At 59.3% G+C, this 114,135-nt stretch carries 117 protein-coding genes (1 of these 117 running past the window's edge); 29 read left to right on the top strand and 88 right to left on the bottom strand.

Features of this window, described 5'->3' with window-relative positions:
- The 4 genes in view from INT39_RS11175 to dapD are tightly spaced (at most 23 nt apart) and all read left to right on the top strand, a layout consistent with a single transcriptional unit that may run on beyond the window.
- Window positions 1-2,511, top strand: partial view of a [protein-PII] uridylyltransferase gene (locus INT39_RS11175; protein WP_319021347.1) — the 3' portion only. The gene continues 183 nt to the left of window position 1, outside the view; only the last 2,511 of its 2,694 coding nucleotides appear in the window; its start codon lies beyond the left edge, outside the window; the stop codon is at window positions 2,509-2,511.
- 13 nt (window positions 2,512-2,524) lie between these two features.
- On the top strand, window positions 2,525-3,721 hold the full coding sequence (dapC, locus tag INT39_RS11180) for a succinyldiaminopimelate transaminase (RefSeq protein WP_193073987.1): 1,197 nt from the start codon (window positions 2,525-2,527) through the stop codon (window positions 3,719-3,721).
- A 2-nt stretch (window positions 3,722-3,723) separates the two neighbouring features.
- Entirely contained in the window at window positions 3,724-4,065 is a 342-nt protein-coding gene (locus INT39_RS11185; protein WP_193073988.1) for an ArsC family reductase, read from the top strand.
- 23 nt (window positions 4,066-4,088) lie between these two features.
- Window positions 4,089-5,123 carry a 2,3,4,5-tetrahydropyridine-2,6-dicarboxylate N-succinyltransferase gene (gene dapD / locus INT39_RS11190; RefSeq protein ID WP_193073989.1) on the top strand — a complete coding sequence of 345 codons (1,035 nt, stop codon included), beginning with the start codon at window positions 4,089-4,091 and terminating at the stop codon, window positions 5,121-5,123.
- Window positions 5,124-5,242: 119 nt separating this feature from the next.
- On the opposite strand, the gene INT39_RS11195 is transcribed toward dapD, so the two are convergent.
- From INT39_RS11195 to tcdA, 5 genes are all read right to left on the bottom strand, one after another.
- Window positions 5,243-6,253 (bottom strand): hypothetical protein, encoded by a 1,011-nt coding sequence (locus INT39_RS11195; RefSeq protein WP_193073990.1) that lies wholly within the window; start codon window positions 6,251-6,253, stop codon window positions 5,243-5,245.
- Window positions 6,250-9,489: a toxin VasX gene (locus tag INT39_RS11200; protein ID WP_193073991.1), complete on the bottom strand. Its 3,240-nt coding sequence runs from the start codon at window positions 9,487-9,489 to the stop codon at window positions 6,250-6,252. Before INT39_RS11200 ends, INT39_RS11195 begins: the two co-directional genes overlap by 4 nt.
- Entirely contained in the window at window positions 9,486-10,343 is an 858-nt protein-coding gene (locus tag INT39_RS11205) for a DUF4123 domain-containing protein (protein WP_193073992.1), read from the bottom strand. The genes INT39_RS11200 and INT39_RS11205 overlap by 4 nt, the downstream gene beginning before the upstream one ends.
- Before the next feature lie 3 nt (window positions 10,344-10,346).
- Window positions 10,347-12,401, bottom strand: coding sequence for a type VI secretion system tip protein TssI/VgrG (gene tssI, locus INT39_RS11210; RefSeq protein ID WP_193073993.1), 2,055 nt, complete (start codon window positions 12,399-12,401; stop codon window positions 10,347-10,349).
- 221 nt (window positions 12,402-12,622) lie between these two features.
- Window positions 12,623-13,399, bottom strand: coding sequence for a tRNA cyclic N6-threonylcarbamoyladenosine(37) synthase TcdA (tcdA, locus tag INT39_RS11215; RefSeq protein WP_193073994.1), 777 nt, complete (start codon window positions 13,397-13,399; stop codon window positions 12,623-12,625).
- A 222-nt stretch (window positions 13,400-13,621) separates the two neighbouring features.
- Between tcdA and rlmF the strand changes: the two genes are divergently transcribed.
- The 8 genes from rlmF to trxC all read left to right on the top strand — a co-directional run bounded on the left by rlmF (window position 13,622) and on the right by trxC (window position 19,347).
- Complete coding sequence (rlmF, locus tag INT39_RS11220) at window positions 13,622-14,602, top strand: 23S rRNA (adenine(1618)-N(6))-methyltransferase RlmF (protein ID WP_226944706.1); 981 nt, start codon at window positions 13,622-13,624, stop codon at window positions 14,600-14,602.
- Between the two features lie 235 nt (window positions 14,603-14,837).
- Entirely contained in the window at window positions 14,838-15,227 is a 390-nt protein-coding gene (locus INT39_RS11225) for a DUF4398 domain-containing protein (protein ID WP_193073996.1), read from the top strand.
- 40 nt (window positions 15,228-15,267) lie between these two features.
- Entirely contained in the window at window positions 15,268-16,041 is a 774-nt protein-coding gene (locus INT39_RS11230) for an OmpA family protein (RefSeq protein WP_193073997.1), read from the top strand.
- A gap of 71 nt (window positions 16,042-16,112) precedes the next feature.
- Window positions 16,113-16,448, top strand: a complete 336-nt coding sequence (locus INT39_RS11235; protein ID WP_193073998.1) for a DUF2892 domain-containing protein — start codon at window positions 16,113-16,115, stop codon at window positions 16,446-16,448.
- A 77-nt stretch (window positions 16,449-16,525) separates the two neighbouring features.
- On the top strand, window positions 16,526-17,665 hold the full coding sequence (dapE, locus tag INT39_RS11240; RefSeq protein WP_193073999.1) for a succinyl-diaminopimelate desuccinylase: 1,140 nt from the start codon (window positions 16,526-16,528) through the stop codon (window positions 17,663-17,665).
- A complete protein-coding gene (locus tag INT39_RS11245) occupies window positions 17,665-18,468 on the top strand; it encodes a putative RNA methyltransferase (protein WP_193074000.1) in 804 nt (267 codons plus the stop codon). The genes dapE and INT39_RS11245 overlap by 1 nt, the downstream gene beginning before the upstream one ends.
- A gap of 11 nt (window positions 18,469-18,479) precedes the next feature.
- Window positions 18,480-18,863: a hypothetical protein gene (locus tag INT39_RS11250; RefSeq protein ID WP_193074001.1), complete on the top strand. Its 384-nt coding sequence runs from the start codon at window positions 18,480-18,482 to the stop codon at window positions 18,861-18,863.
- A 43-nt stretch (window positions 18,864-18,906) separates the two neighbouring features.
- Window positions 18,907-19,347 carry a thioredoxin TrxC gene (gene trxC / locus INT39_RS11255; protein WP_193074002.1) on the top strand — a complete coding sequence of 147 codons (441 nt, stop codon included), beginning with the start codon at window positions 18,907-18,909 and terminating at the stop codon, window positions 19,345-19,347.
- An 11-nt stretch (window positions 19,348-19,358) separates the two neighbouring features.
- On the opposite strand, the gene INT39_RS11260 is transcribed toward trxC, so the two are convergent.
- The 6 genes from INT39_RS11260 to INT39_RS11285 form a co-directional block, all read right to left on the bottom strand.
- Window positions 19,359-19,658, bottom strand: a complete 300-nt coding sequence (locus tag INT39_RS11260; protein ID WP_193074003.1) for a hypothetical protein — start codon at window positions 19,656-19,658, stop codon at window positions 19,359-19,361.
- A complete protein-coding gene (locus INT39_RS11265; RefSeq protein WP_193074004.1) occupies window positions 19,655-19,864 on the bottom strand; it encodes a cold-shock protein in 210 nt (69 codons plus the stop codon). The genes INT39_RS11260 and INT39_RS11265 overlap by 4 nt, the downstream gene beginning before the upstream one ends.
- A gap of 89 nt (window positions 19,865-19,953) precedes the next feature.
- On the bottom strand, window positions 19,954-20,928 hold the full coding sequence (locus tag INT39_RS11270; protein WP_193074005.1) for a DUF4340 domain-containing protein: 975 nt from the start codon (window positions 20,926-20,928) through the stop codon (window positions 19,954-19,956).
- Between the two features lie 12 nt (window positions 20,929-20,940).
- Entirely contained in the window at window positions 20,941-22,785 is a 1,845-nt protein-coding gene (locus INT39_RS11275; protein ID WP_193074006.1) for a GldG family protein, read from the bottom strand.
- A gap of 17 nt (window positions 22,786-22,802) precedes the next feature.
- Window positions 22,803-23,537 carry an ABC transporter permease subunit gene (locus INT39_RS11280; RefSeq protein WP_193074007.1) on the bottom strand — a complete coding sequence of 245 codons (735 nt, stop codon included), beginning with the start codon at window positions 23,535-23,537 and terminating at the stop codon, window positions 22,803-22,805.
- Entirely contained in the window at window positions 23,534-24,463 is a 930-nt protein-coding gene (locus tag INT39_RS11285) for an ABC transporter ATP-binding protein (protein ID WP_193074008.1), read from the bottom strand. Before INT39_RS11285 ends, INT39_RS11280 begins: the two co-directional genes overlap by 4 nt.
- A gap of 270 nt (window positions 24,464-24,733) precedes the next feature.
- Here INT39_RS11285 and plsB point away from each other — a divergent pair, with 270 nt between their 5' ends.
- A complete protein-coding gene (gene plsB / locus INT39_RS11290) occupies window positions 24,734-27,202 on the top strand; it encodes a glycerol-3-phosphate 1-O-acyltransferase PlsB (protein WP_193074009.1) in 2,469 nt (822 codons plus the stop codon).
- Here plsB and INT39_RS11295 read toward each other — a convergent pair whose 3' ends face one another.
- The 9 genes from INT39_RS11295 to cysM form a co-directional block, all read right to left on the bottom strand.
- Entirely contained in the window at window positions 27,203-27,988 is a 786-nt protein-coding gene (locus tag INT39_RS11295) for a class I SAM-dependent methyltransferase (RefSeq protein ID WP_193074010.1), read from the bottom strand.
- 106 nt (window positions 27,989-28,094) lie between these two features.
- Complete coding sequence (locus INT39_RS11300) at window positions 28,095-28,985, bottom strand: DUF72 domain-containing protein (protein ID WP_193074011.1); 891 nt, start codon at window positions 28,983-28,985, stop codon at window positions 28,095-28,097.
- Between the two features lie 11 nt (window positions 28,986-28,996).
- Window positions 28,997-29,296 carry a hypothetical protein gene (locus INT39_RS11305; protein ID WP_193074012.1) on the bottom strand — a complete coding sequence of 100 codons (300 nt, stop codon included), beginning with the start codon at window positions 29,294-29,296 and terminating at the stop codon, window positions 28,997-28,999.
- 119 nt (window positions 29,297-29,415) lie between these two features.
- Complete coding sequence (gene tsaB / locus INT39_RS11310; protein ID WP_193074013.1) at window positions 29,416-30,090, bottom strand: tRNA (adenosine(37)-N6)-threonylcarbamoyltransferase complex dimerization subunit type 1 TsaB; 675 nt, start codon at window positions 30,088-30,090, stop codon at window positions 29,416-29,418.
- A gap of 99 nt (window positions 30,091-30,189) precedes the next feature.
- On the bottom strand, window positions 30,190-30,837 hold the full coding sequence (gene adk / locus INT39_RS11315) for an adenylate kinase (protein WP_193074014.1): 648 nt from the start codon (window positions 30,835-30,837) through the stop codon (window positions 30,190-30,192).
- Window positions 30,838-31,100: 263 nt separating this feature from the next.
- A complete protein-coding gene (gene mazG / locus INT39_RS11320; RefSeq protein WP_193074015.1) occupies window positions 31,101-31,928 on the bottom strand; it encodes a nucleoside triphosphate pyrophosphohydrolase in 828 nt (275 codons plus the stop codon).
- Window positions 31,925-34,171 (bottom strand): GTP diphosphokinase, encoded by a 2,247-nt coding sequence (relA, locus tag INT39_RS11325; RefSeq protein WP_193074016.1) that lies wholly within the window; start codon window positions 34,169-34,171, stop codon window positions 31,925-31,927. Before relA ends, mazG begins: the two co-directional genes overlap by 4 nt.
- Window positions 34,171-35,526, bottom strand: a complete 1,356-nt coding sequence (gene rlmD / locus INT39_RS11330) for a 23S rRNA (uracil(1939)-C(5))-methyltransferase RlmD (RefSeq protein WP_193074017.1) — start codon at window positions 35,524-35,526, stop codon at window positions 34,171-34,173. Before rlmD ends, relA begins: the two co-directional genes overlap by 1 nt.
- Window positions 35,523-36,425: a cysteine synthase CysM gene (gene cysM / locus INT39_RS11335; protein WP_193074018.1), complete on the bottom strand. Its 903-nt coding sequence runs from the start codon at window positions 36,423-36,425 to the stop codon at window positions 35,523-35,525. The genes rlmD and cysM overlap by 4 nt, the downstream gene beginning before the upstream one ends.
- Window positions 36,426-36,588: 163 nt before the next feature.
- On the opposite strand from cysM, the gene INT39_RS11340 reads away from it, so the two are divergent.
- Window positions 36,589-39,384, top strand: a complete 2,796-nt coding sequence (locus INT39_RS11340; protein WP_413468920.1) for an ATP-binding protein — start codon at window positions 36,589-36,591, stop codon at window positions 39,382-39,384.
- Here INT39_RS11340 and acpS read toward each other — a convergent pair.
- The 13 genes from acpS to rpoE all read right to left on the bottom strand — a co-directional run bounded on the left by acpS (window position 39,373) and on the right by rpoE (window position 50,248).
- Window positions 39,373-39,753 carry a holo-ACP synthase gene (acpS, locus tag INT39_RS11345; protein WP_193074020.1) on the bottom strand — a complete coding sequence of 127 codons (381 nt, stop codon included), beginning with the start codon at window positions 39,751-39,753 and terminating at the stop codon, window positions 39,373-39,375. The two genes, INT39_RS11340 and acpS, sit on opposite strands and share 12 nt — an antisense overlap.
- Complete coding sequence (pdxJ, locus tag INT39_RS11350) at window positions 39,750-40,493, bottom strand: pyridoxine 5'-phosphate synthase (RefSeq protein WP_193074021.1); 744 nt, start codon at window positions 40,491-40,493, stop codon at window positions 39,750-39,752. Before pdxJ ends, acpS begins: the two co-directional genes overlap by 4 nt.
- On the bottom strand, window positions 40,490-41,203 hold the full coding sequence (gene recO, locus INT39_RS11355) for a DNA repair protein RecO (protein ID WP_193074022.1): 714 nt from the start codon (window positions 41,201-41,203) through the stop codon (window positions 40,490-40,492). Before recO ends, pdxJ begins: the two co-directional genes overlap by 4 nt.
- Window positions 41,204-41,205: 2 nt before the next feature.
- Window positions 41,206-42,105 (bottom strand): GTPase Era, encoded by a 900-nt coding sequence (gene era, locus INT39_RS11360; RefSeq protein WP_193074023.1) that lies wholly within the window; start codon window positions 42,103-42,105, stop codon window positions 41,206-41,208.
- The gene (gene rnc / locus INT39_RS11365; RefSeq protein ID WP_193074024.1) at window positions 42,098-42,787 is read right to left on the bottom strand and encodes a ribonuclease III; all 690 of its coding nucleotides are present in this window, start codon (window positions 42,785-42,787) and stop codon (window positions 42,098-42,100) included. Before rnc ends, era begins: the two co-directional genes overlap by 8 nt.
- Complete coding sequence (locus INT39_RS11370; protein ID WP_193074025.1) at window positions 42,784-43,161, bottom strand: DUF4845 domain-containing protein; 378 nt, start codon at window positions 43,159-43,161, stop codon at window positions 42,784-42,786. Before INT39_RS11370 ends, rnc begins: the two co-directional genes overlap by 4 nt.
- A 97-nt stretch (window positions 43,162-43,258) precedes the next feature.
- Window positions 43,259-44,137, bottom strand: a complete 879-nt coding sequence (lepB, locus tag INT39_RS11375) for a signal peptidase I (RefSeq protein ID WP_193074026.1) — start codon at window positions 44,135-44,137, stop codon at window positions 43,259-43,261.
- A gap of 59 nt (window positions 44,138-44,196) precedes the next feature.
- On the bottom strand, window positions 44,197-45,996 hold the full coding sequence (gene lepA, locus INT39_RS11380; protein WP_193074027.1) for a translation elongation factor 4: 1,800 nt from the start codon (window positions 45,994-45,996) through the stop codon (window positions 44,197-44,199).
- Window positions 45,997-46,156: 160 nt separating this feature from the next.
- Entirely contained in the window at window positions 46,157-47,530 is a 1,374-nt protein-coding gene (locus INT39_RS11385; protein WP_319021351.1) for a DegQ family serine endoprotease, read from the bottom strand.
- A gap of 49 nt (window positions 47,531-47,579) precedes the next feature.
- Window positions 47,580-48,056 (bottom strand): SoxR reducing system RseC family protein, encoded by a 477-nt coding sequence (locus INT39_RS11390; RefSeq protein ID WP_193074029.1) that lies wholly within the window; start codon window positions 48,054-48,056, stop codon window positions 47,580-47,582.
- Window positions 48,053-49,009, bottom strand: a complete 957-nt coding sequence (locus INT39_RS11395) for a MucB/RseB C-terminal domain-containing protein (protein ID WP_193074030.1) — start codon at window positions 49,007-49,009, stop codon at window positions 48,053-48,055. Before INT39_RS11395 ends, INT39_RS11390 begins: the two co-directional genes overlap by 4 nt.
- Window positions 49,009-49,620, bottom strand: a complete 612-nt coding sequence (locus INT39_RS11400) for a sigma-E factor negative regulatory protein (RefSeq protein WP_193074031.1) — start codon at window positions 49,618-49,620, stop codon at window positions 49,009-49,011. Before INT39_RS11400 ends, INT39_RS11395 begins: the two co-directional genes overlap by 1 nt.
- Before the next feature lie 52 nt (window positions 49,621-49,672).
- A complete protein-coding gene (gene rpoE / locus INT39_RS11405; protein ID WP_226944708.1) occupies window positions 49,673-50,248 on the bottom strand; it encodes an RNA polymerase sigma factor RpoE in 576 nt (191 codons plus the stop codon).
- Between the two features lie 246 nt (window positions 50,249-50,494).
- Here rpoE and nadB point away from each other — a divergent pair, with 246 nt between their 5' ends.
- Window positions 50,495-52,108, top strand: coding sequence for an L-aspartate oxidase (gene nadB / locus INT39_RS11410; protein WP_193074032.1), 1,614 nt, complete (start codon window positions 50,495-50,497; stop codon window positions 52,106-52,108).
- Here the strand turns inward: nadB and INT39_RS11415 are convergent.
- Together INT39_RS11415 and INT39_RS11420 are read right to left on the bottom strand one after the other, a co-directional pair.
- Complete coding sequence (locus INT39_RS11415) at window positions 52,077-52,529, bottom strand: hypothetical protein (protein ID WP_193074033.1); 453 nt, start codon at window positions 52,527-52,529, stop codon at window positions 52,077-52,079. The genes nadB and INT39_RS11415 overlap by 32 nt on opposite strands.
- Entirely contained in the window at window positions 52,513-52,767 is a 255-nt protein-coding gene (locus INT39_RS11420; RefSeq protein ID WP_193074034.1) for a succinate dehydrogenase assembly factor 2, read from the bottom strand. Before INT39_RS11420 ends, INT39_RS11415 begins: the two co-directional genes overlap by 17 nt.
- A 143-nt stretch (window positions 52,768-52,910) precedes the next feature.
- On the opposite strand from INT39_RS11420, the gene INT39_RS11425 reads away from it, so the two are divergent.
- The 3 genes from INT39_RS11425 to INT39_RS11435 are packed head-to-tail and all read left to right on the top strand — an operon-like array spanning window position 52,911 to window position 55,854.
- A complete protein-coding gene (locus tag INT39_RS11425) occupies window positions 52,911-53,897 on the top strand; it encodes a YgfZ/GcvT domain-containing protein (RefSeq protein WP_193074035.1) in 987 nt (328 codons plus the stop codon).
- 14 nt (window positions 53,898-53,911) lie between these two features.
- On the top strand, window positions 53,912-54,745 hold the full coding sequence (locus INT39_RS11430; protein ID WP_193074036.1) for an HDOD domain-containing protein: 834 nt from the start codon (window positions 53,912-53,914) through the stop codon (window positions 54,743-54,745).
- 44 nt (window positions 54,746-54,789) lie between these two features.
- A complete protein-coding gene (locus INT39_RS11435) occupies window positions 54,790-55,854 on the top strand; it encodes an NAD(P)H-dependent flavin oxidoreductase (protein ID WP_193074037.1) in 1,065 nt (354 codons plus the stop codon).
- An 11-nt stretch (window positions 55,855-55,865) separates the two neighbouring features.
- Here INT39_RS11435 and INT39_RS11440 read toward each other — a convergent pair whose 3' ends face one another.
- From INT39_RS11440 to hmpA, 9 genes are all read right to left on the bottom strand, one after another.
- A complete protein-coding gene (locus INT39_RS11440; protein ID WP_193074038.1) occupies window positions 55,866-56,681 on the bottom strand; it encodes an enoyl-CoA hydratase in 816 nt (271 codons plus the stop codon).
- A gap of 83 nt (window positions 56,682-56,764) precedes the next feature.
- On the bottom strand, window positions 56,765-57,469 hold the full coding sequence (ung, locus tag INT39_RS11445; protein ID WP_193074039.1) for a uracil-DNA glycosylase: 705 nt from the start codon (window positions 57,467-57,469) through the stop codon (window positions 56,765-56,767).
- Complete coding sequence (locus INT39_RS11450) at window positions 57,466-57,795, bottom strand: hypothetical protein (RefSeq protein ID WP_193074040.1); 330 nt, start codon at window positions 57,793-57,795, stop codon at window positions 57,466-57,468. Before INT39_RS11450 ends, ung begins: the two co-directional genes overlap by 4 nt.
- Before the next feature lie 12 nt (window positions 57,796-57,807).
- The gene (locus tag INT39_RS11455) at window positions 57,808-59,091 is read right to left on the bottom strand and encodes a flavohemoglobin expression-modulating QEGLA motif protein (protein WP_193074041.1); all 1,284 of its coding nucleotides are present in this window, start codon (window positions 59,089-59,091) and stop codon (window positions 57,808-57,810) included.
- Window positions 59,092-59,203: 112 nt separating this feature from the next.
- Window positions 59,204-60,706, bottom strand: coding sequence for a lysine--tRNA ligase (gene lysS / locus INT39_RS11460; protein ID WP_193074042.1), 1,503 nt, complete (start codon window positions 60,704-60,706; stop codon window positions 59,204-59,206).
- A gap of 64 nt (window positions 60,707-60,770) precedes the next feature.
- A protein-coding gene (prfB, locus tag INT39_RS11465; protein WP_193074043.1) for a peptide chain release factor 2 occupies window positions 60,771-61,866 on the bottom strand; the annotation gives its coding sequence in 2 pieces (ribosomal slippage) (window positions 60,771-61,793 and window positions 61,795-61,866; 1,095 coding nt in all).
- 131 nt (window positions 61,867-61,997) lie between these two features.
- Entirely contained in the window at window positions 61,998-63,716 is a 1,719-nt protein-coding gene (gene recJ / locus INT39_RS11470; RefSeq protein WP_193074044.1) for a single-stranded-DNA-specific exonuclease RecJ, read from the bottom strand.
- 5 nt (window positions 63,717-63,721) lie between these two features.
- Window positions 63,722-64,261, bottom strand: a complete 540-nt coding sequence (locus INT39_RS11475) for a YaeQ family protein (RefSeq protein ID WP_193074045.1) — start codon at window positions 64,259-64,261, stop codon at window positions 63,722-63,724.
- A 154-nt stretch (window positions 64,262-64,415) separates the two neighbouring features.
- Window positions 64,416-65,594 carry an NO-inducible flavohemoprotein gene (hmpA, locus tag INT39_RS11480; RefSeq protein WP_193074046.1) on the bottom strand — a complete coding sequence of 393 codons (1,179 nt, stop codon included), beginning with the start codon at window positions 65,592-65,594 and terminating at the stop codon, window positions 64,416-64,418.
- 159 nt (window positions 65,595-65,753) lie between these two features.
- Here hmpA and norR point away from each other — a divergent pair, with 159 nt between their 5' ends.
- On the top strand, window positions 65,754-67,298 hold the full coding sequence (norR, locus tag INT39_RS11485) for a nitric oxide reductase transcriptional regulator NorR (RefSeq protein ID WP_193074047.1): 1,545 nt from the start codon (window positions 65,754-65,756) through the stop codon (window positions 67,296-67,298).
- Window positions 67,299-67,320: 22 nt separating this feature from the next.
- On the opposite strand, the gene INT39_RS11490 is transcribed toward norR, so the two are convergent.
- The 9 genes from INT39_RS11490 to coxB all read right to left on the bottom strand — a co-directional run bounded on the left by INT39_RS11490 (window position 67,321) and on the right by coxB (window position 76,979).
- Entirely contained in the window at window positions 67,321-67,812 is a 492-nt protein-coding gene (locus tag INT39_RS11490; RefSeq protein WP_193074048.1) for an MgtC/SapB family protein, read from the bottom strand.
- Window positions 67,813-67,868: 56 nt separating this feature from the next.
- The gene (mdoH, locus tag INT39_RS11495; RefSeq protein WP_193074049.1) at window positions 67,869-69,983 is read right to left on the bottom strand and encodes a glucans biosynthesis glucosyltransferase MdoH; all 2,115 of its coding nucleotides are present in this window, start codon (window positions 69,981-69,983) and stop codon (window positions 67,869-67,871) included.
- A complete protein-coding gene (locus tag INT39_RS11500; RefSeq protein ID WP_193074050.1) occupies window positions 69,983-70,264 on the bottom strand; it encodes a hypothetical protein in 282 nt (93 codons plus the stop codon). Before INT39_RS11500 ends, mdoH begins: the two co-directional genes overlap by 1 nt.
- A gap of 14 nt (window positions 70,265-70,278) precedes the next feature.
- Entirely contained in the window at window positions 70,279-71,823 is a 1,545-nt protein-coding gene (locus INT39_RS11505; protein ID WP_226944709.1) for a glucan biosynthesis protein G, read from the bottom strand.
- 87 nt (window positions 71,824-71,910) lie between these two features.
- On the bottom strand, window positions 71,911-72,495 hold the full coding sequence (locus INT39_RS11510; RefSeq protein WP_193074051.1) for an exopolysaccharide biosynthesis protein: 585 nt from the start codon (window positions 72,493-72,495) through the stop codon (window positions 71,911-71,913).
- On the bottom strand, window positions 72,492-73,325 hold the full coding sequence (locus INT39_RS11515) for a cytochrome c oxidase assembly protein (protein WP_193074052.1): 834 nt from the start codon (window positions 73,323-73,325) through the stop codon (window positions 72,492-72,494). Before INT39_RS11515 ends, INT39_RS11510 begins: the two co-directional genes overlap by 4 nt.
- Window positions 73,316-73,660, bottom strand: coding sequence for a hypothetical protein (locus INT39_RS11520; RefSeq protein ID WP_193074053.1), 345 nt, complete (start codon window positions 73,658-73,660; stop codon window positions 73,316-73,318). Before INT39_RS11520 ends, INT39_RS11515 begins: the two co-directional genes overlap by 10 nt.
- Before the next feature lie 9 nt (window positions 73,661-73,669).
- Entirely contained in the window at window positions 73,670-76,174 is a 2,505-nt protein-coding gene (ctaD, locus tag INT39_RS11525; RefSeq protein ID WP_193074054.1) for a cytochrome c oxidase subunit I, read from the bottom strand.
- Entirely contained in the window at window positions 76,167-76,979 is an 813-nt protein-coding gene (gene coxB, locus INT39_RS11530; protein WP_193074055.1) for a cytochrome c oxidase subunit II, read from the bottom strand. The genes ctaD and coxB overlap by 8 nt, the downstream gene beginning before the upstream one ends.
- Between coxB and INT39_RS11535 the strand changes: the two genes are divergently transcribed.
- Complete coding sequence (locus tag INT39_RS11535; RefSeq protein ID WP_193074056.1) at window positions 76,911-77,390, top strand: DUF2231 domain-containing protein; 480 nt, start codon at window positions 76,911-76,913, stop codon at window positions 77,388-77,390. The genes coxB and INT39_RS11535 overlap by 69 nt on opposite strands.
- A gap of 26 nt (window positions 77,391-77,416) precedes the next feature.
- On the opposite strand, the gene INT39_RS11540 is transcribed toward INT39_RS11535, so the two are convergent.
- From INT39_RS11540 to INT39_RS11585, 10 genes are all read right to left on the bottom strand, one after another.
- The gene (locus INT39_RS11540; RefSeq protein WP_193074057.1) at window positions 77,417-77,851 is read right to left on the bottom strand and encodes a CopD family protein; all 435 of its coding nucleotides are present in this window, start codon (window positions 77,849-77,851) and stop codon (window positions 77,417-77,419) included.
- A gap of 272 nt (window positions 77,852-78,123) precedes the next feature.
- Complete coding sequence (thrC, locus tag INT39_RS11545; RefSeq protein WP_193074058.1) at window positions 78,124-79,530, bottom strand: threonine synthase; 1,407 nt, start codon at window positions 79,528-79,530, stop codon at window positions 78,124-78,126.
- 47 nt (window positions 79,531-79,577) lie between these two features.
- Window positions 79,578-80,885: a homoserine dehydrogenase gene (locus INT39_RS11550; RefSeq protein WP_193074059.1), complete on the bottom strand. Its 1,308-nt coding sequence runs from the start codon at window positions 80,883-80,885 to the stop codon at window positions 79,578-79,580.
- A 70-nt stretch (window positions 80,886-80,955) separates the two neighbouring features.
- Window positions 80,956-81,675 carry a bifunctional protein-disulfide isomerase/oxidoreductase DsbC gene (dsbC, locus tag INT39_RS11555; protein ID WP_193074060.1) on the bottom strand — a complete coding sequence of 240 codons (720 nt, stop codon included), beginning with the start codon at window positions 81,673-81,675 and terminating at the stop codon, window positions 80,956-80,958.
- A gap of 47 nt (window positions 81,676-81,722) precedes the next feature.
- Entirely contained in the window at window positions 81,723-82,640 is a 918-nt protein-coding gene (xerD, locus tag INT39_RS11560; RefSeq protein WP_193074061.1) for a site-specific tyrosine recombinase XerD, read from the bottom strand.
- Between the two features lie 90 nt (window positions 82,641-82,730).
- Complete coding sequence (locus INT39_RS11565; RefSeq protein WP_193074062.1) at window positions 82,731-83,177, bottom strand: PaaI family thioesterase; 447 nt, start codon at window positions 83,175-83,177, stop codon at window positions 82,731-82,733.
- A 139-nt stretch (window positions 83,178-83,316) separates the two neighbouring features.
- On the bottom strand, window positions 83,317-83,787 hold the full coding sequence (locus tag INT39_RS11570) for a nuclear transport factor 2 family protein (protein ID WP_226944710.1): 471 nt from the start codon (window positions 83,785-83,787) through the stop codon (window positions 83,317-83,319).
- Window positions 83,788-83,799: 12 nt separating this feature from the next.
- Window positions 83,800-84,681, bottom strand: a complete 882-nt coding sequence (locus INT39_RS11575) for an SDR family NAD(P)-dependent oxidoreductase (RefSeq protein ID WP_193074063.1) — start codon at window positions 84,679-84,681, stop codon at window positions 83,800-83,802.
- Between the two features lie 206 nt (window positions 84,682-84,887).
- Entirely contained in the window at window positions 84,888-85,985 is a 1,098-nt protein-coding gene (locus tag INT39_RS11580) for a type I restriction endonuclease (protein ID WP_193074064.1), read from the bottom strand.
- A 532-nt stretch (window positions 85,986-86,517) separates the two neighbouring features.
- On the bottom strand, window positions 86,518-87,411 hold the full coding sequence (locus INT39_RS11585; RefSeq protein WP_193074065.1) for an MBL fold metallo-hydrolase: 894 nt from the start codon (window positions 87,409-87,411) through the stop codon (window positions 86,518-86,520).
- Between the two features lie 125 nt (window positions 87,412-87,536).
- Here INT39_RS11585 and INT39_RS11590 point away from each other — a divergent pair, with 125 nt between their 5' ends.
- Complete coding sequence (locus tag INT39_RS11590) at window positions 87,537-88,556, top strand: GlxA family transcriptional regulator (protein WP_193074066.1); 1,020 nt, start codon at window positions 87,537-87,539, stop codon at window positions 88,554-88,556.
- 29 nt (window positions 88,557-88,585) lie between these two features.
- On the opposite strand, the gene INT39_RS11595 is transcribed toward INT39_RS11590, so the two are convergent.
- From INT39_RS11595 to ffh, 12 genes are all read right to left on the bottom strand, one after another.
- Window positions 88,586-89,374, bottom strand: coding sequence for an enoyl-CoA hydratase (locus INT39_RS11595; protein WP_226944712.1), 789 nt, complete (start codon window positions 89,372-89,374; stop codon window positions 88,586-88,588).
- 87 nt (window positions 89,375-89,461) lie between these two features.
- Entirely contained in the window at window positions 89,462-90,253 is a 792-nt protein-coding gene (gene dsbG / locus INT39_RS11600; RefSeq protein WP_226944713.1) for a thiol:disulfide interchange protein DsbG, read from the bottom strand.
- 2 nt (window positions 90,254-90,255) lie between these two features.
- Window positions 90,256-91,089 carry a TlpA disulfide reductase family protein gene (locus INT39_RS11605; protein ID WP_193074067.1) on the bottom strand — a complete coding sequence of 278 codons (834 nt, stop codon included), beginning with the start codon at window positions 91,087-91,089 and terminating at the stop codon, window positions 90,256-90,258.
- Window positions 91,086-91,259, bottom strand: a complete 174-nt coding sequence (locus INT39_RS11610) for a hypothetical protein (RefSeq protein WP_226944714.1) — start codon at window positions 91,257-91,259, stop codon at window positions 91,086-91,088. Before INT39_RS11610 ends, INT39_RS11605 begins: the two co-directional genes overlap by 4 nt.
- 99 nt (window positions 91,260-91,358) lie before the next feature.
- Window positions 91,359-92,402 carry a c-type cytochrome gene (locus tag INT39_RS11615; RefSeq protein ID WP_226944715.1) on the bottom strand — a complete coding sequence of 348 codons (1,044 nt, stop codon included), beginning with the start codon at window positions 92,400-92,402 and terminating at the stop codon, window positions 91,359-91,361.
- A gap of 11 nt (window positions 92,403-92,413) precedes the next feature.
- The gene (locus tag INT39_RS11620) at window positions 92,414-93,079 is read right to left on the bottom strand and encodes a c-type cytochrome (protein ID WP_193074068.1); all 666 of its coding nucleotides are present in this window, start codon (window positions 93,077-93,079) and stop codon (window positions 92,414-92,416) included.
- Between the two features lie 180 nt (window positions 93,080-93,259).
- Entirely contained in the window at window positions 93,260-94,501 is a 1,242-nt protein-coding gene (locus tag INT39_RS11625; protein WP_193074069.1) for an MFS transporter, read from the bottom strand.
- A 112-nt stretch (window positions 94,502-94,613) separates the two neighbouring features.
- Window positions 94,614-94,961 carry a 50S ribosomal protein L19 gene (gene rplS / locus INT39_RS11630; RefSeq protein WP_090271776.1) on the bottom strand — a complete coding sequence of 116 codons (348 nt, stop codon included), beginning with the start codon at window positions 94,959-94,961 and terminating at the stop codon, window positions 94,614-94,616.
- Window positions 94,962-94,992: 31 nt separating this feature from the next.
- Entirely contained in the window at window positions 94,993-95,742 is a 750-nt protein-coding gene (gene trmD, locus INT39_RS11635; RefSeq protein ID WP_193074070.1) for a tRNA (guanosine(37)-N1)-methyltransferase TrmD, read from the bottom strand.
- 3 nt (window positions 95,743-95,745) lie between these two features.
- Window positions 95,746-96,288, bottom strand: a complete 543-nt coding sequence (gene rimM / locus INT39_RS11640) for a ribosome maturation factor RimM (RefSeq protein ID WP_193074071.1) — start codon at window positions 96,286-96,288, stop codon at window positions 95,746-95,748.
- A gap of 1 nt (window position 96,289) precedes the next feature.
- Window positions 96,290-96,538: a 30S ribosomal protein S16 gene (gene rpsP, locus INT39_RS11645; protein WP_090271773.1), complete on the bottom strand. Its 249-nt coding sequence runs from the start codon at window positions 96,536-96,538 to the stop codon at window positions 96,290-96,292.
- A gap of 173 nt (window positions 96,539-96,711) precedes the next feature.
- A complete protein-coding gene (ffh, locus tag INT39_RS11650) occupies window positions 96,712-98,109 on the bottom strand; it encodes a signal recognition particle protein (RefSeq protein ID WP_193074072.1) in 1,398 nt (465 codons plus the stop codon).
- 156 nt (window positions 98,110-98,265) lie between these two features.
- Here ffh and INT39_RS11655 point away from each other — a divergent pair, with 156 nt between their 5' ends.
- Together INT39_RS11655 and INT39_RS11660 are read left to right on the top strand one after the other, a co-directional pair.
- Window positions 98,266-99,066, top strand: a complete 801-nt coding sequence (locus INT39_RS11655) for an inner membrane protein YpjD (RefSeq protein WP_193074073.1) — start codon at window positions 98,266-98,268, stop codon at window positions 99,064-99,066.
- Window positions 99,067-99,101: 35 nt separating this feature from the next.
- The gene (locus INT39_RS11660) at window positions 99,102-100,385 is read left to right on the top strand and encodes an HlyC/CorC family transporter (RefSeq protein WP_193074074.1); all 1,284 of its coding nucleotides are present in this window, start codon (window positions 99,102-99,104) and stop codon (window positions 100,383-100,385) included.
- A gap of 53 nt (window positions 100,386-100,438) precedes the next feature.
- Here INT39_RS11660 and purT read toward each other — a convergent pair whose 3' ends face one another.
- From purT to INT39_RS11680, 4 genes are read right to left on the bottom strand one after another with little or no spacing between them, the layout of a single operon-like run.
- Window positions 100,439-101,620, bottom strand: a complete 1,182-nt coding sequence (gene purT, locus INT39_RS11665) for a formate-dependent phosphoribosylglycinamide formyltransferase (protein ID WP_193074075.1) — start codon at window positions 101,618-101,620, stop codon at window positions 100,439-100,441.
- A 5-nt stretch (window positions 101,621-101,625) separates the two neighbouring features.
- Window positions 101,626-101,835 (bottom strand): DUF1289 domain-containing protein, encoded by a 210-nt coding sequence (locus tag INT39_RS11670; RefSeq protein ID WP_193074076.1) that lies wholly within the window; start codon window positions 101,833-101,835, stop codon window positions 101,626-101,628.
- Window positions 101,835-102,359, bottom strand: a complete 525-nt coding sequence (locus INT39_RS11675) for a gamma carbonic anhydrase family protein (protein WP_193074077.1) — start codon at window positions 102,357-102,359, stop codon at window positions 101,835-101,837. Before INT39_RS11675 ends, INT39_RS11670 begins: the two co-directional genes overlap by 1 nt.
- Window positions 102,359-102,967, bottom strand: coding sequence for an NUDIX hydrolase (locus INT39_RS11680; RefSeq protein ID WP_193074143.1), 609 nt, complete (start codon window positions 102,965-102,967; stop codon window positions 102,359-102,361). Before INT39_RS11680 ends, INT39_RS11675 begins: the two co-directional genes overlap by 1 nt.
- A gap of 183 nt (window positions 102,968-103,150) precedes the next feature.
- Between INT39_RS11680 and INT39_RS11685 the strand changes: the two genes are divergently transcribed.
- From INT39_RS11685 to INT39_RS11695, 3 genes are all read left to right on the top strand, one after another.
- Window positions 103,151-103,708, top strand: coding sequence for an NUDIX hydrolase (locus tag INT39_RS11685; protein WP_193074078.1), 558 nt, complete (start codon window positions 103,151-103,153; stop codon window positions 103,706-103,708).
- Complete coding sequence (locus INT39_RS11690; RefSeq protein WP_193074079.1) at window positions 103,705-104,193, top strand: L,D-transpeptidase family protein; 489 nt, start codon at window positions 103,705-103,707, stop codon at window positions 104,191-104,193. Before INT39_RS11685 ends, INT39_RS11690 begins: the two co-directional genes overlap by 4 nt.
- Window positions 104,194-104,295: 102 nt before the next feature.
- Window positions 104,296-105,303, top strand: a complete 1,008-nt coding sequence (locus tag INT39_RS11695; protein ID WP_193074080.1) for a cytochrome-c peroxidase — start codon at window positions 104,296-104,298, stop codon at window positions 105,301-105,303.
- Window positions 105,304-105,359: 56 nt separating this feature from the next.
- On the opposite strand, the gene INT39_RS11700 is transcribed toward INT39_RS11695, so the two are convergent.
- The 6 genes from INT39_RS11700 to INT39_RS11725 all read right to left on the bottom strand — a co-directional run bounded on the left by INT39_RS11700 (window position 105,360) and on the right by INT39_RS11725 (window position 111,513).
- On the bottom strand, window positions 105,360-105,671 hold the full coding sequence (locus tag INT39_RS11700; RefSeq protein ID WP_193074081.1) for a YqfO family protein: 312 nt from the start codon (window positions 105,669-105,671) through the stop codon (window positions 105,360-105,362).
- 71 nt (window positions 105,672-105,742) lie between these two features.
- Complete coding sequence (locus tag INT39_RS11705) at window positions 105,743-107,788, bottom strand: TonB-dependent receptor (RefSeq protein WP_193074082.1); 2,046 nt, start codon at window positions 107,786-107,788, stop codon at window positions 105,743-105,745.
- 87 nt (window positions 107,789-107,875) lie between these two features.
- Window positions 107,876-108,586 carry an ABC transporter ATP-binding protein gene (locus INT39_RS11710; RefSeq protein WP_193074083.1) on the bottom strand — a complete coding sequence of 237 codons (711 nt, stop codon included), beginning with the start codon at window positions 108,584-108,586 and terminating at the stop codon, window positions 107,876-107,878.
- Window positions 108,579-109,802, bottom strand: a complete 1,224-nt coding sequence (locus INT39_RS11715) for an ABC transporter permease (RefSeq protein ID WP_193074084.1) — start codon at window positions 109,800-109,802, stop codon at window positions 108,579-108,581. The genes INT39_RS11710 and INT39_RS11715 overlap by 8 nt, the downstream gene beginning before the upstream one ends.
- Window positions 109,803-109,807: 5 nt before the next feature.
- The gene (locus tag INT39_RS11720) at window positions 109,808-110,995 is read right to left on the bottom strand and encodes an efflux RND transporter periplasmic adaptor subunit (RefSeq protein ID WP_193074085.1); all 1,188 of its coding nucleotides are present in this window, start codon (window positions 110,993-110,995) and stop codon (window positions 109,808-109,810) included.
- Window positions 110,996-111,075: 80 nt separating this feature from the next.
- The gene (locus INT39_RS11725) at window positions 111,076-111,513 is read right to left on the bottom strand and encodes a VOC family protein (RefSeq protein ID WP_193074086.1); all 438 of its coding nucleotides are present in this window, start codon (window positions 111,511-111,513) and stop codon (window positions 111,076-111,078) included.
- 153 nt (window positions 111,514-111,666) lie between these two features.
- Between INT39_RS11725 and INT39_RS11730 the strand changes: the two genes are divergently transcribed.
- A complete protein-coding gene (locus INT39_RS11730; RefSeq protein WP_193074087.1) occupies window positions 111,667-111,879 on the top strand; it encodes a DUF2945 domain-containing protein in 213 nt (70 codons plus the stop codon).
- A 2-nt stretch (window positions 111,880-111,881) separates the two neighbouring features.
- Window positions 111,882-112,469 carry a DUF488 family protein gene (locus INT39_RS11735; protein WP_193074088.1) on the top strand — a complete coding sequence of 196 codons (588 nt, stop codon included), beginning with the start codon at window positions 111,882-111,884 and terminating at the stop codon, window positions 112,467-112,469.
- A 10-nt stretch (window positions 112,470-112,479) separates the two neighbouring features.
- On the opposite strand, the gene INT39_RS11740 is transcribed toward INT39_RS11735, so the two are convergent.
- Both INT39_RS11740 and sugE read right to left on the bottom strand, forming a co-directional pair.
- Complete coding sequence (locus INT39_RS11740; RefSeq protein WP_193074089.1) at window positions 112,480-112,761, bottom strand: hypothetical protein; 282 nt, start codon at window positions 112,759-112,761, stop codon at window positions 112,480-112,482.
- A gap of 232 nt (window positions 112,762-112,993) precedes the next feature.
- The gene (gene sugE / locus INT39_RS11745; protein ID WP_193074090.1) at window positions 112,994-113,311 is read right to left on the bottom strand and encodes a quaternary ammonium compound efflux SMR transporter SugE; all 318 of its coding nucleotides are present in this window, start codon (window positions 113,309-113,311) and stop codon (window positions 112,994-112,996) included.
- A 224-nt stretch (window positions 113,312-113,535) separates the two neighbouring features.
- Between sugE and INT39_RS11750 the strand changes: the two genes are divergently transcribed.
- Window positions 113,536-113,760: a DUF2798 domain-containing protein gene (locus INT39_RS11750; protein WP_319021348.1), complete on the top strand. Its 225-nt coding sequence runs from the start codon at window positions 113,536-113,538 to the stop codon at window positions 113,758-113,760.
- A gap of 25 nt (window positions 113,761-113,785) precedes the next feature.
- On the opposite strand, the gene INT39_RS11755 is transcribed toward INT39_RS11750, so the two are convergent.
- Window positions 113,786-114,118 (bottom strand): DMT family transporter, encoded by a 333-nt coding sequence (locus INT39_RS11755; protein WP_193074092.1) that lies wholly within the window; start codon window positions 114,116-114,118, stop codon window positions 113,786-113,788.
- Window positions 114,119-114,135 lie beyond the last annotated feature (17 nt).

Raw genomic sequence — 114,135 nt, forward strand, 5'->3', positions numbered from 1 at the left:
CGTCAGGCCTGGAGCGCCCTCGACTGCCCCAACGATCCGGATATCGCCCTACTGGCAGGCGGCGGGTACGGTCGGGGCGAGTTGCATCCGCACTCCGACATCGACCTGCTGATCCTGCTGCGCGATGGCAGTGGCAATCGCTATAACGAGTCCATCAGTCAGTTTCTCACTCTGCTCTGGGACATCGGCCTGGAAGTCGGCCAGAGCGTCAGGACGATCAGCGAATGTCAGCAGGAGGCACGCGTTGACGTCACCGTGATAACCAATCTCATGGAATCGCGCCTCCTGGTCGGCGAGGAGTCTCTGCGCCAAGCCATGCTCGAGGCAGTTGGTCCGCAGCATATGTGGACCAGTGCCGAATTCTTCCGCGCCAAGCGTGCCGAGCAGCATGCCCGGCATGCCAAGTTCAACGATACCGAATACAACCTCGAGCCCAACGTCAAAAGCTCCCCCGGCGGTCTGCGCGACATCCAGACCATCGGCTGGGTCGCACTGCGCCATTTCGGCACCAGCAACCTGCGTCAGCTGGTCGACCAGGGCTTTCTCAACGAGCCCGAATACAACATTCTGGCTGGAGGCCGGGCGTTCCTCTGGCAAGTACGCTTTGCGCTGCACACCCTCGCCGGCCGCGCCGAGGATCGCCTGCTGTTCGACCATCAGCGCGCCCTGGCGCGACTGTTCGGCTTCGAGGACAACGATGCCAAACTGGCGGTCGAGCGTTTCATGCAAAAGTACTACCGCATCGTCATGTCATTGTCAGAGCTGAACGATCTGCTGATGCAGCACTTCGAGGAAATTCTTCTGCGCGATGCCGAATCCGCGGATATCCAGCCGCTCAATAGCCGCTTTCAGGTGCGCAACCACTATATCGAGGTAACGCACCCACAGGTGTTCAAGCGAACGCCCTTCGCACTGCTGGAGATCTTCGTGCTGATGGCCCAGCATCAGGAGATCCGCGGCGTCCGTGCGGACAGCATCCGCCTGCTGCGCGATCATCGTCATCTGATTGATGACGACTTCCGCAGCGATATCCGCAACACCAGCCTGTTCGTCGAACTGCTGCGCTGCCGCGAAGGCGTCCACCGCAACCTGCGGCGCATGAACCGCTACGGCATTCTCGGGCGCTATCTGCCGGAGTTCGGACGCATCGTCGGCCAGATGCAACACGACTTGTTCCACATCTACACCGTGGATGCGCACACCCTGAATCTGATCAAGCACCTGCGCAAGCTGGGCCGCCCTGATTATCAGGAAAAGTACCCGCTGGCCTGGAAGATCTTCTGCCGCCTGCCCAAGCCGGACCTGCTGTATATGGCCGGGCTGTATCACGATATTGCCAAGGGCCGCGGTGGTGACCACTCCGAGCTTGGCGCAATGGACGCCACGCTGTTCTGCCAGCGTCACAAACTGCCTGCCTGGGATACCCACCTGGTCAGCTGGCTGGTGGAACACCATCTGATTATGTCCACTACCGCCCAGCGCAAGGACATCTCCGACCCAGAAGTGATCCACGACTTTGCCGTGCAGCTGGGTAACCAGGTGCGCCTGGATTACCTGTATGTGCTGACCATTGCCGATATCAACGCCACCAATCCGACGCTATGGAATTCCTGGCGCGCCTCGCTGCTGCGTCAGCTGTATACCGAAACCAAACGCGCTCTGCGCCGCGGCCTGGACAACCCACCCAACCGCGCGCAGCAGATTGTCGATACCCAGCATGCCGCCATGGACATCCTGGTACGCAGCGGTATTGATGAAGAGGATGTCGAAGCCCTGTGGACGCAATTGGGCGAGGATTATTTCCTGCGGCATACCGCCAGTGACATTGCCTGGCATACCGAAGCCATCGCTCAACACCCCGAACATCGCGGCCCATTGGTGCTGATCAAGGAAACCGCCCAGCGCGAGTTCGAAGGCGCCACGCAGATATTTCTTTATACGCCCGAGCAGCACGATCAGTTCGCCGTGACCGCAGCGGCCATGGATCAGCTCAACCTGAGTATTCAGGATGCCCGCATCATCACCACCAGCAACCGATTCAGCCTGGATACCTACATAGTGCTGGACGCCGATGGAGGTCCGATCGGCGACAACCCAGAACGTATTCGCGAGATCAAACGCGGCCTGCTCGAAGCCTTGTCCGACCCGGACGCCTATCCGGCAATCATCCAGCGCCGGGTGCCGCGCCAGCTCAAACATTTTGCCTTCGATCCCGAAGTCACCATCTTTACCGACCATGGCGGGCAACACACCATTCTTGAGTTGAGCGCCCCCGACCGTCCCGGTTTGCTGGCGAAAATGGGGAAAATATTTCTGGATTACGACATCAGCGTGCAGAATGCCCGCATCGTCACCTTGGGTGAGCGCGTGGATGACGTTTTTGTGATCACTGATGCGGACAATCAACCTCTGTCCGACCCGCTGTTATGCGAGCGATTGCAAAACACCATTATCCGCACGTTGAGCTACGGGACCAGAGATAACAACACGCCGCAATCAATGGATATTTAAGGACCCGAACCGGATGAATCCCGACCTGCAACGTCTGCAGCCCTACCCTTTTGAAAAGCTGCGGGCGCTGCTCGCCGACATCACGCCCAACCCGGATCTGGCACCGATCGCCTTGTCCATCGGCGAACCGAAACATGCCTCCCCCGCAGTGGTGCTGGAAGCCCTTGCCGCCAATCTGGACAAGGCGGCCATCTACCCGTCCACCGCGGGGTTGCCGGAACTGCGCCAGGGCATCGTCGACTGGCTGAGTCAACGCTTCCAGTTACCGGCAGGCATGCTCGACGCCGATCAGCACGTACTGCCTGTCACCGGCACCCGCGAGGCGTTGTTTTCCTTTACCCAGGCCGTGGTCCAGCGCGACCCAGAGGGACTGGTGGTCAGCCCCAACCCCTTCTATCAGATCTATGAAGGCGCTGCGTTCCTGGCAGGCGTGCAGCCCCACTATCTGGCCTGCAATCCAGCTGATGGCTTTGTCCCCGATTTCGACAAGGTACCCGCAGACATCTGGCGCCGCTGCCAACTGCTGTTCATCTGCTCGCCTGGCAACCCCACCGGCGCGGTCACCCCGCTGGCCACCTTGCAGAAACTGATCGCACTGGCGGACGAACATGATTTCGTCATCGCCTCGGATGAGTGCTACAGCGAAATCTATTCACCGGGCCAGCCCGCCCCGGTCGGATTGCTACAGGCCTGCGCCAGCCTGGGACGGACCGATTTTTCCCGCTGCGTGGTGTTTCACAGCCTGTCCAAGCGATCCAACCTGCCCGGTCTGCGCTCCGGATTTGTCGCCGGCGATGCCAGCCTGCTTGGCCCATACCTTACCTACCGAACCTATCACGGCTGCGCCATGCCCATTCACGTCCAGCTGGCCAGTCTCACCGCATGGCAGGATGAAGAGCACGTAGCAGCCAACCGAACTCTCTACCAGGCCAAGTTTGACGCAGTGCTGGATACTCTCGGCGACGTGCTGGATATTCAGCGCCCGGACGCCGGCTTCTATCTGTGGCCGGCCACGCCCATCGATGACGAAACCTTCACCCGTCGCCTGCTGGCCGAGCAGAATGTGGCAGTCGTACCGGGGCGTTACCTGTCCCGCGAAGTCGACGGTCACAACCCCGGCGCCGGGCGTGTGCGTCTGGCGCTGGTCGCGCCGCTGGCCGACTGCATCGAAGCCGCCCAACGTATTCGGACTTTTATCAGGAGCCTCTGACCATGATTACCCTCTACGGCATCAAAGCCTGTGACACCATGAAGAAAGCCCGCACCTGGCTGGATGAGCATGGTATCGAGTACCACTTCCATGACTACAAGAAGGAAGGCATCGACACCGCCCGTCTGCACGCCTGGTGCACCGAGCACGGCTGGGAGAAAATCCTCAACCGTCAGGGCACCACCTTTCGCAAGCTCGACGATGCCGACAAACAGAATATCGATCAGGACAAGGCCGTCACCCTGATGCAAGCCAATCCCTCAATGATAAAAAGACCGGTACTGGATATCGGCTCACAGCGTCTGGTCGGCTTCAAGCCTGACCTGTATGCCGCTGCCTTCTGACTCCATGCACAAAGGAACACCGAATGAGTGACAGCTTCAGTTTGGCCCTGGGTATCGGGACCCAGAACAATTCCGGCGATTGGTTGGAGGTATATTACCCCCAACCTATCCTGAACCCGGACCAGCGGATGGTTGCCGTATTCTCCGAACAACTCGGCTACGCCGGCGGTAACAAGGCCATCAGTCTTGACCCCGGTCAGTGCGCCGTACTGGGCAAAGCTCTCTGTGATGCAGGCTTTGCCGAGCTCGGCGCATTGGCTATTCAGCTTGAAAACAGCACCCGTCCGCTGGTGGCGACCATCCTTGAAACCGATGATGCCCCCACCACCACGCCCGGCGCCTATCTCAAGCTGCACTTACTGTCTCACCGCCTGGTCAAGCCCCATGAAGTAGTACTGGCCGGCCTGTTCCCACTGCTGCCAAACGTGGCCTGGACCGATGAAGGCGCAATAGACCTGCTTGAACTGCCTCAGCGCCAGCTGGCGGCCAGACTGCAGGGGCGCGATCTGCAGGTGAACAGCATCGACAAGTTTCCGCTTATGACTAACTACGTCGTGCCCAGCGGCGTGCGCATCGCCGATACCGCCCGGGTACGCCTGGGTGCCTATGTTGGTGAGGGCACCACTGTCATGCATGAAGGTTTCATCAACTTCAATGCCGGCACCGCTGGCACCAGCATGGTCGAAGGCCGCATCTCCGCTGGCGTCTTCGTTGGCAAAGGCTCGGATCTGGGTGGCGGCTGCTCAACCATGGGCACCCTCTCCGGCGGCGGCAACATCGTCATCTCGGTGGGCGAAGGTTGCCTGATCGGCGCCAACGCCGGTATCGGCATCCCATTGGGTGACCGCTGCACCGTGGAAGCCGGCTTGTACATCACCGCCGGCCTCAAAGTCGCACTGCTGGACGACGCCGACAACCTGGTGGAAATCATCAAGGCCCGCAGCCTGGCCAACCAACCCGACCTACTGTTCCGCCGCAACTCACAGACCGGCTCGATCGAGTGCAAGACCAACAAGAGCGCTATTCAGTTGAATGGCATGTTGCATGCGCATAATTGAGTGATTGAGTGAAGGGAGAGCCCGGTTCGCCGGGCTTTTTTGTAGGTCGATTCAGGGCTCAAACGGATTTGGGTAACTTCCACAGCAAGATAACCGTTGCTGATCAGGAAGCGTTAACATCATTGCGTTCGGTCACCGTCAATCAATCTGTGGGCCAGTTGGGTTTTTCTGGCCTCGGATTGCTCTTCTGCGGCGGCTGCGGCGGCGGCCATTCCCTGTTCCCGCTCGGCGATGGCCGCCTGCAATTCCGGCGAGCGTTTGGCCCATTGTTCCAAGGGTAGTGGCTGTGACCAGGCGACAGACTCGGGGCTCGTCAGGTCGGGGATGACGGCGAATTTCTTCTTGTGCAGCCAGTGGTAGCCCATCGGGTTAAACAGGATCTGGCCTATACCTACGTCCCATAACAGGGTCAGAAACAACCCATGGTGTTGCCGAGCCTTGCGGAACTCTTCAACAAAGATATCTCGCAGCCTTTTATCGCGGACATCAGTAGGCTCCGGCACGGCATCGGGCCCCACTTCCATGAAGCTGCGGATGCATTCCCATTGGCGCATGGCTGCGATACCCGGGCCGGGGCTGACCATGATGGCCCAGCCTTCCTTGTGCATATGGAAGGGTTCGTCAATCTGATCTTTGAACGGAAACCACAACAGCAGCCCACCCATCTTGGCTGCACCAAACTGGCCGACCATGGTGGCGCTGGGGGCAATGGCGTGTACCCGCTCCCAGGGCACTGTCCACTCATCCCCTTCAGGGGTAACGATACGGACTTCGCGCCGCTGCCGGTGAAAGCGCAGGGGTGGCGTCAGCGGACGACGGTAGGCCTTGATATAGCCAGTCCAGAGGAAGCCCATCATTGTTAAGGCGCCGAAAGAAAACAACAAAACTCCGATGTAGACATCATGAATCAGCAGGTAAACAATCAAGCTTGCCCACATCAGAGTGCCTAAATAACACACGACCCAACCACCCCCTAATGACAGGCTGCCAATATCCAGATAGACATTGTTCTTGCGCCAGATCATGCCCAATACATCGGAGGCCGGCTCACCGGTGGGGATGGGCAGCGGAGACAGGTGCTCCTGCTTCCATAACAATCCTGCCTTTACCTCACCTGCCTGTTGGGTCATGCTTTCTTCTCCGGTTGCAGTTTTCCCCTGGATATTGGCTGTTCAATCAAAAGTTTGTCACTTGGTAGCGGCCCATCCTCATTGGCGTGTTGAGTAATCTGCCCGCCCTTGACCAGATAACGCGCCCCCATATTGCCACCCACTACCGGGCTGGCTTCACCGACAGCGCCAATCATTAATGCCAGCGGGCTGTGATAGAGCACTCGCACTTCAAGGTGTTCTTTCTCGGATAGTTCCGCTACCTTGCCAGTGAGTTTCAGTCCCATTCCCTCTTCTATTGGCAACCATCTGCACTCCAGACTTTCCTCCCACAACGAGGTGATTTCTCTGACAGACTGGTTTAAGCCAACAGCTACAAGCGTGATGCCAAGGCGGGTTGTTTCGGGATCGGCACCCGGCAACACTAGAGTGAGCTTGCTAGGCACAGCCCTCAACGAATCGTGATTCCCCCGAGTACGTGTGACGAGACGGGTTTTTACTTTCAGTTGTGGATTGAACAGCATGTTGATCAGGGCATGAAATTCTTTAGCCTGATCCTCCTCTGTATCCGTCCAGCGGCGCTTGTTACCCCAGCAACACTCCTCCAAGAAGCGCTGCATCTCAGTACGATGGGTAAAGTGACGCCAAGCCAGGTATAAACCTTCAATTAGCAGAACTCCCCAACCCACCAGACTCGTGGTCCGGATAAACCAGGACGTAGCGCGAGCTGTATCCCAGCGGCCCACCAGGTGCATATAAGTGGCATAGCCCCCCATACTTGCGTAGGTGCCCGCCAATGCAGTGTGACCGGAACCCCGAAGTAAACGGCCCCACTCATCTGTTGACCAGTGCGAAGTTGATTTTCTTTGCTCCGATACAAGCTTTACAAGATCTGAGAAACCTGCCGACGCAGCGAAAAAACCCGTCACGAAACCCAGCGCAGTCACTAAAGGCAATCTGACACCAAAGAAGCCTTTTTCGATAACTCCTCTCGCATATGATGCATTCTGTATCACCGCACTCAATGCAGCTGCTATGTTGAGCGTTGCATTGAGATGCTCCATCCGCCGCTCCAGGTTATGCTCACGCAACTCATCCCGACTACGCAGTGCCACCAGGTTTATCCCATGCAACAACAGGGCTGCCAAGGACAATGCTCCACCATAAGCATTAAGTGCCTGGACAGGTTCCAGTTGTCTCACCAGCCCAAGTCGCAGGCGATCGGCGGCTTGGTTACTCCAGTCCCAGACCGCTTTGCCAGCCGGGCCGCTGAGTTGGTAGCCGGTCTGAGTGGACTTGAGCGCAAAATCCCCTGAGACCTTGAGCACCAGCATCAGGCTCAATAGCGGTTTGGGGAAGTGCTGAATGGCTGCCGGGGCGCTAGCCTCCTTGAGGTGTTCGGCTTCCAGCTCGGCAAAGGCCGCAGCAAGGCGGCTCATGGCGCGACCCCAGTCATGCCCATCCGCGCCACCAAGGCTCTGTAGCCAGCTAAGCTTTTCAGTGCCGGCCAGGCGGCCAATGAGAGTGCCAGCCAGTTCCTGGTTGTTGGCACTGAGCACGCCTTCTATTTCAGCGAGCCGTTCGGACAGACCGACCAATTCGGACAATTCAGGAGTAAAGGCCGATGCCACCAGCGACAAGGGTTTTCCCGGTGTTGGGTTGCGCAGCAAGTCTGTAGCTATCATGACGCCGGGGCCGCTGATGCAGAGTTCGCTCAAGGTATTGAACCCAAGCTCGCTCAGCCATTCGCAATGGGTTCGGTCGGCATAGTCTGCAAACCAGCTGCCTTTATCATGCTGTGCCAGCAGGGTTTGCGTATCCTGAAACAGGGCGTGACGCCGGTGGGCCAGCCAGTCCCGGTGGGGGCTGGCCACATTGCTGATCCAGTTTTCCATCTCAGCCAGCCGTACGCGCTCGGCTACCTGCGCGCCAGACCGGCTGTCGCTCATGTTGCGTTGCTTGCTCGCACGGTAATTCATGACCACGCCCTGGATATGGCCATGCAACTGCGCGGGAATGAAGCTGCGAATGGGTTGATAGATCTGCTGCTGTCGGGCATGAACGTCGCGCAGGCGGGCATCCGCCGCCGCATGGCCGTGGGTGCGGCGCAGGTTCTGGTTTATATCGGTTTCCTCTGCCAGAGTCGGTTGCAAGTCCCTCTGGGCTTGGAGCAGCAGCTCACCTTGTTCAGGCGTAAGCTGCATATCCTGCTCACGGTATCGGTAGCTGATAATGCCTGCCAACTCCGCACCGTCTTCCTCCCGCAGGCTGTTGATGAAGCCGGCCATCAGTCCTTTATGGCCATTGAGCTCATTCCATTCTTCTTCAATCTCGGTGGTTCTGGCTTGCTCATGGTTCAGGTCGCGCAGCATGCCGAGAATGTCATCCACGGCCACCAATACCGCATGCAAACTACCTGCTTGCTGACGAGCCCGACTGAACCAAGCATCAGTGCCTTGAGTACTCCATGGTTCGCTGCTCCAGTAACCGGGGCGGTGTGGGATATCCTCCTTGATACTCCCTGAGACGCGCTGGTGTTCCTGAAGCCAGAGCGTAGTGTGAATATGGGCCTGAACACGCTCCGGCGAGGGATGCTTCTGCATATGTCGCGCGACGGCCTGCTGGCTCTGCTTGTAGCCTTCCGGATTGGCCCGAAAGTCGTAGGCCATGATGCGCTCGCGGACTGCCGGGATGAGCTCGGCGATCAGTTGTTCGGCCTTGTCCAGGGTCGGACAGTGGGTTGCTTCCAGTTCAACCGCCACCTGCGGCAGGTTGATCTGCTGCATGCGTCTGCCGCGCTCGCCTACCGACTGCTCCAACAGGGTATATATTGCTGCGGGCAACGGGATCTCTGTATACAGAATATCCAGTGCCAGATGCTTATCGAAGGCCAGTCCCACTTGCTGAGCTGTATTGACTTCTTCATGGGGCGCGCTTAATGGCTGCTCTGCCAGCTGGCTGTTTGGCGTTATGGCGTAGCGCTTTAGCGGGCCTCCCCCCTGCCAGATATACAGGTAGCCCGTCCGTAGCCGGCGCAGTGCCATGGGATGGCTCCGGGTGTGGTAGCCGGGTTGCAGGCAGCCATCTTCGACCGCGTCTTCTACCAGTCCATAACGGGTTGGTACGATGAATATCTGACTCTCTCGGGCTGGGCAGCCTGCTACCGGACTTTCCAGCGCGTCGGTTGAAAAGTTGCGTTGAGCTGCCTGATCGGCCTGCTCCAGATTAATAGCCTGCTGTTGTCTATCAATGGTCATGCGACGCTGTCCTTGCTATGGCTTAATGCCTGGCTCTGAGCTTCCAGCCTGACGGCATCGAGCTTCTGTACTGGCAACAGGCCTGGCTGGCGCAACAAGGCCCGGTAGTTGGCATGCTCTATGGCTTCGGGAAAGTCGGGCCCGCAGATGGCTGACAGGCCGGCCCAACGAACGATGTCTGCGGCCGCACTGAAGCCGTATTCATTTGCCCTGACGCAGCAGGCTTTGGCCCAAACCTCGCGTTCTCTCGCCCCAGCATTGGCGAGACACTCAGGAAACCATCTGTCCATATGCTCCAGCAGGGTCTGCTCGAAGGCCTGCTGTTTAGCCTGATTCAGGCTAGCTAACTGCTCATCGCTCAGTTGCAGCCAGGGATTCTCGGCGTAATGTTGGGCGATAGATGGAGCAGAGCGGCTGAACTCATGCCAGGCGCCGTGTGCCCACAGCTGAAATTGTTCAACCGGGCCAAGGGCGGTATTGCGCTGTCCGTCATTCATATTCGCTAGCCAGAGATGCAGGATGCGGGGATCGTAATAGCGAAACAGCACACTCACCCCACCGCTTACGCTGGCGTGTACCAGACTGCTCAGGTGTTGAATCAGCTCGTCGGTACGGGCTCGGCTGTTGAGGGTGGCGCCTGCTGTTGTACTCCAATGCTCTTTGAAGTGCTGGCTCAGAAGACTGCTATGGTCGGTGGCAATGAGAACCGGCCCGACCTCGGCAAGTTCGGCATAACAGGTGCCGTCATATAATTTATGGAACTCCGGGACAGGTTCCAGCTGGTAGAGGATCTGCATGAGGTCATCAATCTGTGCGCCGTCCAGCAACAGGTAGTGTTGTGCGTCCCTTCTCATGGGTCAGGCTTCTCCCGCCATGCAGACTTCACATACGGCCATGGCAGCGTCTGCTGCACGCTTGAGGGCCAGCTTTTGTAGCCCGGCGGCGGGGTTGATGGGGATGAGTGGCTCGCCGTTCAGCTCAGTATCTGCCGTTTGTACCTTGTCTGGCAGAACCGGCTGGCTACCAGAGCCTTTACCCGCAATCCCGCCCGAGTTCATCCGCACCTGCGGCCCGACCATCGATATCCCGCTGGGGTCGATCTTGACGAAGCTGCCTCCGGCCTTGAAGGTGATTTCGCTGCCGGCTTCGAGTACCACTTTCATGCCGCTGGACAGGTGGATTTCCTGGCCGGCGTTGATGAACTGCCCGGTTCCTATCTTGACGTGCTGAGTGTTGGCAACGGTCAGGTGATCGTCGGCCTTGAGCTCGGTTTTGCGGTCGGCGTGGGTGGTGCGGTGTTCTTCGGCCAGCAGTTCGGTGTAGCTGTTGGCTTCAACGCGGTCGTGGCGTTCATTGCCGACGCGGATGTGCTGGTCGTGCTGGATGTTCTGGTCCCAGTCCCGCTGGGCGTGGATGAAGATCTGTTCTTCTCCGGCCTTGTCTTCGATGCGCAGTTCGTTGAAACCGTCGCCGCCCGGGCTGCTGAGGGTTTTGAAGACGCTGCGGGTTTTGTGCTCCGGCAGGGTGTAGGGGACCTGGTGGGTCTTGTGGTACAGGCAGCCGGTGATCAGGGGTTGGTCGGGGTCGCCTTCGAGGAAAGAGACCAGTACTTCCATGCCGACGCGCGGGATGGTGATGCCGCCGTAGCGGTCTCCGGCCCAGTTGCTGGCCACTCTTAGCCAGCAGCTGGTCTTGGCGTCAGCCTGGCCGTGGCGGTCCCAGTGGAACTGGACTTTGACGCGGCCGTATTCGTCGCAGTGGATTTCTTCGTTTTCGGGGCCGGTGATGACGGCGGATTGGCTGCCGGCGATGGTTTGTTTCTTGTGGTCTGTTGGGGGACGGAAAATCACATCCCAGGGGGTGGCGGTGAAGGTGTTGCGGTAGCCTTGGGTAAAGCCATCGTCAAGGTTGGCATCGCTGGTGACGGATTCTTCCAGCACTTGAGGTTGCTTGCCTTCGTGGATTACCGAGGTCAATAACCAGAGGTCGTTCCAGTCTTCTCGTGGGTGTTCAGCCAGAGCCAGAAAATGCCCGCTGATCAACAGGGGATGATCGCTTTCGCCGTTAACCAGACGGTAGTCGCTGCGGTGGGTTTCCAGGGTGCGGGTGGCGAGGTGGGTGCCTCGGTCGCGGTGCATGAAGCGGCCGGGGTAGGCGTAGTCTTCCAGGGCGGGCATGGCTTCGCTTTGCGCTGCGCTTTCCATCAGCAGGCGCGGCTTCTCGAAGTTGTAGTCGCGGCGGGTGACGTGGCTGGGGCGGGTTTGCAGGCGCAGGTTGAAGCGCTTGATGACCGGTTCGTCGGCGACCATGCCGCTGCCTTGGTTGAATCGGGTTGGCTGCAATGTTGGGAAGATGGTCTGGTCTTCGCCAAACACCAGCTGATGCCCGTCAGGGCTGTGCTGGAAGTGGTAGTGGATGCCTTCTTCTTCGCACAGGCGCTGGATGAAGTGCAGGTCAGTTTCGCCGTATTGGGTGCAGTAGATGCGCTCCGGACCTTCTTCACGCAGCTGGAAGCGGAAGGAGTCGGTGAAAATACCGTGGCCCTTGAACACCTCGGTGATGATCTGCGGCACGCTGCGGTGCTGGAAGATGCGCTGGTTGGTGGCGTGCTGTAGGTAGGCCAGTCGCGGGACCAGGGTGATGCGGTAGCGGGTCAGACGTTTACCCGATTCGCCCTGGGCGACGCTGTGGATCAGGCCGTGCACGCCCTGGTCCGGGCCGGCATAAGAAAGAAATGCGGGCTGATGCAGCAGGCTTTCAATATCCAGATCGGGACGTTCGCTGACCAGGTCCAGTTCAAAGCAATAGGGCTGGCTGATGGCTTCGGTGCCCTGAAAGGCCAGCACGTTGAAGTCATGATCCAGGCGCGGAATGGCGAGGGTGAAGTGAGCGGTATTGGCCGGGGCGAACATCCTGTGTTCCTTCGTCTGACGAACAAAGTTGCCGTTATATCAGACCGCAGCCGTCAAGGCCGCCCTTGGGAAACAGGGTTGTGAGTCAGTTGGCAAAATACCAGCAAACTGTCGGGAAAACTCTCCGCTTAGTCAACAGCCACTGCTGAAGAGCAGGCGATTGAGTGGCTGCGGCAAACCGGGCACAAAATGGGATGTCCGCCGGAACGGCAGCAATCAGCCTACCGCAGCAGTCGCTCCACCGCCTTCGAGGCGGCCACCATGCCAAAGGTTGCCGTGACCATGGTCACCGAGCCGAAGCCGCCTGAGCAATCCAGCTTCACGCCCTCACCCACAAAGGACTTCTGCTGACATACCGAGCCATCCGGCTTCGGGTAGCGCAGCTGTTCGGTGGAATAGACGCAGGGCACACCGAAGCTGCGCTTGCTGTCGGCCCGGGGGAAGTTGTGGTCACGCCGCAACATCGAACGCGCCTTGGCGGCCAGAGGATCATTCACGGTTTTTGACAGGTCCGCCACCTTGATCATGGTCGGGTCGATCTGGCCGCCGGCACCGCCGGTGGTCACGATGCCGATCTTACGTCGACGGCACCAGGCAATCAGTGCGACCTTGGAAGCCACGCTATCGATGCAGTCCACTACACAATCGATATCATCGGTGATGTACTCAGCCAGCGTGTCTGGCGTGACGAAACCCATGATCGGGCGTACCTCACAGCCAGGGTTGATGGCCTGGAGGCGCTCAGCCATGGCCTCCACCTTGAGTCGACCAATATTGCCCTTCATCGCCGGTAGCTGGCGATTGGTATTGGTGACGCAGATATCGTCCATATCGATCAACGTGATACGCCCCACCCCGGTGCGCGCCAATGCTTCGGCAGCCCAGCTACCCACACCGCCAATACCGACCACGGCCACATGGCTGCCCTGCAGACGAGCCAGAGCCTCGGTACCATACAACCGGGCTATACCACCGAAACGGGGATCATCAATGGCCATGCAAACCTCGCTGAAATGAGACCGCGCAGTATAACGCATGGCGACAACCTATTCCCGCAACTGATCAATAAACAACCAGCACTCCCGAAGCCATCATTGATGCGGTCTCGCACTTTCTATCACAGGGTTATCCACAGATTCATCCACCTTAATTGTGCACAAGCCTGATGAACCTCCAACGCCGTTGTGGGACAATTCACCTCTTGCCAAATGGATCATGCCATGCCTCCCCGATCGAACCCGCCACGCCCGCCGAAAACCGGACTGCACCCTCGTAATCGTCATCAGGGGCATTACGACCTGCCTGTTCTGGCCCGCGCCTATCCAGAGCTGACCGCCCATATCATCCGGGCTACAGAGGGTTCCCCCACGCTCGACTTTGCCAATCCGCGGGCAGTGAAGGCGTTGAACCACGCCCTGCTGCTGCACCAGTACGGCATCCTTGAGTGGGCCATTCCCGACGGGTATCTCTGCCCGCCGGTGCCCGGGCGCGCCGACTATATCCACGCCTTGGCTGATCTTCTTGGCGAGAGCCATGACGGCAAGATACCCACAGGCGAGCAGCTCGTCGGCCTGGACATCGGCACGGGCGCCAATCTGATCTATCCATTGCTTGGCCGGGTGGAGTATCAATGGCGGTTCGTCGGTGCCGATATCGACTCCGCCGCGCTGGACAATGCCGCACGTATTCTGGCCGCCAACCCGCTACTGGCTCCGAGCATCCGTTTGCGTCACCAGCCGACGCCTTCCAGTATCTTTGGCGGGATCGTCGGTGCAGACGAGCAGTTCGACTTCACCTTGTGCAATCCACCTTTCCATGCCAGCCAGGCTGAGGCCATCAGCGGCAGTCAACGCAAATGGCGCAACCTTGGCAAGGGCGGCAAAGGCAGTTCGGGCAAGGCGCCTGCACTGAACTTCGGTGGACAGCTCAACGAGCTGATGTGTGATGGTGGCGAGGCCGGGTTTCTGTCACGGATGATTGCTGAAAGCGCCGCCATTGCCGGGCAGGTTTTCTGGTTTACCACACTGGTATCGAAAGCCGTCAACCTGCCGATGCTGCAACAACAGCTGCAAACACAGCAGGCTCGTGACATCCGCATCATCCCCATGGCACAAGGGCAGAAGCACAGCCGACTGCTGGCCTGGACCTACCTCGACAAGAAGCAGCGTCGCGCCTGGCGCAAGGCACGTTGGCCCGCCTGACTCTCCCGCTGGCACGTGGCAATAGCCACGCGCCTGTACGTTTTGTTGAACAGCCCCCACACCAAGCGGTCAGACCCTTTGTACATACTGTGATTGCAACAGTCTCAAACTGGTCGATTACAGCGCATCGGCAGCGCAATGCTCATGGCCCGGATGGTCCTGCCAGTAAAGGAAGCACAGTTTCATTTTTCCGTAACCATTGTTGACGCAATGCATTCAATCTGGAGTCGGAACCATGTCTAAACACGCTTTTCTACACGCACCCAAACATCTGATAGCCGTCGCTACCCTTGGCGCTGCCGCCGTGCTGGTCGGTTGCGCAAGCACTCCACCACCAACCACCCAGCTGGCTACAGCCCAACAGGCACTCAATGCCGCCGATACAGCGCAGAGCGCTGAATATGCACCGGTGGAACTACGTAAGGCCCGGGGAAAACTGCTGCAGGCCGAACAAGCCAACGTGGCAGAAGAATATGAGCGCGCACGTTACCTTGCCGAACAGGCCGAATGGGATGCCCGTGTCGCTGAACGCAAGGCCCGCGCGGAAAAAGCCCTGAAAGTCGTAGGGGAAGCCGAACGAGGCACCCAGGAGCTGCGCGAAGAAACCATGCGCGGCGTCCAGTGACCACTGCGGCCAACTTATCCAATTGTGAGGAGAAGATCCCATGCGTACTTATCTGACTATTCCGGCTTGCCTGGCCATGGGCCTGTTATTGACGGCCTGCGCCTCCAATGAGCTCAATCCCAATCTGGAGCAGGCCCGTCTGAGCGTGACCGAATTGCAGAACCACCCCCAGGCACGCCAACTGGCAGCTGTAGAAACCGAAGACGCCCGAGGTTCCCTGAGCCGAGCGGAACTCGCTCAGAAAGAAGGTGCCGAGCCGCATGAAATAGACCACCTGGCCTACCTGACTGAGCAACGCGTCGAGTTGGCGCGGCAGACAATAGTGATGCGCGCGGCAGAGCAGGAGCTGGAAGGGGTTTCCGAGAAACGTGCCCGCACCCGTCTGGAAGCAAGGGATGCGCAGATCAAGCAGTTACAGGACGAATTGAATGCCAAGCAGACCGACCGCGGTTCAGTGGTGACCTTCAGCAATGTGCTGTTCGATCATGACAAGTCGGACCTGAAGCCGGCAGCCAATTCCAGCGTGCGCAAGCTGGCAGAATTCCTGAACGAGCATGAGCAACGCAAGGTGCTGATCGAGGGCTTCACGGACAGCACCGGCGCCGATTCCTACAATCTCACCCTTTCCCAAGCCCGCGCTGATTCGGTACGACGTGCGTTGGTACGCGAAGGAGTTGCGTCAAGCCGCATCGAAACTGTCGGTCTCGGTGAAGCGCATCCGGTATCGGACAATGACACTCCGGCTTCCCGTGCAATGAATCGCCGGGTCGAAGTCACCATCTCGCACGACTCGCAAAACGTACCGGCACGCTGACCAATCCGGTCCGCTCCCCGGCAGTCCGTGGACGCGGGCCGCTCTTGCTCTCCACTGGAGGTAAAAACATCATGCTTCACCTCACCACTCCCAAAAATGTAGAAGGCGCCGAGCGCGCCGCCTCGATCATCGGCGGCTTGGCATTGCTGGGCAACGGCATGCGCACCGGCGGTCTGAGAGGCATTCTGCAGATGGCGTTGGGCGGTATGGCTGTATTTCGTGGTGCCACCGGGCATTGCGAATTGAAACGCATCATGGATGAGAGAAACCACCACTCCCCCAATATCCAGCGCTACAGCCATATGCCACTGGACTCCGAATCGCACAGCCCGGATTTCCGCAATCCGCAGACGGGGTTGCCGGACAGCACACCAATGGGGCATGAGACGCACCCGGCCAAGCCTTAGACCCAAAGGAAGGGTGCCGAGCGATATGCCGGGCATATCTGCTATTATGGCCGCCGAATTCAGACCGGTCGGCCATCATGAACAGCATGCTCTCCCCCACCCTTGCCCTCGCCTGCGAGCTGATTGCCCGCAACTCGACCACTCCTGATGATGCGGGCTGTCAGCAGCTGATGGGCGAACGTCTGACGGCGTGTGGTTTTACCTTGGAGTCCATGCGTTTCGGTGACGTGGACAACCTCTGGGCCCGCCGCGGTACAGCACAACCCGTGCTGTGCTTTGCCGGGCACACCGATGTGGTACCGACCGGGCCGCTGGAACAGTGGGACACCCCGCCTTTTGAGCCAATCATTCGCGATGGTCTGCTCTATGGCCGCGGCGCTGCCGATATGAAAGGCAGCCTGGCGGCCATGGTGGTGGCGGTGGAGCGATTTGTGGCTGCCCACCCCAATCACCGCGGCTCGGTGGCGTTTCTGATCACCAGCGATGAGGAAGGTCCAGCGACAGAGGGCACGGTCAAGGTGGTGGAGACGCTCATGCAGCGTAACGAGAAAGTCGATTGGTGTATCGTCGGTGAGCCATCCAGCACTGAACAGGTGGGCGATGTGGTCAAGAACGGCCGTCGCGGCTCGCTGAATGCGCGCCTGCTGATCAAGGGCAAGCAAGGCCATGTAGCCTACCCGCATCTTGCTCGCAACCCGATTCATCTGGCTGCACCGGCGCTGACAGAACTGACCAACGAGACCTGGGACCTGGGTAACGCCTTCTTTCCGCCCACCAGCTTTCAGATCTCCAACATCCACTCGGGCACCGGTGCCACCAACGTGGTGCCGGGCGAGTTGGAAGCGCTGATCAATTTCCGCTTTTCCACTGAGTCCACCGTACCCGGCCTGCAACAACGGGTGTGTGACATCCTCGACCGCCACGGATTGGATTACGAGCTGGACTGGACAATCTCCGGCCAGCCTTTTCTCACCGAGCCGGGTGAACTGCTGGACGGCGTAACCGCCGCGATCCATGAGGTCACCCGCCACCACACTCAGCCGTCCACCTCCGGCGGTACCTCTGATGGCCGCTTCATTGCCACCATGGGCACCCAGGTGGTCGAACTTGGCCCGTTGAATGCGACCATCCACCAAACCAATGAACACGTCAGTGCCAGCGATCTGGATATCCTGACTGACATCTATTACACCACCCTGAAACAGTTGCTTGCCTGATGCCTCAGCTTATCTGTCCCCACTGCCGTGAGCCGCTTAACGCCGAAGACCGAAACTGGTCCTGCAGCAATGGCCACAGTTATGACCAGGCCCGCCAAGGCTATCTGAACCTGTTGCTGGTCCAGCACAAGAACAGCCGCCAGCCCGGCGACACGCCGACCATGCTGGCCCACCGTCAGGCGTTTCTCGATGGCGGCCATTATCAGCCGGTCAGCGATGAAATCAACCGGCTGTTTACCGAGCAGGCACCCGTTGCGTTGCTCGACATGGGCTGCGGCGAAGGCTACTACACCGACCGCCTGGCTCGCGCCCTGCCACAAACCGATTGTGCCGGATTGGATATCAGCAAGGATGCCGTGATCAAGGCATGTCGACGTAACCGCGACATCCAGTGGCTGGTCGGCTCCAGTGCGCGCCTGCCGGTGGCCGATGCCAGTCTGGATGCGGCACTGTGCGTATTCAGCCCCTGGTCCTGGGATGAGTGTCTGCGCGTACTCAAACCCGGCGGTCACCTGCTTCTGGTCGGGCCACACGCCGATCACCTGCTGGCCCTGCGCGAAAAACTCTACGACAGTATTCATCCTACCCCCGAGCTGATCAAGGTCTTGCCGGAGGGTCTGGAGATCGTCAATGATCAGGTCCTGCGCTATGCTCTGGATCTGGAGTCTGCCGGATTGGACAATCTGATCGGCATGACACCCCACGGCTTCCGCAGCCGCCCCGACCGGCAACAGGCACTGCGCGACAGCGGTATTGCCGGGCTGGAAGTTGCCATGCGTATGGTCATGCTGCAACGCCATTGAGAGGAAATTCTGTGCGCCAACCGGATATCGAGATCTACCTGAAGGAAGACTTTCTGGATGAGTTGAATGGCTGGCTGGAACAGCATGTCGGCCGCGTTGAGCTCCGCCCCTGGGCTGGCACCATGCGCCGCGGCACCTTGCATGGTGAAACGGCTATTCCATTGATGATAGTGCGCAAGGCGGCCGGCAAATGGGCGAGTATCTGGTTCGAGAGTGAAGATACGCCTTGGGCAACCGACCTTGACTGCGCCCGCGCGGTAGCAGCCGGTATAAACCGCGAAGTACGCTGCTCCATCGGCGGATGGCAGGAAGAACACGGCGAGGCCAACGCCGATAGTTGGATGAAGGTCACCGCCGAGGGTGAAGAAGAATTCGTCTGGGCGATGAAGCCCTGAGCGGCATCGCCCGGCCCATTGACAGAAAAACAGGAGCACGCTCATGAGTGAGCCCATCACACTGGCCTGCCCGCATTGCCATCGCCGCAACCGTCTGGCCGCTGAACGGCTTGATCAAGCCCCACGCTGCGGAGCCTGCAAGGAGCCGCTGTTCATTGGCGCGCCGGTAGACCTCGGCAATACAAACTTTAATGCCCACGCCAATGCCGACCTGCCTCTGGTGGTCGATTTCTGGGCCAGCTGGTGTGGCCCATGCAAGCAGTTTGCCCCGGTATTCTCTCAAGCTGCCGGTACTGCCGAGCCACAGGCCCGCCTGGCCAAGATCGATACCGAAGCGGCGCAAGAGCTGGCTGCGCGTTTTGCCATCCGCAGCATTCCGACTCTGCTCATCATGCATAAGGGCAAGGAAGTTGCTCGTCTCAACGGTGCGCTACCGCCAGCAGACTTTCAGCGCTGGCTGGATAGCAATCTGCCGAGACTGTAAGAGAGGTGCAGTCAGAGCTGCAGCGCACCGGCTAAGCCTACCAACAGGTCCAGATCACGGCCCCCCGGCTTTGCGCACGGGTGTGCCTTGAATCTCCTGGCCAGATCGGCCAACGCCGGGGAAAAGAACACGGTGACGTAGCACTGCAACCCATCCAGCCGATGACGGCTGAAAACAGCTGCATCCGGCGGTGCTTCCCCGCGCGGATACAGCTGGTCAAATGCCTCTTCGATATCCTTCAGTGGGACAGTGGCCAGCAGACCATCACCCAGCGCCAGACAATACCAGGATGGCCCCGTCTCGGCGCTCAAAGCGCATCTACATCGTCAGCCTGCAGGCCTTTCTGACCCTGAGAAACAGAAAATTCGACCTTCTGCCCTTCAACCAGCGTCCGATGACCATCGCCCCGAATAGCGCGAAAATGCACGAAAACATCCGGACCTGACTCGCACTGAATAAAGCCAAAGCCCTTCGCGTCATTGAACCATTTAACCGTACCCGTTTGCCGATCAGACATTCCCACAATCTCCGTATTACCCATTGGATCACACCGTTCAACCTGTCTCGATTCTAGCCAATCAACCGAGCGGTGCAAGCCGATGCTTATTACGGGGAACGAAGGATGTCTGCCTGCCGCTTGTTGAGGTTCTCCAACTGGCCGATTCCGACCTGATACGCCCAACGCGAATCGGCGTAGACATTCAACTCACCATCCTGAGGCGGCGTGTAACTGTCAATCAGCAACCAGTAGCGCCCATCAACGTCATGCAATGACGCCGCCAGTTCAGCTCCGGACCAGGTGGTTACCTGCATTGTCAGCATGGGCTCGCCCAGGGCCAGATCGTCGCGCAAGACCACGTTCTGGGCAGTCAGGTTGATCAGAGCCAGCACCATGCTGTTGATCCAGCGCTCATTACCGCCCTGCGGCACTTCATCGGACCCGAGCAGACGCAGGTTGTAGTCACTCTCCGCCGCCTTGTCGAACTCGAGTGTTTCGCCATCGGCGTGGGTCCAGCGCGCTGTCGCCAACTCTTGCATGGGAATATCGATGACGTTCAGCGCCAGCCAATCATGCGCACTGACTGAAATGCTCAGAGGCCGGTTCAGCAACAGCACCTGATTATTGTCGATAAAACGCGCCAGCTGCCCGCTGCCTACTCGATCACCGTAGATCAGCCCGAAGTCCAGTGACGGGCTGTGCAAGGCAACCTGCAGCGCTTCACTATCCGGTACCCTCATGTCCAGCCCCAGCCGCGCATGGTGCTCTGGGTCATCGGTCTTTTCCTCGATCACCCGAGCGCCTCGCACGGCATGCATCAGCGCCGCCAGACGCTCCTGCTGGACCGGAAAGCCAGCATGGCTGACCACGCCCCAGCCACCCTCATGCCGCGCCAGTTCCACCTTCCCTTCTCCCCGCTGCAAGCTGATTCGCTCCAGCTCTACCAATTGCTTCGCCTGCATCGGTGATAACAGGTTGCGACTGGACAAGTCCACAACCCGGTCCTGGCCACGCATATTCAGCGCCAGCGCCACCAGCACCGCGGTCAGTACCACGGTGAAGATCAACGGTTTGTTACGCATGAACAATCCCCCTCAAGCGGCGCGGCGGCGCACACGGCCCACCAGCCACCACACCAATACACCCAGCGTCAGCAATGCCGGCACCAGAGCGATATTGATTGCCTTGAGCTGGTTACCCAGCCGCTCGATATCGGCATTCAACTCATAACGCACATCGCGCAGTTGTTTGCGGATAGCCAGCTTCTCATCAAGGAAGCCTTGAATCGCTGCTTCCTGCTCGGCGCTCAGTTCAGTCAACTGCGTTGGGTCCTGGCCCTGCTGCAATTCGCGCAAGCGCTGCTCGGTCTGTTCCAGTTGCTGCTGCAGACGCTGCTCGCTGGCGCGATAACGGCGCTCCGCCTTGCGTTGCAGATCCTCCACCACGGTGAACGGCCGGCTGAAATCGCCCCGCGACCGTACACTGATCAGCGCCTCGGAGCCGGACAAGTTGTCCAGCGCATTGATCAACAGCCCACCGTTATCTGCCCAGGGTTGAGGAATGCGCTGGCCGTAGAAGTCCTGCACCTGCACCCACATGCGGTCGGTCAGCATGTCGGTATCGGCGATCACCAATACGTTGATGTTATCCGACTCGGTCAACGCAGGCTCGCGGCTTTCCAGCCCGTCCGGGTACGCAGTCTGCGCCGGCCCCTGCAGGCGTGCGGCAAAATGGTAGACCTGATCATCAGCCTGAAAGCCGTTGAGCAGCACTTCAGGATCCTGCATACCACTGAAGCGACTGCTGGGCACCAAGGCGCTGTTGGGCGAACTGGATAACAACGGCAGGAATGACGTTGACGCATCGGCAATCGGCAGCAGCGCACCCGCTGTGGCAACGGTCAGCAATTGCAGCGGCGCGGTAACGGTATCGTCCTTGCTCATGAACTGCGGCTCGACCTCGAGCCAGCCGATGTGCCGCGCCGGCAGTTGCCCCTGACCACGGCTCACCGACATACCCAGACGCGCATCCACCACCACCTGTTCGGGGTTGTACTGCACGCCCCAGGCGGCCAGCAGCGGGCCAAGATCGGAGGCTTTGCCATCGGCCATGCCTTCCATCATGGCCTCCATGCTCTGGTCAGATTCGGCCAGCGGATCGATGAAGGCCAGCAACTTGCCACCGCGCAGTACGAACTGGTCGATGGCAAATAACGCGGCCTCGCTCAGAGCCTTGGGGTGCACCAGCAGCAGCACGTCGATATCCTCGGGTACGCTATCGATATCGCTGTCCAGATTCTGCACGTCGAACATCTGTTGCATCTGCTCGAACGCCATCCAGGGCGCGCCCGGCTGCCCGGTCATCGGGTTCATGCCGCCGGTCATGGGCAGCCCGGCCATCAGACCGATCTGCGTTTTTTCAGGGTGAGCCAGACTGTTGATCAGTCGGCTCAGCTCGTATTCCAGCAAGCCTTCCTGCTCCAGAGCGAAGAAAGGAATGGTTTCGCGCTGGGCCAGCTGGTTGGTGCCTGCCAGCCCAAAGTACAGCTGATCTCCGCTCTGGGTCAGCGGCACGGCTTGCAGGCCGAATTCAGCAGCGCGATCCTCGGCTTCGGAGAAGGGTTGCGGGTCAATGATCTGCAGCTTCAGCTTGCCGTCGGCTACGCGCTCGTATTCACGCAGCATTTCCTCAACCCGCCGGGCATAATTGCGCAGCACGACCATGTCCTTGCTGGCCCGGTCGGAGAAGAAGAAATACAGGGTTATCGGCTCGTCCAGCTCGTCCAGAATGTCCCGCGTGCCATCGGAAATGGTGAACAGTTTCTGTTCGGTCAGATCAAGCCGGGCACCCGGCAACAACACGCCGGTGGCCATATTGAAGGCGATGAAGGCCAGCAGTAGTACCAGCAGGCCGGTACCTGAATACATCAATCGTTTCATTGTTGTTCTCCCTTGCCTCAATCGGCCTTCTTGAGGTCGATGACAATCGCGGTGGCAAACAGCCAGACGGCCATCAGCGATATGAAATACAGCAGGTCACGCAGATCCAGCACGCCCTTGCTGATGGCATCGAAGCGAATCAGGAAACTGAGCGAGGCAATCGCATCCAGCAACCACTGGGAGGCCCAACCGGTGAACAGATCCAGTACCAGCGGGAAGCCGCTGACAATGAACACGAAACAGGCCACCACGCTGAGAATGAAAGCGATCACCTGATTCTTGGTGAGTGCCGACATGCACGAGCCAATCGCCAGATAGCCCCCAGCCAGCAGCCAGCTGCCCAGATACCCGGTGAAGATCGCACCGTTATCCGGAGAACCAAGGTAGTTGACGGTGATGATGATCGGGAAGGTCAGGACCAGGGCGATACCGATGAATACCCAGGCCGCGAGAAACTTGCCCAACACCATGTCGGTACGCGACACCGGCAGCGTCATCAGCAGTTCGATGGTGCCGGACTTGCGCTCCTCGGCCCACAACCGCATGGCCACCGCTGGCACCAGAAACAGGTAGAGCCAGGGATGGAAGTTGAAGAACGGGATCAGATCCGCCTGCCCGCCTTCATAGAAACCGCCCAGGTAGAAAGTGAACACCGCGGACAGCACCAGAAAGATCACGATGAAGATATACGCCAGCGGAGTGGCGAAGTAGCTGCCTAGCTCACGCTTGAAGATTACGCCAAGACTTTTCATGCGGTTTCCTCCGCAGTCAGACGGCGGAAGACATCATCCAGACGTCCACGCTCGACCGACAACTCCTTCACTTGCCACTGTTGCTGGCGGGCATATTCACCCACCGCCGGGAAGATCACCGCGCCCGGCTCGGCAATCACCGTCAGTTGATGCCCGTCACGTTCGGCTTCGATTGCCTTCACGCCCGGCAGTGCCAGCAGCGGCTGGCTGTCCACCGGCTGTTGCAGCAGCACCGTCACCGCCTGGTGATATAGGGAGCGGGCTTCCAGCTCTTCGGGAGTGCCATCGGCGAGCAGACGGCCACGGGAAATCACCACCGCACGGCTGCACACTGCACTGACCTCTTCGAGAATATGCGTGGAGATGACCACTATCTTGTTGCTGCCGCTGGCCAGCTGCTGAATCAGATTACGCACCTGGTGCTTCTGGTTCGGGTCCAGACCGTCGGTAGGTTCATCGAGGATCAGCACCTGCGGATCATGCAGAATGGCCTGGGCGAGACCGACCCGGCGCTTGAAGCCTTTGGACAGCGTATCGATTGTCTGCCCGAGCACCGCTTGCAACTCGACCTGCTCGACCGCGCGCGCCACGTGGCGCTGCTTGTCGGCGCCGCGCAAACCGCGCACCTCGGCAATGAATTCAAGAAAGCCTTTCACCCGCATATCGCCGTAACAGGGCGCGCCTTCAGGCAGGTAGCCCATCTGCTGCTGGGCCTGAAGAATCTGCGTGCGGATATCGAAGCCGCAGACCGAGGCACTGCCTCCATCCGGCGTCAGAAAGCCGGTAAGCATCTTCATGGTAGTGGACTTGCCGGCGCCATTGGGCCCAAGAAATCCAAGAACTTCCCCCGGTTTTACCTCAAAGGACAAATTGTCCACGGCGACATGCTCGCCAAAGCGTTTGGTCAGGCTGTTTATCTTTATCATGGCCTCTTCCATTTCCCCAGAATACTGGCGCGCCGCAATCAGGCGTGCACCGCAAAGCGCAAGGATACATTGATTACCATCGCACTGGGAAAGGACAATTCAGTCATCTGGATGTTCCGCAAATACAGTCTCATCACCCGGGCGAATCGACCGTCCGCCGAGCCCGTAATCCATCGCTAACAGCCCCGGATCACCCCCACTGAATGTAACAAGGTATTAAAAGACGGTAGAATCGCTCATCAGTCGTCAAGTGCCACTTTAGAGACTCCCATGTCATCAGCCAATTCCTCCCTGTTCAGCCGCCTGCGTTTTGGCCTGATGCGCCGCCTGTTGTATCTGTGGGCCCGTTCGGAAAGCATCGGCGACCCGCTGACCAAAATAGCCCCGGACAGCCCTGCGCCCATTCTCTATGTGTTGCCCGGCCGCTCCTTCTCCGATCTGCTGGTACTGGACCGCGAATGTACCCGGATCGGCCTGCCCCGCCCGATCATGCCCCCGGCCGGCACACTCAAAGAAGAACTCGCGTTCTTTCATCTCACCAGCGAGCTGGCCTGGAGCGGACGTCCAGACCCCCGCCAACGCTCCCCGCGGCTGCTGCGCGCGCTCACCGCTGTGGAGTTGCGGGTAACGCCGGATGTGAAGGTGGTGCCGGTCAGTGTGTTCTGGGGGCAATCGCCGGATGCCGAATCCTCCCCATTGAAGCTGCTGTTCGCGCATAACTGGGGCGTCGGCGGCAAGCTGCGCAAACTCTTTGCGATTCTGCTGCACGGTCGCAAGATCCGCGTCAGCTTCGGCCAGCCGCTGTCTCTGCGCGAATTGACTGACGAGAACCTCGGACATAGCCGTAACCTGCGCAAGGTCAGCCGTCTGCTGCGAGTGCACTTCAAGCAGCAACGCGGCGCTGTGGTCGGCCCCGATCTGTCCCATCGCCGCACCCTGCTGAAAGGTCTCATGCACGGCCCCCAGGTACGCGAGGCCATCGCCCGTGAAGCGGCCGAGCAGAATATAACCGAAGAGCGCGCCCGCAAGCGCGCCGCACGCTATGCCGACGAGATTGCCTCGGACTTCACCTACACCATCATCCGGTTTCTCGAAGTCATTCTTTCCTGGTTCTGGAACAAGCTGTACGACGGGGTCAAGGTCAACAATCTGGAGAACGTGCAGGACATTGCCCGTGGCAACGAGATCATCTATGTACCTTGCCACCGCAGTCATATCGACTATCTGTTGCTGTCTTACCTGCTGTTTCGCAACAGTCTGACGCCGCCACATATTGCCGCCGGCATCAACCTGAATATGCCCGTGGTGGGTAGTATCCTGCGCCGTGGTGGGGCCTTCTTCATGCGTCGCAGCTTCCGCGGCAATCAGCTGTATACCGCCGTGTTCAATGAGTACCTGCATACCCTGTTCAGCCGCGGCTTTCCGGTCGAGTATTTCATTGAGGGGGGACGCTCGCGTACCGGACGACTACTTGATCCAAAGACCGGCATGCTGGCAATCACCCTGCGCAGCTACCTGCGCTCGTCCCGGCGGCCCATCGTGTTCATGCCGGTCTACATCGGCTATGAGCGCGTACTGGAAGGCCGCACCTATCTCGGCGAACTGCGCGGCAAGGAAAAGAAGAAGGAGTCCTTCTTCGATATGTTCCGGGTATTGTCGGCGCTGAAGCTGCGGTTCGGTGAAGTGGCGGTAAACTTCGGCACGCCGGTGGCGCTGAATGACTTCCTCGATGAGCAGCAGCCCGAATGGCGCAACCAGCTCGGTGAGCCGGAATTCAAACCAGACTGGCTACCTGAGGCAACCCGACAACTGGCACGCACGCTGGGCGGCGCGATCAATGCTGCCGCTGATGCCAATCCGGTCAACCTGGTTGCCCTGGCCATGCTGTCGACCCGGCGCATGGCGCTGGATGAAACAACCCTGGCCAGAACCCTGGATACCTTCACCGGGCTGCTGAACGACGTGCCTTACAGCGACGATACCACCCTACCAGCGCTCGACGGCGCCGCGCAGATCCGTCATGTGGAGTCCATGGGGATGATTGGGCGCCAGTCCGATGCGCTGGGCGAAATTCTGTTTCTCGACGATGCCCAGGCGGTGCTGATGACCTGGTATCGCAACAACATTCTGCATATGGTCGCGCTACCGGCCCTGATCGCCAGTCTGTTCCTCAACAATGCACGCATGAACCGTGAACAGATCGAGCGGCTGGTCAGCGCGCTTTATCCCTACTTGCAGGGCGAGCTGTTTCTGCACTGGCGTGAAGAACAGCTGCCGGAGATCATCAACCACTATGTCGATGGCCTGATCGGACGTGGACTGTTGCGCGAGGAAAATGGCCAGATCCACCGGCCGGATACAGCCTCCGTTGAGTTCGTTCTGCTCACGCTGCTGGCACGCAGCATCATTCAGATGCTGGAACGCTTCTACATGGCCGCCGCGCTCCTGCTCAACAATCCCAACGGCAGCCTCACCGCCGAACAGCTGGAAGGCCTGTGCACGGTCATGGCTCAGCGGCTGTCGATTCTGCATGGACTCAATGCGCCGGAATTTTTCGACAAGACCCTGTTCCGTCAATTCATTCAGCGACTGCAGGCTTTCGAGGTGTTGAGCAGCGATGCCGAGGGCCGGCTGCACTATCAACCGGAACTGGAAGACATCGCAGAAAACACCGCCAAACGGGTACTGAGCGCAGAAATCCGCCTATCGATCCGGCAAGTGGCGCGCAGCGCGGGGTAGTCAGAGCTTCTTCTTGCCGTAGATATCGTAGCGGCTGGACTGACCGTTGAGCTGCGCGCTGGGCGGCTGGCCGTCGATGGCAGGAGCCTTGCGCGGGCGTTTGACCGCGACCCGGTGGCTGGCCAATTGCAAGGCCGCGGCCAGTAGCGCAGGTGCGTCCAGGTCATCCCCGGCCAGCGGGCGAAACAGGCGCATCTCCTTCTTGACCAGTGCCGACTTCTCACGGTGCGGGAACATCGGGTCCAGGTGGATTACCTGCGGTACCTCACCCGTCCAGTTAGTCATGGCCTGGATGGCATCGGCATGCAACAAATGCATTCGCTCGGCGATCTCAGCCACCTCGCCACCGGCCTGACGGGCACGCTGCAAGCCGTCTTCCAGCAGCGCAGCAATGACCGGTTGACGTTCGATCAACGTCACCTCACAACCCAGTGCCGCCAGCACAAAGGCATCTCGTCCCAGTCCGGCAGTGGCATCCAGTACTGTCGGCCGAATCGCGCCTCGCAGGCCAACGGCCTTGGCCACCATCTGCCCCGTTCCGCCACCGAATTGCCGACGGTGCGCCAATGCGCCTTCGACAAAATCCACCCGTACCGCACCTGGTGCATCCGGGCCAGTAGCCTGCAGACTCAGACCATCGCTGCCGACACATAGCAACAATTCAGCGGTGACGGTATCAGCGGTCTGCAGCGGCAACTGCATGCCTGCCGCCAACGACCGCGCCGGCTGCTCCAGTTCGGGTAACAACCAGCTGACAGCCACGGTGCAGGAAGAGAAATCATTCATTGAGAATCAGAACCTGAAATAGTCGGAAGCAAGGCAAGCAGTTTACCCTAGAGGCCAGGGTTGTGAGGGTGCAAGGCAAGGCATCAGTGCCAAACCGCAGCCCAACTCAGAACAGTCCACCCTGCTGTGGCGAGGCCAATTGTTGCTCCTCACCCGGCCACGCCGCCATCGGCGGCAGGTCCGGTAAGCGCTGCTGCAGACGGGCGTGAAACAATCGCGCCAGTTCGGGGGCCAGACAGTTGTCCGGGGTGTGCATGAATACCACCGGGCTGCGCCCCTCCGCCAGCCACTGCACGCACTTGTCCAGCCACGGCTCCAGCCAACGCAGGCTCTGCTGATTATCCAGGCCACCAATGAAGCGCACCGTCGGAGACTGGGCCAACGCGATGGCATGCACCGGCAGACGCGGTTTGCGTCTCTGGGCATCCAGAGTCGCCGGATCGGTGGCGGTGCTGGCGAACAACCCGCGACTGTCGAACATGATGCGTTCCACGCCCCGCTCATGCAGCATGCGGTTGAGCTGCCGTTCGTTATCGTCCTTGCGGAAGAAATCCAGATGGCGCACTTCCACTGCATAGCGGTAGTCGCTCGGCAGTGCATCGAGAAACCGGGTCAGCTGCTCAAGATGCATCGGCCCGACACGCGCCGGCAGTTGCAGCCATACCGGCCCCAACCGCTGCTCCAGAGGTGCCATGCGCTGGAAGAACTGCTGCAATTCAGGCTGCCGCACGTCCAGGCGGTCGGCGTGACTGACTTCACGGGGCAGCTTGGCACAGAAGTGAAAGTCTGCCGGCAGCAGATCAGCCCAACGCGCCACCACGTCGGGACCAGGCAAAGCGTAGAAGGTGGTATTGCCTTCAACGGCGGAGAACACGCGGGCATATTCATATAACCTCTGATCTGCGTCGGCGCCACTGGAATACAGGGCACCACGCCACGCTGGCTCGGCCCATAAAGGACAACCGAGAATCAGGCGGGGAGGAACGGAATCAGCCACGGATACGAGGTTCAGACAAACAGATCGACACCAAACACCCCATCGGCATCAGCGTCCGGCAGACTGGCCATGCTCTGATAACTGGCCAGCGCCTGATTGGCATGGCCGTAGACCGGTTGACTGGCCCCCTGGCGCGCGGGAATGTACTCACCCGCCGCATCACCCGGCTGAATCGCAGGCGCAGTGGTTTTCGCCGGTTGCGCTGGCGCGTTCGGTTGCGTGACAGGGGCCACGCTTGGCGCAGCGGGTGCGGCAGGACGAGACGACCTTACCGGCAGCGCAGTGCTTGGATTGTAGCTGTCCAAACGCATGGTGAACGATCAACTCCGCTGGTAGTACAGAGGGCAAAGAGTAATCCGGTCCACTGCAAAACGCAAAATCAGCCGACCTTAGGATCTGTTGACGCTTCATCGCGAGCCGCGTTGCTGTGTCAACACACCCTAGGTGTGGCGACCTTGTCCCGCAGATAGACCGGCTGGGCATCCGCTGCATCCAGCACCTGTCCGGCCTTCCAGGCCGGTAGTGCCAGGCTGATCAGGTCGGTGGCATCGGGGAGCATCTGCGGCCAGCTACGCTCAACCGCTACTGCCAACCGCTCGGCATACTGCCAGCCGGTGCCAGCGCCTGCCGGGGCAGACAACTCGCTCGGCAGATCGACCTGATCCGGGGCACATACCCGCTCCGCTCCCGCCAGTGTCATCACGCCGTCAAGCAGGTGATAACAACCCCAGTAGACTTCATCCATGCGCGCGTCGATGGCGGCGCAAACTTGCTCGACGCCATACTCACGCCAGGCGCGCTGAGCCAGCGCCGCGAGATTGGAAATACCGATCACCGGTTTGCCAGCGGCAAAGGCCAGCCCCTGCACCATACCGGTCGCTATGCGCACCCCAGTAAAAGCACCCGGACCGCGCCCGAATACCAGCGCATCCACCTGATCCAGCTCGATGCCCGCCTCCGCCAACAGCTCGCCGATCATCGGCAGCAACAACTGAGCGTGCATGCGCGGCGCGACTTCGACACGATGGAACAGGCGTCCGTCGTGCAACAGGGCAGCGGAACAGGCTTCGGTAGCGGTATCCAGAGCAAGTAATGTGGCGGTCATCGAATTATCACGGAGAGTGGCAAAGGAAGGCGATTGTAACAAACAACAAGGCCCGTGCGGCGGGTGCCGGCACGGGCCTGTGACGCGGTAGCGGTCGACTCAGTTCAGAGCAGCCGATACCCGAGCGGTGATTTCTTCAACACTGCCCACGCCTTCAACGCGCGAGCATTTGGGCGTACCGTTAGCAGCTGACAGCTTCTGATAGAAGTCCACCAGCGGCTTGGTCTGAGTGTGGTACACCTGCAAACGCTTGCGAACCGTCTCTTCCTTGTCGTCTTCGCGCTGGATCAGTGCTTCGCCAGTGACATCATCCTTGCCGGCGTCGCGGGGCGCATTGTGTTCGACATGGTAGATGCGGCCGGAACCCGGGTGCACACGACGACCGGAGATGCGACCGACGATCTCTTCGTCGTCAACGGCAATTTCCAGTACGTGATCGATGCTGACACCAGCGTCCACCAGGGCTTCAGCCTGCGGAATAGTCCGCGGGAAGCCATCAAGCAGGAAGCCATTGGCGCAATCATCATGGGTGATGCGCTCACTGATCAGGCCAATGATCAGCTCATCCGACACCAGACCACCAGTGTCCATTACTTCCTTGACCTGCTTGCCCAACTCGGTACCGGCTTTGATCGCTGCACGCAGCATGTCACCGGTGGAAATCTGCGGAATACCGAACCGCTGGCAGATGAACTGGGCCTGTGTGCCCTTGCCGGCGCCAGGGGCACCCAAAAGGATGACGCGCATGTTGAACTCCTCAATCTGACTGAAACCGGGGCCGCCCACGACGGCAGTCGGTGGCTGGCATGCTCCACCCGGATGGTGGAAGCAGAGAATTCTGTACCTTTCCGCAACGCGAAAAGGGCGTTCAACATACACGCAGAGCCGTTTATGCACAAGCCAATTGCGCTTTGTCAATCGGCCTGCGAGGCCATTACAGAAGGTTATGGGGCCGTGCCAGCCGTCTACATGAAAAATCGTCCGCGACACCATGTCGCGGCAGTCAGAGGCTATAAACCCTGCTTTTTGGCCTCATCCCAGAGGTCATCCAGACGTTGCAACGGAGTGTCGGCAAAGCGTTCGCCCGCGGTTGTCAAAGCGGTTTCGATATACCGCAGTCGCCGCTCGAACTTTTCATTGCCGCCGCGCAGAGCGGTTTCAGCATCAATCTTCAGATGCCTGGCCAGGTTGACCATGGCAAACAGCAGGTCGCCCACTTCCTCTTCGATGGCATCCTGTTCGCGGCGGCCGATGGCTTCGCGTACTTCCTCCAATTCCTCGGCAATCTTGTCGATCACCGGGGCCACCGTGGGCCAGTCGAATCCTGCACCGGATGCCCGCTTCTGCAGTTTCTGGGCACGGCTCAATGCCGGCAATGCGCGCGGGACATCCTCCAATAACGACAGCTGTTCCGGTGCGTCAGCCTTGGCAGCCTTCTCCGCCCGCTCCTCGGCCTTGATCTGCTCCCAGCGCTCCTTGATCTGATGCTCTGCCAGCTGCAGCGTGCCCGGTGGTGTACGCAACTCCCCATCCGGGAACACATGGGGATGACGCCGCACCAGTTTGCGGGTAATGTCGTCAACCACCGCGCTCCAATCGAAATGCCCGGCTTCGTGACCCAGTTGCGCGTAGAAGACCACCTGGAACAACAGATCACCCAGCTCGCCGGACAGTTGCTCGAAGTCTCCTTCAGCAATCGCATCAGCGACTTCATAAGCCTCTTCCAGCGTGTGCGGCACTATGCTGGCAAAGGACTGTTGCAGATCCCAGGGGCAGCCATGCTGCGGATCACGCAGGCGTTTCATCAGGTACAACAGGTCGTCCAGCTGATAACTCATGCGCGACGCTCCTGACGGTTGCGCCGCACCTCGACCACGTTAGGCAGCTGGCCAATCCGCGCCAGCAGCCGACCCAACAGGTTCAGGTTCGGGATCTCGATGGTCAGCAGCATGCTGGCGTAGTTGTCGTCCTTGTTGGTGCGGGTACTGGCCTCCAACACATTGAGCTTCTCGTTGGCCAGCAACTGAGAAACATCGCGCAGCAATCCCGAGCGATCATAGGCCTTGATGTAGATTTCCACTGGGTAGGTCTGCACCGGCTCGCCGCCCCAACTCACCTCGATCAGGCGTTCTGATTCACGGTCCTGCAACTGCATGGCCGTGGCACAGTCGGCACGATGCACCGTAACGCCGCGACCCACAGTGATGTAACCGACAATGGGGTCGCCGGGTACCGGCTGGCAGCAGCCCGCCAGTTGCGTCAACAGGTTGCCAACGCCCCGGATATGCACATCGCCACGCCGCCCGGGTTTGCTCGGCCGGCGCGGAATCAGCTCCAGCTGCTCGCTGCGAACATCCGGCTCGACCAGTTGATGCGCCACATTGACCACGTGGGCCATGCGAACGTCACCCGAGCCAACCGCCGCGAACAGATCCTCCTGGCTGCGGATGCCCAGACGATCGATCAGCTTGGCATAATCAGCACCATTCAGCGCCATTCGGGTCAGCTCTCGCTCCAGCATGAGCTTGCCGGCCTGCGCGTTCTGCTCCCGGTCCTGCTGCTTGAACCAGTGCTGAACCTTGGCTCGCGCTCGGGAAGTATGCAGATAGCCCAGATTGGCATTCAGCCAGTCACGACTCGGCCCACCGCTCTTGCCAGTGATGATTTCGACCTGCTCGCCGGTCTGCAGCACATAGGTCAGCGGCACGATACGCCCGTTGACCTTGGCGCCCCGGCAATGGTGGCCAACCTCGGTATGCACGCGATAGGCAAAGTCCAGAGGTGTCGCGCCCTGGGGCACATCCAGCACATGACCATCGGGAGTGAACAGGTAGATGCGGTCCGGTTCGAAATCAACCCGCAGCTGCTCGGCCAGCCCGCCGATATCGCCCATCTCTTCGTGCCATTCCAGCACCTGACGCAACCAGGCAATCTTGTCTTCATAGACAGTCGAGTTGCTGTCCACGTCGGTGCCCTTGTAGCGCCAGTGCGCGCACACTCCCAGCTCCGCCTCCTCATGCATGGCATGGGTACGAATCTGCACCTCCAGCGCCTTGCCTGCGGGACCGATCACCGCCGTATGCAATGAGCGGTAGCCGTTCTCCTTGGGATTGGCGATGTAATCATCGAACTCGTTGGGAATATGCCGCCACAGCCCATGCACTATGCCCAGCGCGGTATAGCAGTCACGCACCTGGGGCACCAGCACGCGCACCGCGCGCACATCATAGATCTGGTTGAAGTCGATGCCCTTGTTCTGCATCTTGCGCCAGATCGAGTAGATGTGTTTAACCCGCCCGGAGATATCACCTTCGATACCCGCCTGCTCCAGCTCGCTGCGCAGCTGCTCCATGACCGTCTCGATGTACTCCTGACGATCCAGCCGGCGCTCATCCAGCAATTCGGCGATCTGCTTATACTTGTGTGGCTCCAGATAGCGGAAGGACAGATCCTCCAACTCCCACTTGATATGCCCGATGCCCAGGCGATGGGCGAGTGGCGCATAGATATCAAATACTTCACGCGCGACACGGTAGCGCTTCTCGTCGTCGGCATCCTTCACCGCGCGAATGGCACAGGTACGCTCGGCCAGCTTGATCAGAGCGACGCGCACATCATCGACCATGGTCACCAACATCTTGCGCAGGTTTTCCACCTGCGACTGGGTATTGAAGGTGTTGGCCTTGGCCGGGTTCTGCGACACGCTGATCGCCGCCATGCGCTGCACACCATCCACCAGCGCCGCCACCTCGGACCCCAGGCAGCGCTCGACCTCGGCCAGCTCGGTCTTGCGTTCACGCACGGCGCGATAGATGACCGCCGCCACCAGAGAACCCTGATCCAGTTTGAGGTCGGCAAGAATTTCCGCCATTTCCAGGCCGGTACGATAACTGCTGGCGCCGTTGGCCCAGCGGTGTTCGGTTTTGCTGGCCGCCTCTTCGAGTTCGCTGGCCCACTCACAGGCCTGCTTCAATACCTCAGGTTCAGGCAGCGGTACGCGCTGCTGAATCCGTTCGATCCAGGCATCGAGATTGACAGTCCCATCCTGATTGACCGGATGATCTGCTCTTACTTGTACCATTACGTTCTGTCCTTGCCAGACACGAAGAGTGCCATGGCTTCCACATGGGCAGTTTGGGGAAACATGTCCATTACCCCCGCCTGCACCAGTCGGTAACCTGATTCCGCCAGAATGCCCGCGTCGCGCGCCAGCGTGGCCGGATTGCAGGAGACATAGAGTATCCGCTGCAATTTATTCCGTGCCAGTGTGGCAACGAGCTCGGCAGCCCCGTCCCTCGGCGGATCCAGCAGGGCTGCCTGATAGGTACCATTCAGCCAGTCTGTTGCATGCGGCTTCGACAAGTCCGCCTGCAGAAAGTGCACATTCGCCAATCCATTCAACTGCGCGTTGCTAGCGGCGCGCTCGACCATTTCCGCACTGCCTTCGATGCCAGTCACCTCAGCACCCGATTGTGCCAACGGCAAGGCAAAATTGCCTACACCGCAGAACAGATCCAGTACGCTCTCGCCGGACTGCACCGCCAGCCACTCCAGCGCCTGGTTGACCATCTGCTGATTGACCTCGGCATTCACCTGGGTGAAGTCGCCAGCACTAAAACGAAACTCCAGTTGCTGATCGGCCAGCCGATAGGCCGGGTCGGGCATATCCGGCTGCAGCGCCTGCGCCGGGCCAAGCGAATCTGGCTGCAGCCGGCAGACCAGACCATGGGCCGCCGCCAGTGCTTCAAGCTGATCGATATCGGCCTGGGGCAATGGCTGCATATGCCGGACCACCATGCTCGGGTGCTCCCCGGCAATCAGCTCGATATGACCCAGCCCCGCACGCGCACTCAGTTGCTGCAATACAGCGGGCAATTCCCTGAGCACATTTTCAAGAAGCGGCACCAGAACGGGGCACTGCTCAAGCTCCACCAATTCACTGCTGGCGCGCTGTCTATAGCCCACCACCAACCGCTGAGCCTGGGGATCCCAACGCATGGACAGCCGGGTGCGTTGTCGGTAACCATACTCCGCCCCTGTCAGCGCCGGCATCCAGCGCTCCGGCTGCAACCCGGCAAAATGCTGCAATTGCTGGGCCAATGCCTGTTGTTTGATTTCCAGTTGAGTCCGACGCGGCATGTGTTGCAGGCTGCATCCGCCGCACAGAGAAAAGTGTTGGCATACCGGGTCCAGGCGCTCTGAGCTGGCCTCAAGCAGCTTTTCCATGCGCGTCTCGATCAGCTTGCTGCGGGCTCGTATTACCCGGGCATTGACCTTCTCGCCAGGCAAACCGCCCTCAACAAATACCGTGCGCCCCTGCCAACGTCCGATACCCCGGCCATCATGGGTCAGACGCTCAAGAGCCAGCTCGATCCGCTGCCCTATAGCCGCAGGTGCATCGGGCGCTCGTCTCGACTTGCCCCGGGATCTATTCATGAGCGCTCATCAAATACCCCGGTGGACAGATACCGGTCACCGCGGTCGCAGATGATCGCCACAATGATCGCATCACGGACTTCGGCATTGAGCCGCAGGGCCGCAGCCACCGCGCCGCCAGAGGACACGCCACAGAAGATGCCTTCTTCCCTTGCCAGCCGGCGCATGGTGACTTCCGCCTCTTCCTGGCTCATATCGACTACCTTGTCCACCCGCTCGGCATCGAAAATGCTCGGCAGGTAAGCCTTGGGCCAGCGGCGGATGCCCGGAATCGCCGCACCTTCGGTGGGCTGCAGACCGATGATCTGAATATCCGGATTCTGCTCTTTCAGGTAGCGTGACACACCCATGATGGTGCCCGTGGTGCCCATCGAGCTGACAAAGTGGGTCACCCGACCGCCGGTATCCCGCCAGATTTCCGGACCAGTGGTGCGGTAATGCGCTTCGGGATTGTCCAGATTGCCGAACTGGTCGAGCAACTTTCCCTTGCCTTCACGCTGCATCTTCTCGGCCAGATCCCGAGCGCCTTCCATGCCCTCTTCCTTGCTGACCAGAATCAGCTCTGCACCGTAGGCGGACATAGCCCATTTACGTTCGTCGCTGGAATTCTCCGGCATGATCAGAATCATCGGATAACCCATGATCGCTGCTGCCATCGCCAACGCGATGCCGGTATTACCGGACGTCGCCTCGATCAGCGTATCGCCGGGCTGAATCGCACCACGCTGTTCGGCCAGCTGAATCATCGACAGCGCAGGACGATCCTTGACCGATCCGGCCGGGTTATTACCTTCCAGTTTCAGCAGAATGGTATTGCCGGTATCGCCCGCCATGCGCTGCAGACGAACCAGAGGCGTATTGCCGATGCAGTCGGCAATGGTTGGAAACTCGCTAGTCATCATTCATCCTTCAGGCGGGGCAACAATGGCTTGCGCTGCCCGGCTGTGCTTTTTGATCAATCGGCCTATGATACCGGCAACAGGGAAAGGGATACATACATTGAACGAGCTCGATCCACCATCTCGACCGCGCCGCAGCCTGGGCATCAAGGCCCGCTTACTGATGATGACGCTCATCCCCACCGGCCTGATGGCGCTGGCGCTGGGCGGCTATTTCAGTTGGCAGCAGGTACGCGAGGTAGAGCAACAGTTGCTGCAACGGGGATTGATGACCGTCGAGCACCTGCAACGACCCGCCGCCGATGCTCTGCTGAGCGGTGAGATAAGCCGCGTCGGCTCGATGCTCGGTGCCGCGCTCAATCATACCGATGTTCGAGCGTTGACATTATACGACGCCAACATGCACAACCTGGAGCACCGCGGCCCGTCCATGTACCCGGCCGGCCAACCCCTCACCGGTATCGACATGACCGCCGGCACTGGCCTGCAGATTCAACGTGGAGAAAGCAGCAGCCGCTTTCTGATGCCATTGCTGGCCAGTCCCGACCTCCCCAATCATATGTTACGCCCAGACGTCGAGGCCGATAGCATACTGGGCTGGCTGGAAGTCGAACTGAGTCATGGCAACATGCTGCTGCACCGCTACCAGACCCTGCTGGCGGCACTGGTGGCGATTATTCTGAGTCTGGCTCTCACCGGCTTGGTGGTATCAATAATGGGCCGGCGCATCAGCAACCCTGTGGCACACATCAATACCGCCATTCGTCAGATCAGCCAGGGACATTTCAATGTACGCCTCGCCGGACAGGGTAGCCGCGAGCTGGATGACCTGGCGACCGGCATCAACAACATGGCGCAGACCATGCAAAGTGCCCAGGGCGAACTGCAGCAGAACATCGACCAGGCGACCGACGATCTGCGCCAGACACTGGAGACCATCGAGATCCAGAATATCGAGCTGGATCTGGCGCGCAAAACGGCCCAGGAAGCCAGTCGCATCAAATCCGAATTTCTCGCCAACATGAGCCACGAGCTGCGCACGCCGCTCAATGGCATTCTCGGCTTCAGCAGCCTGCTGCAGCGCAGCGATCTGAACGGGCGACAACAGGAATACCTGTCAACCATCGAAAAGTCCGCCGACAACCTGCTCGCCATCATCAACGAAATTCTGGACTTCTCCAAGATCGAAGCCGGCAAGCTGATTCTGGAGAATCTGTCATTCAATCTGCGTGATATGATCGATGACACCCTGACCATGCTCGCACCCAGTGCCCATGACAAGGGGCTGGAACTGGTCAGTATCATCTACCGGGATACCCCGCTGGGCCTGAGCGGCGATCCCATGCGTCTCAAGCAGATCCTCGCCAACCTGATCAGCAATGCCATCAAGTTCACCCATGAAGGCTCGGTCAGCGTAAGAGTCATGGCAGAGCATCAGGATGCGGATCAGGTACTGCTGCGCATCAGCGTCAACGACACCGGTATCGGTCTGTCACCGACGCAGCAGAAATCCTTGTTCAAGGCCTTCAGCCAGGCCGACAACTCGATCTCGCGGCAGACCGGAGGGACCGGCCTGGGGCTGGTCATATCAAAACGCCTGGTCGAACAGATGCACGGCGAGATCGGTCTGCGCAGTCAGCCGGGCGAAGGCTCCGAGTTCTGGCTGACCCTGCGCCTGAACAGATCCGCCCGCGGCGAGGACGAGCTGCCGGAGAAGCCCCTCCTGGGCATGCGCGCAGCACTGGTTGAGCCGCAGCTGCTGAGCCGACAGATGTTGCTGCACAGCCTGGAAGACATTGGCTTGTCGGTGCGCGTTTTTGACGACACCCAGCAGCTGCACGAAGCGCTGACCTCGCGCACCAACCGCGATGAGTCGCTGCAGCTGGCACTGATCAGTGTCCGCCATACGGCGACACCGCCGGGCGATACGCTGGAAATGGCACGTCAGTGGTCAGAACTGAATATCTGCAAGACCATAGTGCTGACCGACACCACAGAACATTATCCGCTGCTCGATCAACTGCCCCGCTCCATGTGTCAGGCGGTGTCGAAACCAGTATATACCCGCAAGCTGTATCGGGCCGTGATGCATCTGCTGGGTAACGACCCGGTGGCGACGCAGTCGCCTGTGTCACAACGAGCCCACGCGCTACGGGTGTTGTGCGTGGATGATCATCTGGTCAATCTCAAGCTGCTGGAGGTCTTTCTCGGCGATATCGGTGTAATCCCCCTCTTGGCCACCAGCGGCGAGGAAGCCCTCGAGCTGCTGACCGAACAGAGAGTCGATCTGATCTTCATGGATGTGCAGATGCCCGGCATGGATGGTCGTCAGACCACCGCCGAACTGCGCCTGCGTGAGGAAATCGCCGGTTTCACGCCGATCCCGATAGTGGCACTGACAGCCCATGCATTGAACAGTGAACGCCATCAGCTTCTGCAATGCGGCATGAATGATTATCTGACCAAGCCAATCACTACCGAGCAGCTGCGCCAGAGCCTGAACAAGTGGACCGGCCTGGTGCCGACGAATCAGGCCCAGACGACGGCCCTGCCCTCACCAGATGCCCGCACGTCGCCACCCCGCTATACACCCAAGGCGGCTGTTGCCGCGCCAAAGCTGCCGCGGCAACAGCCGCCATTGAAGATCATCGATCCGGAAGAAGGCCTGCGACTGGCCGCCGGCAAGGAAGACCTGGCCAGAGACATAATGAAGATGTTGCTGGATGGCTTGCCCCAGGACCACAGAAATATCACCGAGGCCCTTGAGTGCGAAGAGTGGGGCAGCCTGCGAGAGCTGATCCACAAGCTGCATGGCGCCACCCGCTATTGCGGAGTGCCGGAATTGCGAGCCCAGTGTCAGGCTGCGGAAACGCTGCTCAAGAAAGGTAAGAACAGCAACAGCGCGGTACTGGCTGTACTGGATGCCATCAATCGGCTACGCAGCGCGTCAGTCGCCTGACCAGACGGCAAATGCCAGTGCCTGCTCCCGCTCGTCGCTGAGTGACAACAGCATGCGCCCCCCGCCACCCTGCTGCAGGCGCTCCAGCGCCACGCCACTGAGTACCACTTGCGGCGCTCCCTGGGCGTCGTTGTCGATCTGCATGTAGTGCCAGGACATGCCTTTGGCCAGCCCGGTGCCCAGCGCCTTGAGGATGGCCTCCTTGGCTGCATAACGCTTGGCCAGATAGCGCGCCGGCTGAGAGTGGGCAAGATACCGCTGCATCTCGTCGGTGGTCAGGATGCGTCGAGCGAAGCGCTCACCCTGCCGCCCCAGTACCGCCTCGATACGACTGACCAGCACCACATCGGTGCCTATACCGATGATCATCGAGGTGCTTCTGCCCCCATGATCAGCGCCCGCATCTCCACCACCGCACCGGCAAGACCGGAAAACAGCGCCCGGGCAATGATCGCATGACCGATATTCAGTTCATTGATGCCGGGGATCGCCGCAATGGGTTCAACGTTGTGATAATGCAGACCGTGTCCGGCGTTGACCACTAACCCGAGCTTGCGGGCATAGGCGACCGACTCGCGGATACGCTGCAACGCCAGCTCCTGCTCGGCGCCGGTCGTTTCGGCGTAATGCCCGGTATGCAGCTCGATCGCCGGCGCACCGGCATTGCGTGCCGCCTCGATCTGCCGCGGATCGGGGTCGATGAACAATGACACCTCACACCCGTAACCCGCCAGCTGCTCCACTGCCTGCTGGATGCGTGCGCCCCCGCCGGCCACATCCAGACCACCTTCGGTGGTCAGCTCTTCGCGGCGCTCGGGCACCAGACAGACATGGGCAGGACGGATCTCAGCGGCGAAGGCAATCATTTCGTCAGTCACCGCCATTTCAAAATTCATCCGCGTCTGCAGTACTTCTGCAAGCAGCCGCACATCACGGTCCTGGATGTGCCGACGGTCTTCGCGCAAATGCACGGTAATGCCATCGGCACCGGCCTGCTCTGCCTCTATGGCCGCCTGGATCGGGTCCGGATAACGGGTACCGCGCGCCTGACGCAGAGTAGCCACGTGATCGATATTGACACCAAGCAGTACACGCTGCGGTTGAGTCACTGTTCGTCTCCTTTACGGGGTTGCCGGGCAAAAAGTTGTCGACTGACCAAGGGTCGGTCACCGAGATGCACGCCGAGCGCCTGGCGCATCAATTGCTTGGCGGCGCGCAGCGTGCTTGTATCAGTCCAGTCATCAGCGGCCATCGCCAGCAGCGCCTGCCCCGGCAGGCCAGCGCCGGCAACCAGCGGATCATGCACCCGCTGCAGGCCCTCGGCCGCGTGCCAGACGTAACGCTGCTGCGCACTGACAGGCAGCCCACTGGCGTCTTCGGTCAGGCTGAAACCATAGCCCAGAATGGCCAGCAGTTGCCATTCGAAGCGGCGCAGGATGGGTTCCACCTGATTGCTGCCCGCGAGTGCTTCGAGGGCGCTCTGGTAGGCGGCAAACAACATGGGTTGGGAATCGCCTGCGGACAACAGGCGGATCAGCAATTCATTGAGATACAGGCCACTGAACAGCACCTCGCCCTGCAGCTGGGCAAAGCCGCCGGCAACTTCAGCCTGGGTCAGGGTCTTCAATTCGCTGCGGCCGGTCAGCCCCACCAGTAGCGGCATGAACGGCTGGGGCGCAAGCTTGCGCCGCTGCCCCCGCGCGCCGCGCCAGACCACGCGTTGCAGACCCTGGTGCAGCGTCAGCAGATCAACCAGTGCACTGCTGTCCCGATAGGGGCGGCTATGCAGCACATAGGCCGGACTCAGCGATGGCTGCATGGTCAGTCGAAACGATAACCCAGCGAGTTCAGGGCACGCTCGTCGTCGGACCAGCCGCGACGAACCTTGACCCACAGATTGAGCATGATCTTACTGCCGAACAGTTTCTGCATGTCCAGGCGTGCTTCCTGGCCGATCTTCTTCATGCGATCGCCACCATCACCGATGATGATCTTCTTCTGGCCTTCGCGCTCGACCAGAATCAACGCGTGAATGTGCAGTACTTTGCCTTCCTGCTGGAACTGCTCGATCTCGACTGCCACCTGATAGGGAATCTCGGCACCCAGCTGGCGCATGACCTTCTCCCGCACCAGCTCAGCGGCAAGAAAACGCGAGCTGCGATCAGTCAGTTGGTCATCCGGATAGAAATGCTCGCCTTCGGGCAGCAAGCCGGCGATCACAGTCTGCAGATGATCGAGATTGCCGCCGTTCAATGCCGATACCGGCACCACTTCTGCCTTGGGCAACTGCTGAGTCAACCATTCCAGATGCGGCAACATCTCTTTCTTGTTTTCCAGCCGGTCGACCTTGTTCACCACCAGTATCACCGGGCACTCAAGGTGGCGAACCTTGTTCCAGACCATTTCATCTTCTTCGGTCCAGCGCATGCGATCCACCACGAACAGCACCACATCCACATCACGCAACGCCTGGGAGGCGCTCTTGTTCATGAAGCGGTTCAGGGCCTTGTCGTTGTCCTTGTGCAGACCGGGGGTGTCCACATAGATCGCCTGCACGTCACCCTCGGTCTTGATACCGAGCAGTGTGTGCCGGGTGGTCTGAGGCTTGCGGGAGGTAATCGCCAGCTTCTGGCCAAGGATGTGGTTGAGCAGTGTCGATTTGCCCACGTTCGGTCGACCGACAATGGCAACATAGCCACAACGAGGTGCGGTATCACTCATTCACTTTCTCCACGCCCAAGGCGATCAAGGCTTTCTGTGCGGCTTCCTGCTCCGCCAGACGTCGGCTGTTGCCGACGCCAAAGGTATGCCCGGTCATCGGTACCACGCGACATTCGACACGGAAAACCCGGCAATGTGCCTCGCCACTGACATCGATGACTTCATATTCAGGTAGATCACAGTGCTGGCCCTGCAGATATTCCTGCAGCCGCGTCTTGGGATCCTTGTTGTTATCCACCAGGGTCAGCAGTTCGATATGCCCGGTCAACCACAACAATATGCGTTCGCGCGCCGCCTCCATACCGCTGTCCAGGTAGATGGCGCCGATGATGGCTTCGGTGGTGTCGGCAAGAATCGATTCGCGGCGGAAACCGCCACTTTTCAGCTCGCCCGAGCCCAGCCGCAGGTAATCACCCAGCTCGAAACCCTTGGCCAGCTCGGCCAGTGTCACGCCCTTGACCAGGCGTGCGCGAAGGCGGGAAAGCTGCCCTTCCCGCGCCTGCGGAAAGCGCTCGAACAACGCCTCGGCAGCAACGAAGTTGAGAATCGAGTCGCCGAGAAATTCCAGGCGTTCGTTGTTGCGCCCCCCCAGGCTACGATGGGTCAACGCCAGAACCAACAGGTCCTGATCCTTGAAACTGTAGCCTATTCTTCTTTCCAGTCGGTCTAGCTTATTGCTCACTTTAGAGGTCTGACAATATGGGTTTCATCGAAATGGACCAGAAGGTCCACGGTTCGCAGCATGGGTGAACGCACCTCATACTTGATAATGACAGTATAGGTATTGGTTCCGCTGGCGGTCACGGTAATCGCCTCATCTGCCTTGATGTCGCGGATACTGTTGATCTGCATGCCCTTGTTGATATGTGCATGCAGATCGCGCAGCGAATTGATCTTCACCGACGGATCTTCGTTCACCGTGGTGACGATTTTGCGCAAGGCAAAATGATCCATATAGATCGGCACCAACTTCATCGCGGTGACCGCACCGAACACCAGCAGTGCAATGACCGCCAGCCAGCCAAAAAACGACATACCTTTCTGAGAATGGCGCATGGGATAACCTCGTACGTCCGTTGTTGATGTTATAGATTTTGCTGCCATATCCCTGGCAGAAGGGTTACCCCGAAAGCCTCTGGTTTCCAGACGCGTGCTAATCAATCAACCCAGCTCGTGCAAAGCTCGGCAGATTGCTCAGCTTCGGCTCGGGCCAATGCATCCATATGGCAAAGGCCTTGCCGACAATATAGTTGTCCGGGACCATGCCCCACAACTCCCTCGGCATGTTCGGTGCGGACCAGTAACGACTGTCATTGGAGTTGTCACGGTTGTCGCCAATCATGAAGTAGTGCCCTTCGGGCACTGTCCATTCCTGCGCTGCAGGCGTCTGCGACAGGCGTTTGTAACGTGCCTCGTGGGAGGCCTCGCCCAGTTCTTCCAGATAGATATCGACCGTCGCCCTAGCCTGCAACGGATGGCCGGCAGGTACTTCGTCATCGCCCATAGTGCGTAACAGTTCACGCTCTACCGGCGTGCCATTGACGGACAACTGCTTGTCGGCATAACGAACGACGTCGCCCGGCAGGCCGACGACGCGTTTGATGTAGTTGATCCGCGGATCGTTCGGGTAACGGAACACCATCACATCGCCGCGCTGCGGGTCGCTCACCGGAATGATCTTGGTTTCCAGCACCGGCAACCGAATCCCGTAGGAAAACTTGTTGACCAGAATGAAGTCACCAATTTCCAGGGTCGGCTTCATGGAACCAGACGGAATCTGGAACGGCTCAACCAGAAACGAGCGCAGAATCAGTACCACGGCCAGCACCGGGAAGAAGGATTTGCCGTACTCAACCAGTAGCGGTTCCTTGTTCAGACGCTCCAGGGTGCCGGCATCGGCCACCTCGACGCCTGCTTCGTAGGCAGCCATGGCCCGTCGCCGCCTGGGTGCAAACCAGATGAAATCCAACAGTGCCAACAGACCGGTGACGGCCACGGCGATCACCAGCAACAGCGGAAAGTTGATATGCATAATCGGTCTTGCGTTACCCCTGGGGTGTATTGATGGACGGTCCCGCTGCAGTGGACATCCTAGCTATCCACTTTCAAGACTGCCAGGAAGGCTTCCTGTGGAATCTCGACGTTACCTACCTGCTTCATGCGCTTCTTGCCGGCCTTCTGTTTCTCAAGCAACTTCTTCTTCCGGCTGGCATCGCCACCGTAACACTTGGCGATGACATTCTTGCGCAGCGCCTTGACCGTCGAACGCGCCACCACCTGCCCACCCACCGCAGACTGAATGGCAACATCGAACATCTGGCGCGGAATCAGCTCTTTCATTTTCTCGACCAGCTGACGCCCCTTGAACGCAGCGTTGTCGCGATGCACGATCAACGCCAGCGCATCGACCTTCTCGTTGTTGATCAACACATCCAGGCGCACCAGATTGGCGGCCTGGAATCGATCAAACGCGTAATCCAGTGACGCATAACCCCGGCTGACCGACTTCAGGCGGTCAAAGAAGTCCAGCACCACCTCGTTCATCGGCAGATCATAGATCACCTGCACCTGAGTGCCGAGAAACACCAGGTCATGCTGCACGCCGCGCTTCTCGATACACAGCGTAATGACACTGCCGAGATGATCCTGAGGCACAAGAATGTTGGCCCGCACGATGGGCTCGCGCATTTCGTCGACCAGTGAAGGGTCGGGCAGTCGTGAAGGGTTATCGACGTAGATCTTCTCGCCATCCTTCTTCACCACCTCGAATATCACGGTGGGCGCGGTGGTGATCAGGTCGAGGTTGTACTCGCGCTCAAGGCGCTCCTGAATGATCTCCATGTGCAGCATGCCGAGGAAACCGATCCGAAAGCCGAAGCCCAGTGCATCCGAGCTTTCCGGCTCGTATTGCAGCGCAGCATCGTTGAGCGTGAGCTTCGACAGTGCGTCGCGAAAATCTTCGAAATCATCGGAACTGACCGGGAACAGACCCGCGTAGACCTGCGGCTGGACCTTCTTGAAACCGGGCAGCATATCCACATCCGGCGTATTGGACAGGGTCAGGGTGTCACCTACCGGCGCACCATGGATGTCCTTGATACCGGCAATGATGAAGCCCACTTCCCCGGCCTTGAGATCGCCGGTTTCGGTATGCTTGGGATTGAAAACACCGACGCTGTCGACCTGATGCACCTTGCCGGTGGATTTGACCAGGACCTTGTCACCCTTCTTGATCCGGCCCTGTTTGACGCGCACCAGCGAGACCACACCCAGATAGTTGTCAAACCAGGAATCGATGATCAGCGCTTGCAGCGGCGCCTCAATCTCGCCCACCGGTGGTGGAATCACTGCGATCAGACGCTCCAGCACGTCCTCGACACCCATGCCGCTCTTCGCGCTGCAGGTCACCGCGTCGGTGGCATCAATGCCGATGACGCTCTCGATCTCGGCCTGCACTCGCTCGGGCTCGGCCTGGGGCAGGTCGATCTTGTTCAGCACCGGCATCACTTCCAGGCCCTGTTCGATGGCCGTATAACAGTTGGCTACCGATTGCGCCTCAACGCCCTGTGCCGCATCGACCACCAGCAATGCGCCTTCACAGGCTGCCAGGGAGCGGCTGACCTCGTAGTGGAAATCCACGTGACCGGGCGTATCGATGAAGTTCAGCTGATAGGTCTTGCCGTCCTTCGCGGTGTAGTACAAGGTCACACTGTGAGCCTTGATGGTGATACCGCGCTCACGCTCGAGATCCATGGAATCCAGAACCTGTGACGCCATCTCACGTTCGGTCAGCCCTCCGCAGATCTGAATGAAGCGGTCGGCAAGGGTAGATTTACCGTGGTCGATGTGGGCAATAATTGAAAAATTGCGGATCAGGCTCAGGTCGCTCACTGCAAGATTCTTCCAGACGTGGTTTGCCAGACATGGCGGTGACCGGGGGGACTACCCCGAAAACAGCCCGCAAGTCTACCTGATTACGCTCCGCCGCGCTATCTGTGCGAGGGGAGATCGCAGCCATGCTGCCGCCGATCTCCCTGCAGGCAGGGCTGGTTTATTCGGCCAGTCGGAAAGTGATGTAGCTTGCCCGCCCCTGGCGAATCACTCGCATGGAAACGGAGCGATCCACCGGGAGACTGCTGGCAATGTCGGTGAAATCCGCAGCGGATTCAACCGCGCGGTTGTTCAGATTGGTGATGACGTCACCAGGACGCAGCCCGATCATTGCCCCAGGACCGGGAGTCACCTCACGCACCACCACACCAGCGGGAACATCCAAACCTTTCTTCTGCTCGTCAGTCAGCTCGACAACCGCAATACCCAGCCGGTTATCTGTCGTCCCGGGCGCATGTGGCGACGGGGCACCCGGGCCCATGACCTGTGCGTTGTCGTCGGGCAGCGCTCCGATCTCCAGCTCCAGCTTCTGACGCTTGCGATCACGAATGATATCCATGGTCGCCTTGCTGCCGGGACGCAGACGCCCCACCGCATGCGGCAGATCGGATGACATGACGATGTCATTGCCGTTTAATCGCAGAATCACATCACCGACTTTCAGACCACCCTTGTCGCCCGGCCCATCCGGCATGATCTGAGCCACCAGCGCACCCGCTGGACGCTCCAGACCGAAGGACTCTGCGAGGTCCTTGTTGACCTCCTGAATCACCACACCCAGCCAGCCACGACGCACCGCACCTTCACTCTTCAGCTGCTCGACCACATCCATGGCCACATCCACCGGAATGGCAAAGGACAAGCCCATGAACCCGCCGGAGCGGGTGAAGATCTGTGAGTTGATCCCCACCACTTCACCCTGCAGGTTGAATAGCGGGCCACCAGAGTTACCGGGGTTGATCGCCACATCCGTCTGAATGAAAGGTACATAGCTTTCATTGGGCAGGCTGCGACCCTTGGCGCTGACGATACCGGCAGTCACCGAATATTCGAAACCAAAGGGCGAACCGATCGCCAGCACCCACTCACCGGTTTTCAATTCGGCAGATTTGCCCATGCGTACCACCGGCAGATCAGCACCCGCTTCAACCTTCAGCAAGGCAAGGTCCGAACGCGGATCCGCGCCGATCAGCTCGGCTTCCAACTCGCGGCGATCCGACAGGCGTACGAAAATTTCGTCCGCCCCGGCCACCACGTGATTATTGGTCAGAACGTAACCGTCTTTGGAAACAATAAAGCCCGAACCCAGTGATTGCGCCTGACGCTGCGGTGCAGATTGGGAGCCATCAGGGAAACTGCGTTCGAAGAATTCACGGAAAATCGGTGGCAGACCTTCCATATCCGGCATCATCGGACCCGCCGCACGACGCGTGACATTCTGCCGGGTACTGATATTGACCACCGCTGGGGAGGCCTCTTCGACCAATTCGGTGAAGTCGGGCAGTTGTGCCACCGCCAATGTCTGCCAGGTCATCAACCAGATACCGGCAATCCCAAGCACCCATCGCTGTACTGATGTCATATCAACCCCCACTCCTTTCCTGTAAACCGCTGACAATATGCGAGCCGCCGACCCTGCCAATCACGCGCGGAGTGAATCCCGGATCCGAGCCCAGACGACCGGCATGCCAATGTATTGCAACAAACCCAACAGCCAGACTGGAAAACCCGGCCAATATGATCAGAGGCTCACCTGCACCGACTGCCTGCGCCAGCAGAGCGCCGGCGAACAGGGCCAGCAGAGGCACCATATAAATCAATGAGGATCCCCGCAATACTGCGTTTTCCGGGACGCCGATGATGATCTCATCACCGACCCGACAGGATCGGTCATCCAGTACTCTTATGAATCCCTGGCGCCTCCTCCCGCCCAGCCGCTGCAATAACGACTGGCCGCATCCGGCCCGAGCCTGACAGCTGTTGCAGGCGCTGCGCCGGATGGTTTCCACCCAGACGGCGCCCTGTTCCACACTCAATACCCGTCCTTGCTCCTCGATCACCGCTGCGCTCCCGCAATCGACTCACTGAGAGAATCAACTATGCGCTCAGCAGTGATGGGCGGAATCTCACCGACCACCGTTGCCAGGTACAGATTGTCAGCCGCCATCAGGCGTCGGCTGACCGCTACCGTCGGTCCCAACTGAGCGCGCAAATCTTCTGCCAGACTGTCCTTGCCGAGAGGCTCGACGAACAGCGTGAAGCGTGCCAGACCATCACTGTAGATCTGCGCTGTGATGCGCGATTCGGTATCTTTCAGCGTCTGTACCTGCTGATGTCCCAGCTTGAACCCTGGCGGTAGCCATGCCGGCTCCCAGAAGTTAGCCAGCTCAGTCGATGCATCTTCAGCCACATCCAATTTCAGACAGGAGGTGGATGGTGCAAGATCTTCGGGGTCGGGGTCATCAAAACTGATCGCGGCAAACTGAAACCGTTCGAGCAACTCACGTCGCTCGTCCACCAGCAGCGACTTGAGCATCAGCCCTGTTTCGTTATCCAGGTACAATTCATAGGCATAACGGAAAGCATCACGGGGTTGCAGAGAGATGACGGTCACCGGCCGCGAGGCAATATGCGTATTGCCCAGCACACGCAATCCATACCAATCCGCCAATTGCGCCGGCTCGGTATTCGATGCGGGAATGCTTTGATGGGCATTGGTCTGGGGCATGGTGGTGGCACAGATCAGCTGGCCGTCGCGGCGCACCCATTCCTGATGTCTGCCTGCAGTCTGAACCAGACGCTCCTGTACGCCGTCATCGCCAGCCTTTCGCCAGATGTTCTGAGTAGTGAAGATACCGGAGCGTTCATAGACATAGACGCCGTGATAGCTCTGTTCACGGGCAGCCTGCGCCATGCGCTCCAGCCAGAGGGTGCTTTCTTCAGCCGAGAGGCTGGGAGCAAGCAACAGGGCAGCCAATCCCGACCACCCCAACACGTGTTTCAATCGCAACACTAATTATTTTCCAGGCTCGCTGCGCGGGCGTAGGGGACCAGTTGTGGTGCTGCCTGCGCACTGTTTTCCGCATGGCGACGTAGATAGTCGCCAATCCGCTGCTCCTGCCAGGCGGAAGGACCGCTCGACGGGGCCTGTTCGGCTTGATCCGCCAAGGACGAGAAACCGGCCAATACCGCACCCGGACGCACCTGCCCCGACGCCATTGCTGGGGTACCGACAGCCGGCGCAGTGCGCTCGACCGCAGCCATGGTATTGCTGTCAGGCAAGGTCTCCTGATTGACCATCCGCACGCCGACCAGTACAGCCAGCGTGACAGAAGCAGCCACCGCGACCCGACCAAGCTGCAATTTCCAGCGCGTCGAGTTGACTGACGGCGCTATCGCCGGGGTCGGCTCATCAGCCAGCGCTGCGGCAATACCAGCGGACAGATCAACACCTGTCTGCCAAGGCTCCTTATGCATGACGGACCGCGCATACTGATATCGCTCCCATGTACGGCGGACGCCCGGAGCCTTTTCACCGGCATGAAGGACTCGGCGCAATTCCAATTGCTCTGCCTCGTCGTCCATGAGCGCGGAGAGAGTCTCCCGCAAGGATTCGCTTCTCATTGCTCTACCTCTATTATATAGGCCCCACAGGGGCGTCACCGTTTCCCTGACATCACGCTTCAAGCAATGGCTTCAGGGCTTTGTCGATGGCCTCCCGTGCTCGAAAAATCCTTGATCGCACAGTACCCACCGGGCATTCCATCACATTGGCAATATCTTCATAGCTGAGACCTTCGAATTCACGCAAAGTCAGAGCCATTCGCAAATCTTCAGGCAACAATTGCAGGGTTCTGTTGACCACCTGCTCGATCTCATCCCGCAGCAGTTCCCGCTCGGGAGAATGAATATCTTTGAGAGCACTGTCGCCGTCGTAGTACTCGGCATCCTCGGCGGCGATATCGGAATCCGGTGGACGTCGCCCTCTGGCTACCAGGTAGTTCTTGGCCGTATTGATCGCAATCCGATACAGCCAGGTATAAAAAGCACTATCCCCCCGAAAATTAGCCAGAGCGCGATAGGCCTTGATGAAAGCCTCCTGGGCCACATCCTGGGCCTCATGGGAGTCATGCACAAAACGCGTGACCAGAGCCAGAATCTTGTGCTGATATTTGAGCACCAGCAGATCGAAGGCACGCTTATCTCCCTGTTGCACCCGTTCGACCAACTGCTGATCAGTTTGTTCAGTCATGATGCGGTACCACCGCACTGACCGCCGGACTTGTTCTATTGCGATAGACCCGCGATGTAACCAAAAGTTCTCCCCTCACTCAGGTTCAGATCTAAGAGCCTGCATTGGAAAATAAGTTCCGAGACAGGGTGGCAAAGTGATTATATCTTGGCATTCTGCGGCGCCGCATGCCGGATTTCTGTGGCAGTATTGTGAATCAGTTACCTTATATATACTACCCTGGCACCCGCCAACCAAGAGACCTTCATGACCCGACAACAGCAATACGATGTACTGGTAATCGGCAGCGGCGCCGCTGGCCTGACACTGGCGTTGAATCTGGCGGATAACCTGCGTATCGCGGTGATCAGCAAGGGGCAGCTGTCGGAAGGGTCTACCTTCTGGGCACAGGGTGGGGTGGCCGCCGTATTGGACGATGCGGATACCGTGGACGCCCATGTTCAGGACACCCTGATCGCCGGCAGCGGGCTTTGTCACGAGGACGCCGTTCGCCAGATTGTCGGCGATAGCCGCGACGCCATCGGCTGGCTGGTGGATCAAGGCGTGCCCTTTACCCGCGGGCGCCGTGAAGATGGCAGCCAATCCGACGACTTCCACCTTACCCGGGAAGGTGGTCACAGCCACAGACGTATCATTCATGCAGCTGATGCTACCGGCGCAGCGATCTTCAATACGTTACTGCAACAGGCTCAAGCGCACGATAATATCGAGCTGCTGGAGAACCGCGTTGCCGTCGACCTGATCACCAGCGCCAAACTGGGCCAACAGGACAATCGCTGCCTGGGCGCCTACATTCTCGATCGCAGCACCGGCCATGTGGAGACATTCGGCGCCCGCTTTACCGTGCTCGCCACCGGCGGTGCCAGCAAGGTCTATTTATATACCAGCAATCCGGACGGCGCCTCCGGCGATGGTATCGCCATGGCCTGGCGGGCCGGCTGCCGGGTGGCCAACCTGGAATTCAACCAGTTCCACCCGACCTGCCTGTATCATCCCCGAGCCAAGAGCTTTCTGATCACCGAGGCCCTGCGCGGCGAAGGCGCCGTGCTGAAACTGCCGGATGGCAGCCGCTTCATGCCCCGCTTTGACGAGCGCGCCGAACTGGCCCCCCGCGATATCGTCGCGCGGGCCATCGACCATGAGATGAAGCGTCTGGGCCTGGATTGCGTCTACCTGGACATCAGCCACAAATCCGCCGAGTTCATCCGCGAACATTTCCCCACAGTATATGAGCGCTGCCTGAGCTTTGGTATCGACATCACCCGCGAGCCCATCCCGGTAGTACCGGCAGCGCATTACACCTGTGGTGGAGTGATGGTGGAAAAAACCGGGATGACAGACGTGAACGGCCTTTATGCCATCGGCGAAACCAGCTTCACCGGCCTGCATGGCGCCAACCGCATGGCCAGCAATTCCTTGCTGGAGTGCATCGTCTACGGCCGCGCAGCCAGTCGAGACATTCTGCAGAAGCTGCCCGGCTCCAGACTACCAGACGCCTTGCCTCGCTGGGATGAAAGCCGGGTAACCGACTCCGACGAGGACGTGATCATCTCCCATAACTGGGATGAGTTGCGACGTTTCATGTGGGACTATGTCGGCATAGTGCGCACCACCAAACGTCTGCAGCGGGCCAAGCACCGGGTAGACATGCTGCTGGCAGAAATCCACGAGTTCTACAGTAACTACACGGTTTCCCGGGACCTGCTGGAACTGCGTAATCTGGCGGTGGTGGCCGATCTGATCATCCGCTCGGCCATGCTGCGCCATGAGAGCCGCGGCCTGCATTACACCCTGGACTATCCGGACCTGTTACCCGAAGCCCGGGATACTATTCTGCAGCCGCCCAGCGCTGACGACTGAAGCGCAGCCGCAGCCGCAGCCGCCGCAGCGCATCTTCCGCTGCGGCATCCGCCGGCAGGATTACCGATATCGGCAACAGCCGCCCCGGCTCGCGAAGACGTACCACCGTCAGCAGAGCACTGACATAAGTATCAGCCAGCAGCCGGGCACCTATTTCCGTGCCATCGCGTCGCAATACATGCCAGCCCTGGCTGTCGAACCGCAATGCGGTGACCGAATGCGCATGGCGCAGACTTACCTGCCGTGGCCAGATCCAGAAGCAGTACATCAATAACAGCAAGACGCACAGCGAGGCCGGCAGTGCCGGCAAGGCGCTGCGGTACAAGGCCATGCAGCCAAGCATGGTCATGATGATGAGCAAGCCGCCCAGCCAGCGTGAAGGCTGGCGCTGGAGCAGCAATGAATCAGTTGGGTTGGACACGATCCAGTATCATCCTCACAATGCGTTTGAGATCCGGGTCATCCGGTTCGCCGCGCTGCATGAACCAGCCGAACATATCCTGGTCCTCACACTCAAGCAGCTGCCGGTACCGCGCCTGGTCCTCTTCATCCAGCGATGAGTAGGCCTCCTCCAGAAAGGGCAGCAGCAGAACATCCAGCTCGAGCATGCCGCGCCGGCTATGCCAGTACAATCGCTTTTTTTCCACGTCCGCCGTCATTACCCATCTCCAGTCAGTTGAAACGCCTTCATTGGGCGCATTATAGCCGCTGCCGCATATTAGAGCACTGACAAGCCACAAGCCGGGCCCTATGATGTACAGAATTGATCCACCCAATTCACTCCACCGGAGTCAGCCAGATCATGCATGAGACCAGAGAACTGTCCGCGCTGTTTCCACAACAGCCATCGGACTCCAGCCCAGCCACCGCACTGGCGTTGCTGGAACATGAACACATCCTGGAAGTACAGGGTGTCGATGCGACACGCTTTCTGCAGGGTCAGCTCAGCTGTGATGTTGCCACCCTGCCCTCCGGCGGCCACCTTCTGGGTAGCCGCTGCAATCCCAAGGGACGCATGCAGTCCAGCTTCCGCCTGTTCAAGATCTCAGAGGAGCGCTATCTGCTGGCCATGGATGCAGAGCTGTTGCAGCCACAACAGGCAGACCTGGCCAAGTACGCCGCGTTTTTCAAGGTACAACTCAGCGACAGCACCGACCAATGGGTAAGGCTGGGTCTCTGGGGTAGCCATGTAGACGAAGCGCTTGCAGCCGCAGATATCAGTCGCGAAACGAGCGACCCGGAAGCCGGCCAGGCGATCACCCTCGACGACACCACAGCAGAACTCTGGCTACCAGCCAGCCGTGCCCATGAGATAGCCACGGCACTGACTCAGCAGGCCGAGCCGGTCGCACTGAATGCATGGCAACTGCAACAGATACGTCTGGGCATCGGCCACGTGCACAGCCAGACACGGGAAAGCTTCATACCGCAGATGCTCAACTTGCAGCAGCTGGGCGGCGTCAGCTTTCAGAAAGGTTGCTATACGGGCCAGGAAATCGTCGCGCGGATGCAATATCTGGGCAAACTCAAACGACGCATGTATCGCCTCACTGGCGCCGGCATGGACCTGCCCATACCGGGAACGCCCATCATGAACAGCGTCAATAACCAGGCTGTAGGTGAAGTCGTGGTCGCTGCCAGCACCAATAAAGGCATGGAACTGCTTGCCGTTCTGCAGAACGAAGCCGCACAATTACCTACATTGCACATAGGGAACGGCACTGAGCCACTACAATTGGCTACACTGCCTTATGAAGACAAAATGGCTGCTGATGCAGCTAGCGACTAATCAAGGAAGATGTCATGACGGATCTGGCCCTGCGTATTCAGGAAGAATTGATTCAGGCGATCGACAAAGACCAGCTGGTACTGCCCACCCTTCCCGAAGTTGCCCTGCGCATTCGTGAAGCCGCTGAAGACCCGGATATCAGCATCAGCGAGCTGGCAAAACAGATCAGCACCGATGCCGCGCTGAGCGCGCGCCTGATCAAGGTGGTGAACAGCCCCCTACTGCGATCACGCCAGGAAATCACCGACCTGAACATGGCGGTCAATCGCATGGGCGTGGTTTACACCGCCAACCTGGCAACCGGCCTGGCGATGGCGCAGTTGTTTCAGGCAACCACCGATGTCATTGACCAGAAAATGCGCGAAGTCTGGGCCCGCAGCACCGAGGTGGCAGGCATCAGCCATGTACTGTGCAAGCACTACACCAGGTTGAAATCCGATCAGGCAACGCTCGCTGGCCTGGTACACCAGATCGGCGTATTACCGATTCTCAGCTATGCCGAAGACAACAGTCAGTTGTTGCGCGATCCCGCCAGTCTGGACCAGGTCATCGAGCGAATTCATCCTATTCTCGGCGACCGGATTCTTGCCGCCTGGGACTTTCCCCAACCGTTGCGCCATGTGCCCAGCCAGCATCTGGAGTTCACCCGCAATCCGGGCGCTGCCGATTATGCCGACGTGGTGCAGGTCGCCATGCTGCAGAGCCTGGAAGGCAGCAACCATTCTTTTGCGCAGATGGACTGGGCGGATATCTCCTCCTTCAGTCGGCTCGGGCTGAACCCGGCCGGCGATCAGGATGAGGAAGACCTCTCCGCTGAGATGGAAGCCGCCATGCTGCTGCTTGGCTGAGGTAGAATCGAACGCTCGGCCACCCCGTAGCGCAAGGAGATATCATGCACAGCACCTCCCCTTTCCTGACCCGTCTCGGCATCCAGCTCCCCATTATCCTGGCACCGATGGCCGGTGTTGCCACACCGGAGCTGGCCGCAGCCGTCTGCAATGCCGGCGGGCTCGGCTCGCTGGGTATTGGACCGAGCCCGCTGGAGCAGGCCCGGCAGATGATCGAACAGACCCGCGCACTGACCGACAAGCCGTTCAATATCAATCTGTTCTGCCATGCGCCCGCCCAGCCGGACGCAGCTCGGGAAGCAGCCTGGTTGCAACACCTGACACCGCTGTTCGATGAAATCGGCATGCCGCCACCCAGCACCATCAAGGCCGGCTACCCGAGCGCTGTCGAAAACCATCAGCTATTCGACATGCTGCTGGAACTACGCCCCGCCGTGGTCAGCTTCCATTTCGGCCTACCCGCTGCCGAGCGCATCCAGGCACTGCAGGACGCCGGGATCTGTCTGCTGGCCACCGCCACCAATCTGAAGGAAGCCCGACTGATCGAGCAGGCTGGCATCGACGCCATTATCGCCCAGGGTATCGAAGCCGGCGGGCACCGGGGCATGTTCGACCCGGCAGCCGATGATGAGCAATTGAGTACCGCAGTACTGGTGCGGTTGCTGGTGCAGAATACCCGCCTGCCGGTGATTGCCGCCGGCGGCATCATGGATGGTCAGGGCATTCGCGCCATGCTGGATCTGGGTGCAGCCGCCGTCCAGCTGGGTACCGCCTTCATTCTGTGCCCCGAGTCATCGGCCAATGCCGCCTACCGCCAGGCATTGCAAAGCGAGCGAGCCGCTACCACGCGGTTAACCGCCAGCCTGTCAGGTCGCCCCGCGCGCGGCATGCTCAATCGCCTGATCAGTCATGGCGAGGCTGCTGGCAGCCCGCCACCAGCCGGTTATCCGATCGCCTATGATGCTGCCAAGCAACTGAACGCCGCTGCCAGCCAGCAGGGAAACCATGATTTTGCCGCCCAGTGGGCCGGCCAGGGCGCGCCGCTGGCACGAGCGCTACCGGCGGCCGAGTTGGTACAACGGCTGACCGAGGAGTGGCGCGGCAACTAAAGCCGCACTGTTCAGCGATTGGTCCACTGGGGCGGACGTTTCTGCAGGAATGCATCGATCCCTTCGCGGGTGTCTTCAAGATCGAACAGATCAACGAAGCGCTCGCGCTCTACCGCCAGCAAGCTGTTCAGCGGCTGACTGCGGGCGCCCTCGATCAACTGTTTGCACGCCTTGACGGCCTGCGGGCTCTGCCGGCTGACCTGGGCCGCCAGTCGCAGCGCGGTGGCCAGTGCCTGGCCCTCTTCGACCACTTCCTCGACCAATCCGATACGCTCGGCCTTGACCCCATCGATCCGCTCCCCGCAGAGAATCATCCGCTTGGCCCAGCCCTCACCCACCAGCCAGGCCAGCGCCTGAGTACCACCAGCACAAGGCAACAGGCCGACGCTGGCTTCCGGCAGCGCCAGCTGTACCTGCCGTTCGGCAATGCGGATATCGCAGGCCAACGCACATTCCAGTCCGCCGCCCATGGCATATCCGTTCAGCGCGGCAATGGTCACCCCGGAAAAGTCCCGCAACGCTTCGAATGCCTGACCGAACAACCGCGCCACCAGACGCGCAAGGGCCTTGTCGCCATCGGCGAACATCTTCAGATCAGCGCCCGCGGAAAAGAAACGATCACCCCGACCTATGATCACCAACGCATAGATATCCGGGTCATCACTGAGATGCCCGATCAGCTCATACAAGCCGTGCAGAGTGTCGGTGTCCCAGGTATTGGCGGGTGGATTGTCGATGGTCAGCAGGGCGGTGTGTCCGGCCTTCTGCACCACCAACTTATCAGTGCGCGGAACCAGTGCGGTATAGGGCTGCAGAGCGTGTTCCATGGCGAGCTCCTTGAGAGAACAAAGCTCATATCATTGAACATCCCGCCGGCGGCTTCAACCCGACCGGCGTTCGCCTCTGGAGTTCAGTCGTTCGGCAGCGCAGGAAGCTGCCAATCAATGGGGTCGCGCCCCTGTTCGATCAGATAGGCATTGGCTGCAGAAAAGTGCCCGCAGCCGATAAAACCGCGGTGCGCCGATAGCGGCGAGGGATGCACAGTCTTGAGTATCAGGTGTCGGGCACTCTCGATCTGCGCGCCTTTCTGCTGCGCATAATTGCCCCAGAGCATGAAGACCAGATGCTCGCACTGGGTATTGAGAATGTCGATGATCCGCGAGGTGAAGCGCTCCCAACCGCGCTTCGCGTGTGCGCCGGCCTGTCCCTGCTGCACGGTGAGTACCGCGTTAAGTAGCAAAACCCCCTGTTCGGCCCAATACCGCAGATCGCCATGAGCCGGAATCGGATACCCCAGATCGCGCTGAATTTCCTTGAAGATATTCTGCAGCGAAGGCGGTGTGCGTACGCCCGGCTGCACGGAAAAGCTCAGCCCATGCGCCTGCCCCGGCCCGTGGTAAGGGTCCTGGCCGATGATGACCACTTTGACCTTGTCCAGCGGGGTCGTGTTCAGGGCATTGAAAATCAGCGGTCCCGACGGGTAGATCACCTTACCGGCCGCTTTCTCGGCCAGCAGAAAGTCCCGCAGCTGTTGCATGTAGGGCTGCTCAAGCTCATCACCCAGCGCCTGCTTCCAGTCACCGGTCAACCGCCCCGATAGATCACCCATGCTCATTGGGCAACCGGAACGGTCTGCTCATTACAGCGCACCACGCGCTGACGCTCATCTACCAGCAGACCGGAAAGTCCGTTATGCCGGGTATTGTGCAGAATCAGCACGCCATCAACACATTCCGCCACATGGTTGGGCGTCTTGCTGCGCAACTGGCCCGCCTCTTCCGAACCCACGGTAACCAGACTGAACTCAGCTACCAACAAGCCCTTTTCCTCGCTGACGAAATTCAGATAGCCGTAGAAATGCAGCGTAGCCATGGTCAGGAACAAGGTTCCCAGGGCTGTCAGAATGTAAGGCAGCTTGTTGACTTCCTGCTTCTCGCTCATGCAAAACTCCAGTCAGAGAATATTGGCGTAATCAGCTTCGATACGATCAAGGCTGAGATTGGTCAGAAAACCCGAAAAACACATCCAGGCACTCAGCGCGTTCAAATCAGCAAAAGGCTCCGGCAGGTAACGCGGCGGCACGACAAGCCCCTCTTCCACCAGCTGACCCAGGGTACGCATGTCTTCCAGCGTGGTCTTGCCGCAGAACAGCAAGGGGATCTGCTGCAGCTTGCCTTTGCGTACCGCCAGCTGGATATAGTTGTAGGTCAGAATGAAGCCCTTGAGATAGGCCAGATCCTTGGTGAACGGCAAGCCGTCGCTGCTGGAGCCGCGGAACACACGGCTGGCGTTATTGTAACTTTCCTCGTCGCTGTAGCCTTCGCCGCGATAGAAGCCAAACACATCAAGAAAATCGCCACCGGATTCGGCCAGCTGAATCGCTCGGGTACGATTGGTCAGCTTGCGCAGACGCGAGGGGTAGGAGGCGAAGGTTATGATTTCCATCAGAATCGCCAGTCCTTCCTGGGTTACCGTGGATGACGGCGGGCCTTTGGCCAGGAAGGTACAGATCGGCTGATGCTGACCATTGAGACTGGTCGCCACATGCACCATGCCTTCATGCACCGCGAGTATCTTCAGGTCGCGCTGGTTGAACATGGCATCACTGCGGATCTTGATGTAATCGGCACCGGCGGCGGCATCGGCGACAATGCCATCGGATTCGAAAACACGCACCGTCTGATCATCCGGAAACGCCAGGTCCATCCGCTCCTGCAGAATAGCCACGGCTTCGGGTGCAGCAATGGTCTTCGGCTCACGTCCCAGGTCATTGCCGATATTGCTCAGCGACTCGCTGAGCGTGATGCCCAGGTCGGTGATGGTCGGATCGCCCGCATGGAAGGCGTCGGAGGCGGAACCGTACAACTCCTGCGAGATCCTGCCCATCTCCGGCGTACCACGCCCCTCGAGCATGCGGATGACCATGCGATACTCGCGGCACATCCGGCGCATGATCTGACCGACCGGATTGAAGGTGCCAAGCTGGCGAGTAATATCCCGCTCGATGTCCTGAAACACCTGCAGACGCTCGGCCGGATCAAAGGACAGTGGACGGCGCTTGTAGTAATCAGCACCAATATCAGGAAGTTTGCTGCAGCCATCGCGGAAAAACTGATCGCGGATATTGTCATCCCACTTGATGGCATCCAGCACCCGAATCGGCGCCTGCGCATCAACAATGCGGTCGGACAGACTGCGGATCACCAACTGGTACTGCTCGCTCTGCTTTACCGCCATGATGGTGCTCCCCTATTGTTCCGCTGCTCGCTGCTCGTTGCCGCGCAAGGAAACATTGATCTGCCTGACTTGTGGAGTGGCCGGAAAGCCAAACGATCAAACGATCAAACGATCAAACCTCAGGCCGCATATGCGGAAACAGAATCACATCGCGAATCGACGGCGAGTCGGTCAGCAGCATTACCAGACGATCAATACCGATACCTTCGCCAGCGGTGGGCGGCATGCCGTATTCCAGGGCGCGGACGAAATCGGCGTCGAAATGCATGGCCTCGTCATCGCCGGCATCCTTGTCAGCAACCTGAGCATGGAAACGCTCAGCCTGGTCTTCCGCATCGTTCAACTCGGAATAGGCGTTGGCAATCTCGCGGCCACCGATGAACAGCTCGAAACGGTCGGTCACGTTCGGATCTTCATCGTTGCGACGCGCCAGCGGCGACACCTCGAAGGGATAGCGAGTAATGAAGGTCGGCTGCTCCAGAAGGTGCTCGACCAACTCCTCGAAGATCATCACCTGCAGTTTGCCCAGGCCTTCATGACCAAGCAGCTTGGCACCGGCTTTTTTCGCGATGGCGCGGGCTTTTTCCACATCCTGCAGATCTTCGGCAGTGATATCCGGGCTGTACTTCAGAATCGAATCGAACAACGACAGTCGGATAAAGGGCTCACCGAAATGGAAGACCTTGTCACCATAGGGCACGTCGCTGCTGCCGAGCACTGCCACGGCCAACTCGCGGAACAGCTCCTCGGTCAGATCCATGTTGTCTTCGTAGTCAGCATAGGCCTGGTAGAACTCGAGCATGGTGAACTCGGGGTTGTGCCGGGTAGAAACGCCTTCGTTACGGAAGTTGCGGTTGATCTCGAAGACCTTCTCGAAGCCGCCCACCACCAGCCGCTTGAGGTAGAGCTCAGGCGCAATCCGCAGGAACATCGGCAGATCCAGCGCGTTGTGATGGGTCTCGAAGGGTTTGGCCGCTGCGCCACCGGGGATGGTCTGCAGCATGGGCGTTTCCACTTCCAGGAAATCACGCTCAGCCAGAAACTTGCGAATATGCGAGATGACCTTAGAACGCACCAGGAAGGTGTCCCGGGTCTCTTCGTTGACCATCAGATCAACGTAGCGCTGACGATAGCGCTGCTCGGTATCGGTCAGACCGTGATGCTTATCGGGCAAGGGGCGCAGTGACTTGGTCAGCAGCTTGACTGCTGTCATGTGCACGTATAGATCACCCTTGCCGGAGCGTGCCAGCGTACCCTCGGCAGCAATGATATCGCCCAGGTCCCAGCTCTTGATCTCAGCCAACGACTCCGCCGGCAGCCCCTTACGATCGACATACACCTGGATTCGCCCGCTCATATCCTGAAGTACCATGAACGCGCCGCGGTCGAGCATGATACGGCCTGCCACCTTGACCGGGATCGCGGCTTCGGCCAGCTCTTCCTTGTTGCTGTCGGCATACTTTTTCTGCAAGTCGCCCGCCAGACTGTCACGGCGGAAATCGTTCGGGAAAACCTTGCCCTTGGCACGCTCTGCAGCAAGTTTTTCCTTGCGCAGGGCGATCAGGCTGTTCTCTTCCTCTTGCAGTGCATGCTCATTCAGCGGTTGTTCGCTCATTTCAATGTCCTGGGTAAATCAATTCGATAGTCGTGCCGCCTTGGCGGTTGGTCCAGAGGCTGAATTACAGCCCCTGCTTCAGACTGGCTTCAAGAAACTCGTTGATGTCGCCATCCAGCACCCCATCACAGTCACTTTCCTCGATGCCGGTACGCAGATCCTTGATCCGTGACTGGTCGAGTACATAGGACCGGATCTGGTGCCCCCAGCCAATGTCAGACTTGCTGTCTTCCTGGGCTTGAGATGCAGCCGAACGTTTCTGCATTTCCAGCTCGTACAACTTGGCCCGCAGCATCTTCATCGCGGTGTCCTTGTTGGCGTGCTGTGAGCGTTCGTTCTGGCAACTCACCACGGTGTTGGTCGGAATGTGGGTAATACGTACCGCCGAGTCAGTGGTGTTTACGTGCTGACCACCGGCACCGGATGAACGATAAGTATCGATGCGCAGATCTGACGGATTAATGTCGATCTCGATGTTGTCATCAATTTCCGGCGAAACAAACACCGCGGTGAACGAGGTATGACGGCGGTTGCCGGAGTCATAAGGACTCTTGCGCACCAACCGGTGTACGCCGATTTCGGTACGCAGCCAGCCGTAGGCGTAAGAGCCCTTGATGTGGATGGTCGCACCTTTGATGCCGGCAACTTCGCCCGCCGTCAGCTCCATGATGGTGGCTTCAAAACCGTTATGATCAGCCCAGCGCAGATACATGCGCAGCAGCATGTTGGCCCAGTCCTGAGCTTCGGTACCGCCAGAGCCAGACTGAATATCCAGGTAGGCGTTGTTCTCATCCATCTCACCGCTGAACATGCGGCGGAACTCCAGCGCTTCGAGACGCGTCTGCAGTTGCGCAAGTTCACTGACAACATCCGCGACGGCGCTTTCGTCGTCTTCCTCGACAGCCATCTCCAGCAGCTCGGTGGCATCACCCAGCCCGGTGTGCATGTCATCCAGGGTTTCCACGATCTGTGCCAGCGAGGCACGCTCGCGGCCCAGATTCTGCGCGCGCTCGGGCTCGTTCCAGACGCTCGGGTCTTCCAGCTCGCGTTCTACTTCGGTGAGACGTTCACGTTTTTGATCGTAGTCAAAGATACCCCCTGATGGTCTCGGAGCGGCCACGCAGGTCTTTGATGGTATTCAGAATCGGATTGATTTCCATGGTGACAAATCCCGTCAGGAAAAAGGGGGCATTGTAGCGGAAATCGCGGCCCCCGTGCAGTGACTGCGTCGCGAATTGAAACCGCGCGGCCCATGCCCCAACCATAGGCGCAGGCAAGGTGCAGCTTTTTTTCAGCAGGCTTGCAGATGTCTTACCAGCAACTGCAGACTTTGCCGGCCACGGTACTCGTTGATATCCATACTATAGGCCAGACGTACCTGACGGATGCTCGGGTTCGGCCAGACCTGTGGATCGATGTTGAAGGCGATGGCGTCCAGGACCTCACTTCCACCTTGAGGCTGCAACACCATCTTCAGATGCTTCTCTCCGACCAGACGCTGCTGGATCAGGTTGAATTCACCGTGGAATCCCGGTTCAGGGAAATGCTGTCCCCAGGGACCCGCTTCGCGCAGATGCGCGGCCATCTGCAGATTGAATTCATCCACGGCAAGCTCACCATCGGACAACAGACGCCCAGTCAGATCCTCGGCCGTCAGCTGGCGACGCACCTCGCGATCAAAGGCTGCACGAAAGTCCTCCAGATGCGCGGCCGGCAATGAAAGCCCCGCCGCCATGGCGTGCCCACCGAACTTGCTGATCAAACCCGGATTGCCCGCCGCCACCGCATCCAGCGCATCGCGGATATGCAGACCACTGACCGACCTGGCGGAGCCCTTGACCTCGCCGTTTCCGGCATCAGCAAAGGCAATCACCGGGCGGTGATAGCGGTCCTTGAGCCGCGAGGCAAGAATACCGATCACTCCCTGATGCCATTCTGCATCGAACAGGCAAAGACCGAACGGCATGTCAGCTTCCTGCAGGTCCGCCGCATCGAGCATCGCCAGAGCCTGCTTCTGCATATCCTGCTCGATACTCTTGCGATCGCGATTGAGGCTATCCAGTTCCTGCGCCATATCCCGCGCCAGCTGCTCATCGTCGGTCATCAAGCACTCGATACCCAGGCTGATGTCATCCAGTCGTCCGGCCGCATTCAGCCGCGGCCCGACGATAAACCCCAGATCGGTGGAGACCAGGCGTTCTGCAGGACGCCGGGCAACTTCCAGCAGCGCACGAATGCCCGGCCGGCAGCGTCCGGCACGGATACGTGCCAGCCCCTGATGCACCAGAATGCGATTATTGGCATCCAGCGGCACCACATCGGCCACTGTGCCCAAAGCAACCAGGTCCAGCAGTTCGGCCAGATTCGGTTCCGGGCGCTGCGGATTGAACCAGCCGTTGTCCCGCAGCTCGGCGCGCAACGCCATCAACACATAGAAGATCACCCCGACGCCGGCAATCGCCTTGCTGGGGAACGCGCAGCCGGGCTGACTGGGATTGACGATGGCATCGGCAGCCGGCAGCTGCTCGGCGGGCAGGTGATGATCGGTGACCACGACCTTGAGTCCCGCCGCCTTGGCAGCCGCCACACCCTCGATACTGGAAATACCGTTGTCCACGGTAACCAGTACATCCGGCTGACTCTCCAGCGCCACGGCGACAATTTCCGGGGTCAGACCGTAGCCGTATTCAAACCGGTTGGGCACCAGATAGTCGACTCGGGCAGCGCCCAAAGCGCGCAATCCGAGCACCGCGACACTGCTGGCGGTGGCACCATCACAGTCGAAATCACCGACCACCAGGATGGATTGGCGCTGCTCCAGCGCCCCGCGCAGCACCGCCACCGCCTGCTCCATGCCTTTGAACAGCTTCCAGGGCAACAGCGCCTTCAGACTCTTATCCAGTTCGGCGGCCGAACGAACCCCTCGCGCGGCATACAGACGGGTCAACAGAGGTGGCAAATCACCCAGATCAGGCAGCTCGGCAGGAACAACGCGGGACTCGATACGCATGCTGTTCAGCGCTCCCCCATCAACCACTCGAGCACGAACTCGTGCTGAGTATTGGCGTCACTGACATAGAGCACACCATCGGAAATCATCACGCTCCACTCGATGGTCCGCCCCAGCTCGCTGGCCAGCGCATCCAACGGCTCCTGGGCCAGTACAGCGATGCTCACATTCTTCAGGTTGGCCACGGCCGGGACAATCTTGCTCGCCCACACGCGCGTGCTGCCATAGGCCAGCAATGACACCCGCTCGGCACGCCGCGAACACCAGGTCAGGCGATCGGCATCCGGTTGGCCAACCTCGATCCAGTGCTCAATGCGGTCATCCAGGCTCTTGTGCCACAGTGCCGGCTCATCCACTTCCGACAAACCACGCCCGAACGCCAACCGCTCCTGATACCAGAGCGCATAGGCAAGGATGCGCGAGGCCAGCCGCTGGCCGGTCTCCGAGGGGTGCCGCGCCACCGTGATACGCAGATCTTCATAGACGTTGCGGTCAGTGTCGGTGATATTGAGGTGGACTTTGCAGGGGATGGACTGGAGCGCCATGGGGCCGGGTATTCCTGAATCTGAGGGGCCGGCAGTGTAGCGCAAATCGCCTGCCGACGCTCATCGCCACTGCCCTGGCGATCGAACGGCCCCCACCCGCAAGCGAGGCCCGATCTTGATGTGGCCCCGGCAATAGCGCCGGGGCACAGCATGTCTATGCTGTCAGTTCCTCCAACGGCCCAAAGAACTCATACCGTTGATTTTCCGCCGGGATACCCAGCTCGTTCAGCAGCTTCTGGCAGTTCTGCATAAAGGGCTTGGGACCGAGGAAATAGACATCCACATCCGCACTGTCGGGCAGCATGGCGCTGAGTTTCTGCTGATCGAAGAAGCCGGTGCCATGGGCCTGGTCATCCTCCAGCGGATCACTGTAGACATAGTTGACCGTCAGGTTGTCATGCTGCTGCGCGAGCGCGTCGACATGCGCGCGGAAGGCATGGGTACGACTATTAAGGGCGCCATGCAAAAAGTGCACCTGACGACCGCTTTCCAGCGCTGGCTGCAGCATACTGATGGCCGGGGTGATACCCACACCACCGGTCAGCAACACCAATGGCCGCTGCTGCTGGTTGAGCACGAAACTGCCGCTGGGAGCAGTCAGATTCAGCTCGTCACCGACCTGCACCTGGTCATGGAGAAAGTTGGAAACCTCCCCTTCTGCTTCGCGTTTGACGCTGATCCGATAATGACCAAGACCGGGACGGTCGGACAGCGAGTAGTTGCGGCGCAGGCTTCTGCCGTCGATATCCACCACGACGCAGGTGAACTGGCCGGGCGTGAACTCAGCCAGCGTACCGCCGTCGCTGGGTACCAGGTAGAAGGAGGTGATGACCTCGCTCTCGACTTCCTTGCGCTGGACAACAAAGCGCCGCTCACCGCGCCAGCCACCGGTTTTCTGCTCGTTCTGCCGGTAGCGTTCTTCTTCGGCGCCGATCAGGATATCGGCCAACTGACCGTAGGCCTCGCCCCAGGCGGCCAGAACCTCTTCACTGGCAGCATCGCCAAGCACTTCCTTGATGGCAGCCAGCAAACACTCGCCGACAATCGGATAATGCTCCGGCTGAATATTCAGCGACACGTGCTTCTGTACGATCAAGGAAACTGCATCGCCCAGCAGCTCCAGCCGGTCCAGGTTACCCGCATAGGCGACCACGGCATTGGCCAATGCCTGCGGCTGGGTACCCTGGCGTTGGTGCGCTTCGTTGAAGTAGGCCTTCACCGCTGGGTAGCGCTCGAACATCAGTGGATAGAAGACCGTGGTGATGGTGCCGGCATGCTCACGTACCGCCGGCAGGGTCGCGGCAATGATGTCTTTACTGTTCTGGGATAGCATTTTTGCTCTCTTGTTGGAAATTGACTCAAATCAAGGCACCTGACCCTGAGCATGTATCGTGCCAGCGCAGATAATCGCCGCGATCCCTGGACTATCACGCGATCTGTGTAAAAATAACAACATCGCAACCGATGTATAAAACACAATCAGACTGTATATATGACAACACCCACACATTATCCGCTGCTCGGCGTGATCACCGATCTGGCTCAGGAACTGGCCCCGGCTGAACGCTTCCAGCAACTGTTGACGACCATCCGCCAGTTGCTACCTTGCGATGCAGCGGCACTCCTGCAACTGCGCGGCAGCGAGTTGATTCCATTGGCAGTGGACGGACTGAGCACCGACACCCTGGGCCGTCATTTCGTCACCGATGACCACCCGCGGCTGGCCAAGATTCTGCTCAGCCACGAACCGGTGCGTTTTGCGGCAGACTCACCGCTGCCAGATCCTTATGACGGATTATTGAAAAGTGTTGAAGGCGATCTGCATGTGCATGACTGCCTGGGCATAGCACTTTATCTGCATGGCGTTCCCTGGGGCGTGCTGACACTGGACGCGCTCAATGCCAACGCCTTCGACCAGATCGACCCGGGTGAGCTGCGCTATCTGGCGCGGTTGAGTGAGGCGGTGATTCGGGTCACCGAACTGACCACTCAGCTGCAGAGCCGCACCGAGCATCATCAAGCCACGACCCAGGCGCTGATCGCCGATGGGCAACAGGAATTGATCGGCCGCAGCCGAGCCATGCAGCAACTGCAGCAGGAGATCGCGATGGTCGCCCACTCCGACCTGGCCGTGCTGATCACCGGCGAAACCGGGGTCGGCAAGGAACTGGTGGCCAGAGGCGTGCATGCCCGATCGAATCGAGCCCGGGCGCCGCTGATCTATCTCAACTGCGCGGCGCTCCCGGAAAGCCTGGTTGAAAGCGAGCTGTTCGGCCATACCCGCGGCGCGTTCTCAGGTGCGGTGCAAAGCCGTGTCGGCAAGTTCGAGCTGGCCCACGGCGGCACGCTGTTTCTCGATGAAGTGGGCGAGTTGCCGCTGACGGTCCAGCCCAAGTTGCTGCGCGCACTGCAAAGCGGCGAGGTGCAGCGCCTCGGCAGCGACAACCATCATCAGGTGGACGTACGCATCATCGCCGCCAGCAACCGTGATCTGCACCGGGAAGTGGCGGAAGGACGCTTTCGTGCCGACCTCTATCATCGCCTCGGGGTCTATCCCATCGCCGTACCCAGTCTGCGCGAGCGGCACAAGGATGTATTGTTGCTGGCGGGGCATTTTCTCGAACAGAATAGACGCCGTATCGGCCTGCGTGGCCTGCGGCTGGATGCTACCGCTCGCGAAGCATTGCTGGCCTATTCCTGGCCGGGTAACGTGCGCGAGCTTGAGCATATGATCAGTCGCGCCGTCCTCAAGGCCCAGGCCGGCCAGGATGGCAACCGTCGGCTGTTGACCATCACAGCTGAGCTATTGGAGCTGAACAGCCCATCAACGGATATCGCACATCGGACTGGCGTGCCCGCCGCCGCTATCCCCCCGACACCGACCGGGCTGACCCTGCGCGAAGCCACCGAAGCGTTTCAGGTGCAACTGATCCGCCAAGTACTGGAAAACCATGCCCATAACCAGAGCCGCGCCGCCGAGGCCCTGGGCGTGGACCGCGGCAACTTTTCCCGACTGGTGAAACGCCTGGGGGTTTGAAACCATGGCCTGGCGTTAGGCTTCAAGGGTCGCGCGTGTGATCCACGCCCTCGAGAAAATGCGGCAGTACATTGAGGATAAACAGCATCAGCAGCGTAGCAAATACTGCGGTGGCCTCAAGGCCGAGACCAACACAGACGCCGACGGCCGCAGTCATCCAGACTCCGGCTGCGGTAGTCAGCCCCTTGACTGAGCTCATGTTGTCGCCCTTGATGATGGTACCCACGCCGAGAAAACCGATACCGGCCACAATCCCCTGCACCACCCGGCTCATGGCGTCATCGCCAGCCCCCACCAATTCGGAGCCCAGCACAAACAGCGCCGCCCCCGTGCACACCAGCATATGCGTGCGTATGCCGGCGGCCTTGCCGTGGGTTTCGCGTTCATAGCCGAGCAGACCGCCGAGCACAGCAGCCAGCAACAGACGCAGGCAGACACGGGTGGCCTGCTCGACATCAGTCAGGTCGGAAAACTCGTTGACCAGAGTGGTCAGAATGATATCGGAAACATCCATTGCCCTGCTCTTGCCTCGTCAGCTGTACGCTTGCAGCATAGCATTCAGATTGCTTCTCACCCGCTCCCCGGCTGGCGCAGGATTTGTCGGTGCAGCAAGCGGCCCCAGGTTGATCCGGGCGCGACCCGCCAGACCTGATGGTGCAATTGCGCCATGGCCTGGGCATCCTGTGCCAACAAACTCTGTTCGGTACGATCAAGGCTCTCCGGCCCCTGCTCCAGACAGCGCTGGCACAGCATGTCCAGACGTTGACGCCGCAGCCCCGGCGCAGCAGTGCGTCCCAGCGATACCTGCAGCGCGTTGTGCCCGGGATGGATGATCGACTCGCAGAAGCCAGGCTGCCGCTTCCCAGCCAATGGACTGCATGCCATGTCTTCAAGCAGCTTCGAACCGAAAGCTTCTTCGCCCGTCATCAGCCAACCGCGGCGCCTCAGGCTCTGCCCCAATTGCACGCGACTGAGTATCACGGAAATCGGCGCGGCAAAAATCAACGGCAGCGCGACCGGCAACGACCAATAGAAAAACATCGGCTTGAGCCACAGTGCGAACAACGCCCAGGCCAACCCCAGAAGCGAGCCGGGGGCCTGATAGATGAATGCCTCAAGCCAGCCAGTTTCGCTGGTTCGGTTCTGCCCTGCCCAGCGCAGATTCACGTTGGACAGGGCCTCGGCGACATACCGAGAATGAGACAACATGCGGATCGGTGCCAGCAAGGCCGACACGACAATCTCCAGAAACACACTGCCGAGCAGCCGGAAGAATCCGCCAAAGGCGCGCACCCGCTGCGTCAGCGCGGCGTCCGCCAGACCGAGAAACTTGGGCAGAAACAGCAGACCAAAGGTGCAGATCACCAGGGTTGCAGCCCGATAAGGCTGCCACTGCGGCCACAGCGGAAACAATTGATACGGGTCGGGGAAATAGTTGATCGGCCACAACACCAAGCGGGTGGTGGCAATGGTGGTCAGTACCAGAAAGGCCAGCCACAGGGGTGAGGCGAGATAGGACATGATGCCGTTGAGAAAGGCCATGCGATGGGCAAATTTCAGTTTGCGGCTACCCAGCATCAACCACAGGTGCTGCATGTTGCCCTTGACCCAGCGTTGGTCCCGGGTCAGCTCGTCCACCAGCGACGGGGGTGATTCTTCCCAACTGTCCTGCAAGCCCGGCTCCAGCCAGACTTCGTATCCGGCACGCCCGAGATAGGCCGCCTCGACAAAATCATGACTCATGATGGGGCCGCAGAACAGACCCCAGCCTGGCAGTTTGCGCAGACCGCAATGAGCCATGAAGGGTTTGACCCGCAGAATGGCATTGTGGCCCCAGAATGCCGCTTCGCCGAGCTGCACCGCCGCCAGCCCCGTAGTGAACAAGGGACCGTAAAGCTGACTGGAAAACTGCTGAACCCGAGCAAACAGTGAACGGCCATTGAGCAGCTCGGGGCTGGTCTGCAGAATGCCGACCGCCGGATGACACTGCATCAGCTGAACCATCTTCACCAGCGTCTCGCCACCCATGAGGCTGTCCGCGTCCAGCACCACCATGTAGTCGTAAGCACGACCCCAGCGGCGCAGAAAGTCGCCGACATTACCACTTTTGTAATTCAGGTTGAGTTTGCGGCGCCGATAAAACAGGTGCCTTTCCGCGCCCAACTCCTTCACCAGTTGCGCCCAGGCGGCCTGCTCCTGCAGCCATACATCCGGGTCACGACTGTCGGACAGAATGAAGAAGTCGAAGTGTTCCAGTTGACCGGTACGCTCGAGGCTGCGATAGACAGCGCTCAGCCCGCTCAGGCTGCGTTCCACTGATTCGTGATAGATCGGCATGAGAATGGCAGTACGGGCCAGCGGTGTCGCACTCAGGGTAGCCGCATCCTGCTGGCGTAGCAGCGAATGCCGGTCGCCACCCAGGCGCCGCAATACAAACCCGGCGACGGCAATCCAGAAACCGAAGGATATCCAGGCAAACAGAATGGCGAACAGCACCAACATGCCGATTTCAACGCCGTTGCCGCCGTGGTAAGGCAGGATCGACAACATGAACCAGCTGGCCAGCAGCGTTTGCCCCAGGACCAATATCAACAGGTAGCTACGCCGTAGCAATGCAACCACCCACCAGCGGCCACGCCCACTGGCATTATCGACAATCTGAGTTTGTGCGGCTTTTGGCTTCATTAATAGTCCCCGTAGCCGATACTGCCCCGTCGCAAGGGCGGAGCCACTGGCGCGGTCGGATTGTGGCGGCCCGTAGTCGCCCCACGATCGGCAGAAGCCAGTTCACCACTGTCCTGCAGGTGCTGCATACAGGCGCCAAACAGATCAGCAGAGCCTTCTGCAACGCTGTCGGCCATGGCCTGCAGCGCAGCACGCTCAAGGTCTGGCGTCAGCTCCTGGCCTGCCCAACGCAACCAGGCAAGCACACGGCGCAATGCGACTTCAGAAACGGTTGCGCGCATGCTGTCTCCTGTGACTAATTGATGACATTCAATACATCGCTGCCCGGCGCGAGCTGATAGGTCCAGGTTTCGCTCAAGGCCTCTTCGCCTTCAAGCAAAAATGCGCGAACCGACAAGGGTCGATCGGGCGCCGGCCGCACCAGCATGGATAGCCGCCAGCGTTCGAGGGCGGGCACGTATTCGACGAAATGCTCGATCAGTTCACCGTCCTCCAGCGCAGTCACCTTCCCCGTCACGGGTGCATCCGCCTGACGCTCGCTCAATGGTCCGCCGGCGAAATCGACAATTACCCGCACCGCGCCATCGGCATCACCACCACCGATGCGCTTACCGTCTCCCAGAAAGCTGTCCACTGCCTGCGCCATCGGGCTGCCCGCCAGATCCGCCGCACCGAAATGAGCGGTATAGGAGAAGCTGTGGGGACCTGGCGCCTGCAGCTTGGAGTCAGGCGTCCAGAACGCCACAATGTTGTCGTTGGTTTCATCCGGTGTCGGCAATTGGGTGAGTACCACGTGGCCCTTGCCCCAGTCGCCCTCCGGCTCGATCCAGGCACTGGGCCGCGTGCCGTACCCCGCCTCGGCATCCATGTAACTGCGAAAGTCGGTATCGCGCTGCATCAGACCGAAGCCCCGCAGCTCCTCGGTGGAGAAGTAATCCATGGTCAGCGAGGCCGGATTGTTCAATGGGCGCCACAGCCATTCGTTGCTGGCGCCGTCATGCACCAGCAGCCCGTCACTGTCATGCACTTCCGGACGCCATTCGCCATCCGGGCGCAACGTGTTCTCGCCGTAATAGAACATGCTGGTCAGCGGTGCTATCCCGGCCAGTTCGATCGTCTGTCGGGGAAATAGCACCGATTTGACCTGCATGCTGGTTTCATCACCCGGCGTAACAGTGAACTGATAGGCACCGGCCAGGCTCTTGCCATCGAGCAGACCGTAGAAAGTCAGGCTCTTGGCGTCCGCGCGGGGTTTTTCCAGCCAGAATTCGGTGAAGTCCGGAAACTCCTCGCCGCTGGGCAGTCCGGTATTCACTGCCAGACCCCGTCCAGATAAACCGAAGTTGTTATGCCGACCCACCGCACGGTAATAACTGGCACCAGCAAAAACCAGGAACTGGTTGTGGATATCCGGCGCATCGAACGGAAAGGTCAGCTTGAAACCGGCAAACCCCAGATCCGCAGGCATCAACTTCTCGATTTCACTGTTGGGGTAACTGAACTGTGTCTTGTCAAAGGCCAGCGGCTCGGCCTCGCCATTCTCGATGATGTTGATACCCACCGCATGCTGGTAGAACAGGCCCGGCGGTATCAGCATGACACTGAAGGGTCCGTCATCTTCCTGCCACAGGCTGCTTTCAGGCTTGAAGCGGATGCCCTGATAATCTTGATAGCTCAATTCCTGGAGAAATCGGGGAACCTGTTGCGGCGCCTTCCAAGCGCTGCTCGCCAACGTCTCGGCTTTGTCGATAACGGTCTGAAATTGAAACTCTTCTGCTCCGACAGCCAACGGCATTACCCAGAGAAGTGAGCACACCAAACGTCTCAATCCCATTGTCATCCTGCAACCTCCGTAACCGGTGAATGGTATAAAACCGCTGCGTTTCGGCACTGAGGGTTAGGTCGCCAACCGCCGAGACAGTTCCCTTCACAGCACGCTGTAAGCAACCAGCCCGCTGACACCCAGGGTAAAGGCGTAGCCCAGCAACACCAGGACACCATCATGGGCAATCATCGACAGTCCGAAAAAGGTCAATGCCACGCCGGCGCTACTGGCAGCGAAAGGCACCGGCTCCAGCAGTGGCAAAGTCACTGCCAGCACCAGGCAGACCAGTGCAATCGGCCAGCTGCCAGGGCCATCGACCAACAGGCTCAACCTGTTTTTCACCTTACGATCAATAAAACTCGCCGGGCGCCGCAGCCATTGCGTAGCCCTGGCCAGGCTCTGTTGTTTGATCTTGCGTCGGAGTATCCAGTCCGGCAGCCAGATACGTTTTTTGCGTACCAGCATTTGCATCGAAAGCAGAAAGGTCACAACGCCCATGGTCGACGGAAGACCGGGTATCCCGCTCAGCGGGGATAACAGAATCACCCCGACCAGCAGCAATACCGGGCCGAATGACCGCGTTCCGATGGTATCCATGAGCATACCCAGGGAAACATGCTCCTCACCCTCCCCGGCTTCATCCATGCAATCAAGCAGCGCCTCCAGACTGCTCAGTTTCTGGTTCATGCATTGTCCTCCGCAGCACTCAGCTGCATCTTCTGGTTCAGCTGCCGATACCAGCGCAAGCCGATCCAGGCCGATGCGGCGATATACGGCAAGCCACCGAGAACCCACATGATCAACCCGGCGAGCTGCTGGTCCTGCAGATCCCGGGCATCGCCGTAGAACGGCGCATGAGCGAAGGTCAATATCGCGCCGAGAATCCCGGTGTGCATCAAGGTAAACAGCAAGGCAAGCAGCGCCCATGGACCGCCCGAATGCCGGCTCTGCAGCACCGACCACCAGAACAGCCCGGCGGAAACAATGAACATCATGTGCTCCACCGCATGCCACCAGGGATTATCCAGCGCCAGAATGTAGAAATGCGGGGTGTGCCAGAACCACAGGATCAGGCCATGTAACCAGGCCATTGCCATCGGCCAGGACGCCAGCTTCAATAACCAGCGGTACAGCAGCAATACCATGCGACCGCCACTGCGGATCATCTGCGCCAGCGGTTGGGCCAGTACCCACAGCGGGGCGATTACTACCATGAACAGCATATGCTGGGTCATGTGGGCCGAGGCGCTGGTCTCGGCCCACTCATCCAGCGGGCCGGCAATGGCAAACAGGCACAGCCCCGAGCCCAGATGAAAACACAGCGATCGCCACCAGCCGGTCGGGCGTCGAAACTGGCCGATCAGAAACAACAGCCAGAACACCAGCAGCATACCGACGCTCAACAATGCGCTGATCAGATCCGCCCCAGCGCTGTTGAGAGGGCTGTGCGCCAGCGCCGCCGGACTGAGCAGCCCGGCAGTCAGTCCGGCAACCATCGCTCTGGAGGTCATACGCATGGCGGCAGGAACCATGTAGGCATTGCCAGCACCAGGGTGGCGAAGGCCGACAGCAGATAGAGCGCGGCCGAGGTGCGCGCAATGAAACGCCGGTTAGGCTGGGTGGCATCCGGGGTGGCGCGGGCACAGCGCCAGGCCGCCATGCCCAGCAGCACGGTCACCAACAGCGTGGAAAACCAGAGCAGTGCATTGATCCAGGTCAGCGCGCCCTGCGCAGGATCCGGCGCCGCCACCTTGCAGGCCACCGAGAGACCGCCATAGAGCACCACGAACCAGATGGCCCAAACCGTCAGCCCCATGAACAGATGCATTGGATGCGAAGGCGAGAATGTCATGTGCGCTCCTTACCAAGCCATCGGCAACAGGATGAAGGCGGCAAAGCTGAGCCAGAAAACACCCAGCGTATAACTCCAGAAGGGTTGCAGCACCATCGGCTCGTAGGGCAGCTGCGCAGCGACATAACCATAGCGCACGCGCACCGCCTGCATCGCCGTCACCACTGCAGCCACTGCACCGTGAAATAGCAGATAGCCGAGCATCACCACCAGTACCGCATCATGTGCAGAGCTCGTCGGTGAAAGGTCCGCAGTCAATGCCAGCCAGGTCAGCAGCGCCAGATGCAGCAACCCCAGCACCGCCACCAGCCAAAGTCCACCAGCCAGCCGGGCAGTCACGCCTCGGCGCAACCGGCGCACCAGACCGTGGTACAGCAGCACCCCACCACTTAACAGCACACCGCTGGCCAGTAACGGCATCAGCGCCAACGGTCCCTGATCCGGCGCCTGCCATTGCGGCGCAGCGGTCCACAGATAGAACCAGCCAAACAGCAACGAGGCGTAGAGCGAGCCGTTGGCCATCAAGGTCACCAGCATGCCCCAACGCCCCGGCCCATCGAAGGTTCGCGAATGCAGTGGTGGATTAACCGGATCATCTTCACGTACCGGCGCCGATTGTGGATGTGCGCCATTGACCCAACTCCAACGCAGCATGATGACGGCAGCAACCAACGCCGAGCCGAGGGCCAGCCAGTAGAATTTGGTCAGCAGACTCAGACAGACCACCGCCAGTACCACCCCTGCCTGTAGCGGAATCCAGGAGTTGGTCGGCAGATGAATGACTTCGCGCACACGGCCAGTAACTGCATCCGAGCCCCAGGTTTCCCGCCGTTCATGGCGAATGCAGGCCATGGCATGCTTACCCTCTTCTATCTCGAATGGCAGTTGCGGGTTGTGCCACAAAGGGTGGCGACTGCGGATCTCCGGCAAGCTGATGAAGTTATAGGTGGTTACCGGCATGGCGACCGCCCACTCCAGCGTGTCCGCGCCCCAAGGGTTTCGCGGCGCAACACGACCGAAGCGGAAATGCAGGAAGATATCCAGCAGGAACATGGCAATACCGATCGCCATCACAAAACCACCGATGGATGACAGCAGATTGAGCCAGTCCCAGCCCAGGCCTGCTTCATAGGTATACACCCGGCGCGGCATGCCCAGCAGTCCGGTCAGGTGCATCAGCAGAAAGGTCATGTTGAAGCCGATAAATACCAGCCAGAAAGCCCAGCGCCCCAGCAATTCCGACGGCATGCGGCCGGATACGTGGGGCATCCAGTAATACAGGCCGGCGATCAGCGGAAACAACATGCCGCCGACCAGCACGTAATGCATGTGCGCCACCACGAAATGGGTGTCATGCACCTGCCAGTTGAACGGCACCAGCGCCAGCATCACCCCGGTCAGGCCGCCCGCCACGAAGATGATCAGAAAGCCGAGAATCCACAGCATCGGCAGATTCCATACCACTCGCCCGGTCCACAGAGTAGCCAGCCACGCAAATACCTGAATCGCCGTGGGAATTGCCACCAGCATACTGGCCATGGAGAAGAATGCCTGCGCCAGCTGCGGAATACCCACGGTGAACATGTGGTGTACCCAGAGCCCGAAGCTGATGAACCCCATGACCAGGACCGCCAACACTATCCAGCGGTAACCGACAATCGGCCGACGGGAAAATACCGGAATCAGGGTCGAAACGATACCGGCCGCCGGCAGAAAGATAATGTAGACCTCGGGATGGCCGAACAACCAGAACAGGTGTTGCCACAACAGCGGATCACCACCACCGGCCACACCGAAGAACACCAGGCCGGCAGCCCGTTCCAGCTCCAGCAGAATACTGCCGAGAATCAGCGGCGGAAAACCGAAGACGATCATCAGCGCCATCGCCAGTATGTACCAGCAGAAGATCGGCATCTGCCGCAGGCTCATACCATTGCTGCGGGTGCGCAGAATGGAAATGATCAGCTCGATTGCCCCGGTCATCGAGCTGATCTCGACAAAGGTGATGCCCAGCAACCAGAAATCCGACCCCGGACCCGGCGAGAAGGTGCTGCTGCTCAATGGCGTATACATGAACCAGCCCGAGTCCGGCGCCATGCTCAGTGCCAAGCTCGACAGGATAATCAACCCGCCGAACAGGTAACAGAAGTAACCCATGGCACCGAGCCGCGGGAACGCCAGATCGCGGGCGCCGACCATCTTCGGAATGAGGTACATCGCCACCCCTTCCAGAATCGGAATGGCGAACAGGAACATCATCAGGGTGCCATGCATGGTGAACAGCTGGCTGTACAACTCAGGCCCGACAATGTCCTGCTCCGGCAGCGCCAACTGAGTACGCATGAGCATGGCCAGCACACCACCGACCAGGAAGAAGAACAGCCCGGTGACGATGAATCGAAGCCCCACTGAAGTGTGGTTCACCGCCGCCAACTGGCCAATGCCCGGCAGATTGGCCCAGACCCGCTCGAAGTCTTCATGCAGCTTGGCGTTATGTTTCTGCTGTTCACTCATCAGCCGTCGCTCCTTCCAGCCAGGCGTCAAAATCGCTAGGTGCATGGGCCCGTACGGTGAATTTCATATGTGCATGACCGGTACCGCAGAATTCAGCACACTGGCCGTAGTACAGGCCCGGTTCATCCGCCTGCAGGCGCAGCACGTTGGTCCGCCCCGGCAGCATGTCCAGTTTCCCGCCCAACCGGGGCACCCAGAAAGAGTGGATGACATCCTCGCTGGTCAGGTGCAGGTCCACTGGCATACCCGCGGGGATGTGCAACTCATCGCGCAACCGGATCTCGCTACCGGGGTAGCTGACATCCCACCACCATTGCCGCGCGGTGACATCGATGCGCAGCGGTTCGCCCTCTGCCAACGGCAAGGGCAACATGCGATGCCCGATGGGAATGCCAAACGCCAGCAATACGGTGATGCTGGCAATCGGCAGAATCAGCCCGCCGCCGATGACCCAGCGATTCTGGATGCGTTGGGCCTGCTCATTCGATACCTCGCCCGGTTGCCGACGCAGGGCATACAGCCACAGCAGCAACAGCACGATCAGCGTTATCACGGAGAACCCCGCCATGGCCCACCACAGACCGGCAGCCCCGGCGGCAGAAGGCCCAGCCGGATCCAATGCCGAATAAGGTCCGCTGCAACCGGTCAACAACCAGCCGAGACCGGCTGTGGCTGCTAGGCTTGAGACATATCTGCGACGACGCGGCCGAACCACCTGAACAGGAGAACCCTTCGCATGATGTCTGAATCCATCATCAGCAAGATGTCGATTGGCGGCCACCCGATCCACCCCATGCTCATCCATTTCCCGGTCGCCGCGCTGATCGGGCTGATCGGCACCGATATCGGATTTGTGCTCACCGGCGATCAATTCTGGGCCAGGGCCAGCCTCTGGCTGGTTGGAGTGGGGACAGTCGGCGGCTGGGTGTCGGGCACCGTCGGGCTGCTGGATCTGCTCATCGTGCGGGAGATACGCCGGCTGATCACCGCCTGGTGCCACGCGGCACTGGCAGTGATGTTGTTGTCGCTGGCTTCGTTGAACTGGTTGATGCGTCTTGGTGAAGCCGATACGGCCATCCTGCCCTGGGGGTTGTTTCTGTCGGTACTGAGCGGTCTGGCCATTAGCGCCACCAGCCTGCTCGGTGGCCAGCTGGTGTATGACCACGCAATTGGGGTGGACTTCGACGAAGCTCCAGAGCCGACCCAGCCGGAATGAACCGGTGAGCTCTCGCAATGCTCTCTTCATAGCGGCAGCTCCACCGCTGGTTTGGCCAGCACCAGCCAGAGAATCAGCGAAAAGAGCGTGCATGCCACCAATGCAGCAGTGATGCACCAGCCACGCAGCGGGCGTACTTTTTTCTGCTCCATCTTCAGTATCAACAATCCGACCGAGACATGGCAGACCACCAGCGCTGTCACTACCGTGAGCTTGGCAACCAGCCAGCCATCCACAGTGCCATCCACCACAAAGACCAGGGTGCCGGCGATGATCGCCAGCAGCGCAGCGGGGGTAGCGATACGGGTAAAGACGAAGCGCTCGATCGAGTTGTGTGGATTGGCGCGGACTTCCACTGGCGAACGACGCGCTTCACGACTGGCGATCAACGCCGGCAGATACAACAACGAAGCCACCCAGAACACCAGCGCGATGATGTGCAGCACCAGAAACCAGAGCATTCGGAGTCAACTCCTGTCATCTCACGAGTCAGTTAACCTGGCCGGTAAGCGAGGCTGGAGAGACGATTTGGAATTGTTAAGCGCCTCCCTGAAACGTCGGACAACGGGAGTCAGTGGTTGGTGCCAGTGAATTTGGCGCAGGACGTTGCAGGACGTTACAGACGTTGGGGAAATGGAAGGCATTCCCGCTCAGAGCGTGGAACGATCAAGTAGGGATCCAGCACTCGGTTTTGATGGCTCCCACGCGAGGCGTGGGAGCCATCGGTAAGCAGTTACAGCGGCTTACCCCGATTACCATGCGCAGCAACGAACTGCTGGATATCGGTGAGGCTGTTCGGCAACACGGTGCAACGCTCCGCACGTTCGAACAGGTCCGCCAGATGCGCCGGCAATTGCGGCTCATCCAGACCAGCCTTGCGCACCGCTTCCGGGAACTTGACCGGATGGGCAGTGCCCAGGGTGATCATCGGCGTGCTCATGCTGCGACGGCATTCGCGCGCCGCATGCACACCAATCGCCGTATGCGGATCGAGCAATTCACCGCAATCACGATACACCTCGGCAATGGTCGCGCAGGTCGCTTCATCATCCACCGCCAGCGAGTCGAACAGACGACGAGTTTCGGTCCAGCGCTCGTCTTCCACCGACAGTTTGCCAGTCTGCTTGAAGTTCTCCATCAGCTCCTTGACCAAGGCGCCATTGCGACCGTGCATATCAAACAGCAGGCGCTCGAAGTTGGACGACACCATAATGTCCATCGACGGCGACAGCGACGGATGCAGCGTGTCCTTGTCGTAGCGGTTGCCGCTCATGAAGCGGTGCAGGATATCGTTGCGGTTGGTAGCCACCACCAGCTGGCTGATCGGCAAACCCATGTTGCGCGCCAGATAGCCGGCAAAGATATCACCGAAGTTGCCGGTCGGTACCGAAAACGCCATGGAGCGCTGCGGGCCGCCCAGCTGCAGGGCAGCATGGAAATAGTAGACGATCTGCGCCATGATCCGCGCCCAGTTGATCGAGTTGACCGCGACCAGCCGGTTGCCCTTGAGGAAGCCCTGATCAGCAAAGCTGTTCTTGACCATCTCCTGGCAGTCATCGAAGTTGCCATCGATGGCGATGTTGTGGATGTTGTCACCGGCGATGGTGGTCATCTGCCGGCGCTGCACTTCGGACACCCGGTTGTGCGGATGCAGGATGAAGATATCCACGCTCTCGCAACGGCGGCAGCCTTCGATGGCGGCCGAACCTGTGTCGCCCGACGTGGCGCCGAGAATCACTGCACGCTCACCGCGCTTGGTCAGGAAGTGATCCAGCAAGCGACCCAGCAGCTGCAGGGCGAAATCCTTGAATGCCAGGGTCGGGCCGTGGAACAGCTCCATCACCCATTCATTGGCATCCAGCTGACGCAGCGGCGCCACCGCACTGTGCGCGAACGCACCGTAGGTATCCTTGAGGATCGCCTTGAAATCGGCATCGGAAATGCTGCCGGCAACAAAGGGGCGCATCACATTAAAAGCCAGTTCGTGGTACGGCAGGCCAGCCCAGGAAGCAATCTCTTCCTGAGTGAAGCGCGGCAGGTTCTCGGGAACGTACAAGCCGCCGTCTGACGCCAGACCGGCAAGCAGTACGTCTTCAAAGTTCAGGGCCGGCGCCTGGCCACGGGTGCTGATATAACGCATTTGTCCAAACCTTTGGTTTGAGCGTCAAGCTTCACGCTTGCCGCTGATTAATCCAATTGTTCAACCCGGATCCGCATCAGCGGCCCGGCCACTTCATCCAGCGCTTCCATCGCGGCAATGGCATCGTCCATGCTCTGCTCGCGGACGCGGTGAGTAAGGATGATGATCGGCACCAGACCGTCCTGCTCCTCGACCTCCTTCTGCATGATCGATTCGATATTGATGCCACGCTCGGACAGGATGCTCGCTACCCGTGCCAGTACGCCGGGGCGGTCCTGGGCCTGCAGACGCAGGTAGTACGCGGTTTCCACCTCGCCCACTGGCAGGATCGGCAGATCCGACAGCACATCCGCACCGAAAGCCAGGTGCGGCACGCGACAGTCCGGTGTGGTGGCCAGAGCACGAGCCACGTCGATGATATCTGCCACCACCGCCGAAGCAGTAGGCTCGGCACCGGCGCCGGCACCGTAATACAGCGTCGAGCCAACCGCATCTCCATTGACCATCACCGCGTTCATCACGCCATGTACATTGGCCAGAAGACGGTCGGCGGGAATCAGTGTCGGATGCACCCGCAGTTCGACACCCTGCTCGGTACGCCGGGCAATGCCCAAGTGTTTGATGCGATAACCGAAGGCTTCAGCGTAGTTCACGTCAGCGGTGGTCAGCTTGGTGATGCCTTCGGTGTAAGCCTTGTCGAACTGCAGCGGAATACCAAAGGCCAGCGATGCCAGAATGGTCAGCTTGTGTGCCGCATCGATACCTTCCACGTCGAAGGTCGGGTCGGCTTCGGCATAGCCAAGCGCCTGCGCTTCGGCCAGCACGTCTGCAAAGGTCCGGCCCTTGTCACGCATTTCAGTAAGAATGAAGTTGCCGGTGCCATTGATGATGCCAGCCAACCATTGTACGCGGTTAGCTGCCAGCCCTTCGCGCAGCGCCTTGATGATCGGGATGCCGCCGGCGACTGCCGCTTCGAACATCACCATGACCCCTTTCTCGCGTGCAGCAGCAAAGATATCGTTGCCATGCACAGCGATCAGCGCCTTGTTGGCAGTGACCACATGCTTGCCGTTGGCAATCGCCTGCATGACGATTTCCAGCGCCAGACCATAGCCGCCGATCAGCTCGACGACAACGTCGATCTCGGGGTTGTTGACCACGGCAAAGACGTCATCAGTGACCTGAGTATTATCACCGACATTGCAGGCTGGGTTCGGGTGCCGGGTGGCAATCTGGACAACCTCGATTACCCGTCCTGCCCTGCGGGCAATCTCCTGTGCGTTGCGTTGCAGAACATTGAACGTGCCACCACCAACGGTGCCCAGACCACATATACCTACTTTGACCGGTTTCAAACTAAGGTCCCCACTGTATTCTCTGTGTTGTAATGGATGCTTCGAATCCGCTCATTCACGGATGAAGATCTTATTTGTTGGCAATAGCCTCTGCCGCCAGATCCCTGGCCGGCTTGTAGCCTGGCACCAGTGTGCCATTGGCCATGAAGATCGCAGGTGTGCCCTGCACGCCAACCTGGGCCCCCAGCTTATACTGTTCACCTACCGGGTTATCACAGGTTGCCGGCGCCACCGACTTGCCCTGTTTGGCACGGGTCATCGCGGCCTGCCGATCGTCGGCACACCAGATCGATTGCATGACCTCGGCGGTCTTGCTGTTGGCCCCTGCACGGGGAAAGGCAGCATAGCGCACCTCGATTCCCAACCCGTTCAGCTCGCCGATTTCTTCATGCAGCTTGCGGCAATAGCCACAGTCCACATCGGTGAATACGGTGATGTGTGTTTTCGGCTGCTCGGCGGCAAATACCACCAGCTCATCGGCCGGAATACCATTGATCACACCACTGATGGCCTTGGCCTCGACCTCGGCAGTCAGATTGCGCGGCTGCCCGTCATTCACGGCAATCAGCGCGCCCTGCACCAGGTACTTGCCGTCACCACTGCCATACAGCACACGACCGTTATCCAGCTGGATCTGATACAGATCATTGATCGGCGTCTCGGAAATCGCAGAAACCGCCATCGGAAAGTTCAGCTGACCCAGACTCTGGCGGATGCTCTGCTCCACATCAGCCCAGGACTGGGTCGCGCACAGCGCCAGCAGGCCGGCTGTCAGGTATTTCAGTCGCATTAATCAATCCTCTTGAAGACGAGCAAGCTTATCATGAAACGGTTTTCTCACCCACGGGGATGATGACTGGCATGCAGCTCACGCAGCCGATGCCGTGCGACGTGGGTATAGATCTGCGTGGTAGACAGATCACTGTGGCCGAGCAGCATCTGCACCACGCGCAAATCAGCGCCATGATTGAGCAGGTGCGTGGCAAAGGCATGACGCAGAGTATGCGGTGACAGCGCACTGCGGATACCCGCCTGCTGCGAGTGCAGCTTGATGCGGTGCCAGAAAGTCTGCCGGGTCATCTCCCGCGCCTGACGGCTGGGGAACAGCACATCACTGGGTTTGCCCTTGAGCAACGCCGGACGCGACTCGGCACAATAGCGCTCGATCCAGGCCAGCGCCTCTTCTCCGAGCGGCACCAGGCGCTCCTTGTTACCCTTGCCGTTTATGCGTAGCACGCCCTGACGCAAGTTCACCTGATCCAGCCGCAAACCAACCAACTCACTGACCCGCAAACCACAGGCATAGAGGACTTCCAGCATACAGCGGTCCCGCAACCCCAGGCTGTCATCGATATCCGGCGCCGCCAGCAGGGCTTCCACGTCCGCCTCACTGAGCGAGTCCGGCAGCGGCCTGCCGAGCCGCGGCATGGCTATATCCAACGTCGGGTCTTCGGCTATCAAGCCTTCACGCAGCGCATGCCGATAGAAACCGCGCAGACAGGACAGTAAACGGGCAGTGGAGCGCGCCTGATACCCGGTGTTGATGCGCCAGGCCAGGTGCTCCATCAGATCCGGCCGGCTGGCCTTGTACAACCCGCCCCTCCCCTCCAGCCAACCAGCCAGCAGAGAAAGATCAGTGCGATAGGCATCCAGCGAATTCGCCGCCAAGCCGCGTTCCAGCCACAGGCTGTCCAGATAGCGGCCAATGGCGCGCAGATCCTCTTCGCTGGGCAGACAGGGTGCGGGCGTATTCATGCAGGTCTCGGACAGGTTCGCCCGACATCATAGAGACTTTTGTCGCAGGCAACAAAAAACCGCCCGCCGAGACCTTCACGTAAACGTCACTCATACGTCCAATTTTTTACCTTCCTTGATCAGTCCTTCCCGCTGGGGCGGTATGGCATAAGTGCCAACGACGTGCGCCACCGGCTCGCTCGATCCTTCTGAATACAACGACACCTCACCCACCGCGAGCAAGCGCCCGACCTTGATGAGCTTGCATTCACCGAGAATGCGCGCATCGGCAGAAGGTTTACGTAGGAAGTTGACGGTCAGGCTGGTGGTTACCGCCAAAGGCACTATGCCGATCTCCCCGAGAATAGCCACATACAGTGCGACATCAGCCACCCCCATGAGAACCGGGCCAGACACCGTGCCGCCCGGGCGCAGCTCATCCGATCCGACGTTATGTGACACGGTTGCCCTGCCATCACCAACCGCTTCGACTATGCATTTGCTTTGGGGGAACTCCGCGGCCATGAAGGTCGCTATTTCTTGTTTTGTTGCTGACATCGGCTTGCTCCCGGAGGTTAGGCTCTACTGAGGATTAAGATTCCAATAATGCTGGATGAGCATAGAGCCTTTAGCGGAGCCGGAACAGGGGCCCGCTTATCCGGGAGGTTCTGAGGACAATGGGTATCTGCCAATCCTTCTAGTCCGGCGTAGCCAAATTGCGTCCTTCAACGGTTGAATGGATCCGTGAGCGGGTTTCGATGATACGCCACCCCCCTTCGGTCAGCCGATAACGGTCTTCATATTGCCCACCGAGCTGGCGGGTAAGACCGGTCTGCGCATCTAGGTTGAAATAATACAGCGCCCAACGACCGCGCGCCTTGGTCGCCGACTCCAGTACAATTTCCGGGTTGGCCCCATGGTGCAGATCGATGACATTGTGCTGACAGGCAAGGCGCGTATAAAGCGCCATGAAACTATCGCGATCGTGGAACACGCCAAGGTCGCCATAATCGATCAGGATCGGCCCCGTCGCGAAACACTCACGGATCTCCTCCACTGCCTTGCGATCACAGGCATTGAGGTATCGATGCTTGAGTTGCCGAATCTGTTCCAGCGCCTCAAGTTGCTGCAGGCGCTGCTCCAGCGCCGTCATGCTTGTCTGCTGCATGCTTTTATTCCTCTATCCGATCCGTGCCGGGTGCACGGGCATCGGCCCACCCAACTGTTGTCGCAGTGACGCCGGCCGGCGCTGTTCGGTATCCACGATGCCGTAGCGTGTTGCCTGCTCAGCGGTGATCAGAGTCTGCCCGCTCAACTGCGCCAAGGTCGGGTCATTCAATAGCGCGTGAATGACATCGCCACTGAATTCAGGCGTTTCCGCCTGCGCCAGGAAGGCAGAATAATCCACACCACTTGCCGCTCCGACCAGCACGCTGCGCTCGGTGTGTTGCAAACCGAGCCACAAGGACAACGCGGCGACCTGGGTGCCTTCCAGGTCCACCGCCATATCAGCAGCCAGTTTGTCGCACCCGGCCTTCTGCGCGCCATAGGCCGGACCGTGCATATAGCAATTGGCCCCGTAGGAAGAGATAAAGGTAATCAGTCCGCGCGGAGACTTCAGCAGCAAGGGGACAGCGTAATAGCTGGCGACATAAGCCGAACGCAGGCCCACATCAAGCATATCCACCATACCCAGCTCCTTCTCCCAGAAAGGTCCCGGAGAGACCAGCTGGTAATGCAGAAAGGTCGCATTATTGACCAGTAGATCAAGCCGCCCCTGCTCCGCCTCGACCCGCTCGAACAGCCTGGCCACCTGGGCATCATCGGCATGATCGCAACGAACCGGAATACCGCAACCGCCGGCCGCAGCCACAAGCGCCGCCGTCTTTTCCAGATTGCCTCCCAACACCTGGCCATTGACCTGGTCCTGCCCCTGACCACTGAACGTTCGCCCCGTAACATAAACCGTCATCCCGGCACGCCCCAACGCGACCGCAATCCCCCTACCTACACCCCGGCTGGCCCCGGTGACTACTGCAATATCAGGTCGTATGGATGCCACGTAGCTGCTCCCGCAAAAGAAGTTCAGCCTCCGTTCTATAGCTTGGCGGTAATAGCTACATCGTCTGACCGGACGACAGGGAGGGCGCAAGCGTATTCATCCGGGCCTCAGACCGATTCCCTCAACATCACAAAGACGTTTTTCACTGGATGCAAAAAACCGCCCAAAGGCGGCTTTTTTGGCAAAGGCTGAGGGCTGCTTCACTCTCAGTCGTCGCTATAAATCTGTGCTGTCTGCCGCAGGATATCCGAGTACTCAAAAATATCATCCAACGACTCGATAGGGTTCCGTGTTTCATTCTTATCTGCATCAAACGTACCCAAATATTTCTGGCTACGGTTGAAATGAAGACGGGCGAGAGGCTTACGGTTATTGTCATCTGCCAGAATACCAAAGTAGCTGAGCGTATCTCGCGGAGTGACTCTCTTTACATCGATCTCGGTACGAACAATTGCTTTAACGATGTTGTAACCCTCAAGCTCCTCGGTAGTGGTTACCACCTTGTCCTTTTTATCTTCTTTTTCGGTATCAGTCTGAGCGTCTGGTCCATCGTTCTGTACCTCTGCAACGACCACTGGTGTCGTTGAAGGTTTGGACATAGCTGACTTCAGACGGTCATTTATCTGATCATTAAGAAACTGGGCGGCTGCCTTGACAGTGAGCTGGGAGAATTGCTCACGAACCTTCTGGGTCAACATGCCATCGTAAACTCGCGATGCGAAAAATCGTACGAAATCATCATCTGGCTCGTTAAGCTGACTGGCCATTACGCGCTTGATCTGGCCTACATACTTCAACTCGCCGGCAGCATTAAGGACAGATTCGACATCGAAAGCACTTTTTGTGAGTTTCTGAAGCTCCGGTATGGCATGGTCATCCATATCGAGGAAATCAAACTCCAAAAATGGCTTCTCGTCCATTTTGTTTGGAGCATCAAGATCGGTATAGAAGCGATAAACCTGTCCATTAGTAAGAATGGATATTCGAGCGGTGGTGACGTGAAAATACCGAAACAGTTGACTAGCATGGTTGATATTCAGAGGTTCTCCGACCTTCTTGGCCTCGATGAGGATCTGTATTTCGCCATCTTTCATGATCGCGTAATCGATTTTCTCACCTTTTTTGGTCCCTACGTCCGATATAAATTCGGGAATCACTTCAAGCGGATTGAATACATCGTAGCCAAGAACTGACTGGATAAACGGCATAACGAAAGCATTTTTTGTTGCTTCTTCCGTCAGAATTGCAGCCTTCTGCTGGCGTATTTTTATAGCCAGACTGGTCAATCGTTCTTCGAATGACATAACTCTCCCTCCCAAGGAGCACTTATGAACTGCATATTATAGTGATTCGGAAAAACCATTCGCTAAAATTTTATTGTGATATTAATTTTTTATCTTCTAACGGAAAGCCCTCCGGTAGGGCTGAATATTAGAATCGTATTCTTTTTATCAGGCGTATTATTTACGCCTGATCATTCTGCAAACCCATTATGAGGACAGCGTCAAGTACAGCAGATAGGTACCCGTTTAGCTAATTGACCGCTGAGCACGCTACCGCCCTACCCTCACATTGCTGGGATACGCATTGATCATTTAAGGAGGCTCTGCATTCCCTGCTTGGCTCACCATAATGCAGGCATGTCGCCATTGCAATCCGCCTCAGGGCGCAGTGCATAGTTTGAGAGATGGATGCCTAAATATAAGGTTTGGGGCGGGCAATCATCGAGCTGATGCTCGACACTCTTGGGGGGGCGCAGTGGTTGGCTGTTTACAAGTACGGCGGAGAGTAAAAATTGACAAGGCTGCCTGCTTTGCACAGGCAGCCTTGTCCTGATCAGAAGTCGATCGAGGCACCGTCTTCCGGGATCTCAACCTGATCCTGGATGCCGTTTTCCTCGACATACTTCTTCAGTTCTTCACGGCTGAGAGCCATATGGTTGATGGCCCCCATGTGGGTGGCAACGATCGCGGCGTCCGGAGCCGCTTGGGTGGCACGCAGCACATCGTCCTTGCCCATGATGATGGAATCGTCAAAACCATTCAGCATCGCATACCCAGCGTTCAGCACTATGACTTGCGGCGCGTATTCAGTCAGCGCCTGATCAACTTCATCGCGCCAGACGGTATCGCCTACCAGATAGAGTGTCTTGTGCCCGGGCGCCTGAAAAACCACGCCCATGGCGTCACCAAGGGAGGTCGCCAATTCGGCCACAGCATACATTTCATCAGTGCCGTGCTGACCGCCGGTTTTGCTGAGGGTTACACCGCCAACCTCGGCCTTGTAAGACAACACCCGCACATTGGTAAAGCCCTGTGAGCGGATCAGGGTGGCATCGGCCTGATGCTGTACATACAGCGGGATGTCTTTGGGCAGGAGCTTCTGCGCCGCATCATCCCAGTGATCCAGGTGGGTATGGGTGACGATGACCGCGTCGACTCCGTCGAGCACTTCCTCTGCCGACATGGGCAGATCCACCAATGGGTTGCGCAGCTCGCTGCGGTAGCTGCCTTCAAAGCCGGGGTAGGTGCCTTTCTTTGACAGCATCGGATCGATCAGGAAGGTCGTGTCGGCGTAGGTGATTTTTACCGTGGCATTACGGATCTGCTGCAGTTGCACGGCTTCCTGAGGCGCTGCCGACGTATCGGCCGACGCTGCCTGGGAGAATGCAGTACCTGAGGCAAGGCTCAATGCCAAAGCCAGGGAGCTGGCAAGGATCTTGATGGACATATATTAACTCCAATGGTTGTTGATGAAGAATAGTCGCTATTCTGGAGCTTCCCACATCCTTGCAAAAGTGGCCCACATGCCAATAAAGGTTATAATCAGGCCAATTATTGATTACAGGTGTGCCCATGTCTGACGTTCGTGTTGCTGTTCTGGCCTTTGAAGGCGTGAGCTTGTTCCACCTTTCCGTACCGGGTCTGGTTTTCGGCGCGGATGATGGCTTATCCGGCTTCCCGCGTTATAACCTGGCCTACTGCGCTCTTACACCCGGCCCCATAACCAGTGATCAGGGTGTGGTGATCGAAGTGCGCGATGGCCTGGAAGCCATGGAAAAGGCCGATATCATCATCATTCCGGCGTGGAGTAATGCTGAAACACCTGCGCCTGTCGAACTCACTGATGCGCTTCGGCAAGCTCATGCACAGGGGAAGTTGATCGTGGGTTTATGCCTGGGTGCCTTTGTATTGGGCGACGCCGGCTTGCTTGATGGAAAGGAGGCGACCACCCATTGGGCAGTACGCGAGGTGTTTGCCCGACGTTTTCCGCAAACCGTGTTCCGCCCGGAAGTCCTGTATGTGGCCGATGACAACATCCTCACTTCGGCTGGAACGGTCGCGGCGATTGACTGCTGCCTGCATCTGGTGCGGCAACGCCACGGTTGCGAGGCGGCCAATCATACGGCCAGGTTGCTGGTTACACCCCCACACCGACAGGGCGGCCAAGCGCAATATATCGAACGCCCTGTACAACAACTGCCGAGCGACAACCGCCTGCCCGGCCTGCTGGAATGGGCACGTGGGAACCTGTCGGAGCCGCTATCGCTCGACATCCTTGCCGACGTGGCCAACATGAGCCGCCGCACCTTTACCCGGCGCTTTCGGGAAATGACCGGCACCACTGTCACTCAGTGGCTTAATGTTGAACGGGTAGCCAGAGCGCAACAGCTTCTGGAGACCACCGATCTGTCGATCGAACGCATCACCGCAGAGGTCGGTTTTGGAACAGCGTTGTCGCTGAGACAGCAATTTTCCACTCAGCTGGGCACCTCACCCTCGAGTTACCGGCGCATCTTTCGTAACAGTGCGCCTGAAGGCGCGACACTGATTGCACCAGCCCCATTCAAGCCGACTGTCAGAGCTCCCGGTTGAATGCGGCTAGCGTCACAATCCGTTGATTATCAGGAATGCCAACGAGGCTGACGTTTTTCGAGGAAGGCATCAATACCTTCACAGGCGTCCTTCTCCATCATGTTCTGCGCCATAACATCGCTGGCGTAGGCATAGGCATCGGCCAGCTCCATCTGTTTCTGCCGGTAGAACATCGCCTTGCCGTAGCGAACGGCGGTGGGGCTCTTGGCGAGAATCTCTGCGGCTTTTCTCGCCACCGCGGCGTCCAGATCGTCATCGGCGACCGCTTCGTTGATCAACCCCCAATCCGCCGCAGTGGCAGCGTCGACGAAGCGGCCTGTCACCAGCATGTCGAAGGCACGCTTGGAAGAAACATTGCGCGACAGAGCCACGGCCGGCGTCGAGCAGAACAAGCCCACGTTGATCCCCGAGACAGCGAAACGCGCCGACTCCGCCGCTATCGCCAGATCGCAGCTCGCCACCAATTGGCAACCTGCCGCTGTTGCCACACCCTGAACACGCGCGATAACCGGCACCGGCAGTTGCTGAATTCCCTGCATGACCCGGCTGCAACGGGCAAACAGCATCTTGTAATAATCAAGCTCGGGCTGCCCGCGCATTTCGCGCAAGTCATGCCCGGCGCAGAACGCCCTACCGGCAGCAGACAGTACGACGCAGCGCACCTGCGCGTCGTTGCTGATGACATCAAGCTCACGCTGCAGCGCGTCAAGCAGCTCTTCTGACAAGGCATTGAACTGCAATGGACGGTTTAACTGCAAAGTGACAATGCCGCCCTCATTTTCTCTGAGTAACGGCTCACTGGCTCGATTCATATTCATCTAGCATCTCCAATATCGAAATGGCCCGCAGATTATATTGCGTCCCTCATTTACTCACCCTCGGCAGGGATTTGCCACTCTACTCCGTTATTCTCGCGGACCTAACACCTCAACCAACTGCCCCGGCTGCGGCATGCCGTTGAGTTTTCTGATCAGGCCATCGCTTTGCTGAACTATGATGCCCGGTGTTCCGCGGAAGCCGTTGGCGTGCATGAGCATCTGATTTTCGTCAAGAATCTTTTGCGCATTATTCGAAACGCTCTTCGCCGGCGTGATTCCTCCTTGAGCGAAGTTCTTTTCGTTTTCCAATAACGCCGCTGATGGATCAGACGCTTCAAGGATCGCGGCTGCCTTGGCGGGACTATCCGCCTTAATGACGCCGACAAACAGATGGCGCAGCTGCACCTTGCCTGAATCCACCCAGGGGCGGGCCGCTTCCCAGAAGCGGTGACAGTAGGGGCAGTTTGCGTCGCTGAAGGTATAGACCACACGGGGGGCATCGGCATCGCCGTCCAAGACCCAAGTGGCGGCTTCCAGCTGCGCCCAGGTTTTTTCGCTCATCGGTTTGGCCACCAGATCCTGGAGCGTAGCGGCATCGACCGGCTGTCCCTCGGCATCCAGCCGCGTGCCGACAATCGCTTTTCCGTCGCTGGTAACGTAGACCGCAATGGGCTGATCGCCTGCCACGCCGGCGAATCCGCGCAGATCACCGCTCACCTCGAACTCCTGAACGATGATAAGACCTTGGGCCTCCAGCGCCTTCACAGCCTGGGGCGTGTCCGTACCCTCCGCTTGAGAACAACTCGCCACCAGCATCAGGCCGGCTGCCAGGCCGAAAACAACGCGTGGACGTTGGCGAAATATAACGTTTGAAAACATGATTACTCCTCGTCTGTGGCGGGTTGAGCGGATTGCCCGAAATGGCGCGACATATTGCTCTTGAAACTGGCCATGGTGAGTTCGCCCATATGCGAATCCACCAACAGGCCTTCGGCATCGAAAAACAAGGTGGTGGGTAAAGCCCGCGCATCCACTGCGTGCATGGTTCGGGAAAAGGGATCGAGCAATACATCACTCAGGGTCAGGCTCTGGCTCTCAAGAAAGGCCTGCGCCTGCTGAGCGCTTTCTCCCTGGTTGATCATGACAATGGCCACCTCCGGGAACGCTGCCTGCGCCTGCTCGAATACCGGCATTTCCCGGCGACAGGGCGGACACCAGGTGGCCCAGAGATTCACCACGGTTGGACGCCCTTGATAGGACAGTAACGAAATGGGCTGCTCTTCCAGTGTCGCCAAATGCAGATCCGGCAGGGGCGGCGAATGATGCAGTAACCCAACCACCATACCGACCAAGAACCACGCCGCGACGCCGGTCACCACCCCCGCCAGAACCGGCCGGCGCAGCCGCTGTGAGGCACGGGTCCGCCACCAGACAAACGCGAGCGCTGCCAACACCCCCACCCACCATGAGAAACCGCCGTCGCCGATGGCGAGCATCGACATTGGCGCAGCGAAATAGTCTTCCCACCATTGAGCGATATAGCCCAGCCTGGCGGCGATCAGCCCCCAGAACACCGCATCGAACAGCACGGCGCCGGCCAGCTTATGAGAAACATCTGACATACGCTTGGCAACCGCGCGAGTCATCAACCAGGCGAGCAATATGGCGATGAAGACGCCAACGACGCTGAAGGAGAACGGACCGACACTCATCATGGTGTACCTGCTGCATTCAGACGATCGAGAAATTCACTCGTGTTGACCTCGCCTACCATACGCAGGTCGCGGCGCTCGTTGCCATCGGGCCCCACTAGAATCAGCGTCGGTGGCCCCATGACGCCCCAGTGTTTGAGCAGGGTCTGATCAGTTGCGTCGTTGAGCGTCACGTCTGGACGCAGGATCTGCATGCGTGCCAGGCGCTGCGCCTACCAGCATGAATACCGACCACAACCCAACAAGGACTGCCCCGGTGCGCAAGGTCCATATCAGTCGAAGGTACGGCCGCGCAGTACATCAGGCTTGAGAAAATCCTTGCGGCCGACGTTGTCGTGATCGCCCAGCAGCCGGCCTTCCACTTCCTGGCCGTACAAGGTGTGTTTATGGAAGGTGTCGCCGTACAACTCCAGGGTTTCTTTCACATCACCGGTGTAGCGCGGGTCTTGCGGGCGCTCCTGCGAGTCGATGAATTGGGCCAGATCCCAGGCCTGTTGATCGGTCAGGGTATTGGGTTGACCCAGCGGCATGTTGTGCTTGATAAAACCTGCCAGTGTGAACACGCGGCTGATGCCGGCACCCCAGTTGTAGGAGTTATCGCCCCATAGTGGCGGAAAGACCACGTCATCACGCACGCTCAAGCCGCCGCCATCATTGGCATGGCATATCGAGCACTGCGCTTCATAGGCGGCCTTGCCGCGCTGGTAGTCCGGTGCTTCAGCGGGCTCGGCAACCCGTGGATAGCCACGCCCATATATGTTGGCGTCCGCCAGGTACATAGGCACGCCCTTGGCCAGCCATTGATGATAGGCACTGAGCGCAAGCATTTCGTCACTGCCATAGGCCGGCGGTTTGCCGTTCATGGAGTAGGTGAAACAGCCGGCGATGCGCTCCTCCAGATTGTTGACGTGATCATTCTTCGGCCGGTAGTTCGGCAGGGTGACCGCCGCCGGCCAGATCGGCCCGGCAAACGGCAAGCGCCCGGCTCCCATATGGCAACTGTCGCAGTTCATATCGTTGAATACATATTGATCACGGTACTGCTGGGTATTGGTGAAGATGTCATAGCCGCGCCGAATGACCCGCTTCAATTCCGGATGCAGGGACGACGCTTCCAGATCAGCCATTGTGGGTGGGATATGCACAAAACTGTCAGCGCCTGGTGCGGGGGCATCTGGCGCCATGGTCGCGAGGATGCCTAGGCTCTCCTCAGACAACTGAGCCTGTGCCAGGGATAGGTGACCCACCAGAATGCAGCCCAGCGTAGCCAATAGGTACCGACGTAACCGAGACACCAACGGAGTTGAATTGATCATGGGTATTTCCTCTACTGGGCGGCGGCTGGCTGAAGGGAAAGCCAGGCAGCGACTGCATTGACGTCCTCAGTGCTCATCCGTGCGGCGATGGTGGCCATCAGCTCCTGAGCATCATTGTCGCGGTGGCCTTGTTGCCACCCCAGCAACTGGTCTCGTATATAGCCAAAATGCTGTCCAGCGATCGCCGGGAATACCGTACCGACCCCGAGGTTATCCGGGCCATGACAGCTTGAGCAAGGCACTATGTATTGATCCCAGTCTCCTACCGTGGCCAGTTGTTTGCCGCGTTCGAGCTGCTCCGCAGAATAGCTTTCAGTATCTTCCGGCTGCCCACTGGTAGTGGCCGGCAAGCTGGCGAACCAGGCGGAAATATGGACGATTTTCTCGTCATCAAGCATCTGGGCAAACGCCTCCATGCTTGGGTTGCGGCGCTTGCCGGTCTTGAAGTCCTGCATCTGTTTGGTTAAATAATCCGCATCCAGCCCGGCCAGTCGCGGCCAGGACTCTCCATCCGGAATATTCTGCCCACTGCCATCGGCCTTGTGGCAGGTCTCGCACAGCCCCGCCGCTGCCTTGCCCTGCGCTGGGTCAGGCGTTGTCGGCGCAGCGGATACACCCAGCGAAAACAGCAGCAAACAGGCACTCAAGCCTGCCCCGCGAAGATGATTTTTATTCATGAAAAACTCCTCAAGTTACCCCTACGGCAACATAGCGGCAGTTACATCCTGTCGCGACCTGTCTCAATCGCGTGCGCTTATAGCATAGTCCGATTAAGCGAAACTAAAGCCGCTCTCAATGTTGACGGCAAGCTGACGGCCCGGTAATCCTTGGCCTAAGATGGCTCTTTTGGGCGACACTCAGCCGGTGTTTTCCTCCATAGCGCTGGTAACAGCGCTCTTGCGTATCGCCACGGCCAGCGCGACCACCGCCAACGCCAGCGGAACGAATGACACCCACAGAACTGTGCTCCAACCATAGGCAGACAGCAGGCCGCCCGAGGCAAACGAGCCGATGGCCATCAGTCCGAAAACGATAAAATCATTGAGCGACTGAACGGAGGTCTTTTCTTCAGGGCGATGGCATTCCAGAACCAGTGCGGATGCGCCGAGAAAGCCGAAATTCCAGCCCAGACCGAGCAGGGTCAACGACCACCAGAAATGCATGACATCCATCCCGCCCAGCCCCACGGCTGCCGACACGCCAGTCAACACCAGACCTGCCGTCGCTATGCGTGCTGCGCCGAAACGGCCAATCAGGTGACCGGTGAAGAAACTCGGCGCGTACATGGCAATGACGTGCCATTGCAATCCCAGGTTGGCTGAAGCTTGCGAGTGACCATGCATATGCATGGCCAGCGGCGCTGCGGTCATCAGGAAGTTCATCAGCATATAAGACACGGCGCCGCAGATGACTGCAGCGACAAAGCGCGGCTGGCGTACGATCATCGTCAAAGGTCGGCCACCGGCGATGTCCTGCGCCGTCGGCATCGGCAAGCGCACCCCCAGCAGGATCACGGCTGACCCGGCGGCAACCGCAGCCTGGACCAGGAAAGTGGCAGCGAATACGTAGGCAGGCCACAGATCCATGGTCCAAGTCACCAGCTGCGGGCCCACTATCCCGGCGGCAACCCCGCCCGCCATTACCAGTGATAACGCTCGTGCCCGCCGCTTCGGTTCTACCCCGTCGGCAGCAGCAAAACGAAAAGACAGCACTACTGCTGCATAGCTTCCGCCAAAGAAGGTCGCCAGACAGAACAACCAGAACCAGCCCATGATGACCGCCATCATCGCCAACAGGCCGGCGAGCGCCCCTGCCCCGGTTCCTGCCAGAAAGGCCGCGCGACGTCCTTTCCGCCGAGTAAGCGCCCCCACCGGCAGGATGCAGGCAGCCATGCCAACCACGAAAATGGAGATGGGCAGGGTCGCCAGCATCGGAGAAGGAGCCAGCATATCGCCGACGATGGCGCCGGTAGCGTAGACCACCACCGAGTTGGCACCCGCCAGTGCCTGGGCAACGGACAGGCGCCAGATATTGCCCCGCTGAATCTGCTCCGGGAAGATCGCGGAGGCGTTTTCTGCAGAATCGTTGTTGTTTGTCACTTGAATGAATCCTCAGCGTGGCACGCTCAACAGCCAAATGAATAAAACATGAATAGCAGACAACAAAAAACCGCCCGAAGGCGGTTTTTTGTTTCCAAGATAAAACGTCCTATCAGGACAGTTTTTCCTTGATACGTGCTGCCTTGCCGGACAGGGCGCGCAGGTAATACAGCTTGGCCTTGCGAACGTCGCCGCGACGCTTGACGGTAACACTGTCAACTACCGGAGAGAAGGTCTGGAAGGTACGCTCGACGCCAACACCGCTGGAGATTTTACGAACGGTGAACGCGGAGTTCAGACCCCGGTTACGCTTACCGATAACCACGCCTTCGAAGGCCTGCAGACGCTGACGCTCGCCTTCCTTCACTCGTACCTGGACAATTACAGTGTCACCCGGTGCGAACGGAGTGATTTCACGGGTCATTTGCTCTGCTTCGAGCTGGGCAATAATGTTAGACATTTCTAAAGCTCCTACAAGCCGCCGGACTTGCTTAATGGTTATCGGTTTCCTGCTCGCGGATAAATTCCGCCAGCAGTTTCTGCTGTTCTTTGCTCAAGGTCAGCTCTTCGAGCAGTTCCGGGCGACGTTGCCAGGTTCTACCCAAGGATTGCTTGAGGCGCCAGCGCCGGATCAATGCATGATTACCACTGAGCAGCACCTCCGGTACGCGCTGCCCTGCAAACTCTTCCGGCCGGGTGTAATGCGGACAATCCAGCCACCCTTCCGAAAACGAATCTTCTGCCGCTGAATCAGCGTGCCCAAGCACACCGGGGATCAGTCGGCTTACCGCATCCAAGAGCACCATGGCTCCCAGTTCACCGCCGGACAGCACGTAATCGCCGATGGATATTTCCTCATCGACGCACGTCTCGACAATGCGTTCGTCGATGCCCTCATAGCGGCCACACAGCAGGACAAGACTGTCCAGTTGGGCCAATTCCTCGGCCCGGCGCTGTGTCAGCGGCTTACCCTGGGGAGAGAGATAGATCACCCGGGGTCTGGAGGGTGCCTTCTGCCGGATCGCCTCTATGGCTTCCAGCAACGGCTCGACCTTCATCAGCATGCCCGGACCACCACCAAAGGGTCGATCATCGACCGTGCGATGGCGGTCATGGGCATGCTCACGGGGGCTACTGAACTCGACTGTCAGCTGGCCCCGCTTAACGGCCCTGCCGGTCACTCCGTGCTCGGTCAACGCCGTGAACATCTCGGGAAACAGGGTTACTACACCGGCCCACACCGGTCAGAACTCCGGATCCCAATCGACCTGCATGACACCTTCAGCCAGGTCGATGTGCTTTACGTACAGGTCCGGCAGATACGGCAGCAGCCGCTCACGCTGATCCAGACTGCCCGCACAGGGCTTTACCACCATGACATCGTTGGAGCCGGTTTCCAGCAGGTGGTCGATACGACCGAGCAGTTGACCCTCAAGGGTCACTACCTGCAGACCTTCCAACTGATACCAGTAAAAATCACCGTCATCCAACGCCGGCAATTCAGCACGCGGCACGCAGATTTCCCAATCCTTGAGTTCAAGTGCCTGATCCCGGTCACTCAGCCCCTTGAGCTGAACCACCAGAACACGACCTTGAATGCGCCCCGTGACGACAGACACATGACGCTGCACATCACCCTTGCGGAGAGTCCACTCGGGATAGTCCAGCACATTGTCCAGCGGGTCGGTGTGTGAATACACCTTCACCGCTCCGCGTATGCCATGAACCGATACGATTTTGCCGAGGACCACCAAAGGCGATCCAACCGGCTCAGGCTGGCATGTCATATCAGGCAGAAGCCTGAGCTTCCTTGATCAGATTGGCTACGCGATCAGAAGGCTGTGCGCCCTGGCTCAGCCAGTAGCTTACGCGATCCTGGTCTACGGACAGACGGGGCTCGCTGCCAGCAGCAACCGGGTTGAAGAAGCCTACGCGCTCGATAAAGCGGCTATCACGGGCATTGCGGCTGTTGGCAACAGTCAGATGATAAAAAGGGCGCTTCTTGGAGCCACCACGAGCAAGACGAATGGTTACCATGTGGACATCATTTCCTGTATTTGAATAAGACTCACAAATTCATTACGAGCATATAGCTCGAAAGGTCGCGTATTCTACGGAATATCGCGAACAAATGAAACTCTTTTGTACTCCGGCCCGCTGGCGAGCCGGTTAACCTCACAACGCAAGGAATCCGCGCAGAGGCAAAGCCGTCAGAATCGCGGCATTCCGCCGCCCGGTGGCAGCATTCCACCGCCGCCTCCGCCCATGCCACCCATACCGCGCATGAGCTTGGCCATACCACCCTTGCCACTGACCTTCTTCATCATCTTCTGCATCTGCTTGTGCTGCTTGATCACCCGCCCGATATCCTGGATCTGGGTGCCCGAGCCGGCAGCAATGCGGCGCTTGCGCGAACCACTGATGACATCCGGGTTACGGCGCTCGCCCGGCGTCATCGAGTTGATGATGGCTTCCATCTGTTTGAACTGTTTCTCGGCCTGGGTCTGAGCGGTTTCCATCTGCGCCGGATTGACCTTGCCCATCATCGGCAGTTTATCCATCAACGAACCCAGCCCACCCATGCCGCGCATCTGCTGCAGCTGGTCACGGAAGTCTTCCAGGTCAAAACCCTTGCCCTTCTTGAGCTTGTTGGCCAGCTTCTCGGCCTTGTCCTTGTCCAGCTTCTGCTCGGCCTGCTCGATCAGGCTGAGCACGTCACCCATGCCGAGAATGCGCGAAGCAATCCGGTCCGGATGGAAGGGCTCAAGGGCATCGATCTTCTCGCCGACACCGAGGAACTTGATCGGCTTGCCGGTAATATGCCGTACCGACAACGCTGCGCCACCACGGGCGTCACCGTCGACCTTGGTCAGGATGACCCCGGTCAGCGGCAGCGCCTCGTTGAATGCCTGCGCGGTATTGGCGGCATCCTGACCGGTCATGGCGTCGACCACGAACAGCGTCTCGGCGGGCTTGGCCGCCGCGTGCACTGCCTTGATCTCGTCCATCATGTCGGCGTCGATATGCAGTCGACCAGCGGTATCGATGATCAGTACATCCATGAAGCGGTTCTTCGCTTCGCGGATGGCTGCCTCAACGATGGCGACCGGTTTCTGACTGAGATCGGACGGAAAGAAGTTGACATCAACTTCTGCAGCCAGCGTTTCCAGCTGCTTGATGGCCGCCGGACGGTAAACGTCGGCACTGACCACCATCACTTTCTTCTTCTGGCGCTCACGCAGGGTCTTGGCCAACTTGGCCACACTGGTGGTCTTACCCGCACCCTGCAGACCGGCCATCAGGATGACTGCCGGCGGTGTCACCGCCAGGTTCAGCCCTTCGGCCTGGCCCATGACCGCTTCCAGCTCGGCCTTGATGATCTTGACGAACACCTGCCCTGGCGACAGGCTACGGGACACTTCCTGTCCCACGGCGCGATCACGCACCTGATCGACGAAGGTCTTGACCACCGGCAAAGCGACATCGGCCTCGAGCAACGCCATGCGCACTTCGCGCAACGTGTCCTTGATATTCTCTTCGGTCAGCTTGGCGCGGCCGGTGACCCCAGCCAGACTGGCCGATAGGCGTTCGGTAAGATTTTCAAACATCGACGAATTCTCCTTTGCCCCGCGTACCCCATGACGGGTTGAGGCGTACTGGCCGGCAAGTATACATTGGGGTTTGTATGGATGCAGCAAGCGCTTTATCCTCAACGCGGCTTGTGCGACACTTCGACTTTATTGATAAGCATTTTTCAGGGACGTATGACAGCTCCGATATTCAGCCTGCTTGCTGCTGCGTTTTATCTCGGCGGCACGCTTTACCAGATACGCTGCCTGATGCGGCGGCGTAGCGCCAGCCCCAACCTGTTGCGCGCCATTGGCGTGGTCGCCCTGCTCAGCCATGCGGGGAGCCTCTACGTCCAGATGGTCACCGCCGACGGGTTATCGTTCGGCTTCTTTCATGTTTCTTCATTGATCGCCTGGTTGGTACTGGCGGTCATTCTGATGTTCAGTTTGCGCGCACCGGTTACCAGCCTGTTGATCGTACTGTTTCCGCTGGCATTGATTACCGATGTGCTTGCCTGGCTGTTTCCAGGCCACGGCGCGGCGCTCATTCCCGGCAAATCCGCCGTGCTGGTGCATGTACTGCTGTCGATCCTGGCCTACGGCATTCTGACCATTGCCGCATTCCAGGCAGCTCTGCTGGCAGTTCAGAACAACCAGCTCAAACACCGCAACCCGGTCCGATTCAACCGCACCTTTCCGCCGCTGCAGACCATGGAAGCCCTGCTCTTCCAGTTCCTGCTGTGTGGTGAGGTGCTGCTGACACTGGCATTGATTTCCGGCTTCATTTTCCTGGACAACATGTTCGCGCAGAATGTGGCACACAAGACGCTGCTTTCCTGTCTGGCGTGGGTAGTCTTCGGTATTCTGCTGTGGGGTCGGCATTTCCGGGGTTGGCGTGGCAGCTACGCTATCCGCTGGACGCTGGGCGGCTTCTTGCTACTGATGCTGGCTTTTTTCGGCAGCAAGATGGTCAGCGAATTCATTCTGCCGATATGATGGCGGCACTCACCAACCCCATACCGAGGTAACCCTTGAGTGACACAAGTACCGGCGCTCTATTACTGATACTGGTTGTACTCATCGCCCTCTCGGCGTTCTTCTCCAGCTCGGAAACGAGCATGATGAGTCTCAATCGCTATCGCCTGAAACACCTCAGCAAGAAGGGCCATCGCGGCGCCCAACGCGCTGAAGACCTGCTCGGCCGTCCCGATCGTCTGCTCGGCACCATCCTGGTTGGCAATAACATTGTCAACATCCTCGCCGCCTCTATCGCCAGCGTTATCGCAGTGCAATTATGGGGCGATGCCGGTATTGCCATTTCCACCATCCTGCTGACCATCATCATTCTCATCTTCGGTGAAATCACACCTAAAACGCTGGCGGCGCTGCGCCCGGAAATGATCGCCTTTCGCGTCGCCATCATCCTCAGCCTGCTCCAGCGGGTGTTATATCCGGTTGTGTGGCTGTGCGGCACTGTGAGCAACGGGCTGCTGCGGTTGCTCGGGGTGAACCCGAAGAGCAATCAGAACGGCCAGCTCAGCGCCGAGGAGCTGCGCACCGTAGTCAACGAGGGCACCCTGGGCATCACGCGCAAGCGTCAGAATATGCTGTTGAGCATCCTCGACCTGGAAAAAATGACCGTCAACGACATCATGGTGCCGCGCAACGAGGCCTACGGCATTGACCTGGATGACGACATGTCGGTCATTCTCGACCAGCTGCGCACCAGCCACCACACTCGACTGCCGATATTTCGCGGGGATATCAACAATGTCACCGGCCTGGTGCACATGCGCATCATCGCCCGCTTGCTGAGTCGCGACGAACTGACCAAGGAGAGCCTGATCGCCTCCAGCAAAGACCCTTATTTCATCCCGGAAAACACACCGCTGCATACTCAGCTGCTGAACTTCCAGAAGCACAAGCGGCGCATCGGTTTCGTGGTGGATGAATATGGCGATGTGATCGGGCTGGTCACCCTCGAGGACATTCTGGAAGAGATCGTCGGCGAGTTCACCACCGACCTGCTGCCGGCCAACCATGACATCCATCCCCAGACGGATGGCAGTTATGTCATCGACGGCAGCGTCGCCCTGCGGGCAATCAACCGTCAATTGCTGTGGAAGCTGCCCGAGGATGGTCCCAAAACGCTGAATGGCCTGATCACTGAACGTCTGGAAAACATCCCAGACAACAGCGTGGGCCTGAGCATCGGCCAATACCGTCTTGAGATCCTCCAGATCAAGGACAACATGATCAAGAGTGTCCGGATCTGGCACGTTGAGCCACGGCGGAAGGAAAGACCGGAAGCCTGAGAGTGATAAAACTCTCCAGGCTGGGTATCTGGTTTGGAAGGTAGCTATTGCTTCTACAGCTCGACCTTCACCGCCTCCGCCGCCCGCCGCGCCCGGGCTCGCGCCGACTCGATATCTTCATCCCGCGCCAACGCCACACCCATGCGCCGCAACCCGTCCACGCCGGGCTTGCCAAACAGTCGCAGCTGGGTATCCGGCTCGCCGAGTGCCTGCTGCAGATTGCCGAAGCTGACCGCCTCCGAACGGCCTTCCGCCATGATCACCGCCGAAGCTGATGGACCGACCTGACGAATCTGCGGGATCGGCAGACCGAGAATGGCTCGGGCATGCAGCGCGAACTCGGAAAGGTCCTGGGAAATCAGCGTTACCAGACCCGTATCATGTGGTCGCGGCGACACCTCGTTGAACCACACCTGATCGCCCTTGATGAACAGTTCAACACCGAACACACCGCGTCCACCCAGCGCATCGGTGATACTGCGCGCCACCTGCTGGGCCTGTGCCAGCGCCTGTGCACTCATCTGCTGCGGCTGCCAGGATTCACGGTAGTCGCCCGCTTCCTGGCGATGGCCGATGGGGGCGCAAAAGCTGGTACCACCACTATGGCGCACGGTCAGCAAGGTGATCTCGTAATCGAAATCGACAAAACCTTCAACGATCACCCGCCCCACGCCAGCGCGACCACCGGACTGGGCATACTCCCAAGCCGCTTCGATATCACCCTTGCCGCGCAACAGGCTCTGGCCTTTGCCCGACGAACTCATCACCGGCTTGACCACACAGGGTAAGCCGATCTCTGCGACCGCCGCCAGATAATCCGCATGCCCATCGGCGAATCGATAGGGCGAGGTCGGCAGTTGCAACTCTTCGCTGGCCAGCCGGCGAATGCCTTCCCGGTCCATGGTCAGCTGCGCCGCGCGGGCGGTGGGGATGACGTTGTAACCTTCGCCCTCCAGTTCCACCAGCGCGGCCGTGGCGATGGCCTCGATCTCCGGCACGATATACGCCGGCTGTTCCAGCTCGATAACCTGACGCAGCGCCGCTGCATCCAGCATGTTGATCACATGGCTGCGGTGCGCGACCTGCATGGCCGGTGCATTGGCGTAGCGATCAACCGCGATGACTTCACAGCCCAAACGCTGCAGTTCAATGGCCACTTCCTTGCCCAGCTCACCTGAGCCAAGCAGTAATACACGGGTCGCATTCCCGGTCAGTGGTGTTCCTATACGGGGCATGCCGACTATCCTTTCACAGTTCCGATATTCATCCAGACGCCCTGCTCGCGCGCCCGGCTTTCACAAAGATGCATGATCTCCCGGCGACGCTCATTGCTGGCGCGCCCCCACTCGGTGATCTCCGCGCCGCTGCGCTGGCAGCCGGTACAGATATCCTGCTCATCCAGACAACAAATGTGTACGCAGGGGGATCTTACCGGCAGGTCCGCGCTCATCAGTCGTCCTGCGGCCGCAATTCGCGGCGGTAGCGCTCGGCGTTATGCACATAGTGCGCGGCGCCAGCGGCCACGGCCTGTTGCTGCTGCTCGGTCAACTGGCGCACCACTTTGCCAGGCGAGCCCATGACCAGAGAACCGTCGGGAATGTCCTTACCCTCGGGGACCAGCGCATTAGCGCCAATAATGCAGTTGCGGCCGATCTTTGCGCCATTCAGTACCACGGCATTGATGCCGATCAGGCTGTAATCTCCAACGGTGCAGCCATGCAGCATGGCGTTGTGGCCGACCGTGACACCCTTGCCCAGGGTCAGCGGTGCACCTGGATCGGTATGCATCACGGCGCCGTCCTGCACGTTGCTGTTCTCGCCGATCAGGATCAGCTCGTTGTCACCGCGCAGCACCGCATTGAACCAGACGCTGGCGCCCGCCTCCAGACGCACCTTGCCAATAACGGTCGCCGTCTCGGCAATCCAGGCATCATCGGCCATTTCCACACGGTCATCGCCCAGTCTGTATTTCATCACTCTTCCTCAATCCGGATTGGTCCATTGAAGGGGGTACGCAACGGGATACGGGCATCGAATGCCACGTTCATCAGATCCACCAGAATCAGCGCCGTCAGTCCCCATATCTTGAAACCTTCATAACGGTAGCTGGGTACATACCAGCTGCGGCCTTCATAATCGATGCGATGGGTCATCTCCCGATTGTCGCCGAGAAAAAAACTGACCGGCACGCGGAAGACTTCCTGAATTTCGCTCTCATTCGGGCGCAGGTCGAATACGTCCGGCACGATGCCGACATAGGGGGTGACCTTGATGCCGAAGCGCGACACCAGACTGCCCAGCGGGCCGACCACTTCGACCAGGTCCGGCAACAAACCGATCTCCTCATGGGCTTCACGCAGCGCGGTGAAAGCAAGATCGACATCACCGGGATCACGCCGACCACCGGGCAATGCCACTTCGCCCGAGTGAGTTGAAAGGCTGTTGGAGCGCAAGGTGAGAATGATTTCCGGCTCGTTATCCACACAGGTGACGGGCACCAGCACACCGGCTTCCGGCAGGCCGGCCGTTTCAACCAATCGCGGGCGATACTCCGGAATCCGCGCGCGCACTTTGTCCAGCATGCAACCTACCTCGTTGTTTTTCCCAATCATGTCATGATCATCATCACCGAGCCAGAATCTCCCGGCCACTGCCGGACACTGAATAGTACCCTATACCCGTTACGCAGCGATGATTCCCCCCTTTACCGATCGCTCATTGCACAGCAAGATTAACCATAGCCTTCAACCGGAGCATCGGGCGCCATGAAATTCTGCAGTCACTGTGCACAACCGATCGTCGAGCGTATTCCGGAGGGTGACACCCGTCCGCGTTACGTTTGCGAACACTGTCAGATCATCCACTATCAGAATCCGCGTATCGTCGCCGGCTGCCTGGTTACCCAAGAGCGCCACGTGTTGCTCTGCCGCCGAGCCATCGAGCCCCGCCATGGTTTCTGGACGCTTCCCGCAGGCTTCATGGAAAACGGCGAGACCACCGAGCAGGCAGCGCTGCGGGAAACCTGGGAAGAGGCTCGGGCCAGAGTCCTGCAACAGCAGCTATACATGCTGTTCAACCTGCCGCACATCAACCAGGTGTATATATTCTTCCGCGGGCAGCTGGCCGATATGGCTTTCGCCGCTGGGGAAGAAAGCCTGGAAGTCAGACTGTTCAGCGAAGCTGAAATTCCCTGGGATCAGTTGGCGTTCCCAACCATCGGCAAGACCCTGCGGCAGTATTTCCAGGATTATCCGACCCAGCACTTCCCAGTGCGCATGTCTGATATTGTCTGGCCACGCAAACCCGGCAACCTCAGCCAATGAGTCGCCTGCTGGCGGTCTTGCTGCTCGGTCTGTTTGCCATCAACTGCCTGGCCGAATCCCCAACTATCGACAAACTGCTGATCCACAAGCAGGAGCGCCGGCTGGACGTGATCAGCGATGGCCAGGTGATCCGTCAATACCGTGTCGCACTGGGCAAACAGCCGCTCGGCCACAAGCAGGAGCGTGGCGACAACCGTACCCCGGAAGGCATCTACAGTATCGACTGGCGCCACCGCAGTCCCAGCTACAACCTAAGCCTGCATCTGGATTACCCCAACCTCAAGGACCAAACCCAAGCCTGGAAGCGCGGCACCGACCCCGGCAGCATGATCATGATTCACGGTACACCCGTGGATGAGGATTACCCCGAATGGTTCTTCGCGGGGCTCGACTGGACCAACGGCTGTATTGCTCTGGACAATCAGAGCATGCGCGAATTGTGGGACCTGGTGCCGGATCAGACCCTGGTCGAGATCAGACCTTGACCCATATCAACCTTCCTTACACCCAGCTATAGGACAATCAGAGTCAAGAAACATGGCCGCAGAACCATGCTTGTCCACGTCCGTGTAAGGAGCACATTATTCATGAAAACCAAACTGATTTGCCTGGCCATTGCCGCTGGCATCGGCCTGAGCACACAGGTGCATGCTGACCGTCTGGCCAGCGAACTGATCAAGCCCATCGAACCCGCGGTCGTCACCGCACCGGACAAAGTCGAGCTGGGCAAGAAGCTATGGTTCGATCCACGACTGTCCATGTCCGGCTTCATTTCCTGCAACTCCTGCCACAACCTGTCCATGGGCGGTAGCGACAACCTGCCCACCTCGATCGGCCACAACTGGCAGGAAGGCCCGATCAACTCGCCGACCGTGCTGAACTCCAGCCTGTTCGTAGCGCAGTTCTGGGACGGCCGCGCCGCCAACCTGCAGGAGCAGGCCGGTGGTCCGATCGCCAATCCGATGGAAATGGCCTCCAGCCATGTGTTAGCCGTGGATGTGATCAACTCCATTCCGCAGTACCGGGAAGAGTTTGCCAAGGTCTATGGCAGCAAGGAAATCACCATCGACAACATCACCGATGCCATCGCGGTGTTCGAGGAAACGCTGGTCACACCGAATTCGCGTTTCGACCAATGGCTCAAGGGTGACGACGACGCCATTACCCAGCAGGAGCTGGCCGGGTATGAGACCTTCAAATCCATCGGCTGTGTGGCCTGCCACAATGGCCCGGCGGCGGGTGGCACATCATTCCAGCGCATGGGTGTGGTCGAGCCCTACCAGACCAGCAACCCGGCTGAAGGCCGCGTTGCTGTGACCGGCAAGGATGCGGACCGCTTCAGCTTCAAGGTGCCGTCACTGCGTAACGTCGAGCTGACCTATCCCTACTTCCATGATGGGGCCTACTGGTCCCTGGAAGAGGCCACCGACGTGATGGCGCGCCTGCAGTTGGGCCGCGAGTTGCAGGAGCAGGAAATCGACAACGTGGTCGCCTTCCTCAAAACCCTGACCGGTGACCAACCGACTTTCACCATGCCGATCCTGCCACCGTCAACCAACGAGACACCGCGGCCACAGCCGTTCGGCATCAAGTAAGCACAGCAGATCCATGGAGGGCCGATCGCGGCCCTCTATCATCCGACTATGATTGTTCAGATATCCGCCAGACGCCATACGTCATAGGCAGGTTCTTCGTAGGGATGGGCGTGTTTGAGTGCAGCCAGGACGCCGACGATCAGCTCATCCGCGCACACCAGCTCTACCCGATATTCAGCGACCTTCTCCAGCTCTCCGGCCTTGCCGATAAAGGGATTCGCTCCGGGGCCCGGGCGAAACTGCCCCTGCCCCAACACCTGCCAGCAACAATACTCATAATCCCCTATGCGCCCTCCTCCCGCGTCAAACACCGCCTGCTTGACTGATTCAAGATGGGGTTCGGGAACGAAGAAACAGAGTTTGTACATGACGAGGAAGCTCCGGACTGAACACTGGTGGGGTGCAGTGTTGCAGCCCGACGTGCTTTGCTCAATGCCCCTCAGAAGCTGAGACGCATGCCCACCGTCAGATTGCGTCCCGGCAGCAGTACATCATCCTTGATAAAGGAGGTGTGCTGCCGCGCCTTGTCATCCAGCAGGTTGTTGGCCCGGGCATACAGCAGATAGTTCATCCCGCTCTGGCTGTAACCGTGGTAGCTCAACCCAGCGGTGAGCATGGTGTAGGCACCGGTTTCGCTTTCATGGTCGGCAATATCGCTCTGGCGGCGCACGCGGTAGCCTTCCAGCTCGGCATCCACATGGCTGGTCAAACGCTGTTCCAGGCGCACGCCATAACGATCCGCCGGAATACGCGGCAGGTCGCCGCCACCGTCACGCAATTTGCCGCGCACGGTGTCGCCAAACAGCGTCACCTTCAGACTGTCGGTGGCCTGGATACCAAAGCTGCCTTCCAACCCCTGCAGCACGGCATCGTCCTGCTGGTATTCCACCACCCGATAGTGGCCACCCGGATCATATCCGGCGTCCGCGGCGTAGATGAAATCATCCACTTGGTTACGGAAGGCGCTCAGGCTGTAGGTCAGCCGACCGCTGAGCTTGCGCAGGCCGATTTCCATGTTGTAGCCGGTCTCTTCCTTCAGATTGGCATTGCCCTGCTCCACCGTGCGCGTTGCGGCATGCGGGCCCATGGCATACAGCTCTTCGGCGGTCGGCAGGCGTTGCGAGCGTGACAGGTTGGCGAACAGCGCGTAGTCCGGAGCAAAACGCCAGGTGGTGCCCGCCGATAGCGATGTACCGCGGTGGGAGACATCACGTGCGCTGCGTTTTACATCAATATTCTGCCATTCATGACGCAGCCCCCACTCGTAACGCCAGTCGCCCAGCTGCAGCTCCTCCAGCAGAAACAGCGCATGGTTGGCAGTCAGGGTTGCCGGTACGTAGGCCTCTTCACCCAGCGCCGAGAAATCACGCCGCGAAGTTTGCCCGCCGATAACACCGCGCCAGCCGGCGATCGGTTTGTGGGTCAGCTCCAGCCGCGCTTCGCTGCCCTGATTGTCAAACCGGGTGCCCACCTCACTGCCTTCAATCTCCTCATGCTGATAATCGGTATGGGCCATACGCAGCCGGACCCGCTCGAATCCGGCAAACGGATCACGGTACTCGCCGCGCAGATCCCAGCGCTGTTGCTGCATATCGATGAAGGCAGCGCCGTGCTCACTGTCGTGATCATGATCGTCGTGACCATCGTCATGCCCGCCGCAGTGCCAGGTGGGTCCATGGGTATGGCAGTCGGCATGTTCATGGGCCAACAGGCCATACTCCCGGTTCTGCTCGCTGTAGGCGATGCCGATATAACCACGATCACCCACCCAGCTCAGCCCTAGCCCGGCGGCGTCGGACTCGTTGAAGGCGCCGTCCTGCCTGGATGGGCTGCCTGGAATGGAATACGGATCGGCATCTGACTTGCTGCCTTCCAGACGCAGGGCGAACTGCCCGGTACCGGCAGTGATACCGAAGGCACCAGCACGCTCGTCCGCCACGCTGTTACCACGTAACTCAAGATCCGCTTCCACGCCGCGCTCCGGTACGTAGGTCGGCACACGGCGATCGATCAGGTTGACCACCCCACCAATCGCACCGCCGCCATACATCAGCGTGGCCGGACCTTTGATCACTTCCACCTGTTCCAGCAACAGCATGTCGCTGGTAATCGCATGGTCCGGACTGCTGGTAGAGGCATCCATCACATCGACGCCATCACTGAGTACCTTGACCCGGCTGCCTTCCAGCCCCCGAATCACCGGACGTCCGACACCCGGTCCAAAGCCGCTGGAATGAATACCCGGCAGCCCCGACAAAGTGTCCCCCAGGGTCGCCGCCCGGCGTTTGACCAGATCATCACCCTGCAGCACCACGCTGGCCGCACTCATATCCGCCACCTGACTGTTCAACGCCGACGCCCGCACCACCGTATCCGGCAGCGCCGCCGGCTCGCTGGCCGCCAGCAGTGGAGCCGACCATGCCGCCAGTCCCGCCAACCCGGCCAGCGTGATAGCGCCTTTCAACAATTGCCCCGATCTATCCATACTCCCTCCCATGTAATAACCCGCAGCAAAGGCTGCCGCGAAGGGAGGCAAGTATTATTTGTTATATTATAACAATCAAGTCTTAATTCAGACGAATATGGCGTTTCCCGTTTCGTCACTGACGATGCGCCCATCCACCAGCTGCACGGTACGCGGGCAGCTGGCCGCCAGCCGTGGATCATGGGTAACCACCAGGATGGAGCAACCGAATTGGCTGTTGATGCGTCGGAACAGATCGAACACGCTTTCCGCCGTTTTGGTATCGAGGTTACCGGTCGGCTCGTCCGCCAGCAGCAGTGGCGGACGGGTGATCAGTGCGCGAGCGATGGCCACCCGCTGCTGCTGGCCACCGGAAATCTCGGTCGGTTTCTTGTCAGCCATTTTCTCCAATCCCACTTCGCGAAGCAGGCTGCGCGCCAGATCGACCGCCTCGGCCGACGGCTTGCCGCTGCGGATGATCAGTGGCATGAGCACGTTCTCCAGCACGCTGAAGGCGGAAATCAGGTGATGGAATTGGAATACAAAACCCAGCGCCTGGTTGCGCAGCTGGGTGCGGGTCGCATCATCACTGTTCCGGGTCGGTTGCCCCAGCAGGTAAAGCTCGCCGGTGCTGGGTACATCCAGCAGGCCGATCAGGTTGAGCAGAGTGCTCTTGCCGGAGCCGGATGGGCCGATCAGCGCCGTCAACTCACCACGCCCCAAGCGCAGGTCGATATCCTGCAGCACGGTGCTTTCCAGCGGCGTGCCCTGGTTGAAGGTTTTGCCGATGCGCTCCAGGCGCAGTACTTCATCAGACATAACGGATCGCCACCGCCGGATCATAGCGAGCTGCCCGGCGCGCAGGCACCGCCGCCGCGAGCACACCCGCCAGGGTGGCAATCGCCATGGCCACCGGGATCAGCCCCGGTGCGACCGGCACCCAGAACAGGCCAGGGCCGAACAGGTTGAACACCTGCACCAACCCCCAACCGACCGCACAGCCCACTCCGGAACCGACCAGCCCCAACAACCCGCCCTGCAACAGAAACACCCGCAATATCTGCCCGCGCGGACTGCCCATGGCGCGCAGAATGCCGATCTCCCGAGTGCGCTGCACCACACTCACCGCCAGCACACTGGCAATGCCGAAAGCCACGGAGATACCGACGAACACGCGAATCATCTCGGTGGTCATGCTTTGCGAGGTCAGCGCATTGAGCAATTGGCCATTGGTCTGCATCCAGCTTTCTGCCTGCAGTCCGGTCAGGCGTTCGATGCGTCGGGCCAGATCATCGGCAGCGAAGATCTCGTCCACCCGTGTATCAATCACCGTCACCCCACCGGGCAGCGCCAGCAGGGTCTGGGCCTGTTTCAGATCGAGATAGACATAGCGGGCATCCAGTTCGCGCACACCCAGTTCGAACACCCCGGCTATATCCACCACCGCTTCACGGCCATCGCCGCCATCCAGACGCAGCTTGTCACCGACATCCAGCCCGAGGTCCTTGGCCAGCTCACTGCCGATCACCGCATGCCCGGCACCCACGCGAAACTCTCCGGCAATCAGATCATCGCTGATCGGAATGATGCGTTCATAGCGCTCCGGTTCCATGCCGATCAAGGCGACTGAAGCCCGCGCTACGCCGCTGAGCGCCAGCGCCGGACCGCTGATCACTGGCGATACCGCCAGCAACCGCGGATGCTGATCCAGCACGGCAACCACCTCCTGCCAGTTGCTGATCGAACGCAGCCGTTGGGCCCGCGGGTTTTCCAGGGTTAATGAGACAGCATCACCGGCCAACGGCATCATGCGGTTGAATTCATCCAGCGGCAGAATGCGAATGTGCGCCTGGGTGCCCAGGGTGCGTTCGACCACGTTGTCCTGCAGCCCGGTAATCAACGCGGTGATGAACACGATCACCGCCGAGCCCACGGTGATGCCGAACAGGATCATCAGCGTCTGCATGCGGTTATCCAGCAGAAAGCGCAGCGCGATCAACCATTCTGTCCAGGCGCTGGCAATCAGACGCTGCACCCTTATCACTCCCGGCCGCCCGCCAACATCGGCTCAATCCGCACCCGCACGCGCTGCCCTTCCGCCACATCGCCCGTCAGCACCACATCACCGGCGCTCAGCCCCTCGACAATCTCGGTCAACCCGGTACCGCGCAAACCCAATTGCACCGGCACCCGCTCCACTTGCCGATCCGCACTCCAACGCAGCACCTCGGCCTGGGTGCCTCGGCGGTTTTGCAATGCATCATTGGCCAGCACCAGCGCCTGCTCGCGACGGCCGGTACGGATATCCACCGACACCGTCATGCCCTGACGCAGAAAATCCGCCGGCCCCAGCACCTCGAGATGGATGTCGATGGTGCCGCGATTGGTATCGATCGCCGGGGCGATAAAGCTGACTTTGGCTTCCAATGCTTTCAACGGAAAAGCATCGGCGATGACCAGCGCCGGCTGGTCGATGGCCACCGGCCCGAGATCCTTCTCGTCCAGCGGCACTATGATCTCGCGGCTGTCGGAGCGAGCAACCTGCAGCAGCATGGTGCCCGGCTGCACCAGATCGCCCGGTTCGACCTGACGTACCTGCACCACGCCATCCACCTGGGCACGAATCCGTGTTTTCTCCAGCGCGGCGCTGGCCGCGGCCAGCCGCTGTTGCAATACCTGCTCGTCACTGCCCCCGGCGGCGGCAGCGGTAGCCGCCAGCTGCGCCCGGTCCCGTCTGACCCTGGCACTGGTTTCCGCCTGACGCGACTGCTCGCGCTGCTCCATCGATACCAACTGCCGCTGGAAAAGCGTATCCCGCCGCTCACGCTCACGCGCCGCCTGCTGCAGATCACTCTGTGCCTCACGCAAGGCGGCCTGGGCCTGCGGACGTTGGGATTTAACCAGTTGCTGCAACGCCGCCTGGGCTTCGAGCAGCCGGGCTTGCTGTTCTTCATCACGCAACTCCAGCAGCAGGTCACCCGCCTTGACGCTGTCGCCCTCGCGCACATGCCGCGCCTTCACCACACCGGTGATTTCACTGCCGATCTGGGCAAGCGATTGGCTGTCCACCTCACCACTGGCAACCACCCGCTGCACCAGAGGGCGCATCGCCAATTGATAACCGGTCACCTCGGGCCCCTGCCATTGCTGCCAGCCAATCCAGGCAACCAACAACACAACAGGCAGCAGAATCAACAACCAGCGCGGCAGACGTCTTGAGTCGGACAAGGGATCGAACCTTTCGGATAAAGGAAAACCAGTCCGATCAATATATTACAGATGCCTCCCTCGCGCCTGCCTTCACGGCCTCAATCCGGCTCGAAGCTGATGTGTACCGACGGCGCGCTGCGGCGCGCCTCACCATGAAACACCGCCTCGATATTATTGCCCTCTGGATCCAGAACAAAGGCGGCGTAGTAACCAGGATGATAGGAACGCAACCCCGGCGCACCGTTGTCCTGTCCTCCACTGGCCAAGGCGGCCTTGTGGAACGCCTCGACCATGGCCTCGTCCCGCGCCTGAAATGCCAGATGCTGGCGCCCGGTCACTGTGCCCTGCGCCGCTTCGGAGTCGGCGGTGGAGATGACCAGTTCATCAATCCAGAAAAACCCCTCTTCGGCGCCACCAATAGGGATGTTCAGCACCTCGGCGATGGCCGTGTAGAACCGTTGTGCAGCGGGCATATCCCGCACTACCAGCTGAACATGATCAATCAATCGCCCACGGTGCAGTTCCATGGTTTCCATATCGCATCTCCCGAATTGTCGAGTAGGGTTTGAGTATCACAACGGGGAAAGACTAGTCCGCTGCCGCCGCCATGCCAACCGGCACTGAGTCAGGACAAACCTTCCAGCCTGACTCGGGTCACAGCAATAAGAGGATATGGAGGGAAACAGGTCATGAGCCACAAGTTCAAGGTCAGCGATCACGTCAGCTGGAACTCCGAAGCCGGGCGGGTCAGCGGCACCATCATCAAGGTGCATACTGCGGATACCACCTACAAAGGCCACCCGCGTCGGGCTAGCAAGGAATCGCCACAATACGAGATCCAGAGCGACAAGACAGATCACATCGCCATGCACAGGGAAGATGCCCTGACCAGGATCAATTGAGCATGGAGCAGGCCGATACCATCTGGACCCTAGGTCACTCGACGCGCTCGATTGAAGAGTTCATCGCTCTGCTCCAGCATTACCGAATCGAAGCCGTGGCGGATGTGCGGCGCTTTCCCGGCTCGCGCCGCCTGCCGCAGTTCGGCCAGGAGGCATTGCGCGCCAGCCTGCATGAGCAGGGTATCGAGTATCTGCTGATCACCGAATTGGGTGGTCGGCGCCAGCCGGCAGCGGATTCGGTAAACACTGCGTGGCGCAACACCTCCTTTCGCGGCTACGCCGACCATACTGCCACCGGGGAGTTCGCCACCGGCCTCGAGCGCCTGCAGCAGCTGGCTGTGCGACGACGCACCAGCATGATGTGCGCCGAAGTGCTCTGGTGGCGCTGCCACCGCTCATTGATCTCCGATGTATTGATGGCCAGCGGCACCCGGGTCATGCACATTCAGGACGAGAAGCACACCGAAGAACATCCCTACACCCGCCCGGCGCGCCTGTATCAAGGCCAACTGACTTATGACGCTACCCGCGGCGAGCCGCTGAATGCCAGGGAAAGGAGCCAGGGTATCCAGCAGCAGATGGATTTATAGCTTTGGTTCTTTACAGAGGCGCCGTAAACGGCAGCGTCATGCCCTCAAGCATGCCTCTCGCCCCACAGATGGCAGGCCGGCAGGGCCGGTCTGCACTGTCAGAGATAGTAAGGCTCTCGTCAGCAAAATCGAGGCCGAACTGACAGGCCTCCGCCCCGCTGCCCACCGTCACCCGCAGCCGCTCTTCCAGCCACTCCCCTGCCGCCTCACGTGCAGTGCAGGAGTGGCCATTGGTGAAGACCAGATCCAGATCCACCGTCGCCCCACCACCGGTCGCGGGCGCTACCCGCACCGTATTCTCCGCCTCGCCCTCACACTCGAATCCGTCCGGTGAGTGAAAGCAGACTTCCACTTTTTCACTGTACAGCCCATAGGGGAGCTCATTGGAACTACACGCGACCAGCGCAAGCGGGAGCATCAGGCCGAGGATGATTCTCATGGGGTGGCTCCAACGTCAGCGACTTCATTTGGTGGAAATAGGTCTATCTTGCAGTGGCCCGGCGTCAGGGGCAACTCCGCAAACCTCAGCTGGTAGCCAGCTTGAGTCCGACAATACCGGCTCCGATCAGCACCAGACTCACCAGCCGCAGCGGGTTGGCCGGCTCATCGAACAACAGCATACCGAGTAAAACTGTACCTACCGCGCCGATGCCAACCCAGACCGCGTAGGCGGTCCCCACCGGCAAAGTTTTCATCGCCAGACCCAACAACCAGACACTGATCAACATGGACAAGGCCGTGCCCAGCGTCGGCCACAGACGCGTGAAACCCTCGGTGTATTTCAGCCCGATAGCCCAGCCAATTTCGAAAAGACCCGCGACAACAAGAATGGCCCAATTCATCAGAAACCTCCTGATATGGGGCCGTCCCCGCTAGAAAGGAAAAGTGAGGTCGTCCTCACTTTTTGAAGCTTCACGCCAGCCTCAGCATCATGTCGGCTGGCTGAACAGATCGAATTATAACCCATCCCAGCACCCACGGCTAACGCGCCGCAGCCCCTCTACAGCAGCATGCAGAACAAATGCCCTATAATGCGCCGCTATTTCTCCAGAGGGTGCGAAAGGCCGTGATCAATATCCGTTATATACCGTTGGTAATCGCGCTGGCGATGTCACTGTACATGGTCAGCATCATGACCTTCGTTATCACCTGGGCCAACACCGGGCTCACTGACGGCTTCGCGTCTCGCTGGTGGCGTGCGTTCTATATTGCCTGGCCCATTGCGTTCACCTTGATCGCTATCGGTGCACCGCGCATCAGCAAGCTGATATATCGCTTGAAGAAGGACTGAGCCTGGTTGGGGCAATCCCCCCGGCTCAGTGGGCAACCGCCTTGGAAAACACATTAAGCACCACCACCCCGGCAACAATCAGCCCCATGCCAAGCAGCGCCGGCAGGTCCAGCTTCTGCCCGTACATGAACCACGCCACCGCGGTAATCAGCACTATTCCCGCGCCAGACCAGATCGCATAGGCAACACCCACCGGAATGGTGCGCAAGGTCAGCGCCAGAAGATAGAAAGCGATAGCGTAACCGACCACCATCAGCAGGGTCGGCAAGGGTTTGCTGAATCCCTCACTGGCCTTCAATGCCGAGGTGGCAATGACCTCGGCCACAATCGCAACGGACAGGAATATCCAGCTTTTCATCTTCTGTCACTCTTCTG

Source organism: Pseudomonas sp. FME51 (assembly GCF_014897305.1).

What these genes read in the sequence shown, in the direction of transcription:
- dapC (WP_193073987.1), top strand. Translation starts at nt 2,525, where the DNA reads ATGAATCCCGACCTGCAACGTCTGCAGCCCTACCCTTTTGAAAAGCTG.
- INT39_RS11185 (WP_193073988.1), top strand. Translation starts at nt 3,724, where the DNA reads ATGATTACCCTCTACGGCATCAAAGCCTGTGACACCATGAAGAAAGCC.
- dapD (WP_193073989.1), top strand. Translation starts at nt 4,089, where the DNA reads ATGAGTGACAGCTTCAGTTTGGCCCTGGGTATCGGGACCCAGAACAAT.
- INT39_RS11195 (WP_193073990.1), bottom strand. Translation starts at nt 6,253, where the DNA reads ATGACCCAACAGGCAGGTGAGGTAAAGGCAGGATTGTTATGGAAGCAG.
- INT39_RS11200 (WP_193073991.1), bottom strand. Translation starts at nt 9,489, where the DNA reads ATGACCATTGATAGACAACAGCAGGCTATTAATCTGGAGCAGGCCGAT.
- INT39_RS11205 (WP_193073992.1), bottom strand. Translation starts at nt 10,343, where the DNA reads ATGAGAAGGGACGCACAACACTACCTGTTGCTGGACGGCGCACAGATT.
- tssI (WP_193073993.1), bottom strand. Translation starts at nt 12,401, where the DNA reads ATGTTCGCCCCGGCCAATACCGCTCACTTCACCCTCGCCATTCCGCGC.
- tcdA (WP_193073994.1), bottom strand. Translation starts at nt 13,399, where the DNA reads ATGGCCATTGATGATCCCCGTTTCGGTGGTATAGCCCGGTTGTATGGT.
- rlmF (WP_226944706.1), top strand. Translation starts at nt 13,622, where the DNA reads ATGCCTCCCCGATCGAACCCGCCACGCCCGCCGAAAACCGGACTGCAC.
- INT39_RS11225 (WP_193073996.1), top strand. Translation starts at nt 14,838, where the DNA reads ATGTCTAAACACGCTTTTCTACACGCACCCAAACATCTGATAGCCGTC.
- INT39_RS11230 (WP_193073997.1), top strand. Translation starts at nt 15,268, where the DNA reads ATGCGTACTTATCTGACTATTCCGGCTTGCCTGGCCATGGGCCTGTTA.
- INT39_RS11235 (WP_193073998.1), top strand. Translation starts at nt 16,113, where the DNA reads ATGCTTCACCTCACCACTCCCAAAAATGTAGAAGGCGCCGAGCGCGCC.
- dapE (WP_193073999.1), top strand. Translation starts at nt 16,526, where the DNA reads ATGAACAGCATGCTCTCCCCCACCCTTGCCCTCGCCTGCGAGCTGATT.
- INT39_RS11245 (WP_193074000.1), top strand. Translation starts at nt 17,665, where the DNA reads ATGCCTCAGCTTATCTGTCCCCACTGCCGTGAGCCGCTTAACGCCGAA.
- trxC (WP_193074002.1), top strand. Translation starts at nt 18,907, where the DNA reads ATGAGTGAGCCCATCACACTGGCCTGCCCGCATTGCCATCGCCGCAAC.
- INT39_RS11265 (WP_193074004.1), bottom strand. Translation starts at nt 19,864, where the DNA reads ATGTCTGATCGGCAAACGGGTACGGTTAAATGGTTCAATGACGCGAAG.
- INT39_RS11270 (WP_193074005.1), bottom strand. Translation starts at nt 20,928, where the DNA reads ATGCGTAACAAACCGTTGATCTTCACCGTGGTACTGACCGCGGTGCTG.
- INT39_RS11275 (WP_193074006.1), bottom strand. Translation starts at nt 22,785, where the DNA reads ATGAAACGATTGATGTATTCAGGTACCGGCCTGCTGGTACTACTGCTG.
- INT39_RS11280 (WP_193074007.1), bottom strand. Translation starts at nt 23,537, where the DNA reads ATGAAAAGTCTTGGCGTAATCTTCAAGCGTGAGCTAGGCAGCTACTTC.
- INT39_RS11285 (WP_193074008.1), bottom strand. Translation starts at nt 24,463, where the DNA reads ATGATAAAGATAAACAGCCTGACCAAACGCTTTGGCGAGCATGTCGCC.
- plsB (WP_193074009.1), top strand. Translation starts at nt 24,734, where the DNA reads ATGTCATCAGCCAATTCCTCCCTGTTCAGCCGCCTGCGTTTTGGCCTG.
- INT39_RS11295 (WP_193074010.1), bottom strand. Translation starts at nt 27,988, where the DNA reads ATGAATGATTTCTCTTCCTGCACCGTGGCTGTCAGCTGGTTGTTACCC.
- INT39_RS11305 (WP_193074012.1), bottom strand. Translation starts at nt 29,296, where the DNA reads ATGCGTTTGGACAGCTACAATCCAAGCACTGCGCTGCCGGTAAGGTCG.
- tsaB (WP_193074013.1), bottom strand. Translation starts at nt 30,090, where the DNA reads ATGACCGCCACATTACTTGCTCTGGATACCGCTACCGAAGCCTGTTCC.
- adk (WP_193074014.1), bottom strand. Translation starts at nt 30,837, where the DNA reads ATGCGCGTCATCCTTTTGGGTGCCCCTGGCGCCGGCAAGGGCACACAG.
- mazG (WP_193074015.1), bottom strand. Translation starts at nt 31,928, where the DNA reads ATGAGTTATCAGCTGGACGACCTGTTGTACCTGATGAAACGCCTGCGT.
- relA (WP_193074016.1), bottom strand. Translation starts at nt 34,171, where the DNA reads ATGGTACAAGTAAGAGCAGATCATCCGGTCAATCAGGATGGGACTGTC.
- rlmD (WP_193074017.1), bottom strand. Translation starts at nt 35,526, where the DNA reads ATGAATAGATCCCGGGGCAAGTCGAGACGAGCGCCCGATGCACCTGCG.
- cysM (WP_193074018.1), bottom strand. Translation starts at nt 36,425, where the DNA reads ATGACTAGCGAGTTTCCAACCATTGCCGACTGCATCGGCAATACGCCT.
- INT39_RS11340 (WP_413468920.1), top strand. Translation starts at nt 36,589, where the DNA reads ATGATGACGCTCATCCCCACCGGCCTGATGGCGCTGGCGCTGGGCGGC.
- acpS (WP_193074020.1), bottom strand. Translation starts at nt 39,753, where the DNA reads ATGATCATCGGTATAGGCACCGATGTGGTGCTGGTCAGTCGTATCGAG.
- recO (WP_193074022.1), bottom strand. Translation starts at nt 41,203, where the DNA reads ATGCAGCCATCGCTGAGTCCGGCCTATGTGCTGCATAGCCGCCCCTAT.
- era (WP_193074023.1), bottom strand. Translation starts at nt 42,105, where the DNA reads ATGAGTGATACCGCACCTCGTTGTGGCTATGTTGCCATTGTCGGTCGA.
- INT39_RS11370 (WP_193074025.1), bottom strand. Translation starts at nt 43,161, where the DNA reads ATGCGCCATTCTCAGAAAGGTATGTCGTTTTTTGGCTGGCTGGCGGTC.
- lepB (WP_193074026.1), bottom strand. Translation starts at nt 44,137, where the DNA reads ATGCATATCAACTTTCCGCTGTTGCTGGTGATCGCCGTGGCCGTCACC.
- INT39_RS11385 (WP_319021351.1), bottom strand. Translation starts at nt 47,530, where the DNA reads ATGACCTGGCAGACATTGGCGGTGGCACAACTGCCCGACTTCACCGAA.
- INT39_RS11400 (WP_193074031.1), bottom strand. Translation starts at nt 49,620, where the DNA reads ATGAGAAGCGAATCCTTGCGGGAGACTCTCTCCGCGCTCATGGACGAC.
- rpoE (WP_226944708.1), bottom strand. Translation starts at nt 50,248, where the DNA reads ATGACTGAACAAACTGATCAGCAGTTGGTCGAACGGGTGCAACAGGGA.
- nadB (WP_193074032.1), top strand. Translation starts at nt 50,495, where the DNA reads ATGACCCGACAACAGCAATACGATGTACTGGTAATCGGCAGCGGCGCC.
- INT39_RS11420 (WP_193074034.1), bottom strand. Translation starts at nt 52,767, where the DNA reads ATGACGGCGGACGTGGAAAAAAAGCGATTGTACTGGCATAGCCGGCGC.
- INT39_RS11425 (WP_193074035.1), top strand. Translation starts at nt 52,911, where the DNA reads ATGCATGAGACCAGAGAACTGTCCGCGCTGTTTCCACAACAGCCATCG.
- INT39_RS11430 (WP_193074036.1), top strand. Translation starts at nt 53,912, where the DNA reads ATGACGGATCTGGCCCTGCGTATTCAGGAAGAATTGATTCAGGCGATC.
- INT39_RS11435 (WP_193074037.1), top strand. Translation starts at nt 54,790, where the DNA reads ATGCACAGCACCTCCCCTTTCCTGACCCGTCTCGGCATCCAGCTCCCC.
- INT39_RS11440 (WP_193074038.1), bottom strand. Translation starts at nt 56,681, where the DNA reads ATGGAACACGCTCTGCAGCCCTATACCGCACTGGTTCCGCGCACTGAT.
- ung (WP_193074039.1), bottom strand. Translation starts at nt 57,469, where the DNA reads ATGAGCATGGGTGATCTATCGGGGCGGTTGACCGGTGACTGGAAGCAG.
- INT39_RS11450 (WP_193074040.1), bottom strand. Translation starts at nt 57,795, where the DNA reads ATGAGCGAGAAGCAGGAAGTCAACAAGCTGCCTTACATTCTGACAGCC.
- INT39_RS11455 (WP_193074041.1), bottom strand. Translation starts at nt 59,091, where the DNA reads ATGGCGGTAAAGCAGAGCGAGCAGTACCAGTTGGTGATCCGCAGTCTG.
- lysS (WP_193074042.1), bottom strand. Translation starts at nt 60,706, where the DNA reads ATGAGCGAACAACCGCTGAATGAGCATGCACTGCAAGAGGAAGAGAAC.
- recJ (WP_193074044.1), bottom strand. Translation starts at nt 63,716, where the DNA reads ATGCGTATCGAGTCCCGCGTTGTTCCTGCCGAGCTGCCTGATCTGGGT.
- INT39_RS11475 (WP_193074045.1), bottom strand. Translation starts at nt 64,261, where the DNA reads ATGGCGCTCCAGTCCATCCCCTGCAAAGTCCACCTCAATATCACCGAC.
- hmpA (WP_193074046.1), bottom strand. Translation starts at nt 65,594, where the DNA reads ATGCTATCCCAGAACAGTAAAGACATCATTGCCGCGACCCTGCCGGCG.
- norR (WP_193074047.1), top strand. Translation starts at nt 65,754, where the DNA reads ATGACAACACCCACACATTATCCGCTGCTCGGCGTGATCACCGATCTG.
- INT39_RS11490 (WP_193074048.1), bottom strand. Translation starts at nt 67,812, where the DNA reads ATGGATGTTTCCGATATCATTCTGACCACTCTGGTCAACGAGTTTTCC.
- mdoH (WP_193074049.1), bottom strand. Translation starts at nt 69,983, where the DNA reads ATGAAGCCAAAAGCCGCACAAACTCAGATTGTCGATAATGCCAGTGGG.
- INT39_RS11500 (WP_193074050.1), bottom strand. Translation starts at nt 70,264, where the DNA reads ATGCGCGCAACCGTTTCTGAAGTCGCATTGCGCCGTGTGCTTGCCTGG.
- INT39_RS11505 (WP_226944709.1), bottom strand. Translation starts at nt 71,823, where the DNA reads ATGACAATGGGATTGAGACGTTTGGTGTGCTCACTTCTCTGGGTAATG.
- INT39_RS11510 (WP_193074051.1), bottom strand. Translation starts at nt 72,495, where the DNA reads ATGAACCAGAAACTGAGCAGTCTGGAGGCGCTGCTTGATTGCATGGAT.
- INT39_RS11515 (WP_193074052.1), bottom strand. Translation starts at nt 73,325, where the DNA reads ATGCGTATGACCTCCAGAGCGATGGTTGCCGGACTGACTGCCGGGCTG.
- INT39_RS11520 (WP_193074053.1), bottom strand. Translation starts at nt 73,660, where the DNA reads ATGACATTCTCGCCTTCGCATCCAATGCATCTGTTCATGGGGCTGACG.
- ctaD (WP_193074054.1), bottom strand. Translation starts at nt 76,174, where the DNA reads ATGAGTGAACAGCAGAAACATAACGCCAAGCTGCATGAAGACTTCGAG.
- INT39_RS11535 (WP_193074056.1), top strand. Translation starts at nt 76,911, where the DNA reads ATGATGTCTGAATCCATCATCAGCAAGATGTCGATTGGCGGCCACCCG.
- coxB (WP_193074055.1), bottom strand. Translation starts at nt 76,979, where the DNA reads ATGGATGAGCATGGGGTGGATCGGGTGGCCGCCAATCGACATCTTGCT.
- INT39_RS11540 (WP_193074057.1), bottom strand. Translation starts at nt 77,851, where the DNA reads ATGCTCTGGTTTCTGGTGCTGCACATCATCGCGCTGGTGTTCTGGGTG.
- thrC (WP_193074058.1), bottom strand. Translation starts at nt 79,530, where the DNA reads ATGCGTTATATCAGCACCCGTGGCCAGGCGCCGGCCCTGAACTTTGAA.
- dsbC (WP_193074060.1), bottom strand. Translation starts at nt 81,675, where the DNA reads ATGCGACTGAAATACCTGACAGCCGGCCTGCTGGCGCTGTGCGCGACC.
- xerD (WP_193074061.1), bottom strand. Translation starts at nt 82,640, where the DNA reads ATGAATACGCCCGCACCCTGTCTGCCCAGCGAAGAGGATCTGCGCGCC.
- INT39_RS11565 (WP_193074062.1), bottom strand. Translation starts at nt 83,177, where the DNA reads ATGTCAGCAACAAAACAAGAAATAGCGACCTTCATGGCCGCGGAGTTC.
- INT39_RS11570 (WP_226944710.1), bottom strand. Translation starts at nt 83,787, where the DNA reads ATGCAGCAGACAAGCATGACGGCGCTGGAGCAGCGCCTGCAGCAACTT.
- INT39_RS11580 (WP_193074064.1), bottom strand. Translation starts at nt 85,985, where the DNA reads ATGTCATTCGAAGAACGATTGACCAGTCTGGCTATAAAAATACGCCAG.
- INT39_RS11585 (WP_193074065.1), bottom strand. Translation starts at nt 87,411, where the DNA reads ATGTCCATCAAGATCCTTGCCAGCTCCCTGGCTTTGGCATTGAGCCTT.
- INT39_RS11590 (WP_193074066.1), top strand. Translation starts at nt 87,537, where the DNA reads ATGTCTGACGTTCGTGTTGCTGTTCTGGCCTTTGAAGGCGTGAGCTTG.
- INT39_RS11595 (WP_226944712.1), bottom strand. Translation starts at nt 89,374, where the DNA reads ATGAATATGAATCGAGCCAGTGAGCCGTTACTCAGAGAAAATGAGGGC.
- dsbG (WP_226944713.1), bottom strand. Translation starts at nt 90,253, where the DNA reads ATGTTTTCAAACGTTATATTTCGCCAACGTCCACGCGTTGTTTTCGGC.
- INT39_RS11605 (WP_193074067.1), bottom strand. Translation starts at nt 91,089, where the DNA reads ATGATGAGTGTCGGTCCGTTCTCCTTCAGCGTCGTTGGCGTCTTCATC.
- INT39_RS11615 (WP_226944715.1), bottom strand. Translation starts at nt 92,402, where the DNA reads ATGATCAATTCAACTCCGTTGGTGTCTCGGTTACGTCGGTACCTATTG.
- INT39_RS11620 (WP_193074068.1), bottom strand. Translation starts at nt 93,079, where the DNA reads ATGAATAAAAATCATCTTCGCGGGGCAGGCTTGAGTGCCTGTTTGCTG.
- rplS (WP_090271776.1), bottom strand. Translation starts at nt 94,961, where the DNA reads ATGTCTAACATTATTGCCCAGCTCGAAGCAGAGCAAATGACCCGTGAA.
- rimM (WP_193074071.1), bottom strand. Translation starts at nt 96,288, where the DNA reads ATGACATGCCAGCCTGAGCCGGTTGGATCGCCTTTGGTGGTCCTCGGC.
- rpsP (WP_090271773.1), bottom strand. Translation starts at nt 96,538, where the DNA reads ATGGTAACCATTCGTCTTGCTCGTGGTGGCTCCAAGAAGCGCCCTTTT.
- ffh (WP_193074072.1), bottom strand. Translation starts at nt 98,109, where the DNA reads ATGTTTGAAAATCTTACCGAACGCCTATCGGCCAGTCTGGCTGGGGTC.
- INT39_RS11655 (WP_193074073.1), top strand. Translation starts at nt 98,266, where the DNA reads ATGACAGCTCCGATATTCAGCCTGCTTGCTGCTGCGTTTTATCTCGGC.
- purT (WP_193074075.1), bottom strand. Translation starts at nt 101,620, where the DNA reads ATGCCCCGTATAGGAACACCACTGACCGGGAATGCGACCCGTGTATTA.
- INT39_RS11670 (WP_193074076.1), bottom strand. Translation starts at nt 101,835, where the DNA reads ATGAGCGCGGACCTGCCGGTAAGATCCCCCTGCGTACACATTTGTTGT.
- INT39_RS11675 (WP_193074077.1), bottom strand. Translation starts at nt 102,359, where the DNA reads ATGAAATACAGACTGGGCGATGACCGTGTGGAAATGGCCGATGATGCC.
- INT39_RS11680 (WP_193074143.1), bottom strand. Translation starts at nt 102,967, where the DNA reads ATGCTGGACAAAGTGCGCGCGCGGATTCCGGAGTATCGCCCGCGATTG.
- INT39_RS11685 (WP_193074078.1), top strand. Translation starts at nt 103,151, where the DNA reads ATGAAATTCTGCAGTCACTGTGCACAACCGATCGTCGAGCGTATTCCG.
- INT39_RS11690 (WP_193074079.1), top strand. Translation starts at nt 103,705, where the DNA reads ATGAGTCGCCTGCTGGCGGTCTTGCTGCTCGGTCTGTTTGCCATCAAC.
- INT39_RS11695 (WP_193074080.1), top strand. Translation starts at nt 104,296, where the DNA reads ATGAAAACCAAACTGATTTGCCTGGCCATTGCCGCTGGCATCGGCCTG.
- INT39_RS11700 (WP_193074081.1), bottom strand. Translation starts at nt 105,671, where the DNA reads ATGTACAAACTCTGTTTCTTCGTTCCCGAACCCCATCTTGAATCAGTC.
- INT39_RS11705 (WP_193074082.1), bottom strand. Translation starts at nt 107,788, where the DNA reads ATGGATAGATCGGGGCAATTGTTGAAAGGCGCTATCACGCTGGCCGGG.
- INT39_RS11710 (WP_193074083.1), bottom strand. Translation starts at nt 108,586, where the DNA reads ATGTCTGATGAAGTACTGCGCCTGGAGCGCATCGGCAAAACCTTCAAC.
- INT39_RS11725 (WP_193074086.1), bottom strand. Translation starts at nt 111,513, where the DNA reads ATGGAAACCATGGAACTGCACCGTGGGCGATTGATTGATCATGTTCAG.
- INT39_RS11730 (WP_193074087.1), top strand. Translation starts at nt 111,667, where the DNA reads ATGAGCCACAAGTTCAAGGTCAGCGATCACGTCAGCTGGAACTCCGAA.
- INT39_RS11735 (WP_193074088.1), top strand. Translation starts at nt 111,882, where the DNA reads ATGGAGCAGGCCGATACCATCTGGACCCTAGGTCACTCGACGCGCTCG.
- sugE (WP_193074090.1), bottom strand. Translation starts at nt 113,311, where the DNA reads ATGAATTGGGCCATTCTTGTTGTCGCGGGTCTTTTCGAAATTGGCTGG.
- INT39_RS11755 (WP_193074092.1), bottom strand. Translation starts at nt 114,118, where the DNA reads ATGAAAAGCTGGATATTCCTGTCCGTTGCGATTGTGGCCGAGGTCATT.